We start from the raw sequence: 115,343 nt of genomic DNA on the forward strand, positions 1-115,343 counted from the left end.
ACCAAGCAGCATCTATAATTAAATATGGCATTTTTGTATTAATGACATGACCTGTGAACCAAGCATCTTTTCCAGGGCCACTATATAAATTGATACCCGATCCTTCTGGGTATTTAGACGTTGCGATACCTAGCCCTTTTGGTTGTAGTGGTTTATTAGAAGGATCTGTTGTACCACCACCGTCTCCTTTTCCTAAGTAATCTAATGGATTCACAGCATTACTCTTATTAACGTTCCAAGACCCTTTATGCAATTCAAAATGTAGATGTTGACCAGTAACTTCTCCCGTGCTACCCATAACTCCAATAGTTTGTCCTTGCGTAACATAATCACCTTCTTTCACCGTTCGAGAACCGCTACGCATATGAGCATATACTGTTTCCCATGTAACCCCATCAATAGTGTGCACAATCATAATACATTCACCATAACTAGATGAAACATAAGAACGACTAACTCGTCCGCTAGCCGCTGCATAAATCGGATGATAACCCGATTCAGCCAGATCTATCCCATGATGATCTGGTCTACTCCCCCTAAAACCACTTGTTACTCTCGTTGTATCGGTTGGATAAATAAATTTTGCCATAATAATCTTCCTTCCTATTTATAAGTGATATAAAAAGGCACTTAAAAAAGCACCCTTTCATAACATTTTTTCTTTATATTTAAATTTAATATTTATAATCGCAGAATAAGAAACCCTTTGTTATTACCTTACATTAAAATGTTCTTCTTTTACCCATGTATTTTGTCCAATATCGATATAGCCATCTTTTCTCGCAAAAACGCCATATGGATAAGATCCATCTACATTTCCTTTATAATTTCCATTTGGACCATCATATGTGTTAATACCATAACCTGCTGGATATTTTGAATAAGCATGGAACCACTCTACTTCAAAGTGTTCTTCTTTTGCCCATGCTTCCCAACCTAGGCACAACATATTTTCATTCCCACCATACCAAGCAGCATCTATAATTAAATATGGCATTTTTGTATTAATGACATGACCTGTGAACCAAGCATCTTTTCCAGGGCCACTATATAAATTGATACCCGATCCTTCTGGGTATTTAGACGTTGCAATTCCTAGTCCTTTTGGTTGTAACGGTTTATTGTCACCACCATCAGTTCCTCCGTTAAAATCAACATATTGCTTAACAATTTCAGAGTAGAAGAAATTCCCCCCATTTTTATATCGATAACCACCATTGTAGGCAACAGCGATAGGGTGACTATATTTCACCATAGCACCAGTTGTATTTCCGAGTGATGGAGCAACAACCGTTTTAGAATACAAATCTGCTACCGGTAATGAATGCTGTTTATTGTTAGAAGCTAACCAGCGAAGGTAAGCTCGTCCAAAATTATACGATTGAACAATGGCACTTAAATCTGTAATACCATTTTTCTTTGCATCATCAAAAGCTCCCTTTAAATGCTTTACTCCGTAATAAATTGAATCCTTAGGATTTTTAATTGTATTCATTGGCCAACCTTGTGATTCACTGGACTGCATAATATCGGGGGTTGTTTCAGAGTTTCCTCCACTTTCCACCATAATAATTCCAAGTACGTAAGGAACTAACTCAGGTACTCCTTGTGCGGAACATTCACTTTCTACCATTGATTGCCAACGTAACACTTGTTGTGGCAAATTCTTTGTTTTGACTGAAGCAGCTAATAAATTCATCATTAAACATCTCCTTATTTGCTATTATTTTCGCCTGTAAACCTACTACTTTACTAAATATAACCGGAAGCTAAATGCCCATTTATCTATAAAATCACTTCATGTTACTCACCTTCTTTCACAACAAAAAGAGCAACCATAAAAATAGTTGCCCTTTCGTCGAAATCTTATATTACTACTATAAATCACTTTTTCAATACTTTCTGTACACTGCATGTATCCTACAAAAAGGTAACACTAAAATCCATCTAAAAACTTGACAATCTTCCTTATTTCAGCGTGTTTTCGGCGTATATAGCCTGTACTATAATGTAATTCAAACGCAATTTGCTCTAAAGTCATTCCATCAACATATTTCATTTTAAGTATTTGATGATCCAGTCCTGTAAACTTATTAATCAAAAGCTTTAAATCACACTCTTCATTCATTTTATGAGCTAATTCATATTCAATTGCTTCAATACGCCCTTCTACCTTAGCCCCTTCCGATTCAGCGGTTAATCTTACATTTTGCAAATCACCGCTAATCCAACGCTTCAATTCGGCTTTTGATTTATCTAAGTTGTATTCTAAATAAGCAATTTCTTCTTCTAACTTCTTATAATCTTTGAGCCATTCGAACACTTACTGATTCACCCACTTCCGTTCTTTTTACAAAGTCTCTTAACACTAATTTAATAGAATGAATATGCTTATTAGCTTTTTCAATCTTTATTACTTGTAAATTATCTTTCATTTTATAAACACAACCCTTTCCTAACATTTTTTACCCTCTATTGATAAGTTCATTACATCTTTAGAATTCCGATATCGTAAGTAATTCCTGAATCCTTTTGAAAAAACTTCTAACAGTCCCCATAGAACCTTAAGAAAGAAACTGAAATTACAAATGGTTCATACTTGATCCAAACATTCACTACTATCTTTATAATACTGTTCACTATGCATTGGGAATCTTTAAAGAATATAATTGTATTATTATTTTATTAACATAATATATTTTAAAATAACAAAATCACCTAACATTTTTTCTTATGACTTATATTTATTTAACACTTCTTGTAATCTCTCACGCTCTTCATCAGTAGACTGCACGGTTTTTCTTTCCCCTTCTAGATTTGTTGATTCATCATCTTTATATAACCAATCGGGTACAATCTCTTTTCTATTTGAATACTTCCTACCTGTCTCGTTATATTTCTTTTTCTTGCTCATTTCGAAACGTCTATCTAGTGTAGCCACATCAACTAATGTTTTAACTTCTTGCTCCTTCCAATTCCTCAATATAGCCTTAATGTAGTTCCATCTTGGTGCATTCTCATCAACGGCTTTATTAATTGCCTGCTGAATTAACTCATCACTAAACAAATTACAAAAATCCCCCAACTCTGCAATTGCAATTTCACTTAACGGAATGCCCATCCCCTTAATAAAGTTACAACTTACTTTAACCCTCTCATTGATGAATACACGAGAGTCTAATTTATCCATATCATCATAATGATTAGTGTTTTGTATATTAGTATTTCGTTTATTAGTAATTAGTCTATTAGTATTTAGTAGTGTCTGATTTTCCACATATAGCTTTACCACATCTTGGTTTTCCACTTGTGGCATGTTCCTTTGTGGCGTTTCGTAAATTTCCGTATCCCACCTTGTAATTTTTTGGGTATTCCCATCACGAACAGGATAACGTTTTACATAACCTAATTCTTTTAATTCCTTAAAACCTGTACGGAGCGAATCTTCTCCATCCTTAGCATGTCGAGCTAATTCGCTAATATGAAAAGTCCAATCGTCTGGTAATGTAAGCGCATAGGCTAAGATTCCTTTCGCTTTCCATGACAACCTTTCATCTTTTAAACCAGTATTATTTATAACGGAATAATTACTATCTTTTTTCACTCGAATAATCCCCATACTAGCCACCTCATAAATTCTCAAAAACGGTATTCAATGTTATACTTATCTAGAGATATTTTTTCTTATAGAATCCGCTGCAACGGATTCTTTTCTTATGCATTCATTCAAAACAATCATGCTATCCATATCTATTTTCTTCTAAACCTCTCTTATTCCTCAAATTCAACATCCACTTGAATTTCGATATTCATTGGAATTTCTTGTGTTATACGAATCACATTTTGACTCATTCCTTTTTGAATAAGCTTTCTAACCTGCTCTTTTGCATCTTCTTTTGTTTTAAATTCACTGACAGTTGGTACCCCTGCTAAACTGCTAGTAATCACTAAAATCTTTCTTTGCATGTTCTTTCCTCCTACTGAATGTCTGCCATATTTATTTGTGAGTTTTTAACTGTAATTTCTTCATTTAAAACAGTTGGAATTGAATATTCTTCATTAATAATTTGTATTGCTCTATCCAAATGATGACGCTTAATAGCTTTATAACTATTCACACCAAATTCCCGATGTAACTGACTGTAAATGTCTCTATATAACTTCCTTCTAAGGCCGATATCCTGATAAGAATTTGAATTTTTACCTCCCAATAACATAACACCTAACCTTTTTACAGCCCTTGTTATTTCTTCACACTCGATAGCATAAAGCGGCGTATTTTCTCGCAATCCCTTCACCTCAGACTTAATCTCTTGTATCTCCTGAGTATGCCCTTCTAACGCAGCAAATGTTAACTTTAAAACCCCCATTGGATCCTTTGGCACATTTTGTTGATTTTGTATATACTGCTTCATTCGTTTGAACTCTTTCATAAATTTAATTTTCATTCCAACCGCTTCTCTACTGGTATATCCCATAACAAGTAACGTGAATGCTTCTTCTGTTAAATCATATTTAGAGATTCGCCTGTTCTTTGAATTAACATAAGTGGACTCGTGAAAATTTTCTCCTCCAAACTCTTCATCTACATATACAATTTGTTTTCGAACTTCCTTCAAAACGTCCAAGTGATTTTTTTTGAATATCTTCGCAATTACCAAACTATCCGTTACTACTTTGCCATCAACTTCAAATACTAATGAACTATGTACTGATGAGTCAGTTAATTGCCCCATCCTCATCTCCTCCTCACTACTAATTTTGGGCTATCTTTATTGCATTGAGATAATTTCGCACTACCCATAATTCGTTACTTTCTTTTTACAGATTAACTAGTTATCGGAATTTAAATTAAATACTTTGATATGAACCCTCTTATTAAATCATCATTCAATAATTCGATTATAGCGTTACATTTTAAGTAAATCTCCTCCGATTTCAATTCGCTTCATTTTCTTCAAATTCAAAAAGATATTCCAAACTATGTTCTGGAAAAAAAGTTTTCTTAATTTCAAAAGCTTCATCATAATAAAAACGAAATTTACCATTTATTTTGTCGCTCACTGTTGCGTGGCGAAGTTTCAGATGCGAAGAAATTTGTGTAATCATAATTCTTTTTCTCGCCATCTCTGCACGCAAATTCGGATACATTGACCCACCACCTTCTTGTACGATATTGCGTTCATTTCCATTTAAATATAAACTCAATTTCGTATTTAGTCAATAAAATAACGTATTAAAATACTCAATTTCGTATATTTTTCTATTTACTAACAAATCTAGTTAGGTTATGATATATACAGAAATACGCAATATCGTATACATTTTAATAAGAAAGATGGTGAAAGTAATGAAAAAAGCAGAGGTTGTAACACGCTTAATAAAAGAAGCTGGCTATAGCAAAAGAGCCTTCGCCGAAAAAATAGGTCTCCCCCCCACAACACTGCAATCCATGTTATCAAGAGGGATTGGCAAAGCATCTGTTGATAATGTGATAAAAGTTTGTAAGGGATTAGGAATCACTACTGATGATTTAGAAAGACTCGCAACTCAAGAGGACAATACTGTTAAAGAGGAAGTTTCTATTTATGAAACCATCCAAAACGATCAATCAAATATTATTCATATTCCTATCATTGGTTCGGTAGCCGCCGGTACACCTATATTCGCCGAAGAAAATATTGAAGGCTATTTACCAATGCTAAGTACATTTTTAAACAAGCGTAAAAAGTATTTTTATCTTACTGTAAAAGGCACTAGCATGAATCTCGAATTCCCTGATGGTTCTTATGTTTTAGTAGAGGAAACTCCTTATGTTGAAAACGGACAAATTGCCGTTGTAAAAGTCAATGGTTATGATGCTACCGTGAAAAAGATTTCAAAATCCGGAAGCATCATTACTTTAATACCATTGAGTAATGACCCTATCCACGAACCAAAAACTTACGACCTTTCAGCTGAAGATGTAAAAATAATTGGTCGCGTTGTACAGGCAGTAAAGAATTATTAAGTTATAGCACAAGTGATTTAAAAAAAGATAAAATCAATTCTTTTGAAAAAATTTTCTTAGTAACATGATTCAAAATAACCAAAAACAATCCATTATCTAGTAGTTAATATATCCAATAAGTTCACTTAAAAAAGCCCTGATACCGTAGTATCAAGGCTTTTTTATTTCACAAATTATATAAAACTTACGTTTATCTGATAATGTTTTTCTATGATTTCACTACTTGTTATTAATTATTAGCTTTTATGTGGCTGTTTTTCATTTTATAACCACATAAAATTGTAATAATAGGGAATTAAAAAACCCTTGATACGAGTTGTATCAAGGGTTCAAGCCTCTTAGTATAGAGACATATATTGATCGCGTTCCCATTGGTGAACTTGTGTTCTAAATATATCCCACTCAATCTCTTTCGCTTCGATGAAGTGCTCAAGTAAGTGTTCTCCTAGTGCACCGCATACTACTTCATTAGATTGTAATGTAACTAATGCTTGCGCTAATGTTGCTGGTAAGTCAACGATACCTGCTTCTTCGCGCTCTTCTTTTGTCATTACATAGATGTTACGATCTACTGCTGCTGGTGGAGTTAATTTGTTTTTAATTCCATCAAGACCTGCAGCTAATAATGTAGCCATTACTAAATATGGGTTTGCAGCCGGGTCAACACTACGCACTTCTACGCGTGTACTAATACCACGAGATGCAGGGATACGTACTAACGGGCTACGGTTTTGTGCAGACCATGCTACGTAACAAGGCGCTTCATATCCAGGTACTAGACGTTTGTATGAGTTTACAGTTGGGTTTGCTATCGCTGTAAATGCTGGTGCATGTTTTAAAATACCTGCGATGAAGTGACGAGCATCATCACTTAACTGTAAGTCACCGTTTGCATCAAAGAATACGTTCTCACCGTTTTTAAATAATGATAAGTTACAGTGCATACCTGAACCGTTCACACCGTATAGTGGTTTTGGCATAAACGTTGCGTGTAAACCATGTTTACGAGCAATTGTTTTTACAACAAGTTTGAATGTTTGAATGTCATCACATGAGCGAATTGCATTTGCATATTTAAAGTCAATTTCGTGCTGCCCTGGAGCAACCTCATGGTGAGATGCTTCAATTTCAAATCCCATTTCTTCAAGTTCAAGAACGATATCACGACGACAGTTTTCCCCTAGATCCATCGGCGCAAGGTCGAAGTATCCACCGTTATCGTTTAGTTCTAATGTTGGATTTCCTTTTTCATCAACCTTAAATAGGAAGAATTCTGGCTCTGGTCCAAGATTGAAGTCTGAAAATCCTAAAGCTTCCATTTCTTTTAACACACGTTTTAAGTTGTTACGTGGGTCTCCATCAAATGGAGTGCCATCTGCATTGTAAATATCACAGATTAGTCGAGCTACTTTACCTTTTTCAGCTGTCCAAGGGAAAATTACCCAAGTGTCTAAATCAGGATATAAATACATATCAGATTCTTCAATACGTACGAAACCTTCAATCGAAGATCCATCAAACATCATTTTGTTATCAAGAGCTTTCGTTAATTGTCTCACTGGAATCTCTACGTTTTTAATTACCCCTAAAAGGTCCGTAAATTGTAAACGGATATACTTTACATTCTCTTCTTTCGCCAAACGGAAAATATCTTCTTTTGTGTATCTAGACATTATAAATTCCTCCTTAGTCCCTCTAATCGCCTTCAGAATCAGTTATCTTTAGTGAAAAAATCTTGAAATGTCACCTTGTCGCAATGAAGTTCGATTGAATCTACCTGTATGTTGTAGTTCGTCTCGAAGTATTTTGCGAAGCTCAGTTTTTGAAATTTCTTTCGTTTCTTCTTTTACTTTCACTGCTTCTGTTTGATTTTCTTTCATTAGTAACACTTGTTTAATACCAGCCATATTCAAGCCTTGATCTAACAAATCTTTAATTTCTAACAACTTATCTACATCGTTAAATGAAAATAATCTACGATTCCCCTTTGTACGGGTTGGAGAAACAAGATTATGCTCTTCATAGTAGCGAATTTGACGTGCAGACAATTGTGTTAAATCCATAACAATACCAATAGGAAACAGCGGGGCAGAACGTCTATCTTCTTTCATTTTTCAGTTCCTCCTTCGCCTTAACTGCTTCTCATTTTATACTATGTTATGTTTAGTGTCAATAGATGTTAGCTTTTCTTACATGATTTTTTATAAATTTTTTTATGAATTTTTTCATTCTTTTTTCTAATCGCATAAATCATTACTTTTATACGAAAAAAGCTGCCGAAATCGACAGCTTCCCTTTAAGAAATTGTTAATAAATTCTTTTCAATCAATTCGTCAATCGCAGAACAAATCGCAATTTTAACATGCGAATACGTTAAGCCACCTTGCACATACGCAACATATGGCGGTCTAATTGGACCATCAGCAGACAATTCAATACTTGCACCTTGAATAAATGTTCCCGCAGCCATAATTACATCATCTTCATAACCTGGCATATAGTTTGCATACGGAGTAAAATGCGAATTAATTGGAGATGCATATTGAATCGCTTGGCAGAAGGCAATCATACGGTCTTTATCATCAAATTGAACAGATTGAATTAAGTCTGTTCTTGGTGCATTCCACGCTGGTGACGTGTTCATTCCTAACTTTTCTAAAAACGCAGCTGTAAAAATTGCACCTTTCAGCGCTTGTCCTGCAACATGTGGCGCTAAGAAGAACCCTTGATACATTTCTTGCAGACTGTATAGAGACGCTCCAGCTTCAGCGCCAATTCCCGGAGATGTTAAACGATATGCACACGCTTCAACATACTGTTCTTTCCCGACAATATAACCACCAGTTTTAACAATTCCGCCGCCCGGGTTTTTAATAAGCGAACCCGCCATTAAATCTGCACCAACATGACATGGCTCTTGCTCTTCAATAAACTCGCCATAACAGTTATCTACAAACACAACAACATCAGGTTTAATTTCTTTAACAAACGCGATCATCTCTTTAATTTGAGAAATAGTAAACGACGGACGAGTAGCATAACCTTTCGAGCGCTGAATACCGATCATTTTCGTATTATTATGAATCGCTGCTGCAACAGCCTCAAAATCAACAAGCCCAGCTTCAGTTAGCGGAACTGCATTGTAACCGATATTATATTCTTTAAATGAACCTACACCTTTCCCACGTACACCAACAATTTCCTCTAACGTATCATACGGTTTCCCAGTGATATACAATAACTCATCTCCCGGGCGTAAAATACCAAATAAAGCTGTAGAGATAGCGTGAGTACCTGAAATAATTTGCGGACGAACAAGTCCAGCTTCCGCCCCAAATACATCAGCATACACTTTTTCTAACGTATCACGGCCAATATCATCATAACCATAACCTGTTGTCGGGATAAAATGCGAGTCACTAATTTTATGTTTACGAAAACTTTCTAATACACGAAACTGATTGCTTTCAATTACTTCATCCGCACGTTTATGTACTTCTGTAATCTGACTCTCTACTTCTTTTACGATTGGAGCAATTTTTTCTCCATTTTTCAAACGATCAAACATTTTTATTGTCTCCTTCTTCCACTAAAAATCTCTTTAATTGCACATTAAGCGATGAATGAGTAAAAATATACCCTGCACAATCATATACAAATTTATCTTCTAGAAACTCCATCTGTGCTAATAGAGTTTCCGTCTTTAAAAGCGTTAACAACTTACCTTCACTCGGAGGGATTTCCACTCGATAACAATCCATTTCTTTCTTCATCTTCGTTTCTATCGCTTCTTTTATACGCAATAAATCATTTTCTTCAAAAGCACTAGTCATTAAGAAATCACTTTTCGGAAACGGAATAAAGTTTTGATGTAATTCATCTTTTTTATTATATAACGTAATAATAGGAATATGGTTAATTTCAAGTTCTGATAATAATTGTTTTACTGTTTTTTCATGCCCTATGTAGTTAGGATCCGCGGAATCAACTACATGTAAAATGACATCTGCTTCCCCCGCTTCTTCCAGCGTTGAACGAAAAGCAGCGATTAATGAAGTGGGTAAATCTTGTATAAAACCAACAGTATCAGTTAGTAATACTGTATAACCAGAAGGTAACGGCATCTTCCTCGTCGTTGGGTCTAATGTTGCAAACAGAAGGTTTTCTTCAAACGTATCAGCTTCCGTTAATCTATTAAACAGTGTCGATTTCCCTGCATTTGTATACCCTATTAACGAAACTTGAAATACTTTATTATCTTTTCTTCTCTCACGATATCTTTTTCGATGTTCCACAACAACTGCAAGTTGTTTCTTTATTTCATCAATACGGGATCGAATATGACGACGATCCGTCTCTAATTTCGTCTCACCCGGTCCTCTCGTTCCAATACCACCACCAAGACGCGATAAGGACAATCCTTGCCCCATAAGACGCGGCATTGTATATTGCAACTGAGCTAATTCTACTTGAAGCTTACCTTCCCTCGACTTCGCACGTTGCGCAAAAATATCCAGTATTAGTTGCGTTCGATCAATTACTCTCGCATCTAATACTGAGGATAAATTCCGAATTTGACTCGGCGTTAATTCATTATTAAATACAATAACATCCGGCTCTAACTCTTCAGTTAACATTGTAAGCTCTTCTAATTTCCCTTTACCTATGTAAGTTGCCGGATGAAACTTTGGTCGTTTTTGCGTTGTTGACACTAACAATTCTGCTCGTGCAGTCTTCGCTAGTGATGCAAGCTCTTTCATGGAATGCATAAATTTCTCATCATCATCTTGTGGCAATTGACAGCCTACTAATATGACTTTTTCTTTTTCTTCCATCAAATATGTTCACTCATCCTTTTCGAAATTTAAACCTTCTAATATAATAGCAGAGGAAGCACATTTCATCTAGTTAGCGGGGGAGAAAATTCATGGCATGGGAGATTTTTAGCATCATAGGCACAATTGCTTTCGCACTAAGCGGAGCCATTGTTGCAATGGAAGAGGATTATGATATTTTCGGGGTGTATATTTTAGGAATGGCAACCGCATTTGGGGGAGGTGCCCTTCGTAATTTATTAATCGGTTATCCGATTGTCGCGTTTTGGCAACAAGACATGTTATTCCAAATCGCACTTTTATCAATGACTATTATTTTTCTTTTTCCAAATAAGTTAATTAGACATTGGAAAAAGTGGGAAAATATCACTGACGCTATCGGTTTATCAGCATTTGCTGTACAAGGAGCATTATATGCCCAAAAATTAAATTTACCAATTAGCGCCACAATTGTAGCAGCTGTTTTAACTGGTATCGGCGGCGGTATCATTCGCGATCTTTTAGCCCGCAGAAAACCTCTCGTTCTTCGAGCTGAAGTATATGCCTTTTGGACAATTTTAGCAGGTTTCTTAATTGGAGCTCAAATTATTGTTAGCGATTGGGCTCTTTACATTCTATTCATTTTAATTGTTTGCTTCCGCATGGTTTCTATTCATTACAAATGGCATTTACCGCACAGACGTATCGAAACGAAAGAACGTTCAATGCATAAATAGCAATCTAACCTCTTTACATATCGTAAAGAGGTTTTTCTTTTCTAACGATTTTTTCTTTATATAATGTTTATACTAATTTTTAAAGTGAGGTGAATACAAATGACAAACCACGTTAATAAAGGAGCTCAAAAAAGCTCAGTAAATCAATTTGGACACGATCCTAATTCAGCATACGAAAAGAGCGCTAAAATGGAACACTTCCATAAAACACACCAAGAAAAAGCAAAAAAAGAGTAAACGAACTTATACACAAAAATCGACGCACAGTTTATGTACTGTGCGTCTCCTCTTCGAGCATCAAATCCATACTCGATATTCCAATTAAATCATTTTTATCATACGCATCTTCTTGCAACAACCGCATCGCCTGTGTACGAATTGATTTTTCAACAATATTCCGTACATATCGCCCATTACTAAACGATGTAATTTGCGACGAATACTTCACCGCATGTAAATGATCCCTAAATTTCCATTCAGCTTCTTTTGATAACTGATATTCACGATCTTCATACATTCTCTTCCCAATTTCCAATAGCTGATTTACCGAGTAATCCGCAAACTCAATAATAAATGGAAAACGAGATTGAAGCCCTGGATTTAATGAAAGAAAGTGATTCATCTCTCTTGAATATCCAGCTAAAATCAATACAAAACCATGTTGTTTATCTTCCATATGTTTTACAAGCGTATCAATTGCTTCTTTTCCAAAGTCCTTCTCTCCTCCTCGAGCTAAAGAATACGCCTCATCAATAAACAAAATACCTCCCATTGCTTTTTTTATTAAATCTCTTGTTTTTTGGGCTGTATGGCCGATGTACTCTCCTACAAGGTCAGCACGTTCAGCTTCAACCAAGTGGCCTTTCGATAGAATATTCATCTCAAACAGCAATTTTCCTATCATTCTAGCAACAGTTGTCTTCCCTGTACCTGGATTCCCTTTAAACAGCATATGAAGTACTTGCTTCTCTGACTTCAATCCCTTTTCTTGTCTTTTTTTATTCACATAAATCCAAGCATATATTTCTTTTATTATCTTTTTTATATCCTCCATCCCAACAAGCTTCCCCATCTCTTCTTCAATTCTCTGCAGCATTTCATGTTTAATTGCAGTTTCATTTGAAATTACCGTTTTATTTTCTGCGGCTGGCAAAGAAATTTTCTTTCGATGGTTTAACACAATATTAATTTGATTGTTGTTTTTCTTTCGCATCGATTGTTCCATACAATCACCTCATTTTATCCACTCACCAAATATTATTATTCCTGTCCCCCTTGTAAATGCCTATTTTCAGAAAAGTTTGCTATAATATAAGAAATAATTAAGGTGGTGGGACTATGGAGACAACGGAATTCCATGATACAATACAAGCCTTTTCTATTTTTTTATTGAATAAAGGCCGAAAACCCTCAACTATTAAACGTTATGTTTATGACATTGAAGACTTCGGACATTGGTTAGAAAAAAACAAAAAGCTCCCTTCCAGTAATATATGGGCTACACTTTGTACAAAAGACTACGAAGATTACTTTTCCGATTTAAAAACGAATCGACATTACTCAGAAAAAACGATGCATCGTGTATTTATTGTACTAAATAGAATGCATCATTTTCTAAACATTCCTAATCCATTGAAGAATATGGAAATATCTATTCAACCAGACCGTACACTTCGTAACGAAGATTTCATTTCACCTGATGAAGAAAAAAGGTTAAAGTATATAGTCACTTCATTAGAAGGACTTTCAGAAAAACAACTTCCTGTGCGCCCTTTATTAATGGATCGCAATATTGCTATTTTAAATCTATTGATTGACTACGGTTTATCCTTACAGGAACTTACAGCATTAACAATGCATCACGTTCACTTTGAAACTAATACATTATCAATCCCAGCAACCGCAGGTGTAGAAAGAACAATTACATTAGCAAAAGAAGACAAAAAACAACTATATAATTATTACAAAAGCATCCCAGAACCAGTTCGTCCTAAATACCATAGTGATGATCCATTATTTGTCGCATTCGATTTTAACCGTGGAACATACAGGTGGGTATATGAAAATGATGCACCAAAGGCATTAACGGAAATTGCTATACAAAAAATGATTCGCCTCGAAGTGGCTAGAGCCAATTTACGTAAAGGAATTTCAGGACAACATTTTCGTAACACCTATATTTTAAACTTAATAAAAAAAGAAACTCCTGAATCAGAAATTATAAAACTCGCTGGATTCAAATCAAAAATTTCCTTAAAGCGATATTATCAATACGCAGAAAATAGAAAAAACGCCTTATTGTAAGGCGTTTTTTCTATTTTTTCTTTAAACAAACGATTTTACTATGACCATTTAACTAATTTCTGCATCTACTATGATGAGTTTCGTTCACATTTTCGTGAGAAAGGAGAGATTTAATGTCTCGTTATAACGACAATCAAAACAAATTCTCCAAACCATGCTTTCCAAGTAGCGCCGGACGAATCCCAAATACTCCATCAATCCCAATTACTAAAGCTCAGCTTAGAACATTTCGTGCGATTATTATTGATTTAACAAAAATAATCCCAAAACTTTTCGCAAATCCATCTCCCCAAAATATTGAAGATCTAATCGATACATTGAACCTACTAAGTAAATTTATTTGTTCACTAGATGCTACTTCCTCCCTGAAAGCACAAGGGTTAGCTATTATTAAAAACTTAATAACTATATTAAGAAATCCAACCTTTGTAGCAAGCGCTGTATTTATTGAGCTTCAAAATCTCATTAACTATTTACTATACATTACAAAATTATTCCGAATTGACCCTTGCACACTTCAAGAGCTCCTTAAATTAATAGCAGCATTACAAACTGCTCTAGTTAATTCTGCTTCGTTCATTCAAGGACCTACCGGACCTACCGGACCTACTGGACCTCGAGGTAACACGGGCGCTACTGGCGCTACCGGTGCCACTGGGCCTCGAGGTAATACGGGCGCTACTGGCGCTACTGGGCCTCAAGGTAACACGGGCGCTACTGGCGCTACCGGTGCCACTGGGCCTCGAGGTAATACGGGCGCTACTGGCGCTACCGGTGCCACTGGGCCTCGAGGTAACACGGGCGCTACCGGTGCCACTGGGCCTCGAGGTAATACGGGCGCTACTGGCGCTACTGGGCCTCAAGGTAACACAGGTGTTACCGGCGCTACTGGGCCTCAAGGTAACACAGGCGCTACCGGCGCTACTGGGCCTCGAGGTAACACAGGCGCTACCGGCGCTACCGGTGCCACTGGACCTCGAGGTAACACGGGTGCTACTGGCGCTACCGGTGCCACTGGGCCTCGAGGTAACACGGGCGCTACCGGTGCCACTGGGCCTCGAGGTAATACGGGCGCTACTGGCGCTACTGGGCCTCAAGGTAACACAGGTGTTACCGGCGCTACTGGGCCTCAAGGTAACACAGGCGCTACCGGCGCTACTGGGCCTCGAGGTAACACAGGCGCTACCGGCGCTACCGGTGCCACTGGACCTCGAGGTAACACGGGTGCTACTGGCGCTACCGGTGCCACTGGCGCTACTGGTGCCACTGGCGCTACTGGTATAGGAGTTACCGGACCTACTGGACCTTCTGGCGGGCCTCCTGGACCTACTGGACCTCAGGGACCTCAAGGTAACACAGGCGCTACTGGACCTCAGGGTGTTCAAGGTAACACAGGTGCTACTGGTGCCACTGGGCCTCAAGGTGTTCAAGGTAACACAGGTGCTACTGGCGCTACTGGACCTCAGGGTGCTCAAGGTAACACAGGTGCTACTGGCGCTACTGGACCTCAGGGTGTTCAAGGTAACACGGGTGCTACTGGTGCGCACTGGACCTCAAGGTGCTCAAGGTAACACTGGCGCTACTGGACCTCAAGGTGTTCAAGGTCACAGGTAACTGGACTGGTGTTCAAGCACAGGTGCTACTGGACCTCAAGGTGTTCACAGGTAACACAGGTGCTACTGGACCTCAAGGTGTTCAAGGTAACACAGGTGCTACTGGACCTCAAGGTGTTCAAGGTAACACAGGTGCTACTGGACCTCAAGGTGCTCAAGGTAACACAGGTGCTACTGGACCTCAAGGTGCTCAAGGTAACACTGGCGCTACCGGACCTCAAGGTGTTCAAGGTAACACAGGTGCTACACAGGTGCTACTGGTGCTGGACCTCAAGGTGTTCAAGGTAACACAGGTGCTACTGGCGCTACTGGACCTCAAGGTGCTCAAGGTAACACAGGTGCTACCGGCGCTACTGGACCTCAAGGTGTTCAAGGTAACACGGGTGCTACTGGACCTCAAGGTGTTCAAGGTAACACAGGTGCTACTGGTGCCACTGGACCTCAAGGTGTTCAAGGTAACACTGGCGCTACTGGTGCCACTGGACCTCAAGGTGCTCAAGGTAACACAGGTGCTACTGGACCTCAAGGTGTTCAAGGTAACACTGGCGCTACTGGTGCCACTGGACCTCAAGGTGTTCAAGGTAACACGGGTGCTACTGGACCTCAAGGTGCTCAAGGTAACACTGGCGCTACTGGTGCCACTGGACCTCAAGGTGTTCAAGGTAACACGGGTGCTACTGGACCTCAAGGTGCTCAAGGTAACACTGGCGCTACCGGACCTCAAGGTGTTCAAGGCAACACTGGTGCTACTGGTGCCACTGGACCTCAAGGTGTTCAAGGTAACACGGGTGCTACCGGTGCCACTGGCGCTACTGGTATAGGAGTTACCGGACCTACCGGACCTTCTGGCGGGCCTCCTGGACCTACTGGACCTCAAGGTAACACTGGTGCTACTGGCGCTACTGGACCTCAGGGACCTCAAGGTAACACGGGCGCTACTGGCGCTACCGGTGCCACTGGGCCTCGAGGTAATACGGGCGCTACTGGCGCTACTGGACCTCAAGGTGTTCAAGGTAACACTGGTGCTACTGGCGCTACTGGACCTCAAGGTGTTCAAGGTAACACTGGCGCTACTGGACCTCAAGGTGTTCAAGGTAACACTGGTGCTACCGGTGCCACTGGCGCTACTGGACCTCAAGGTGTTCAAGGTAACACTGGCGCTACCGGACCTCAAGGTGTTCAAGGTAACACTGGTGCTACTGGCGCTACTGGACCTCAAGGTGTTCAAGGTAACACTGGTGCTACTGGCGCTACTGGACCTCAAGGTGCTCAAGGTAACACTGGCGCTACCGGACCTCAAGGTGTTCAAGGTAACACAGGTGCTACTGGTGCCACTGGACCTCAAGGTGTTCAAGGTAACACTGGTGCTACTGGCGCTACTGGACCTCAAGGTGTTCAAGGTAACACTGGCGCTACCGGACCTCAAGGCATTCAAGGACCAACGGGTGCTACCGGCGCTACTGGCATAGGAGTTACTGGACCTACTGGACCTTCTGGTGGACCTACCGGACCTACTGGGCCTACTGGACCTAGCTTCCCTATAGCAACAATTGTTGTAACAAACAATATTCAGCAAACAGTACTGCAATTTAATAATTTTATTTTTAGTACTGCAATTAACGTAAACAATATTATCTTCAACGGCACAGATACAGTTACTGTTATTAACGGTGGTATTTATGTAATTAGCGTATCCATTTCTACAACTGCACCAGGATGCGCTCCACTCGGAGTAGGAATTTCAATTAATGGAGCAGTCGCAACTGATAATTTCTCTTCAAATTTAATAGGCGACTCACTTTCATTTACTACAATCGAAACATTAGCAGCTGGTGCAAGAATTTCTGTTCAATCTACTCTTAATGAGATTACGATCCCTGCGACAGGAAATACTAACATCCGCCTTACTGTATTTAGAATCGCTTAAATTTCATCATATATTGTTTATGACAAATAAAAAAAGAGCGAGAAAACTCGCTCTTTTTTTGTTATGTACAATAATTCATTACTATTCTAATTCAATTGAAACATTTTTTTGTGGTACAAATGTAGAAATTGCATGTTTATAAATAAGCTGTTGCTTACCTTCTGTTTCCAGCAGGACTGTAAAATTATCAAATCCTTTAATTAGTCCACGAAGCTGGAAACCATTTAATAAGTACAGCGTAACAAACGTATTTTCTTTACGGAGTTGATTTAAAAACTGATCTTGAATATTGATTGATTGCTTCATGTCGAATCCTCCTCTTTTTCTCTACTTACTATTATTCGACTTTACTTGTAACTTTCCTTCTATGTATCGTAAAATTTCTGACGTTTTTTCACCGTTTGTAACATCAAACCACGTGACATCCATTTTATTACGGAACCACGTTAATTGACGCTTTGCATAACGACGCGAATTCGTCTTTAATTGTGATACCGCATCTTCTAAAGAGACTCGATTCTCAAAATAATCATAGATTTCTTTATATCCAATCGCTTGAATAGATTGACAATCTCGTATCCCTCTATTATACAGCCCTTCTACTTCCTCTAATAGGCCTTGTTCCATCATCAAATCCACTCGTAAGTTAATGCGATCGTATAGCATTTCTCGATCCATTGTCAAGCCAATTAATGAAACATCATAGAGTAACTCTTTTTCTTGTTTCTCAATTTGGTCACTCATTTTTTCACCCGTTGTGTGGAAAATTTCTAACGCCCGAATGACACGTCGTACATTATTTGCATGAATACGCTCCGCACTTTCTGGATCTACTTCTTGCAATTTTTTATGTACATATTCCACACCGCGTTCTAAAGCTAACTTTTCCATTTGCTCTCGGTATATCACATCACCAGCATCATCTGTAAACTGATAATCGAATAAAACAGATTGTATATAAAGACCGGTCCCACCAACTATAATTGGTAATTTACCACGTTCTGTAATTTCTCGAATATGCTTGCGAACACGTTCTTGAAATTCCGCGACAGAAAATGAATCTTCCGGATTTTTTATATCGACCATATAATGTGGAATTCCGTCCATCTCTGCTTTTGTTACCTTTGCAGTTCCAATATCCATCGCTCGATAGATCTGCATGGAATCACCACTAATAATTTCACCGTTCAACGCTTTGGCAAGATCGATACTTAACTTCGTCTTTCCAACAGCAGTTGGTCCAATGATGACAGCAACTTTTTCGCGTTGCACTTCTACCATATCATTCAACTCTCTTTATGTAATATACTCCATCTATTGATTATACCCAATCTTACCAATTTTAACGGCATGATTGCAAGTTCTTTCATTTCGGTACATGAAATTATACAGAAAAAAGAACATAGTTTGTCCAATTCTGCATATACATGATAAAAATAGTTTCGAGAGGATGAGTTAACTATGAAACAATCCACCATCAATTTTTCATCTTTGACAAAAGACCTCATTTTGGCTACTTCTACAAAAGAACAAAATTGTTCACAAGAGGAATTATACTTCGCCCTAAATTGTTTACTACGGGCTTTTCATTCTACTCTCCATGAAACAACATTGCATCCAGAAAATAAAAATACAGAATATATACAAACGCAATTTTGCAGTGCATATAAAATTATTACAGGTAAAACTATTTATCCATTTCAATAATCCATAAAAAGCGGCTGCTTACATAATTTCAAGCAACCGCTTTTTATATTAATATCGATAACCTATTGTATAACTTTCACTTTTACAGATTTGCGCCCCCAGCTATTAGCACTACCATCTGAACCGACTAATACATCAATACGGTTTCCTTTAATCGCACCACCAGTGTCTCCAGCAATCGCTTCTCCATATCCTTCTACCCATACTTTTGATCCAAGCGGAATTACTTTCGGATCAACAGCAATTACTTTCATATTTGGATTTGCTGTTAAATCATGCCCCATCGCAGTTAATACACGACCACCATACGAACCATTCTCACTCGGATCTGCTGTATATGCCGTCGCTTCTACTGTAATTTCACGACCACCAGTAGGCGCACTTGTTTCAGTAGATTTTGCAACTGGTTTTGCAGCCGGTTTTTCTTTTACCACAGGTTTACTTGATTCTACATTCTTAATAGAATCGTTACTCTTAACAGACTCTTTATTCTTAACTACTGTATTATTTTTAACCGGCGTATTGGTTCTAGCTGGCGCTTCTTCTTGAGCTACAACCTCTTTCTTTTCGATTACAGGTGCCGTTCCTGTTAAATATGGCACGTGAACATATCCGACTTTTCCATTGTAGTCGAATTGTAACCATTCATTTTGAACTTGATTCGTCGTTTCAATCACATCATCTTTATTAAGTTTACCTAAAATTTCAGAATCAGTATTCGCTCCAGCACGAATATTTAATACGCCCGCCGTTACATAATATGTGCTCTTTGTAAACTCGGCACTTACAAACGCTTCCTTGCCGTTCAACTTAATTTTTGTCCATCCATTTTCTGTATTTATAACATCTAGTGTATTCCCACTTAACACTTTACCTACAAGCTTTGACTCTACATTTGGGTTTTCTCTAACATTTAATACGTCTGTTGTTACAATTGTTTCCGCTTTAGCAGAACCCACAAAAATCCCAAGACCAAAAACTGCTGCTGTTGCTATACCTAATAATTTTTTCATGAATAGCCTCCATTTGCTTTGTTTTCGTATTTTCATTATAGCAACAGATTTTTAGAAATTTTAGAAATCACACAATTACAAAGCATTCGTAATATACGATTAACGAGTTGTAACATAAATTTCCATATTAATAAAATGTATTTCTAATACAATCTCCAATGGTGTTCATATATTTTTCATATACGAGCACAAGAACTTTTTTCCAGAAAAAATTACAGTGTTACTTTTTTGTTACAAAAAATTCAGGTTTTATTACATCTTTTACCAAAAAACATTAATATTTAATTGTTAACCTATTTTTTTGTAATAAAAAGAGAGCAGCTACTAAAGCTGCTCTCTTTTCACTTGTTATTGAACTTTCTTTTTCCAAACACCTAGCATAATAGCCGAGACAATCGTTCCAATTAATATAGAGAAAATATATAGTAACGGTTTATTTACTAACGCTATTACAAATAATCCACCATGCGGTGCTGGTAATGTAATTTGGAATAACATAGATAACGCACCTGCAATACTTGAACCAACAACACAACTTACGATTACTCGAACCGGATCTGCAGCTGCAAACGGAATCGCACCTTCTGTAATGAACGATGCTCCCATAATATAATTTGTTAAACCAGATTTACGTTCCGCTTCTGTAAACTTTGATTTAAAGAATGTAGTTGCAAATGCAATCGCAAGTGGCGGTACCATACCACCAGCCATAACTGCTGAGTGCACTCCAAAATTCTGTGCTTCTATTGCAGCAATACCAAACGTAAATGCCGCTTTATTAATTGGACCACCCATATCAATTGCCATCATACCACCTAAAATAAGACCTAGTAATATAGCATTCGTACCGTTTAAACCATTTAACCACCCTGTCAACATTTCATTTAATGCTACTACAGGCGGAATCACTGCTTTTTGCATTACAACTCCTGTAATCAATAATCCAAAGACTGGATATAACAAAACAGGTTTAATTCCTTCTAATTGTACTGGTAGTCCTGAAAATAATCTTTTCAACCCTAAAACAACATATCCAGCTAAGAAACCAGCAATTAATCCACCTAAAAAGCCAGCATTCGCATTCGCCGCTAAAAATCCACCTACAACACCAGGCATAAAACCAGGACGATCAGCAATAGAACTTGCAATAAATCCAGCTAAAATTGGTACAAGGAATAAAAACGCACCTGTTTTTCCTCCACCAATTGACATGAACAATTCAGCTAAAGGACCTTCCGCCTTTATACCACCAAACGAAAACGCTAGCGCTATTAAAATCCCGCCGCCAACAACGAATGGAAGCATATTACTTACGCCATTCATTAAATGCTTATAAATTCCTAATCCTTTTTCTTTTTCCGTACTTTCTGCCTTTCCAACATCTTTTACACCTTTAAAGATTGGTGCATCTTGCTTTACAGCTCGATTAAGAAGTGTTTCCGTTTTTCTAATCCCATCAGCGACTGGTACTTGAATGACATGCTTCCCAGCAAAACGGTTCATTTCTACTTGTTTATCTGCTGCTACGATAATAGCTGTTGCTCGTTCAATGTCTTCTTTTGTTAAACCGTTTTTTATACCTGTTGATCCGTTCGTTTCAACTTTAATTGCGATTCCTAGCTCTGCTGCTTTTGCTTTCAAGCTATCTGCGGCCATATACGTGTGAGCGATTCCAGTTGGGCAAGCCGTAACTGCCAATACGTACGGTTCATTTCCTTCTGGTTTGGCGACTTCAATCTCTTCTTCTTTTTCATTCTCTTTTTCATCAAATAGTTGAAGAAGCTCACTTTCATCCTTCGCTTCTAATAGTTGCTTGCGAAACCCTTCATCCATTAATAATGTCGATAAACGAGACAACGTTTCTAAATGAGTATTATTCGCTCCTTCACTTGCAGCAATCATAAAGAATAAGTGTGCAGGCTGTCCGTCGAGCGACTCATAATTGATACCGCTTACACTTCTACCAAAACAAATCGATGGTTGTTTAACAGCCTTTGTCTTCGCATGAGGTATTGCAATACCTTCCCCTATTCCAGTCGTACTTTGGGACTCCCGCTTTAAAATAGCTTCTTTAAATTCCGTTTTATTATTTAAACGATTTGCCCCATTTAATTTCTCAACTAATTCATCTATGACAGCTTCTTTATTTGAAGCTGTCAAATCCATAATGACTGTATCCCTTTTTAATAGTTCTGTAATTTTCATATGTTGCTTCCCCCTATCGCTTAGCTACAATTACTTGCGACAATAATTCTTCTACTTTTTCCTTCTTACATAAATCAGCTGAAAATGCTGTTGCACTCCCTGTTGCAACGCCGTATTGAAATGCCTTTTCAATATCTTTTGTCTGTTCATATTTGCCTACAAACCCTGCAACAAGAGAATCTCCGGCCCCAACTGAATTAATTACAACACCTTTTGGAACAGTCGCTTCATATATACCTTCTGCCGTAAATAATAAAGCTCCCTCTCCAGCCATCGATACGATAACGTGTTTTACACCTTGTTCAATTAATTTTCTTCCATAAGGTAAAACGTCCTCTACTGTTGAAAGCTCCACATCAAACAACTCACCAAGTTCATGATGGTTTGGCTTAATTAAAAATGGCTTATTTTTAATTACATGCTGCAGTGCACTTCCGCTCGCATCAACTACTACTCGAATACCTTTTTCAGCTCCGAGCGCTGCGATTGATTCATAAAAGGTAGTTGGGATAGATGCAGGTACACTTCCAGCTAGCACAACGCAATCTCCCTGCTTCATACTTTCGATTTGTTTCATTAATTGTTCAAATTGCTCATTTGTCACATTAGGACCTTGCCCATTTAATTCTGTCTCTTCTTGCTCTTTTATTTTCACATTAATTCGGGAATCTCCGTCTACTTGGATGAAGTTTGTCATTACGCCTTCCGTCTGTAATACACTTTTAATAAATTGACCGGTGAATCCACCAGTAAATCCAAGTGCTACATTTTCCACACCTAAACGATGGAGAACGCGAGAAACATTAATCCCTTTTCCCCCAGGAAACTTCATATCTTTCTCTGCTCGATTGACTGCGCCTAAATCAAAGGAATTAACTTGTACTACATAATCAATAGATGGGTTTAAAGTAACTGTATAGATCATTGTTTATCAGCCTCAATTACATTGGTTTGTCTTTTATATTTTTCTAAATCAATTTCTAAATGGTTTGTAATAATATTTGCTTCTTCAACATTTGCAATTTTCGCAAATGCAACTTCTGAAAACTTACTTTCATCAATTAAGAAATATCCTTCGTTTGCTAATGTTAATGCCATTTGTTTTAAGAGCGCTTCTTCTGGATCTGGCGTTGTAAAGCCAAGCTGTTCATGTACACCATTTGCACCTAAAAAACATTTATCAAAACGATACTTCTGCATACTTTCCTGTGCCATAGCACCGATTAAAGCTTTCGTCCTACTCTTCATCATTCCACCTAGTAAATACGCACGAATATTATTTTCAACTAAAGCTTCAATATGCATAAGTCCATTCGTAACGACAGTCACATCTTTATTTATTAAAAATGGAATCATTTCAAATGTTGTACTTCCTGCATCTAAATAAATACAATCACCTTGTTCAATAACGCTAGCCGCATAATTAGCAATTTGTTGTTTTATTTGAATGTTTTTGGATGATTTTTCAACCATCGTTGGTTCTTGCCCTTTTCCTGTTAAAACAGCGGCACCACCATGAACTCTCTTTAATAACCTTTGTTTTTCCAATTGCGCTAAATCACGACGAATTGTTGATTCAGAGCTTTCTGTTCTTTCCACCAATTGTTGTAATTTAACAATCTTCTGCTCTTTTACAAGTTGCAATATCATTTGATGACGTTCAGGAGTTAACATTTTATTCACCTCTTCTTTGATTACAGTATAATGAAAACGATCACAAAAATCAACCATAAACATTCATAAATAACCAAAATCAATCACAAACAGTTATAAATAACAAAAAAAGAAACCCATTTGATCGTTATATCAAACGGGTTTCTTTACTCGATTCACTTATAAAGAAGATTTATATATGCTTAAAACATCGTCTTTATTTAATTTTTTAAAGTTACCAAATTCACCATAAGCCATTGCTTTATCCGCCATTAAATCAATTTCATTTTCTCCAATAGCATAATCAGATAATGTTACTGGTGCCTCAATTGAAGTCCAAAATTGACGTAACGCCTGAATTCCTTCTAACGCAATTTCTCGCTCAGTCTTTCCATCTGTTTCTACATTGAATACGCGAATAGCAAACTGTTTAAAACGACTTACATTTTCATCTACGACATGCTTCATCCAGTTAGGGAATAGAATTGCTAAGCCGCCTCCATGCGGTATATCATGAACAGCAGAAACTGCATGCTCAATATTATGAGTTGCCCAGTCTCCTTTAACTCCCATCGCTAAAATGCCGTTTAACGCCATAGTACCACAATATAAAATAGTTTCTCTATGCTCATAATTTTCTAAATCACTTAAAAGCTTAGGAGCTGTCTCAATTACTGTTTTTAAAACAGATTCACAATAACGATCTTGTAGTTCTGTATTCGTTCCGTTGTGGAAATATTGCTCTAATACGTGCGACATAATATCTACCATACCGTAAATTGTTTGATCCCTCGGCACAGACGCAGTATGAACTGGATCTAAAATTGAAAACTGCGGGAAAGTAACCGGGCTACCCCATCCATACTTTTCATTCGTTTCCCAGTTTGTAATTACCGAGCCTGCATTCATTTCAGATCCTGTTGCTGCAAGAGTAAGTACAGTACCAAATGGTAATGCCTCACTAGCAAAAGCTTTTTTCGTTACAATATCCCATACATCTCCATCGTACTTACTACCAGCAGCAATTGCCTTCGTACAGTCGATTACACTTCCTCCGCCAACTGCTAAAATAAATTCAACACCATTCTCTTTACAAATTTGAATCCCTTTCTTTACAGTCGATACACGAGGATTCGGTTCAACGCCTGTCAATTCAAATACTTCTGCATTTATATCTTTTAAAATAGAAATTACATTATCATAAATACCGTTTCTTTTAATACTGCCTCCTCCGTATACGAGAAGAACTTTTTTACCGAACTGTGGAATTTCAGTTTTCAACTGTTCTAATTGCCCTTTACCGAAAATAAGTTTCGTTGGATTACGAAATACAAAATTTTGCATATTCCTTTACCATCCCTTCTATATGAAAAGTAACTATACTTTTGTATACCATATTTTTTTCATTTCACAAAAATATTTGCCTAACAAAAAAATCCCAGCCTACAGGCTGAGATTTTTTATTGATAATAAGGTGAGATCATTAAGTAAACTATAACACCAGATAAACTTACATATAACCAAATCGGCATCGTCCAACGTACAATTTTACGATGACGTGTTAATTGATTTGTAAAACCAAATACAAGTGCAAACAATGCAAGCGGTACAATAATTGCTGCCAGGATAATATGTGTAATTAAAATGATGAAATACACATATTTAATGAATCCTTCTCCGCCAAAATGTGTTGCTGGCGCTAAGTAATGATACGATAAATAAGAAACACAAAATAGCAACGTCGTTGTAAATGCTGCCAGGATGAAACCACGGTGCATTTTCACATTCTTCTTAATAATAGAGTATAGAGCTGCTAATAAGAATACGAACGTAAAGCTATTAAAAATTGCATTTAACATTGGTAAAATTGTTACATCAAAATGTAATTCTCCTTCATAGCCAACAGGTCCAAAGAACAAAAATAAAATAATCGCATTTACAATTACAGAAAGCGTTATCACAATAGGAGCATAGCTTTTCTGATTTGTTGATTGATCCACCAAAATGGTCACTCCCTCTTCCTTCAAATATGTATACGTAACCTCACTATTTTAACATACTATTCACAGTGTAAATGTGACAATAGTTTGACACAGCAAGATAAGACAAAGAAAAAAATCCTTCTTAATAAAACTTCTTAAGAAGGATTTTATCGCTTTATTATTCAAATAGCAACGAGATTAGTTTTTGTTAAAAAATGTATCGCTATATGCTTGAAAAATTTCAGACACTTGATATCCCATTAAAGAAATTGCTGTTAATGAAAAGAAACCAATCATAAGAAATCGAAACCACATATAAATCTCCTCCTTGTATTTAGCTTAAAAAACATTCGCTATATTACAAGTTGAGTGGCACTCTTCATCGTCACTTTCCTTTTTCCTTACAATTGCTGTAATAAATCGAATCATAAAGAAAATAACAAAAGGAATTTGTTCGTAATTCACATTGGCATAGTTTAGCAACGGCTCGCGCTGCATATCGAACGGGGATGAGAAGGAATAGAACATACCTTGCTCTTCCATATATACAATTACAATTTTCATGCAAAATACGATTCCTAGAAACGAAACAATATCTTGCCATTCTGTCGTATATAACAGGTTATACAGCTCTAATACGTACTCTTCCATCATCATCCCCCCTTCCTTTTTTACCATTTTGCTCGCCTTCGTATAAAAAGTCAAGAAAAAAGTTTATATTCACTATGACAATAGTAATTACTTGTTTCTATGATTATATATGATTCTTTTATAGTAATGATTTGGTGTAACTCTCTTCGAAAATAAGAAAATTAGAATCGAACGGATTCCTCATTCTTACTTTTAGGCTTCAAAATTGTGCTATTTTTATTTCTATTAAAAATAAAATAAGAAAGTATTATAAGAACAGTAACAAACATTGTTAAAAGTGCTTGTGAACGTAAAGTATCAATTGCGAACATCGCAACTAAAACTGCTATAATAGCAGCAATTGTAACATACGTTACATACGGAAAAAGCCACATTTTCACTTTCAAATTTTGTTGTTCTACTTTTCCCATTTTTTTACGCATCTTTAAATGCGAAACTGCAATAACGAGATAAACTAGTAACGCAATCCCGCCAGATGCATTCACTAAAAACAAAAAGACTTTATCTGGAGAAATATAACTAAAAACAACGCCAATATAAGCGAAGAACGTTCCGAATAAAACGGCCCGAACTGGAACACCACTACTGTTCAATTTCAAAAACGCCTTTGGAGCATCTCCTCTTTCTGCCATCGAAAAAAGCATTCTTGAGTTTGTATATAAACCCGAATTTAAACAAGAGAGTACAGCTGTTAAAACGATAAAATTCATAATTTGTGCCGCAGCTGGTATTCCTATATGTTCCAGTACAGCTACAAATGGACTTTTTAATATGTTTGCTGAATTCCATGGCAGTAGCGTAACAACTACCGCTATAGACCCAATAAAAAATACAAGAATACGCCAAATCACACTGTTTGTTGCTGTTTTTACTGCTTTTACAGGTTCTGCAGATTCACCTGCGGCTACTGCTACAATCTCTGATCCCATAAATGAAAATATAACGACAGTAATTCCAAGCAGTACCGAACTTATACCGTTTGGCATAAATCCACCTTGTCCAATTAAATTCGAAGTGCCGGGTGCTTCTGTTCCTGGAACAAATCCTAAAATAACAGCAAGACCTAAACAAAGGAACAAAACAATACTTATTACTTTAATAAAAGAAAACCAATATTCAAACTCTCCAAATGATTTCACCGAAAAAACGTTCGTCAGCGTTAATAAAATTGTTAATATTAAACTTAATAACCAAAGCGGTATTTGTGGAATCCAATATTGGATAATACCAGCACCTGCTGTGGCTTCTATTGCAATAACAATTACCCAAAAAAACCAGTATAACCAGCCTATTGTATAACCCGCCCAAGGACCAATTGCTTCTCTTGCATACGTTGCAAATGAACCACTTGTCGGATTAACAGCTGCCATTTCTCCTAGCATTCTCATAACGAAAATGACTAGAAGTCCTGCTAATGCATATGAAACGATAGAACCTGGTCCTGCCGAATGTACAACTGCACCACTTCCAACAAACAAACCAGCCCCTATTACGCCGCCAATTGAAATCATTGTAATGTGGCGTATTTTGAGGTCTTTCTTTAGATTTTTATCCAAATCTTGTACATCCCCTTCCAAACTAAATTTTGAAATTTATGTAAGAGTACTGTGCGAAAGATTTTGTCCTATACTTTAAAATATATCAAAATATTCTGAATTTAACAATTATAATTCAACCTCCTTCAAAAATTATTACATTAGGTTTAATACTTTCCCATACACAATTGTTGAGAAAATTATATTCTCTTTACAAAAGAAAGAATTTTCAGATATCATTGAATAAACAAGATTATACATCTAGACAACTTTTTGTATAGGAGTGTTGATATGTTAAACAAGTTCAAATTTTTTTGTTGTATTTTAGTAATGTTCTTACTTCTACCGCTATCCCCTTTCCAAGCACAAGCAGCAAACAATTTAGGTTCAAAATTACTCGTTGGATACTGGCATAATTTTGATAACGGTACTGGCATTATTAAATTAAAAGACGTTTCACCAAAATGGGATGTAATCAATGTATCTTTTGGTGAAACTGGTGGTGATCGTTCCACTGTTGAATTTTCTCCTGTGTATGGTACAGATGCAGAATTCAAATCAGATATTTCTTATTTAAAAAGTAAAGGAAAGAAAGTAGTTCTTTCAATAGGTGGACAAAATGGGGTCGTTTTACTTCCTGACAATGCCGCTAAGGATCGTTTTATTAATTCCATACAATCTCTGATCGATAAATACGGTTTTGACGGAATAGATATTGACCTTGAATCAGGTATTTACTTAAACGGAAATGACACTAACTTCAAAAACCCAACTACCCCTCAAATCGTAAATCTTATTTCAGCTATTCGAACAATCTCAGATCATTATGGTCCAGATTTTCTATTAAGCATGGCCCCTGAAACAGCTTATGTTCAAGGCGGATATAGCGCATATGGAAGCATATGGGGTGCATATTTACCAATTATTTACGGAGTGAAAGATAAACTAACATACATTCACGTTCAACACTACAACGCTGGTAGCGGGATTGGAATGGACGGTAATAACTACAATCAAGGTACTGCAGACTACGAGGTCGCTATGGCAGATATGCTCTTACATGGTTTTCCTGTAGGTGGTAATGCAAATAACATTTTCCCAGCTCTTCGTTCAGATCAAGTCATGATTGGGCTTCCAGCAGCACCAGCGGCAGCTCCAAGTGGTGGATACATTTCGCCAACTGAAATGAAAAAAGCTTTAAATTATATCATTAAAGGAGTTCCATTCGGAGGAAAGTATAAACTTTCTAATCAGAGTGGCTATCCTGCATTCCGCGGCCTAATGTCTTGGTCTATTAATTGGGATGCAAAAAACAACTTCGAATTCTCAAATAACTATAGAACATATTTTGATAGTCTTTCCTTGCAAAAATAACAAAGTAAAACTATAATTAGCCCTCATCAATCGGACATTTATGGGCAATCCATATAGGATAAAAACAGCAATAGGTCCCTTTATAGGTCCTATTGTTGTTTTTTATTTATGAAAATTACTTTGTCACATCTAAAGTTTTAAGAAACTGTTTTCCATCGACCAACATCGCACGTTCCTCTGAATCATATTGTTAAATATTCTAGTCACTCTTTTGCTTCAACACAAAAACTGAAAGTTCAGGTACACTACAAAATCTAACAGGCATCCTAGTAGTCCCAATGCCACGATTTACATATAAATATAACTGCCTACTCTTCCCCTCTACTTCATACATACCTTCAACATAGCTCTCAGCTAGTTTGGTAGTAATTAACGGACCTACAAAAGGGATTTGGACTTGTCCTCCGTGACTATGTCCTGACAGTTGAAGATCAACTGGGTAACGATTTATTTTGGTTACAACATCCGGCTCATGTACTAATAACATGTTGAAATCATTTTGTTTCAAGTTTTTTAAAGTTAAATCTATTTTCGGCTTCCCTAATAGAAAATCATCCAAACCTGATATTGTAATATATTTGCCGTTTTCCACTTTAATTTTCTGCACTTCATTTACTAATACAGAAAAACCAGCTTCCTCCATATATTTTTTGTAAAATAGACTACCGCCCCCGCCCCTATCATGATTCCCAAACACAGCATATTTCCCTAAGGGAGCGTGAATTTTCTGCAAAATAGCCTTCGCTTCTTCTCTTTCCGCACTATAAGACCCAAATTTATCTATTAAATCTCCGGTAAAAACTACTATATCTGGATGTAATTCATTCATCTTCTCCACTAAATGTTCAAGTTGCTTCAGTGTAAACTCTGGCCCTAAATGTACATCTGAAAACTGTAATATTTTTTTATTATTAAATTCTTTAGGAATTGCAGAAGCTTCTATTTCATTCCACGTAACTGTTACTAATTTTCTTTCTATTTCTGTCGCATAATAATACAAACTTACTGGTATCATTAATATACTTATAAAACTAATAATAAATATCTTTATGATTGATTTTTTTCGTTCTTTTTTTACATGATTCGTATTCATGTTTTCACCTCTAGAAACACTTTAAATCCTTATTGTTACATTCATGTGACAACATGAATACTATTCTTATTATGTAATTCCTTCCCTATTCACTTTGACAATTTTATACAGAAGTCATAACATATTTTTATAATACATATATTTTTGAATCTTTTTCTATTCATTCCATTATTTTATTACGGAGGGGTTATTCATGTCTGTATTTACACCAGAAGAAATTACGGAACTTGCTGCGAATTCAGGAAGGAAAAAAGCTCATTTATCATTGCTCCCTATGCTAATTCTTGGTTTTTTTGGTGGTGCTTTTATCGCATTAGGGTATTTACTCGATATTCATGTTATTGGGACAATGCCAAAATATTGGGGATCATTTTCTAGTTTTCTAGGCGCTGCTGTATTTCCTATTGGTCTTATTCTCGTTATTCTTGCAGGCGGTGAACTAGTAACCGGTAACATGATGACAGTTTCTATGGCCTGGCTCCAAAAGAAAATTACTTTATTTTATTTCATACGAAATTTAGTTATTGTTACATTTAGCAATTTCATAGGGGCTGTATTTGTAGCCTACTTTTTCGGTCATATCGTTGGCTTAACTGAGGGAGCTTTTTTAGCGAAAACTATTTCTATCGCTCAAGCGAAACTACAAGATACGCCATTGCAAGCATTTATTTCTGCAATCGGATGTAATTGGCTCGTTTGTTTAGCTGTTTGGCTCAGTATGGGAAGTAAAGAATTTATCGGAAAGATTATCGGTATTTGGTTCCCGGTTATGACTTTTGTTGCGATTGGATTTCAACACGTTGTAGCCAATATGTTTGTCATCCCAGCCGCGATTTTTGCCGGTCATTTCACTTGGGCTGAATATTTTCCAAACTTTATTTTTGTTTTCTTTGGAAATTTAGTAGGAGGTATGTTATTTGTAGCACTACCTTACTTCATATCTTATAATAAGAAACTACCTGCTCATCAAGAGAAGACTGAAATGAAGAACAAATCTCTGTCCGCTTAAATGGAATGTCTATAAAGTGCCCTAAAAAATATTACAAATTTCATTTTTTTTGCGAATATATGTACGTACACTTGTTCTCGAATGTTTTATACGTTATAATAACAACTTAAATAGCATTATTTACATATGAGGTGAAAAACATGAACAAAACAGAATTAATTAAAAACGTAGCACAAAATGCTGAGATTTCTCAAAAAGAAGCTACTGTAGTTGTACAAACTGTAGTAGAATCAATCACTAACACTTTAGCTGCTGGTGAAAAAGTACAACTTATCGGATTCGGTACATTCGAAGTTCGCGAAAGAGCTGCTCGTACAGGCCGTAACCCACAAACTGGTGAAGAAATGCAAATCGCAGCTTCTAAAGTACCTGCTTTCAAAGCTGGTAAAGAACTAAAAGAAGCTGTAAAATAATGAAAAATATCCTTCTCATTTATGAGAAGGATATTTTTTTCATAACATAATTAATAAAAATCTGACCATTATGTTGTTTCTTTTGTTCTTTTATGCAAATAAAATCTTTACTTTCAAAAAAAGGTTTTGCGGTAATGCTCGCCTCTGTATATATCTCCCTATGTCCCAAATTCACTGCTTCTTTTTCTAACTTCTGTAGTATGTATGAAGCGACTCTTTTCCCTTGATAATCTTTATGCGTAAATAAACGATCTACGTAACGATCATCGTTATAATCCCCAAACCCGACTATCACACCTTTATGATCCGCTACATAGCTAATATTCTTTTCTAAAGACTGTAACCAATTTTCTCTATCTAGTCGCTCCGGTGCCCACGCCTGTAGCTGTAACTCATTATAATCTTTTGCATTAACCGTATGAACTGTTTCATAGAACAATTGTAATACTTGATCTAAATCTTCTTTCTGGAATGTTCTAATTATAATATCTTTTAACATATATAAGTCTCCTTACGAAACTACCTCTTAACTTTTCTACTACATACGATTCTATATTTCTGCTTTATTATATCGTTTTAATTTCTATACGAACAAAAAAACAATACTTATTCAAGTATTGTTTTTTAATTCTATTCAATTACTTAATGTAGCTTTTTAAGGTTTTAATTTAACTCTTTGTAATCGTAATGCATTTAATACAACGGATACAGAACTAAATGCCATCGCTGCTCCAGCAACCCAAGGGGCTAAAAAACCTAATGCCGCAATTGGAATTCCTAACGCGTTATAAGCTAATGCCCAGAATAAATTTTGTTTAATATTTCTTATCGTCATTTTACTCATAAAGATCGCATCAGCAATACTATTTAAGTCACCGCGGATTAACGTTATATCCGCTGCTTCCATCGCTACATCCGTTCCCGTTCCAATTGCCATACCAATGTTCGCTGTAGCAAGAGCAGGAGCATCATTTATCCCGTCTCCAACCATCGCTACTTTCTTACCATTTGCTTGCAGTTTTTTCACTTCTTCTGCTTTTCCTTCTGGCAATACTTCTGCAATTACGTGATCAATACCAACTTGCTTTGCAATTGCCTGAGCAGTTTGTGTATTATCTCCTGTAATCATCACAACGTCTAGACCCATTTTTTTCAGTCTTGCGATAGCTGCTTTTGAAGTATCTTTCACAGTATCTGCAACGGCAAATATACCAGCATATTCTTTATCGATTGCAATAAGCATTGCTGTTTTTCCTTCTCGTTCTAGCGCTTCCATTGATTTAGAAACTTCTTCAATATCAATATTGAATTTCTTCATTAATCGACGTGTACCAATTAATAAGTGTTTTCCTTCTACAACTGATTCGATACCAAATCCCGGAATCGCTTCAAACGTTTCTGAACTTGGGATATCAATTTTCTTTTCTTTAATTCCTTCTACAATCGCTTCTGCAAGTGGATGTTCAGAATTTCTTTCTGCTGCCCCTACTAATCTAAGCAGTTCATTTTCATTGAATCCATCTGCTACAATTACATCTGTTAACACCGGCTTCCCATTTGTCACTGTACCCGTTTTATCTAAAATAACCGTATCTAATCTGTGCGTTGCTTCTAAATGCTCTCCACCTTTAAATAAAATACCATACTCTGCTGATCTTCCTGATCCTGCCATAATAGATGTAGGCGTTGCAAGACCTAATGCACATGGACAAGCGATAACAAGTACTGCTATCATTTTCTCAAGTGCTCCGCCAAAATCACCAGGTGTAACAAATATCATCCATACTGCAAATGTGATAATCGCAATCACAACTACAACCGGTACGAAAATACCTGAAATTTGATCTGCTACCCTTTGAATAGGAGCTTTTGAACCCTGTGCCTCTTCTACTACTTTAATAATTTGAGCTAATGCAGTATCTCTTCCTACCTTAGTTGCTTTCACTTTTAAAAATCCATTTTTATTTATTGTAGAACCTATTACTACATCCCCAATTGACTTATCAACAGGAATACTTTCACCCGTTAACATCGATTCATCAATCGCTGACTTTCCTTCGACAATCTCACCATCTACTGGTATTTTTTCACCAGGCTTTACATAGACGATATCACCAGCTACTACTTCTTCAATCAAAATTTTTATTTCTGTTCCACCTCGCACAACTGTAGCTGTCTTCGCTTGTAAACCCATCAATTTTTTAATTGCTTCTGATGAGCGCCCTTTTGCTTTCGCTTCAAATAATTTACCTAAAATAATTAATGTAATAAGTACCGCACTCGTTTCAAAATATAAATCTGTCATATGTTCCGAAGAACCAATAGATTGAATACTTAAATATACACTATAAAAATAAGCGGCCGACGTTCCAAGCGCCACGAGAACATCCATATTCGCACTTTTATTACGTAACGCTTTATAAGCCCCAACATAAAACTGCCCACCAATGATAAATTGAACAGGAGTTGCAAGTGCTAGTTGCACCCAAGGGTTCATTAACATATCTGGTAAATAAATAAACGACGTAAATGAGAAATGACTAACCATTGCCCACAATAATGGGAAAGATAAAATAAACGAAATAATAAACTTCTTCTTTTGTCTTTCAATTTCTTGTAATCGATGATCAGTTGATGCATCTTGATCATCTGGTTTCACTTCTAATTTATATCCTAGCTTCGTAATCGCGCTCTTCATTTCATTTACATTAACTTCATCATGATTAAAGTCTACTGTAGCTGATTCTAAAGCAAAATTTACTGTCGCTTTGTTCACACCATCTAACTTATTTAAACGCTTTTCAACTCTATTTGCACATGCTGCACATGTCATTCCTGAAACAGTAAATTCAGCTTTATCACTTACAATTCCATATCCTAACGATTCAACTTTTTCTTTAAATTGTTGCAGATTTGTTTTAGTTGGATCGTACATTATTTTTGTTTTTTCAAGCGCAAAATTTACATTTGCCTCATGAACACCTTCTACTTTTTTTAGACCTTTTTCAATTCTATTTGCACATGCCGCACATGTCATTCCTGATATTTGAAGATTGGCCTCTTTTTGTTCATTCATGTCTCTCACCTCTATATACCCTTATGAGGTATAATTATTAGCAAAATAAATCGTACTTCGTTTAAAGTACGATTTATTTCCATATCTAAAAATAATTACTGAACATCGTATCCTTGGTCTTCGATTACAGCAACGATATCTTTTAATGTTACGGCAGACGAGTCGATAGTAACTTCAACAGTTCCTTCTGCTAATTGAACCTTCACTTGTTCAACACCGTTTAGCTCTTTCACACTGCTTTCGATAGCATTTACACAATGTCCACAAGACATACCTTCAACTTGTAATGTTAACTGTTCCATTTAAAATCCTCCTCTTGTTTCTTCATTATTTGTTAATCACAATTACATCTTACCATACCCCCCTAAGGTAATCAATGGTTTTGTATCATGATTTTTCAATTATTTTCTAAAAGTTTATTTTACACACACTTTTTCACATCAATACCCCGAAATCTTATTATGAAGGTAAACAAAAAAAACAAGCCAGTGACATACTAGCTTGTTTTTACGCTTTTGAAAAACGTTCAAATACAGTCATTAATTCTTCAATTGCTTCGTCACCATTGCCATCTTTAATAGCACCTGAAACACAATGACTTGTATGGTTTTTTAATACACCCATTCCTACTTTTTTCATCGCTGCATTAATCGCTGAAATTTGCACTAAAATATCCACACAATAGCGATCATTTTCAATCATATTTTGAATACCGCGGACCTGTCCTTCAATCCTCTTTAATCTATTTATAATTTGTTCTTTTTCTTTTTCTGATCTATGTGTTACCGCTTCATGCTCTTTATGACCCATATTATCACCTTCTTAAAGTTTCTCTTCATCCAATAAAACAATTGCTTTTACGAGTATACCAATTATAGCATTAATTATCTATGTATGATACCCCATATGAGTATATTTCCGCTTTATGATTATTCTTAACAACTCATTAGCTTCTTAATCTCAATTTTCAGTATACCCTTTCTTTTTGTCAAAAAAATCATTATATCTCTCATCAAAGTTCAATAAAAAGAAACAAGAATAAGCGGGGATTACCCGCCCCCGCTTATTCTTTGTCTATAATATTAAAAACTTAATTTTCAGCTATTTAATCCAACAATTTTTTCTTTCCATATATGATTATTGCTGATCGCATACTTTTGTATCATTCACTACTGAAGTTCCTTCAACGGTTACCGTATGAAAACAGTCATTTACTCGAACTGTTACAACATTATCTTGCCGATCAATGATATGATATTCATTAAAATTTTTATTCAGAGCACTGCGAATTTGTTCTCCTTCATAAATTGGGATGCCATGCGATAAAACCCAAATAAGTCCAGCGATAGCAAGAATAGTTTTCATACGATCTACCTCCTTGGGAATATAGTGAACTTTTAATCCATACTTTTTCAGCTCTACAAATCATGATCGGAATAAACCAAGCCTTTTTGGAAATAAGTTCATTTCGTCTATTTTATGTTTATGCTAATTGTGACCGTTTTGTGACAACTTTTTGTCTCTTTAGACGAAAAGTTGAAACAAAACTTTCAAAAAGGACAATTCTACATATCAAAAAAGGTTATGGAATGTTTCATCCATAACCTTTTTTCCTATACGTAACTAATAAATCTCAATCCTTTACTTAAAGAAGTCGGCACAACAGATGCATGATTCTCCCCTTCAGCTTCATAAAACTTAAATTTAAGTTTATCGTGGTTTACTTGGAGAAGGCGCTCTGATAATTCATTTGCGCCTACAACCATATGCTCTCGTTCTAGTGACCCAACTGTAAGGAACACTCCTGTTTCAAACTTAGCATTGTTTAATTCATGTATAAGGTTCTCTTCTTTTTCAAGTACGGATTGGTTATTCCACCATATAGATGGACTACTAATAAAATAATTTTGAAAAGCATTTAAGTTTGTAAATAGTATATAAAGAGCAAATAGTCCACCTAAAGAATGTCCAAATAACGTTTGCTTACTTTTATCGATCTCAAAATTCTTTTCAATTTGTGGTTTCAGTTCTTCTTCAATAAAAGTAAAGAAATTATGTGCTCCTCCTGTTTTAGGCCACGGTTTACCGTCTGGTTTTAAAGGGGCATCTTTTGAAATTACGCTAGGCGTAAAATCATAACATCTTTCTTCCCCTGAAAATGCGCCTTCAATTGGATAACCCAATCCTACTATAACAGCTGGTGAAACACCGGTTTTTTCCGCTCTTACTGATTGTATTTTAACTGCTTCATGAAATGTTTGAAAAAAGGCATTGCCATCTAATACATAAATGACAGGATATCCTGAATCCGGTGCTGGTTGCCTCGGCTTTGAAATATGAATTTGATATTCCTTACCTTCTAATTTTGAATACATTTTCCACTGTTCTGTATTAGATGTTATAATCTGCTGTTTTTCAACTGTAGTATTCACCCTATCCCCCCCTTTTTAACTTGTTACATATATTTCGATTTTTTCTTCTTGAGATACAACGCTATCATAACCGAAACAAACAGGAGCCCCGTTATACGGATCTATCATGACACGTGCATCAATATGAAATACTTCTTTTAACACTTCATTTGTAATGATTTCTTCTGGGCTACCAGTTGTAACAATTTCTCCTTCCTTCATTGCAATAATTTCATCTGAAAACCTTGCTGCATGATTAATATCATGTAATACCATAACAACCGTACAATTATGTTCTTTATTTAACTTCTCCACAATTTGTAATACATCTAATTGATGAGACATATCAAGGTATGTAGTTGGCTCATCTAATAGCAACACTTCTGTCTCTTGTGCTAATGCCATCGCTAGCCATACCTTTTGTCTTTGACCACCTGATAAATTTGCAATTTGTCTCGTTCGAAATTCAGAAGTTTTCGTTATATTTAATGCCCAATCAATCATTTCTTTATCTTTTGTCGTTAACTTATTTACGTTATTTCGATGTGGATAGCGTCCATAAGAAATTAATTCTTCCACTTTAAGTTCACCTGGTGCAATTGGAGTTTGCGGGAGTAAAGCTAACTGCTTCGCAATTTCTTTCGTTGAAATTGTATGTAAATCTTGCCCTTGTAAATATACTTTTCCGCTTTTTTGTTTTAAAATTCTTCCCATTGTTTTTAACAATGTTGATTTACCGCAACCGTTCGGACCTATAATTGTCGTTACTTTTCCTTCTTGTATTTCCACATTTAAATCGCGAAACACTGTAAGCTTTTCATAACTTGTTTCTAAATTTTTTGCACTTAAAATACTCACTTTTATTCCTCCTCTTACGCTTTCGCCTTATAAAGTAAATATAAGAAATACGGTACACCGACAATAGAAATAACGATTCCAACTGGTAACTCTACAGGTGTGAAAACTGTTTTTGCAATAAAGTCTGAGGCAACTACAAGAAACATTCCGATTACGCCGCACGTGGGAATTATATACTTATGTTGAATACCGACAAGTCTTTTCGCTATATGCGGTGCCATTAAGCCAATAAAACCGATACTCCCTGAAACAGCAACACATGCACTCACAAGCCCGATACTGCTTAATAATAAAATCGATTTCTCTCTTTCTACTGAAACACCTAAACTTGTAATACTCGTTTCTTCCAATTGAAATAAATCTAGTAAATATGCTTTCTTTTGTATAAGTGGAATTAAAATAATAAGCCATGGTAACATAGCCACAATATACTTCCAGTTCGCACTATATATGCTTCCAGAAACCCACACTGCAGCCATCTCGAAATCAGTTGACTTCATTTTGAGTGATAAGTACATAGAAAAGGCCCCAAATCCTGATCCAATTGCAATCCCTGTTAATAAAAGTCGCTGCGAATCTAACTTACCGTTTTTCCAAGAAAAAAGATAGATGATAATAGCAGCACCTAATCCGCCAACTAAACCAAACATTGGCATCATCATAATAGAAACCCAGTCTGTGCTTTTTAATTGTCCTTGAAAGAAAAACATAAAAATGACGATCGCTGTTCCCGCACCGGCATTTACTCCTAAAATACCTGGGTCTGCCAATCCATTTCTCGTAATCCCTTGAATAACGGCACCCGCAACACCAAGGCCTAATCCTACTAATCCAGCAATTACGATACGTGGAAGACGAAACTCAAAAATAACTAAATCATGTTCTGGTACTGGATCAATTCTAAAAAGTGTTTTAAACACATCTGTAATCGTAATGTCGAACGTACCATTTGTTAAACTAATATAAATAGCACATAGTATTAAAAATATAATAATCCCCATCGTCATTCCGAAACGTTGACTTGAACTTTTAAGCATGTCTCTCTCCTCCTCTTGTACGGATTAAATAAAGGAAGAAAGGAATTCCAATTAAAGATGTTACGACTCCAATTGGCGTTTCAAATGGATAATTTACAAATCTACTTAAAACATCACATAACGCTAAGAAAACCCCACCAATAACGCCTGCACATGGCAATATCCATTTATAATCTACTCCAATTATAAAGCGGGTAATGTGCGGAATAATTAAACCTACAAAACCAACTTTTCCTACTAAAGCAACTGCTGTTCCTGTTAAAAAAATTACCGATAAAATTGCCATCGCTTTAACTAGTTTTGTACGCTGTCCTAAATTAATAGAAACCTCTTCGCCTAATGAAAGAATGGTAATAGATTTTGATATTAACAATGCTAAAATTATTCCAATTATCCCAAACGGTATCGTAATTTTAATTATATTAGGATCTACTTGATCTAACTTTGCATTAAACCAAAAACTAACATTTTGAGAAATTTGGAAATACGAAGCCATGGCAGCCGATACACTGCTTAAAAATGTTCCAATAACTGTTCCGATAATTGCTAACCTAACTGGTGATAAGCCATTTTGAAGGAGCGAACCAAAACCAAACACGATACCGGCTCCGAGTGCAGAACCAATCATTGAACATACAACCATACCAATTGATGACATTCCTGGAAGAAAAATCATACAAAGTGTAATAACAAAGGCAGCACCATCCGTCACACCCATAATAGAAGGGGATGCAAGATAGTTTCTTGTCATCCCCTGCATAAGTGCTCCTGATATGGCTAGAAATGCTCCGACTAAAAGAGCTGCAACTACCCTTGGTAAACGTGAAGTAATAATAATATTATGATTTACATCACTTGAATCAAAATGAAATAATGCGTTCCACACTGTTTCAGCATCAATACTTTTCGCCCCATACAAAATCGAAAGTATAACTGTAAATAAGATGAGTATGGGTGCTATACATAATATAGTTACTGGTACTGCATTTGTTTTCTGCATATCATTCAACGCACCTTACTTATTGTATTATTTAGATAAATTTTTCACTGCTTCTTTTAAGAAGGCAGTTTTACTCCAAGCAGTACCACCTTGTGCCATTGGATCTACAACGTTTACAAATACTTTCTTTTCCTTCGCAGCATTCATACTTTGCCAAATTGGATTACTTTCAATTTCTTCTAACACTTTTGGATTTTTATTTTCACTTGCCTCATATTGTAAGAAAATATAATCTGGGTTAAGTTCAGCAAGTTTTTCAAATGAAATTTTCTCTTGTGCTTTTACAGTTTTCAATTGTTCTGGAGCAGTTAGTCCAAGATCTTTATAAATTACAGGGTTGAAGTATACTCCTTCTGGATATAGGAATAATTCGTTTGCTCTTAGTCTAATGACAAGTACTTTTTTATCTTTTAACTTATCTCCTAGTTTTGCTTTTGCTTTTTCAGCGTCTGAATTGTAGTCTTTAATAATTTTTTCTGCTTTATCTTTTTTACCAGTTAATTCTCCCATTAACTTTAAGTTATCTTCCCAATTTGTTGAAACGTGTGATACCGGGAATGTAGGAGCTACTTTCGTAAACTTTTCAGCTGTTTCTGCTGGGAATTTCGTACTTGATGTAATCACATCTGGTTTTAATTGTAGTAATGTTTCGAAATTGGGTTGCATTTTCTCACCAACAGATTTCGCACCTTCTAACTCTTTTTCCAGGTACTTTGGTAGTTTACCACCTACAGTAATGGCACCAACTGGTTTAATTCCAAGTACTGCCGCATCTTCCATTGACTCTAAACTAGCTGTCGCAATTTTATCTACTTTTGCTGGCACTGTATATTCTTTACCTAAATATGTAATTTTTCGTTTTTCATCTTTTTTCGTTTCCGTAGCTTTTGTCTGTTGTTTTTGCTCGCCTGAAGTTTTATCCGCACTATTACATGCCGCTAAACCTACACTTAAAACTGTAACCATCCCTAAAGTAAATAATTTCTTGTTCATCTTTATATGTCTCCTCTCAAATTTTCAAACTATATTCTCAATAGAATTTAACTATATGAATCTTATCCCATATATATATTTCATTAGATTAATAATTTTATCCAGAACTCATTCACGTTCACTTCCCCTAGACTATAATTCTTTTACGCCTTCATCACTTGATAATCTTTTTCACTGATAATGATTATCGTTACTAAGTATATATTTAATATGAAATTATTTCAAGAATGATTTGAAAAATTTTAACAAACTGAATTAAAAAAAGAAGTATCTCCCTAATATTAGGGAGATACTTCTTTTTTTAGAAATTTATATGCAATTCAACTGGACAATGGTCTGATCCCATCACTTCACTATTAATTTTCGCTTCTGTTATTTGGTCTTTCATTCTTTCCGAAACAACAAAATAATCTAAACGCCATCCGATATTTTTCGCTCTCGCGCCCATACGATACGACCACCACGAGTATGCACTTTCTTGATCAGGATAAAGGTAACGATATGTATCAGTAAATCCTTCTTCTAAAATACATGAAAATTTCTCTCGCTCCTCATCAGAGAATCCAGGATTTTTACGATTACTTTTTGGATTTTTCAAATCGATTTCTTTATGAGCAACATTTAAGTCTCCACAAAAAATAACTGGTTTTTTCTCATCTAATCGTTTGATATAGGACCTGAAATCATCTTCCCATTTCATTCTGTAATCTAATCGTTCTAATCCACGTTTTGAATTTGGTGTATATAACGTTATCATATAAAAATCTTCGAATTCTAAAGTAATAAGTCGCCCTTCTTGATCATGCTCTTCAATGTCTAAACCATATGTAACTGAAAGCGGTTCTTTTTTCGAAAAAATAGCAGTTCCTGAATATCCTTTTTTCACAGCATAATTCCAGTATGTATAATATCCCTCTAGATTTAAATCAATTTGCCCTTCTTGTAATTTAATCTCTTGTAGACAAAATATATCAGCACTTGATTCCTCGAGATATTCCAAGAATCCACCTTTTGCGATAACTGCTCGCAAACCATTTACATTCCATGAAATTAACTTCACTTTTAGCCCTCCTCTTGATGTTTATTTCCAAATTTCATGCTATCACAAAATAGAAAAACAATCATATTTTCACCTTTGTAATCTTGCTCTTACATTTATGAATACATACATACGCACTTTATTCAGGTTATACTAATTTCAGAGGTGATGTTCTTTGCACAATGAAGGAGTTATATTAACAAATGAGTATTGGCAAGCAATTATTCATAATGATTCTTCCTATGATAGCAAATTCTTTTATGCTGTGAAATCAACTGGAATTTTTTGCAGGCCATCATGCAAATCAAGAATACCGAATAGAAACAATGTACGAATTTTTCATCATGCAGAGCAAGCATTAAGCGAAAACTTTCGCCCGTGCAAACGTTGTAAGCCAAATGGGATCACTTTACCTAATGAAGAGTGGGTAGAACAAATTAAAGACTATATCGAAAAGCATTATGACGAATCCTTAACTCTCGACATGCTTGCGGAAATGTGTCACGGTAGCCCTTTTCATTTACAGCGTACTTTCAAAAGAATAATAGGGCTAACTCCTATAGAATATATACAACAATTTAGGGTTCTTAAAGCAACCAAATACCTTTTACACACAAATCAATCTATTAAAGAAATTAGTACTGCTGTCGGGATAGAAAACCCAGAGTATTTCGCAACTTTATTTAAAAAGAAAACCGGATTTACTCCTACTGAATATCGAAAAAAGAACGAAATGAAAGAGGGATACGATAATGAATTCCTACAAAAATAATTATATATATTGGACGCTACTTACACATAAAAATTGGCGATTTCATATTGCTGCAACTGAAAATGGACTATGTTTCATTGGATCACAAGACGAAAACTTTGAAGAATTAAATATATGGGCTAGAAAAAAACTGCCCCAACATATATTGATTCATAGTCCAGATTACTTGCAAATATATACGCAAGAAGTTATCGAGTATTTAGAAAACAAGCGAGAAACTTTTACATTTCCTATCGATGCTTATGGAACTAATTTTCAATTATCTGTTTGGAATACGGTACGTGAAATTCCTTATGGAAAGACATATTCTTATACAGAAATTGCTGAAAAAATTCAAAAACCTAAAGCTGTGCGCGCCGTTGCTTCTGCTATTGCTGCTAACCCTCTCCTTATTACTATTCCTTGTCACCGTGTTATTGGGAAGAATGGGAAACTAACCGGATTTAGGGGTGGATTAGAAATGAAGAAAAAATTGCTTACATTAGAAAAGTTATAGGTGGAATTCATATGACAGCAGAATATAATAGCGCATTATCTATAGCAGTTCCAAAAGAATTTTGTTTCCAAGAAAATTTACGTTATCTATCACGTTCTAACAATGAATGTATGTTTCATATTGAAGACAATAAAATTTATAAAGTTATCCCTGTTCAAGATGTAAATCCTTTAGTTGAAATTAGTTTGAATACTGATGGCAATATTCAAATACGTTTTTTAGGAGAGTTATATACTCATGAAAGATGGGTAAGCGATGCTGTAGCTAACTATGTAAAAGAATGGTTTGATTTAACTACTGATTTAGCTCCCTTTTATACATTAGCTAAACATGATTTACTCCTTCAAGGACCAATTGAACAATATTATGGCCTTCGTAATTTAGGTATTCCAGACTTATTTGAGGCACTTTCCTGGGGAATTATCGGTCAACAAATTAACTTAACATATGCTTATACGCTAAAAAGAAGATTAGTTGAGCAATTTGGCAGTTATGTAGAATGGGACGGTAGAAAGCATTGGATATTCCCATCACCTGAAACAATTGCAAATCTACATGTAGAAGATCTCCAACAATTAAAAATGACGACTAGAAAATGTGAATATTTAATCGGTATTGCGAAGCTTATTACAGAGAGAAAACTATCAAAAGAGGATTTACTGCAAACACAAGATGTAAAGGTTGCTGAGAAACAATTAACCGCTATCCATGGTATAGGACCATGGACTGCCAACTATGTTTTAATGCGTTGTTTAAGATTTCCTTCAGCTTTTCCAATTGATGATGTTGGTCTCCATAATGCAATTAAATTTATAACAGGTTCCGAAAATAAACCGACTAAAAATGAAATAAAAGGTTTCGCGGCAAACTGGGCTAATTGGGAGTCTTATGCGACTTTTTATTTGTGGCGAGTACTATATTAAAAAAACCAAGTAGCACATTCGTACTACTTGGTTCTTTTTTAAGCTTGCTCCTCAAAACGTCTTGCAATTTCCACAATAACTTGAACGGCTTTTTCCATAGTATCTACCGAAACATATTCAAATTTACCGTGATAATTTTCACCACCAGTGAAAATGTTCGGCGTCGGTAATCCCATATATGATAATTGTGATCCATCTGTGCCTCCGCGAATCGGATGAATATTTGGTTCAATGTCTAAACTTTTCATTGCTTCATATGCAATATCAACAATTTCTCTTACCGGTTCAATTTTTTCAAGCATGTTATAGTATTGATCGTTCATTTCTAAAACGACTGCATCTTCGCCATACTTTTCTTGCATAGTCTTCACAATATTTTTAACGTTATTTTTACGCGCCTCAAAATTTTCACGATCAAAGTCTCGAATAATATAATACGCTTTACTTTGCTCAACATCACCATTTAAAGAAAGTAAATGATAGAATCCTTCATAGCCTTCTGTATATTCTGGCGCCTCTTCTACTGGTAAATACCCGTTAAACTCCATAGCCAGTTTAGTAGCATTGCGCATTTTATTTTTCGCTGTTCCAGGATGTGTATTCGTTCCGTTAAACGTTAACTTAGCACCTGCAGCATTAAAACTTTCATACTCTAAACCACCTAATGGACCTCCATCCATCGTATAAGCGAATGATGCACCAAACGCTTCTACATCAAAATGCGCTGGCCCACGACCAATTTCTTCATCCGGTGTAAATGCTACTCTTATTTTCCCGTGCTTAATTTGCGGATTATGTATTAAATGGTTCATTGCAACCATAATTTCTGTAAGACCAGCTTTATCATCTGCTCCTAGAAGTGTTGTACCATCAGTTGTAATAATGGTATGTCCTTTATATGATGGTAATTCCGGGAACTGCTCTGGTGTTAACACAACATTTAGCTCTTCATTTAACGTAATTGCATTACCATCAAAATTTTCATGAATTTGTGGTTTGACGTTTTTCCCTGTAAAGTCTGTTGCTGTATCTAAATGGGCTAAAAATCCAATTACAGGAACATCCTTGTCCGTATTAGCTGGAAGTGTTGCCATTACATAGCCATTATCATCCATCGTTACTTCTGTTAAACCAATTTCTTTTAGCTCTTCCACTAATAACTTACCAAACTCAATTTGTCCTGGTGTTGTTGGTACTGTATGGCTTTCTTCATTTGATTGCGTATCAATTTTTACATATCTCGTAAATCTTTCAATAAGTTCTTGTTTCAAGTTCATTCACTCCCTTTTATGTTTCTCCCTCCATTATAATCCTTAAAACGAAATATTTTAACTTTTTTGACTGTGAAGATGTATATTTCATTTACATTGTTAACACTTTTAAACGCATGATAAAAAGACATAATATTTGTACATTAAAACCGTAACAGGTAACATACATAATTATAAAATATGGGAGGTTTTAAAGATGAGGCTAACTCTCTTTCGCTATTTTCTTTTTTTCTTAGGATTAATTTTCTTTGGCCTTGGAAACGCTCTCGCAGTCAAAGTTAAATTTCTCGGCTTGCACCCCTGGGAAGTTTTAAATATGGCTCTCTACCAAAAGTTTGGATGGACCATCGGTACGTGGAGTGTCATATGTGGGTTATGTCTCGTTCTAATATCTTTACTAGTAGATCGAAAATATATAAATGTGGGGACATTTTTGAATGCACTACTTATCGGTCCCATTATGGACTTTTTCTTACAATCAAACATGCTTCCAGAAGCTAGTAATTATTTATGGATAAACTTACTCATTTTATTTTCTGGTATTGCCATTACAGGTATCGGTGGAGGTATGTACGTTGCAGCTGGGATTGGCGCTGGACCCCGTGATGGATTCATGCTTACTATTTCAGACAAAACAGGACTTTCTATTAGCCGTGCTAGAATCATAGTAGAATGTATTGTACTAGTTATTGGATTTATGCTAGGAGGTCCTGTTTTCATCGTAACTTTTCTGTACACCTTTATTCAAAGTCCAATCTTTCAGCAATCATTTAAGATGTTTCAAACACTTTTACATACTTTACATGGCAAAAAGAAAATTAGTGAACATCTTTAAAGTACAGCTTAATACAAATAAATCCACCCTATTTACGACTCTCACCGTAAATAGGGTGTTTCTGTTTTTATCTCGCAATTTAAGAATATATACTACTCATTTACAATAAAAGTATATACATCATCATAAATACAGCCATTTACTTTAATCACATACTTCCCAGGTTTATTAAAACTAATTGTGTATTTATTTAACTGAATTGCTTCTTTATCTCCAGAAAGAATATCAATACTTCTGCCACTTAATACATACAATTCATTTAGATTCATCGTTACATCAATTGTATTGAAATTTTCTACTTTCACTTGCTGTGCTTCCGCAACGCTTACACTTGGTTCTAAAAACAGTAGTCCACTTAATCCAATCGTCCCCGCTAAAGCAACTCCCGCAAACTTTTTAATCTGTTTCATTACAATGACCTCCTTATAGATTTTGCGTAAAGGCAATGTCTCCCTTACACCACAAAGCCTATATGTAATGAAATGAAAAGTAAACGGGGACTGTAAGACAAAATTCTACATCTTTTTCTCCTATTGAATATAAATCCAACGTTTGGAGTTTTGACACATTTAAAATTGTTTCCCTAAACCAATTTCTCCATAATTTATTCAAAGACTGAATAATTACTTATTGATTTAACATTCTAAAAATAGTTGATAAAGATGCTTTCTATTCAAAAAAAAGACTTTGCTATAAAAGTAACTTTTACAACAAAATCCATGCAACTAATTTTATTCCTCTTTCCATAATCTCTCTACATTCATTAATTGTTCTTCTTTAAACTCCATCTTATATATATCCGGTTTTGACGTATTCATTAAAAATTCAAAACCATATTGTTTATCAAAATAGTTCATCATTAATGTCATGACAAGCCCATGTGTACCAATTACAATTTTGCATCCTTGAAAATCCATTAAGATTTCTTTTAATACTTTCACTACTCTTCTCTGGCAATCTGCATATGACTCTCCTTCCGTTCGTGCAAAGTCCGGATTAGAGAACATCTTCTGTACAAGTGGATACACCTCTTTGTCTGATATAACCTGATCCTCACTTGAAAACATACACTCTTTAAGATTTTCATATACTACTATTTCTTTTTCATGGAAATTAGCTGACTCCTCTATCGTTAGCATAGCCCGATTATAAGGACTTGAAATAACAGTATCAATCCTCTCCGCTTTTAATATGTCAGTTACTCTACGGGCATCCATATGTCCCCTCTCAGTTAACCCGCGCATTCTTTCATTTCCTTCTAGTTTTGGTGATTCACCATGTCTAACCATATAAATATATGTGCTCATAATTTCTCCTTAAAATTTTTTATAAAGTGAAACTTTAATTAGCCCTTACTAATCGGGCTTTTACAGGAAAATAGCGAGATAAGTTAATAAATCACGTTCATTTATCCCATTTCAACACTTAGGCGTAATACTAAAATACTTTATAAACTGTGCTGATTTGTTCGTCTAATCCATTCTCCTACTAAACTCTCAAATAATTCAGGCTGCTCAATTTGCAAATTATGCCCTGCCATATCTAACACTGCTAATGTTGCCCTTGGATATTCTTCAATAATTTCTATAATATTTTGATAACCTACTGATATATCTTGTCTTCCAGTCAGTAAAAGAACGGGATTTTCATATTTTTCACGCTGAAAATCCATAGTAAGAGAGTAATTCTTTTGCAACCTTTCAATAAATTCATCATTAGCAACATCTAACCCAGGCTTAATTTCTTCTTTAAATCGCTTATATGTATATTCATTTGCTATTACAGCTAACTCACAAAATTCCTCTCTTTCTGTGGAAGTGAGCGTATTTAAAAATTCCTCATCTTGTACAATTACCTGTTTATCTGGAAGAATCCTTTTTTCTGGCTCCGCTACAACAACAGGACATACTAATAGTAATCCGCTAACTCTCTCAAACATCTTTGCAAGTATACCTTTAGCTAAATAGCCTCCATATGATTCTCCTACCAATAAAAATTTTTCAGTAGAAATGATTTCCTCAATAAATGTGATAAGCACTTCTACTATACGATCTGAACTATTTATCCAATTTGGAGCATTCGATTTTCCCATTCCAGGTAAATCAATATATATTCGCTTATAACCTTCATATTTCTGAAATACTGATTCCATACATTTCATCATTAACCTATGGTCAGGGGCGCAGCCATGTATGATAATGACCGGTTTACCCTCTCCCACAATTTCATAGTATATTTCTGCATCTTTAATTCGATATATCATAAAAAAGCCTCCCTATTTAGTGGCAATACTATTCCACTCTGTAAGAATACACGTTCTTATTTTATATCCTTTCTCAACATTTTCACAAATGTTAATTTTCAGATTAAAAAATAAAAAGCTCCCCAAAAAAGGATACTCATCATTTTATATGCAATTTTGCATCTCCACTTACAAATCACTAAAAAAACTTTACAATTCAAAGGATGACTAAATATACAATTTCTATTTAAAGTCTTGATGCAGTCTATACTATCAACCGCAATATTTTTTAAACCTTAAGAATACTTACACTCTTTAACACTTTCCTTATAAACATGATTTTTATAAGGAAATCTGATACAATTCTTAAATAATATTATTATGTATAGATATAACGAACATAGTGCATAATTAAAGAAGGTGATTTCATTGAAATTAAATAAAAATTTACAATTATGTATATTAATCGGAACATTAATATGCTATTCAATCTATTTTATATTTTTCTATCTGTTCCCTACTCATTTTTCAAATTCAGATGTACGCTTCGCTTCACTTGTCGTTGAAGCCATTACATTTGTATCACTGATTTACTCTATATATTCTAAAAAAGTCAGTTCAAATCCGTTTTGGATATGTATTACAATAGCAATTGGTAGTTTTTTATTAGGGAAAATAGTATATACATATCAAGATAGCTTCTTCGAAATTCCAATACATCGTTTTACGGTTTCTGATGTATTTTATATGTTTTTTCTATTTTTCTGTCTTATCGCTTTCTGCTATAAAATCTTAAAGGAATGCAATAAATGGGAAAAAGCGTTCTTTATTTGTGATATATGCATAGTGCTTACTTCCATATTTACATTAGAATGGTATTTATTTAATCAACCAAATTTAAATATATTCGCTCTTTCACTAGGAGATGTTTTCCTTTCATTTTTATACCCAATTGCAGATTTATTATTTCTACTACTAGGTGTTAGTCTCTTTTTCCGTCCAACAATTTTTAATTCCAAACGGAAAATTTATATCTTTATTTTTGTATTAATAAGTTCTGCAACTTTTAACTATATTTATTTTTACTTAAATAACCACTTATCAACTGAAACGATAATATTATTACGTCTTTTATATAGAATACCTATATTACTTATTGCAATAGCTGGCTCTATTTCAGAAGATCATAATAGCCATAAAAATTATTTCCTTGTAAACCCTATAATAGGAAAAAAAGCTTTAGTTGTATTTCCCTATCTTGCTGTTGCAATACTAATCGGGTTTACATTAAAAGAACAAACATCATCTTCAACTCTCATTACAGGAAATTGTATTACTTTTATTTTCGTACTCATTCGTCATTCTATCGTACGTATGCAAAACAATTCCTTAACAAAACGTTTGCAGGCATTTAATGCCCAACTAGAAGAAAAAGTTACTTTACGGACGTCTGATTTAGTTCATAAATCAGAGGCTCTTTCTCAAAAACAGCAAAAGTTTAAATCATTATATGAATATCATCCTGACCCTATCTTCACCATTGATTTAAATGGAATATTCTTAAATGTAAATAAGGCTGGGAGTGTACTACTTGGGGCACCAACAGATGAGTTACTAGGTGAAACTTGTTTTTCGATCATTTTAGATGAAGATAAGCATAAGCTAGCAATGGCATTAGAAAAAGTGAAACAACAAGAATCGGCATTCTTACAACTTAGTTCTCAATATAAAGATGGCTTTACTTATTTTTTATACGTTACAATCATTCCTATTATAATAGACGGACAAATTTCAGGAAGCTATATTATGGTGAAAGATATTACTGCACTAAAAAAACAGCAAGAAGAAATAAAATATTTAGCATTCCATGACACTGTAACGAAAATTGGGAACCGTGCCTTTTTCCATAAGAAATTAAAGAGAGTTATAAAAAATGCTAAAATAACAGAAAGCGAGTTTGCATTATTATATTTAGATTTAGATCGCTTTAAAGCAATTAACGATACACTTGGACATTCATCAGGAGATTACATATTAGAAGAAGTAGCAAAGCGATTCCAATCATGTCTTCCATCACATACTCATCTTTCAAGAATCGGTGGCGATGAATTTACAATCATAATTGAAAACTATACTGACGAAGATTACTTATTCCAATTATGTAACCAATTATTTAAATGCATGAAAAAGTCATTTATCATACATGAGCATAAATTAACTTTATCACTGAGTATCGGCATCGCTATTTATCCACATTCCGGAATCGATACCGCTACACTTCTAAAAAACGCTAATGTTGCAATGTATGATGCAAAAGCAAAAGAACTTAACTCTGTATCTATTTATGACGATGTAATCGCTAAAAAAATTGAAAGACGATTGCGATTAGAAAAAGATTTACCAAACGCACTACAAAATGAAGAATTGTTCCTTTTGTATCAACCTCAAGTTGATAGTGAATCTAATAAAATTATCGGTGCAGAAGCTTTAATTAGGTGGAATCATCCTGAATTAGGTATTATTTCTCCATACGAGTTTATTCCGATTGCAGAAGAAACACTACAAATTATTTCAATAGGTAAATGGACATTAGAGCAGGCTTGCAAGCAAATGAAACGTTGGCACGCACTCGGATATTCACATTTAAAAATAGGTGTGAATTTATCTGCTAAGGAATTTGAACAAGAGGATTTTGTAAAATCTATTTCTTCTACTTTAACAAATACAGGTTTACCAGCAAGCTCTCTTGATCTTGAATTAACAGAGCGAATTGCAATGATGGATGAGCGAGAAACATTGATAAAACTGCGTACACTAAAAAGTTTAGGGATTCACATTTCTATCGACGATTTTGGTACAGGTTATTCTTCGCTAGCCTACTTACCTTTGTATCCAATTGATACGTTAAAAATCCCGAGAGAATTTATTACAATGTCTGAAACATGTGATGATGGAATGGAAATTATTAAAACGATCATCACATTAGCAAATACATTAGGAATGTCTGTCATTGCTGAAGGTGTAGAAACGAAAGAGCACGTAAATTTCCTTCAAAAAAATAAATGTCAGTTTATTCAAGGTTATTATTACAGTAAACCTATTCATATTCATGCATTTACTGAGCTATTAGAAAATGGCATTCACCGATAGTACATAGCTAATTGGAATAAATAATAATGAATTGGAACAAATATAGTAAAAAGGAAAGAAGATACCTTCTTTCCTTTTTACTATTTACATTTCTATTACTTCACCACTTCATTTATTATATCTATTAATTGATGAATCCCCTCATCATTTGTTTTCTTATATCCATTCATGTTTTGAATATATTTATCCTTATTTGTATACAACTTATTTACTGCATGTATAAATGTATTCGTACTTACTCTGTCTTGGAGTATAACTTCCGCATATCCTTGCTGTGAAAAATATTCAGCATTTAAAACTTGATCTCCTCTACTGGAACTGTTAGTTAACGGGATAAGCAACATCGGTTTCTTCAAAAATAACAATTCAGAAATAGCAGTAGAACCCGCTCTTGAAACTACAACACTTGCCATATTTAGTATATGCGGCAACTCATCGCCTATATATTCAAATTGCATATACCCCTCCTTGCCAATAGATGGGTCTACCTTCCCTTTACCACATATATGAATAATATTAAAGTTTAATAGTATTGTATCTAAACATTCCCTTACCATATCATTTATCCACTTAGCACCTTGACTCCCACCCATAATTAATAATACTGGTTTATCTTGCTGAAATTCACAATATCTTCTTCCTCGTAATACGTTACCCTTCTCAATTTCTTCCCTTACAATTGGTCCTACATAAACCTTCTTCTCATTATTTACATTTTCTCCTGTCTGAGGAAATGTTGTGCATAGCTTTGTAGCAAAAGGTAATGCTATTTTATTGGCAAGCCCTAATGTGCTATCTGGTTCACGTATAATTATAGGCACACGATTTAACCATGCTCCTATAGCTACAGGAACTGAAACAAATCCTCCTGCTGAAAAGATAACGTCAGGCTTTGTTTTCTTAATTAAATTATAACTTTGTAAACAACCGCGTATAATTTTAAAAGGATCTTTAAAATTCTCCCAATCCCAATATCTCCTAAGCTTTCCCGTTGAAACACTATTGTATTTAACATTTTGCACTAATGATTTTTCAATTCCATTTTTAGATCCAATATACTCGACTCTCCATCCTTTCTCTATAAATTTAGGAATTAATACAATATTAATCATAACGTGTCCGGCTGTACCGCCCCCAGTAAAAAGAATCGTTTTGCTCATAACTTATACCCACCTTTATTATTAAAAATCTAGCTTTATATTTACCTTTTAAATGTAAATGAACTTATTATTTTTTATATAAATCTTTAACTCCACCTCTATATCTTTTAAAAGATCGTTAATGAGTTCATAAAAATCATTTCCATACTCACTACACTCATATTGAGCAAAGATTTGAATCACATACCTAGTTTCCGTCTCTAATGCTGACTTTATTCGATTGACCCTTTTTTCTTCTACATACGCTTGATATTTATGTATTGCCTCATAAATAAGCAATACATGCGCTTCTTCATCTCTCCAGTCCAGCGTATCAACAATTGAAAGAAATAGCGTATTTTGATTATCTATTACTTCATAACCATTCATATATTTCTTACACCCTTTTTTGTTTTTCATTGCATGCAGATGTCACTACACTTCGCATACTCAAGTACATCTTTTAATGATTGATGAAATTCAATTTCTGGGATCCAACCTAACTTTTTTATTTCCTCTGTTGCTAAACTCTCATTTGAGTCGCTCCCACTTTTCTCTGTTTCCTCTATAAAAAAATTTAGCTGTGTTAATTCTTTATATTGTTCTAGTACATCTAATAAAGATCGTTTTACTCCTGATCCGATATTATATTGTTTTCCATTTATTCCATCTCGTAATAACACATGATACGCTTTGACCGCATCACGTACATCTAGAAAATCTCTACTATCTTTCAAACTGTTTACTTCGATAATAGCCTTACTTCTACCTGATTCTATATCTATCATTTTCTTTGCGAGAATCGAACAAATACCATTCGATACCCCTGGACCAATTAAATTTGAGGGCTTTGCAATGATAATATTTGAATCCATTAATCCTCCCCAAGCCTCTGCAATAATGACTTGCATCGTTTTACTTAAACTATATGGATTCGAAATTTTTATTTCGTTCATACTATTTGCTTGCAAAGCAGATCCTATAACTAATGTTCTACAATGCGAGGCTTCTTGCTTAATTGCTTCTAATAAATATAACGTTCCTATTACATTAATCTCTATATATTCAAGGGCAGCTGTCCAAGATTCTATGACCGAATTCCTTCCTGCTAAATGCAATACGTAGTCTGGCTTTATTTGTTTCATTACCTTCATTACTTCGCTCTTATTAGTTAAATTACAAGTAATACCATTTTTAATTTTTTCTCTATGTGCACGATTTTGAAACATAGGAATTACATGAAAGCCCTGCTCTAAAAAATAGTGGCAAGCATGGCGTCCTGTGAAACCATTTGCACCAGTTATTAAAAGGATCGCATTTTTTTTCATCGCAAAAATCCTCCTTTTAATAGCATTTGTTTCACCTCATGTTTTTCAAGTAAGTCTTGTTGAGAACTAAAACTCTTCACATCCACTGGAGGATAGCTAGAATAATATTCTTGAAGTCCTTCTATAGGAATAGTCGGTAGTACCACAAAATAATTTTGATCAAAACTTATACTTGTTTTACTCTCTACCTCAGATAGAAGCATTTCACTTAATTTTTCACCCGGTCTTATCCCTACCTCTTTTACCTTAACTTTTTCTTTTCCGGAATATTCAATTAATACTTCTGCTAAATCTGTTATTTTACATGCCGGCATTTTCATAACAAAGATTTCCCCGCCTCTACCTTGAGATACGGCTTTAAATAACAATCCAACAGCATCCTCAACTGTTAAGAAAAATCTAGTCATATTCGCATCGGTAATCCCTACTTCTGAAGATTTTTTAATTTGTTGTTTAAAAAGTGGTACTACACTTCCACTCGTTCCTAAAACATTTCCACCACGAACACAAATGAATTTTGTTTTCTTCGTTTGTATATTCGCATGAACCATTAATTTTTCACCAATTGCTTTTGTCATCCCATACGTATTTGATGGATCAGCTGCTTTATCCGTTGAAACATATATAACTTTTTCAACTTGCATCTGTATAGAGGCTTCAATTACATTTTGCGTACCATGTATATTTGTTTTTATAGCTTCATAAGGATAATACTCACATACTGGAACATGTTTTAAAGCTGCCAGATGGAACACATAATGTACACCTTGGCAAGCATAGACTAGTTGATCTTTATCACGAATATCTCCAATAATAAATTTTAACCTATCATCATTTATAAACTGTTGCTGCATTTCAAACTGAACCGTTTCATTTCTTGAAAAAATTCTAATTTCTTTCGGTGATTTTTCTAATAGTTGTTTTATAAGTTCATGCCCCCACGAACCTGTCCCACCAGTAATTAAAATTATTTTATTTAACATTCTTTTTCCTCCTACGAAACATCTCAATTTAAATAATATTTATTGAATTATTTTCAATTGATTCAAATCATAATCGTCGTTTGTTACATTTAATTGACAAAATAAAAAAACAGAAACTATTAAACGTAGTTTCTGTTTTTCATTTCATCTCACAACAGTAAGATTTTCTATACGGTTTTCATGATAAATAAATTCCTTGTAAAAAACACCGCTCATTTATTTCTTATACTCGTAATAAAATAAATAGAATGATTCATAGCCAATAATCATGTTTAAATTTATGAAAAAGGGAGGTAACGGAATGGACCGAAGCAATTCAAATCATACATATAACGGACCTTCCAAAGCACTGCCTCTCTCCCTATTCGACGTAAAAAATGAATTGAAACAAAAAAGCAAACTTATTCCTTCTGGCACCATGTATAAATTAACGAAAGAAGAACAACTCATCATCAACAAAATAAAAATACAAACAGAACAGCTAAATAAAAATAATGTTACAAGAACACGCGCATACTACCAATTTTACATTCAATATCCAGAAATACATTGGGCACTGCTTGGGCATATGGTATCACGTAACGGCGGTTGGAATATGACTGATTTAAAGGGCGATTTATATACGAGAATTTTATCAGAGAAAGATCAATTCATATTTTTTTCTTTTTTAGAAAGAGGGAATTGGCTTATTTTCCAAGATGTATACCCTCAATTTTTACTTTACGAACAAAGTGTAAAGAGATCACAAAAGTTATTTCACCTTCTCCCTCACCTAAATGTTTCTACATTTATGGAAACGATGTGGAACCATTTTTGGAAAACAGGTAACAAAAAAACTTTAGCAATTGCAACTATTATTAATGAACAAAACTACTTAGAAAAAAGAGTGATTCAAAATGTACAATTTAAAAAGACTGTACTAAATAGTATTGGATTTAAACTCTTTGATTTCTTTCAGTTTAATCATATCCTTTTCCCATTCTACGAAAATGATAAGAAACAAAAAGTATTACTATTTGGTGATACAATGAAACATTTCACTTCCTTACATGAACGGATATTAATTGGAAAAAGATTGTACTCATTATTATTTCGAGATACACATGTTTTATCTCAAATAATAAGCTGGGCTCAACACCATCCACATACAGGATCTAGGAAAGATTACTGGCCCCATTTATTTTCAAGTGTAAATGAATCTTTTTCCCGTGAGTTTTATAAGCGCCGAATAAAGAAATGCCAGTTACGAAATGGCGCTTATCGCATATACAGCCCTGCACTCATCTATGCATGGCGAGATATGAAGCATGAAGCAGTTGACAGTGAAGATTGGTTTACCGATTGGCAAGTTGTAAATTACTTAGTTGATAAGGAGGAAAATATAAATGGACAAATTACAGAAGACTACTGCAAAACACTCGAAAAAATTGAACTCGCCATTCTCGCAAAGAAAAATGTCCTCCTCCGAGAAGAAGAATGAGTTTCTAGCATTAGTAGTTACAATCTTTCTCTCTTCTATTATTGGAACTTGCTTAGATGCCTTTTTTGTTCATAAACAAATATATTCTTTTCCGGCTAGGCCCTTCTCATCCACATTTTCGGTGAATATAGCTTTTACATTGTTCGTACTGCCGATTTTAACAGTTATCTTTATACACATTTCAAAAAAATTATCTAAAGTTTCTAGAATTTTATTTATTATTTCAATCGGTATTTGTGCTAGCCTTTTTGAACAGATTGCTGAAAGTTTAGGTTTATTTGTACATAGTGCGAATTGGAATCATACATATTCTTTATTTGGTTATATGATTTTTCATTCTTTTATTTGGAACGTATATAATTGGATAAAAAAATAAAGAGACCATTATAGGTCTCTTCTTAAGCATACTCTTCCGTTATTACTAATGGTGCCAATGTTTGAAGGCTTTTAGAGCGTAAACGATAGGCAACGACTTTCTTCTTATATTGCTTAATGACATCAACATGTTCCTCATAGCTATATAGCGAAAATCTAATCTCTTTATTCCCTTTCTTCGTGTTAATAACGATCGGTGTTCCTTCTCCGTGCGGCGGGAAATAATGTTTATCTAAAAACAAAGCCTCATTAAATTCATGAATAACTTGTAGTTTCATTTCTCCCTCTATATTTTTTCCATCTATCGATATAGAAGTATTTTCCGCCTCAAGCTTTTGATGCAATTCAAATCTACTAATAATTGATTCTACAACAGAAGTGGGCATGCTAGAAACTAATACTTTAATAGCTCCAAAAACAAATAATGTACCTATAAACCATGTTGTCATTGTTATCATCTCCATTACATTTAAAAAATAAATTTCGTTCCATACGGTATTAGTATACTAATGAGTATTCCAGTTACAATCATCGTTACCGAACCGATTGTCGCCTCTTTCTCGCCTTCTTTCACTAAACGACTCACACCGATAATATGTGATGCACAGCCCATTCCAACTCCTTTTCCAATCGTACTTGTTATACGGAAAAACTTAAGTACTGTTGGTCCGATCATAGCACCTGTTATTCCTGCAACAACTACAAAACTAGAAGTCATAGATGGAATACCACCAATTTGATCCGATAATGAAATGGCAATTGGCATCGTTGCTAATTGCGGCAGTGTCGTTACTATGAGTTCCTTATTTATATTTAACATCTCACCAATCACTACATTCATACCGGTTAAAGCCACTATACCTACCGCTACGCCAATAAGTATCGACAAAAAGTTTTTCATAAGTATTTTTCGCTCTTTAAATAGAGGTATCGCTAACGCTACAATTGCAGGACTCAATAAGCCGGAGAGAATATCCCCTCCATTCTCTCTATACTCATGATGAGAAATACCCAAAATTAGAAATAAGCAAATCATACTTGCTGTAACTGTTAACACTGGTAACGTAAATGCAAACGTAAATTTTTTATATAGCTTTGTCGCCAAGAAATAAATTGCTACAGTAATAATAATTAAAACCATTTGAATCGTGCACCTTGTCGATTTTATTTTTTTGATGTGACTAATAATTGACTTATATACCCTGAAACAATCAAAGTTACTACAGTACTTGCAACTACTAAAAGGAATATAATACTCCCCTTACTGAAAAGAAAAGACCCGTATTCCATGAGCCCTGTTGTCGAAGGGATTAAAAATAACGGTAAAAATACGATTAACTTTTCCGCACCTAACTCAAACCATTTTAACGGTAAAACGCGAGTGGAAAGGAGCAGGAACAGTATTAACATCCCTATTAAACTTCCTGGCATTGATAGATGGAATACTCCTTGAATCCACGTACCCACTAGGCTAAATACATATAGCACGCCTACTTGAAGTAAAAGCGTCACGTACTTCATTTCTTTCCCTCATTTCACTATCACACATCCATATTATGAAATCTCATTTAGTGTGTCGGCAAACCGTTTAATTCCAAGTTGAATTTGTTCTATATTCGCTCTACCAAACGTAAATCGTATATATTCATTTTTCGAACCTAAAACACTGCCCGGAACAAATGCGACACCGTTCTGTATAGATTCACCTAATAAGTGATATTCATCAAACTTTCCTTTCACTTTACACCATACATGTATTCCACCCTCTGGCACGAAACATTCAACTCGTTCTCCCAATGTTCCTTCAAGCTCTGCAATTAATTCATCTCTTCTTTGCTTCAATTGTCCACGAAGTATCGTAATATGTGTATGGAAATCCTTTGATTCTAAAAATTGATTTGCTACCCACTGCGTAAATACACTATGGCCAAAATCAACTTGTTGCTTTGCATCTGCTAAACGCTCAATTACGCGTGTAGGACCAATTATCCATCCAATACGTAATCCTGATGCAACAATTTTTGATAATGAACTTATATAAAGAACATTTCCATTTTGGTCCATTGATTTTAATGTCGGGTTCACTTCTCCATTAAAAGAAATTAAACTATACGGATCATCTTCTACAATTGGTATACCGAACTCAGAAGACAGTTCTAAAATTTTTTTACGTCTCGCTAATGAAAGCACAGTACCCGTTGGGTTTTGATAATCTGGATTCAAAAACACCATACGAATGCGATGCTTTTTGTGCAAATCGATTAAGTCATCTGGATTCATTCCATGCTCATCAACAGGTAAATGAAATATGTTTAAACCGGCCGATTTAAACATTGGGAGCGAAAAACAATACGAAGGATCTTCAATCGCGATTGCATCGCCAGGTTTTAATAAACATTGAACGATAAGATTAAGCGCCTGTTGTGCTCCTGACGTAATAAGAATAGAGCTTGAATCTGCTTCAATTTGTTTATATTGCTGAACATGTGCTGCAATTGTTTTTCTCAACATCTCATTTCCAAGTGGATGGTCATAACCGAGGTTTTCCATAAATGTTTTCTCCGACAAAATTGTTCGAAATCTATCACTTGGAATTAATTCTGGTGACAGTTCACCGCTTGCTAAATTAATTAAATCATCTTTTTGTGTTTCCGTTCGAATTTGTTGAACGAGTGGTACGTTAGGTAAGAACGATCCATCCTCCACGTACCTACCCCAGTTCGGTATTCGTTTATGTGAGACACCCCATATGTCCGTATTGACCCATGTTCCGCTTCCCTTTTGCCGTTCTACTACTCCAAGTGATTTTAATTCTTCATACGCAGCTACTATTGTACTCCGGTTCACCTGTAATTCCTTTGCTAACATACGCTCAGAAGGTAACTTACTATCAGAAGGAAATTCGCCTGAAGAAATGCCTCTTTCAATATAATCCGCGATTTGTTTATATACAGGTGTCTTATCTGCACGATTTGGTTTCCATTCCATATAGTTGTCCCCTCTCAAAACAAACTAATCTCAATTTATTACTAACAGTATTCACTCGAAAAATAGTATTAATTAGTCACATCTTCTTATCCGCAAATAGATATATCCAAAATGGCTCTTTTTCTGATTACTCGATACCTTCTAAAATTCCAACTTCATACTCTCATTTCAGTTCTTTTACAAACTATCAGATCATTACCGCATACCATGTTACCCCAATCAGTAGAACAAAAAGAAGAAGAATATAGATTGCAGATAAGTTTTTCACATTTCTTTTTGTAGACTTACCATAATTATCCTCCACGTTTCTTGCAACTAGTACAGTCCCAAATAGCGATACAATTACAATAATAACGACTAGTGAAATTGCAAAACTCATTGTCTTTTCACCTCTCTAAGACCCATCTATTTTAATTAAAGAACTTACATAAAAACCTTCCTCTTTAAAACGTTGATAACATACTACCTTTCTTCTCTTATCATAATAGATGTTTGTAAAAAGCAGACCAACCACTTTCGTGTTTTTTTGCTCATCCACTTTAAAAATAAAAAGCAACTGATCACTTAGGATCAGTTGCTTTTTTCACACGATAATTTTTCATTTAAAATTAATTCGATTTAAAAGTTTAGTCTTTTCATAATGAAACATCGACTGAGATAACTCGAAAATTGTTCCATTTACAAGATACACTGTATTTTCAATAAGAAGCGCCGGATCACCTTCATTTAATTCTAAAAGCTGTGCATTTTCTTTATTTACTTTTTCACAACTAATAACTTTATCAGCAAAACCAATATTTAATCGTAAATCTTCAATGAAATAACTGTATACAGAGCTTAATGCTATTTCTTCGTTCAAATATGGAATAATATCCTTTTTGAAATAACTTACTTCAATAGAGAACGGCTTAGCATCTACAATTCTTAAGCGCTTCAAAAAATACAACCTAGTTCCAGCTTCGCATTGCATTCGCTTTGCTATTTCTTCGTCCGCATCTATTACTTCAAGCTCTAACACTTTCGTTTCAATATTTTGTGAAACAAGATTTTTCGTTAATCCACGTAAACTTCCTAAATTAATGTAATCTGTTACAGAAGTTTCGCGTAAAAACATACCACTACCTTGTACTTGAAAAATATAACCTCTATTCACAAGCTGACTAATTACTTTACGTATCGTATTACGGCTTACTTCAAATCGATTCATCAACGCTTCTTCTGTAGGTAGTTTTTTCGTTTCATTAAAAAGCCCATCTCGAATGTTTTGCTCTAACATATCTGCAATTTGTTTATACTTTGCACTCATACACTTTCTCCTAAAATACTCTTTTATCTGTTATAACTCTTCCCCTCTCGTTTCGATCACATGTTTATACCAATGAAACGAAAGTTTCTTCTTACGTTTTAAGTTATCATTATGATCGACAAAAATAAAGCCATATTGCTTTTTATATCCATTTAACCAACTTAAAAGATCAATCACTGACCATGCATAATAACCTTTTAAGTTAATTCCCTCTTCAATTGCACGCTTCATTACTTTTAAATGCGCTTCAATAAATTTAATTCTCGGAACATCTACAATTTCTCCGTCAATGATTGGATCTTCATCACCAAGTCCATTTTCCGTTACATACATCTTTATGTCACCGTAACGCGCTTTCAACATATGCAATCCCTCTAAGAAACCTTCGGGAGATATTTCCCATCCCCATTTTGTATATGTTTTATCATCCATTTTAACTGTTCGATAAAAACCATCAAAAGAAGGATTACCTGGAGCAAGCGTTGAGTTTTCTCGAGAATGTTCCTCACTCTTTATATCCATATCGTATCTTTCTACTCGTATTGGTTGATAATAATTCAAACCAATAAAATCATTTTCTTCTGCATTTTGTTTAATAATTTCTAATTCTTCAACCGTCCAATTAGGAGTCCACCCTTTTTCCTTTAATTGTTGTACAACATAAGACGGATACTCACCTTTTAAAACTGGATCATAATACCAATACGTTTCATATTCATTCGCATGATTTGCTGCTTGTATATTTTCTTTTTGGTTATCCACACTATAAGCAGGTAAGAAAACATGTGTAATCCCAATCTCACCATATTGTTTCAGCTGCTTATATACCGCAACTGTTTTCGCATGTGCATAAAATACATAATGAGTCGCTTGAAAATACTTTGGAACATCATTTTGTATTCCTGGTGGATGTGCACCTTTTAAATAACCTAGTCCACAAAACATTACTGTCTCATTAAAAGTAATCCAATGCTTAACTCTGTCACCAAATGCCTTAAAACAAGTTTCTGCATATTTTACGAAAGCCTCTGCTGTTCTTTTATTCGTCCATCCACCATCTTTTTCTAACGGTAATGGTAAATCCCAATGATATAAAGTGACAAACGGTACAATCCCGTATTTTAAACATTCATCAATTAAGTTGTTATAAAATTCAATCCCTTTTTCATTTACCTCTCCATCTCCAGTCGGCAATATTCTTGCCCAAGAAATAGAAAAACGATACGATTCTAATCCCATCTCAGCCATTAAGCGAACATCTTCCTTATATCGATGATAATGATCAACAGCTACATCACCATTTGTTCCATTGTATGTTTTGCCAGGAACTTTTGAAAACTCGTCCCAATTCGTAACACCTTTTCCATCTTCATTCCATGCACCTTCTACTTGATAAGAAGCTGAAGCAGCTCCGAATAAAAAATCATGTGGAAACTTCATAGTATATACCTCCATTTCATTACAACAAATTAAATTTAATGATACATTTATAATTTATTGGTACAAATTTTATATGTATGATTATATCTTATGTTTTTATTTTTTTCTATTATAAAAGTACAATTTATATTGTTGGTTATTGGAAAATAAAAAGAAGCGATATATTTTATCGCTTCTTACTCTCATCATCTTTATTCTTTTATTAATGACTTATTCGCTCTTATAACTTCTTGATACAATAATGGTGACCACTTTTCATTTATATAGTCTTGAATTACCCAGCCCACTCTCAAAGGATTCTTTTGTTTTATATAGTTTGCAATTTCAGGATTTATATAAGAGGCATAGTAATATGGACTATTCCATGCTGTACCACCAGAAGACAAGCTTGTAAAATTTATATATAGATGATTTAAATCCTCACTATTGTTCATCGTTTCATTCATCGTATCTTTAATAGATTTTACTTTCTCATCATAACTCACTTTATATTTATCTTGTACTGTTACATTTACATTTTGATTTACAGTTGTGGTAAACGTCTCATTATCTGGCCAATAAAAATTATTATATCCTCCAGATTCATTACTACCACTATATCTTTTTAGTAGTACAATTTTCCCACGAGCATCTCCAAGTTTTATATTTCCTTCTGTTTTTAAAAAGATAGGATCAACAAAATAATTTTTTTCAAACGTACTACTAAATGGACCTTCTGCCCCTTTCATATCCTCATACTCTTTTTTTAAAGACATAATAATCGTTTCACTCGGGTTATCTCTTAAAAATTGTTTCGCTTCGTTTATGAATTCATGCAGTGTTACATAAAGATATAATGGCCCATGATGAAGAACTATCGTATTATCATCTGTTAAACGTCCTCTTATATCAAAAATGCGAGCTCCATGGTCCATTTGATAGCGAAAATCATATTCTTGCGTCATTCCCCATACTTGCTTAATCGGATTTTGCAACTTGAACGTCCCACTATCGTGTGTTCCTGGAATTGAAATTCGTGCTAACGGGATACTATCAGGTATAGGTTGCATCCATTTTGATAAATTTTCAAGCTCATTAACAGAGCTAGCTGCAACTACTCTCTTATCATGTAAAGCAAATACAAATGTGATAAATATTGTACTACATATGAATAATTTCAAAATTAACTTCTTATTGCTCATTATTATCCCTCTCTTTTTCTGTTTTTACATCAAACTTATTGAATATAATATAAGCTAGTTCAGAAAAAATAAATAACATTTCATCAATATGAAATATTGCATAGAAGTAAAGTTAAAAAATCATTCACATATACTAAATTAGAAAAATTTAAAGGAACTTCATCTGAAGTTCCTTTTACTTATTTTATGTTCAATACGTATGAACCATCTTTATTCTCATATTTATAGACGTATAAATAATATTTACCTGGCTTTGCATTATAAGTTCCTTTAACTACATTGCCTTCATTTTCACCATATGCTACATAGTTATTTAAATCTGATTCATGATGAAGTACCCATGTCATTCCGATATTTTGTTCATTTAGTAAAGAAATATTAATATTTTCCGGCGAATCAATTTGGAAAGTAAATACATCTACTCTATCACTATTATGTAGCGTTCCTTTCACCGGTGTATGAAAGTTAACTTTATTTGCCTGTCTAGGCTCATTATTTGGTTCATTTTCTGTTACTTGTAATTCATTCCCAACGTTTGGTTTTCTTTGTTCATAGCCTAAGTTTACTAGTATAGACTTCAAATCTGGTAAAACACCAATTTTATCTGCATATGGATCTTTAGATTTTGTTCCTGTACTCTGGTTGCTTAATATTGCTCTTAGTTCACTAGGTCTATATGGTTGTCCTAAATTTTCTTTAGCAATGCTTTGTACTAAAGTCGCTGCCCCAGCAATAATTGGCGAAGCACTAGATGTTCCGCTAAAGCTTGAAGTATAAAGGTTTACAGCACTTCTACTTTGTTCAGCTGTAGTTGTATCTACATTTTCTCCCCATCCGTACACATCAATACGGCTTCCATAATTCGAAAACCACATACGTTCATGAGGGAAAGATGAAGAGCCAGCTCCTACCATAATTGCACCCGAATCTTTAAAATCTTTACTATTACGATTTAAGACTTGCTTACCCTTTCTATCTTTGAACTCATCTAAATCATTCCACCCATTTGCTCCGGCCTCTATAATTACAATCCCTTTATCTGTACCAGCACGAATTGCATCAAAGATATCTGGTTGTACTTCAACAGGTAAATATTTATCACCATATCCATCGAAAGATGCTTGCGCCTCTAACAATAAAACATCCCCAGCTTCTAACTGATTTACAGCGCTTAATATTGCATCAGCCGTATTATACTGTCCATTATCTCTTATTTGAGAGATAACCTTTGCTTTCGCTTTTGGCGCAATCCCAATATTCCCAACTTCATTGTCCTCAGAGGATACAATTCCTAGTACAGACGTCCCATGACCGACATGCTGATCTATATTTCTTCCAGACATTAACTCAATTTTTTGATGTAATAAATCCTCATGATTTAATAACCATCCGTATTCCATATCAACAAAAGTGATACCATTTCCATTACCGCCTTGAATTCCCCAGGCGAAAGGCGCATTAATACCGTATGGGGCCGCTTCAAGATAACCTTGTTTTTTAAATCTAGGATTGTTACTAGGATTAAGAGCTACACTTGATGATTGCACTTCAGGTGGCATTATTTTCTCTTGTTTCTTCATATACGCATCTTCTATTAAAGAAGATGCCTTTAACTTATCTACTATTTCTTCTTCATACCCACTATTTTGATTTTGAAGAATATAGTAGTTTAATAAACTTGTAGATACATGATTAGGTGCTTTCACTTCAAGGTTTTGTATTTGTTCCGGGCTTACAGATGTGAATAAACGAGTAAATGTTACATCTGGATATTCTGTCAAAAGATCTTTTATTACTTTATCATTCGTTTGAGATTGTATTTGTTTTTCAATACCATCTTCATATGGCAAATCCAAATCCGCTTTAAATTTTACAATGATTTGCTTATCTGTTTCTTGTTCTATCCCTGATTTAATCTGCTGTTCTATAGAATCAGCATGTACACTATTGATAGTACCCCCTGTTCCTAAAAGTGTTGTAATGATTACAGTTGACGCACACATTTTTTGAAATATTTTCATTGCATTAATCCTCCTATTAATAATTAATCATTATATTAATCTATAATGATTTTATTTCTATAACGTATTCCCTTTCTACTAAATAGATTATAGTAATCAGAAATATGAACTTCAATGTATTTTCATATGCAATATTTCATATTCAGACTCTACACTACACGAAGATGAAACTTATAGTGATTATTTATTTTATATGTGCTAATATACTTACATTAATATATTACGCATATATACATTTCAAACTACATTACTTAATAGTTTCACCTTAATTTTTTCTTAGGAGGATTTACAATGAAATTACTAAAACTAAAACATATAATCCCTTTATCTGCAGCTGCAATTACATTCGTATGTAGTCAAAGCACAGCTGAAGCTTCTACCATTCATACAGTAAAAAAGAACGATACACTTTGGGGCATTAGTAAACAATACGGAGTTTCAATACAATCCATTAAACAGGCTAATAATAAAGGAAACGATCAAACCTTTATTGGCGAACAGTTACATATTCCAGGGTCCGTGAAATCAAATGAAATCACTGTTCCTCAAAACGCCAAGCCAGCCAACATTTCTGGACAAATTATTTATCAAGTACAACCGGGAGATTCATTAGAAACGATAGCAAGGCGTTACAATGTCACTGTCCAATCTATAAAACAAATGAACAATACAGTCGGAAACAAGCTTTATACAGGACAACATTTAAAAATCAACTCAAGCATTTCACAAAAAGAAAAAGACTTAATGGCACGCTTAGTTACCGCTGAAGCAGGTGGCGAATCCTATAAAGGAAAAGTAGCAGTAGCGAAAGTTATACTAAATCGTGTAAATGCAAAAGGTTTTCCAAATACAATAACAGGCGTTATTTATGAACCTATTAAATACGGATATGCATTTACTCCTGTTACAGATGGAAGAATTAATCAGCCTGCAAGCGCAGAAGCAAAAATGGCTGTAGAAGAGGCTATCTCCACAAATGGAGTACATTCTGACTGGCTTTATTTCTACAATCCAAAAACATCAACAGACAAGTGGATTACGACACGTCAAACAGTAGCAGTAATTGGTAACCATGTATTTGCTAAATAAGATTTAAAATCATTAACAGACCTCTTCACTTAAAAGGTCTGTTTTTTTCTATGTAAGATGTTATTAATCATATGACATAGTTATTTTTTAAACTGTTTCTTCTTTCAAATAAAAATTTTTGTATTTACTCCACCACTCGTAGAAATTAATAAAGCATCAAGTTCAAAAACTCCCACTTTATTAATAAAAGCTATTTCTTAACTTCATAAAATTGTTATACACTAGAAAAATAAAAAATAAACTATTCGTTAGCAGGTGGAAGAATATGTATGATGTTACGATTATCGGCGCTGGAGTAAGTAGCATTTTTATGGCTTATTCACTAGCTAAAAGTAACAAAAAAGTTTTAATTCTTGATAAAGGTAAAGCGCTAGAAGATCGCCATTGTCCTTTAGACGAAGGAAAAGTGTGTAATTGTACTACATGTGATAAATATTTCGGGTTTGGTGGTTTAGGAAAATCTGAAGGGAAATTTAATTATACAAACGGATTTGGCGGAGAACTTGAGAAAAAAGTCGGTAAAGAGGGTTTTATACAACTCATGGCTGAAGTAGATGAAATTCTATGTCAGTTTGGTGGAAGTTCGGTTTCAAAATATTCTACTGAAAATTCAAGTCTCACTAAGAGAGCTGAAGCGTGTGGTTTACAAATGCTAACAACAGAAGTAAGACATCTTGGTACTACACTTTCCAGTAACATTTTTCAGCAGCTCTATGAATTTTTACTGACGAAAATAAAGATCCAATTTCATATAGATGTACAACATATTCTGAAACAGGAAGATCATTTTACAATAGAGACAAATCAAGGAACAGTTCAAACTAAGCAACTTGTATTTGCAACTGGGCGCTCTGGGGCCGATTGGTTAAAAGAAATATGCAGTTCCCTAAATATTTCTCAGGAGCAAACACGTGTAGATTTAGGAATTAGAGTAGAAATGAAAGAACATCAATTACGTTCTATATTAAAAGATACTTTTGAAACAAAACTTTCTTATCAAGGTGAGCATTTCACAGCAACTACTTACTGTATGAATCCACAAGGCCGCATCATTCGAAAGTACGAAGAAGGTTTAGTTATGCCTGACGGTCAAAATTTTCGAGAACAAGGAACTGGCACTTCTAACTTAAATTTCACTTTATTTATTCCTCGCTATTTTCCTACTCTCAAAGAAGCAAATGTATACGCAAGTTCAATTATTGAAGGCATTAACCAAGGGCGAGATCGGATTGTTATACAGCGCTTAGAGGACTTACTAAAGAAACAACCTACGGTGGAAAACAGCATGGAGCATAATCGTATACACCCTACACTACAGGGGGATTATGGAGATTTGAATCAAGAAATCCCTCAATTATATATTGAAGGGCTCAAAGAGTTTTTATTACGCTTAGAACAATTTATACAAGAACCGATTGATAAAGATACTTTGTTATATGGAATTGACGGAAAGTTCTATGCTCCTACGATAAAACTCAATAACTATTTTGAAACAAGTGTGCATGGGCTATTTTTAATTGGAGATTGTTCAGGCGTTACGCATTCATTATCTCAAGCAGCTGCAAGTGGTCTGTATGTTGGAAAGTACTTATCTGACATTTAATTTCTATCATTAAAATGTCAGTCAAATATTTTTAATTTCAAAACACTTTACTCATATATAGTAAAAGTATATTAATAAGCCCCCTATCCTTCCCGGCTAATGATTAACCGACAAAAAATCAGGATTTTACAAAATACATATGTAATATAACTGTATATTTAAAACGATTGGCATTCAATTCTAATAAATTGAATGTCAACAGTTTTAAAAGTCTCTATCCATTTTCACTTTTATTTGTTCGATATTTTGTAACATCATCATAGTGTTTAATATGGTAGGATGTCTATAAGTCAATTTCACTACAACTATGACTTTTTCTGCCCGTTTCTCAAAAAGAGTTATATTTATGCTACTACGCTTTAAAAATCCCCATTGTATGTATATGAATACTTCAAATTATTCCCTTTAGAAAACAAAGTCTACATGGTTCATTCCATTCTAATAGTTATAAAAACACAATATATAACTTTAGTTAAATAAATTATATAAAGAAGGTGTAAAAATGAAGAACAAAATAAATTTACAGATGCAAAATATAAGTTTTGTTATAATAATGGCTTTAGCAGTATGGTTAAAAACATATCTTATTACGCGATTCAGTTTTGATTTAAAAATCGAGTCTTCAACGCAAGAGCTTATTTTATTTATTAGCCCTCTAGCCGCATCATTAGCGTTTGTTGGATTAGCATTATTTGCAACTGGTAAAAAGCGAAATTATATAGCGCTCTGTATTAATTTCTTATTAACAATCGTACTTGTTGGAAATGTAATGTTCTATGATTTTTATAGTGATTTCGTTACATTACCAGTACTTGGACAAACCTCAAACTTTGGCCAATTAGGCGGCAGTATTATAGAAATATTAAACTACAAAATTATACTCGCATTCGTAGACATTGTTTTCTTCTTTATTTTATTAAAAAAGAAATCATTGGTCTTTAAAACAGAACGTGTAACTCATTCTACGCGCTTGTTATACTTTCTTTTAACGATTGGTGTATTCTTTGCGAATCTACATCTTGCAGAAAAAGAGCGCCCTGAATTATTAACAAGATCATTCGACCGAGTTATGCTTGTCAAAAATTTAGGCTTATATACTCACCAAGTATATGACTTAACACTGCAAGTAAAAGCTGGGTCACAAAAAGCACTTGCTGATAGTAGTAAATTACAAGAAACTGAAAACTACGTAAAAGCAAATCAAAGCGAGCCAAACCCTAATATGTTTGGTGCAGCGAAAGGAAAAAACGTAATTGTCGTCACTCTTGAATCCTTGCAAACCTTCTTAATAGGCGCATCAGTGAACGGGCAAGAAGTTACACCATTCCTAAATGAATTCATAAATGAAAGTTATTACTTTGATAACTTTTTCCATCAAACTGGTCAAGGGAAAACATCCGATTCAGAATTTCTAATCGATACGTCGTTGTATCCATTAAATCGAGGAGCTGTATTCTTCACACACGGTAACAATGATTATACTGCAACTCCAGAAATTTTACGTCAACAAGGTTATTTCACTTCTGTATTTCATGCAAATAACGCAACATTTTGGAATCGTAATATTATGTACTCCGCTCTTGGTTATGACCGTTACTATAATGAACTTGATTACAAAATCACACCAGAAACAAATTTAAATTGGGGATTAAAAGATATCGAATACTTTGATCAATCAGTAGATATATTAAAAACTGTTAATCAACCATTCTATGCTCGTTTCCTTACTTTAACAAACCATTATCCATTTACGTATGATGAAGATACAAAATTCATTGAACCATACACCTCTGGTAATGGCGTATTTGATCGTTACATCGTAACAGCACGTTACTTAGACGAATCCATTAAAAAATTTATTGAACGTCTAAAGGCCGAGGGGCTTTACGATAATTCTATTATTGTGTTATACGGTGATCATTATGGCATTTCCGAAAAACATAATCGTGCAATGGCACAGTTTTTAGAAAAAGATCAAATAACAGAATTTGATACTTTAAATTTACAACGTACACCTTTATATATTCATATTCCAGGACAAACAGAAGGTCAAACTATTTCAAAGCCTACGGGACAAATCGATATGAAACCTACTATTCTAAATTTATTAGGTGTTGATTCTACGAATGATATCCGTTTTGGCCATGATATGTTTTCAGATGAATATACTGGCTTTGTTGTTTTACGTGATGGTAGCTTCGTTACAGATAAGTATGCATACAAAAACAACACTTTCTACGACCGTATAACAGGTGAAATTGTAGATTTACCAAAAAAAGAAGCTCAAGCCCTCATTAAACGTGCACAAAATGAATTACGAATGTCTGACAAAATTATTGAAGGCGATTTATTACGTTTCTCAGAAAGCAATAAAATTAAAACTGGCGAAGTACAAACTAAAATTAAAGAAACAGAAAAATAATCTATATATGAAAAAGGAGCAACTTATTACAGTTGCTCCTTTTACTTTCTTATAACACATCAGATCGTGTATATACAAAATCTGATGTGTTTACTTTTATTCTACGCTTGTTTCTAAAGCTACATCCGTATAGGTATTATCATCACCTATATTTAAAATTACTTCACATTGACGCAATCTCAATTCAAAGAGCATGATAGAATCATGATAGATTTCAGGATTTGATTTCATCTTATGTAACATCTCTTGTTTTTCTTGTATTTCTAAATGCGTGTTTTCTACAGCCTGCTTTAAGGAGTTAAAGGGATTCCTAAAGAATATATTAATATCTCGCTCTTGTGTGTTTTCAAACAGCTCAAATTGCAAGAAAAATTTCTTCATAATAGAAGCCGTTACTTCAGTATAATCTTCATTTTCTACATACTGTTTATATTTGTTATATAGCATAGATTTATTTTTAGGAAGAACTCCAAATAATTTACCGGCACTTTTCAGTAAAAATTGTGCTGGCGTAAATCGACGTAAAATATTTACTTCATCCATTTGTATTCTAGTCGTCATCCTGTCAGTATCTCTGCGCCAGTCATCAAGCACTTTAAAGTCACATTCTAACTGTATTCTATTTTCTCCAAATAGTGAATTAAGCCCTTCACTAAGTTCTTCTAAATACGTTTGACTTTGAAGAAGCTCATTATTAGAAGTTGCAATCCAATTTTGCATAGAAAGAGCAAAATTAGGTAATACAGTTTGTTCTAAATATTTATGTACTCTTTCATTCATTGCTTTATTTAGTTCCGTATCCATGTGCCCGAAATCACTTTCTTCACTAATTAAATTAGAACAGCTCTTTAATATCTTCGGAATATTTTCGGTAAGATCATTTGTAATTTCAGTCTTCATTGAACGATATGATTGTGTAATGAAATGAATTTTTTCCCTCTCAAATGCAGTAAGGTTATTAATGCTACCGTTTAGTTTCACTAGCATATCTTCATTCCAATTAATAGCATCCACCAGATTATTTTCTTTCTCAACACGTTTATCCAAAAGATATGTAATTGTTTTTCGAATGAAAAATAATAACTTTTCAGTACGTTCTGCATCGATATTTTTATGATTAAAGTTAAAATGAATAAACTCGATTAGACCATTTAATTGTTGACTACTTGTATATAACGAGGAATAAGGGAAAATTCTCGCATACGGGAAATATGTATTTATTCTCGTTGCCGTATCATGTAATACCCTTTTCACTTCTGCTTCACTGTAAATGTTATCGATTTTATTTAATAAGAAATGAATTTGTAAATTTGGCGTATGTTCTTGAATACTTAATAGAATATCACGTTCTTTATCAGTAAAAGGTGAATCCGCATTCAATACGAATAGTAATTCGTCTACAGAATTTAAATATTCGAATATCTCATCTCTAGTGTCGTTATTTCTATTAAAGCCAGGTGTCACTACAAATGTAAGTTTATTTTCATTTAAAAATCTGCATGGTAATTTAAATTCAACACACGCTCTATCTCTATATGTTTGATGGTGCTGAGACATCATATTATGGTAATCAGTGATATCTTCCGTTGTTGTAATTGCTGAGTCTGTTATAGCGTTTATTTCTATATGAGCATCATTTTTTAAAACTACTACATTTGAAATTGATTTTTCTAATATATTTTCTCCTAATATAGAGTTAATAAATGTAGTTTTTCCGTTTCCTGAAGTTCCCGTTACTAAAATACGATTTGTTCTTAAATCTGCGAGCTCGTCAACTAACCACTTAAATCGGTGACCTATTTCTATATTCTGCTTTTGTGCCCACTGTGTAATAGATTCAAAAAGGTGTAAGCTGTACTCTAAGCCATTTACATGATTAATAGAATGTGAAAGTAAGTTTTCCGCATGTTCTATATTTGCTGAATCTATTTTGGAAGGGAAAATCTCATCCCATGCCAATACAGCTGCAGATGGAAATACAGCATAAGATGGATTGACTACCTTTAACCAGTTTGCTAACAGATTTGGTATGATATCGTCTAATTGTCTAAGCGTATATTGACCTTGAATTAATGCAAAGTACGTTTCTTCGTAAAGAGCAGAAACTTTGTTCCATATATCGGACGAATGTATTTCAATATGTAAGAAAAATTCATTTATTGTATTAAGCCATAATAAATAATTTGGTTCATCTTTATAACTGTTCCAAAGTGATGAAACCATTTGTGTAAATTGTACTTGATCTACATTATTTAATGTAGCTAATGCATCATAAAAATAGTCTGGTGAAATATGTTTAGTAAACCCTTTATCGATATATCCTTTTAACACCTCAAACCAAGGATACGATTCTATTCGAATTAACTCATTCACAGCAAGCTCTACTGCACTATCAAAATCTTGCTGTTCCTCATAAAAGGAACGGGCAATTTTTGTGACATTCGGATAATCAGGATTTAAAGAAACTGCTTCTTTAATAACACCGAAAGCTGAGTCAAAATTATTTTGCTCAATGTAAAGAGAAAGTAATTGTAGTCTAATTTCGGTCATCAATATTTTATTATCAGTAGTAATGGAAGTATAAATATTTTCAGCATCTGGTAATTGATTAAGTTCGAAATAAGCATCCGCAATATTTTTTTGTGCCCATGGTGCTAATTCATTACTAACCTTCTCCCATTTAAAAATAGCTGCTTCAAAATCTTGATGACGATAATAAAATTCACCTTGCGCAAAACGAATATAAGACCCATCAGAAATCTCATTTTTTTCTTCGTTTACATAAGCTTGTCCAAGTACGTCAAGAGTTGGTTTTGTTTCATTCTCCATTAGGAACGTTTCATAATACATCTTTTTTATTAATTGTTTTTCTAATCTCATCTTTTCCCCCACTATATCTTGAAAATAAATTTTTAAGATATGTCAATGCTTTTTGTATGTATGCTTTTTATCTTAACAAAGAATATCTTTTGGAAAATTTCATTTTCCTTTCATTTTTCAAGTTAGATTGAATTTTTATGAGAAAAGTTTCAGTTTTTTTTCAATTCCCTTTCAGTTATGAAACAGCATTAAATGTTCCTAATAACCTAATAACACTATAATATTCCACATTATATTATCAAGAAAACCCCATATAAACCATATTATAAAAACAATCTATAATGAATTTATATGCACAATTCACTGTGCTGTTAAACAAAAAAATAACAATAGGAGCCAACATCTATTCATACCATTTCTTTCTCAAATTGTTTTCCTTTAAAATATTTCAGTAGTTATGTAATTAAATTCCATTAACCTATATAAATAACTAGTCCAAAAAATATCTATATGCATATCATGTTATAGTAAAGAATTTAGGAGATCCTAAAAGGAGGCATTTTCATGTTTGAAGATAAATCTAAAATAAATTACCCATATGAATTTACTGAAACTACAACAGTTCCTCTAAAGAACCCCATTGACAAAAAATTCAAGAACGGTACAGATACACATAACTTCCCAATTAAGAAGCACTATAAAGAGCAAGTTCTATACACTGAAAAAATTAATAATAATAAAAATAAGTAATTGTATAGATCCTTATAACAATTAGCCAAATAAGAAGCAACATTTAACCATCCATAATTATTTGGTTAGTAATGTAGAAATCTTTATTATACAATTCATGCACCTTTTAAAAAGTGCTGTATACAGCGCTTTTTTATACATAGATAAATTTAAGCTAATGCAACCAAGAAATAAACTGTAAAATTACTTCAGCATATTCTCGTTTAACTATTAAATCTACATATTAAAAGGGAGCAACAGTAAATGTTGCTCCCTTTTGAAATGTAATCTATTCACTCTACATAACCCTCTTAAACATCTTCTCCAACTCATAAGTAGAATGATGCACAAGAATCGGTCTTCCGTGTGGGCATGTGTATGGGTTTGTTGTTGTACGAAGTTCTTCCAGTAAAGCAAATATTTGATCGTTCGTTAAATATTGATTTGCTTTAATGGATGCTTTACAGCTCATCATGATAGCTGCTTCTTCACGTAACTTCTTAATATCAACTTTTTTTAGTTTAACAACTTGCTCCATCATTTCATCGATAATTTCTGTTTCTTGTCCTTTCGGGAACCACGTTGGATGCGAGCGGACGATAAAGGATTGATGGCCGAATTGTTCTAAAAATAGCCCGACTTTTTTTAGTTCTTCTAACTGTTCTTCGACACGTAAAAATTCAGTAAGAGATAGATCAATACGGTACGGTACAAGTAACTCTTGTACTTCTTGCGCTACCCTTCCTACTTTATCACGGAAGTATTCATAATTAATACGTTCCTGCGCAGCATGCTGGTCAATCATATATAAGCCTTTATCATTTTGAGCGAAAATATATGTTCCATGCATTTGTCCAATTGGATAAAGCGGTGGTAAGTCATTCCCGTTCATTTCAATCTCTTTTATTTCCCGAACTTCTTCTTCTAATTCCTCTAGTTCAAAGTCCTCTTCATTACTGTCCCACGATTTCTCTTCTTGAATTGGTTCTTCGATTATCGGTTTAGTGGATGGTTGCCAACTTTGTTCTTCTCTCACGAGCGACTGTGGTGGTTGCCATTCTTGCTTCGGTGGTTGCCAAAGCTGCGCTGGCTGTTTCACAGTCTGCGGTTCTTCTTGTTTTGCATCCATGCCAGTCGGTAAAATGATGTCCGGCATAGATGGTTCTTTCGGCTTCGCATGCTCAAACTGGAACTGTTCTTGCACACTTTCGTCTTTTTCTTTTTTCTTCGTTGTTACACCTGCATCTGGAATAAGCTGTATTTTTTTAAATGCAGCTTGCAATGTTTCTTCGATCAGCTTTAGCAATTCTTGTTCTTTACTAAAACGAACTTCTAACTTCGCTGGATGTACGTTAACGTCAACTAGCATTGGATCCATTTCAATCGATAAGAAACCAATTGGATACCGGCCAACTGGCAGTAATGTATGGTATCCTTGCTGAATTGCTTTCATTAATACAAAGTTTCGAACGTAACGACCATTTACAATCGTTGACATATAATTACGAGATGCTCTCGTTACTTCTGGTAATGTTACATAGCCTTTAATTGTAAAGTCTAAAGATTCGGCTTCAATTGGAACAAGCTTCTTCGCAACTTGAATACTGTAAATCGATGCAAGTACTTGTCTTACATCACCGTTACCTGACGTATGAAGCAATTTCTTTTCATTATGAAACAGTTTTAACGATACCTCTGGATGTGACATTGCAATACGATACACGATATCTGTAATATTTCCGAGCTCTGTATGAATGGTTTTCATATATTTAAGACGCGCTGGTGTATTAAAGAATAAGTTTTGTACTGTAATATCTGTTCCTTTTCGGCTCGCAGTCTTCTCTTGCTTTATAATGTCTCCACCTTTAATAATAAGGTGTGTACCAGGCGCATCACCTGTGCTAGTAATTAATTCTAATTCACTAACTGAGGCAATACTTGGCAATGCCTCACCGCGGAAACCGAGTGTTCTTATGCGGAACAGATCGTTTTCATCTTTAATTTTACTCGTTGCATGGCGTTCAAAAGCGACGATACAGTCTTCTTCTGCAATACCATCACCGTTATCAATGATACGAATTTTCGATAACCCAGCTTCTTCTAAGTGGATTTCAATAGATGTACTATTCGCATCGATAGAATTTTCCACAAGTTCTTTTACGACTGAAGCAGGGCGCTCTACTACTTCCCCTGCCGCAATTAAGTTAGAGAGTTGGTCATCGAGTTTGCGAATTTTCCCCATCTACTTACTCATCCTTTCTTTAACTTTTTCTGTAAGCGATACAATTCGTTCATCGCTTCTAAAGGTGTCATATCAAGTAAATCGATTTTTTTAATTTGCGCCAGTACTGCTGTTTCTTTTTGATCTAGCAGAGGCTTTTCTTGTTTCTTCGAAGACTGTTCTCCTCCAAAGAAAGATAGTTGCGATTCTTCTTCAGTCTCTACTTTCGTTTCCTGTATTTCTGCTATTTCCTCTTTTACAACTACAGGTTCTGGAGCAGCTTCTTGTACTTTTACTTCTACTCGTTTTGGAATAATAATTTCTTCCTGTCCTTCTAGCTGTGCTAACACTTCTTTCGCACGAGCGATTAGGCTATCTGGAAGCTCCGCAAGTTGCGCAACGTGAATTCCGTAACTTTTATCAGCTGCTCCATCTTGAATTTTATGAAGGAATACTACTTTTCCATTCTCTTCAATTGCTGAAACGTGTACATTTTTCAGTTGATCTAAACTCTCTTCTAACACCGTCAATTCGTGATAATGCGTAGAGAATAACGTTTTTGCACCAATTTGGTCATGAATATGTTCAATAATCGCTTGTGCAAGTGCCATACCATCATACGTAGATGTACCGCGTCCAATTTCATCGAATAAAATTAAACTTCTTTCTGATGCGTTTGCAATTGCATTTTTCGCTTCTAACATTTCGACCATAAATGTACTTTGACCTGAAATTAAATCATCCGCTGCACCAATTCTCGTAAAGATTTGGTCAAATACAGGTAATACTGCTTCTGTTGCTGGTACGAAACAACCGATTTGCGACATAACCGTTACAAGTGCTAATTGTCTCATATACGTACTTTTACCAGACATGTTCGGACCTGTAATTAAAAAGACATCCATATTCTCTGGCATAATACAATCATTCGGTACATACAATTTCCCGTTCAATACTTTTTCAACAACAGGATGACGACCATCTTTAATAAAGATTTCGCGCTTCGTTGTCAGTACAGGTTTTACAAACTGTTCTTCTTCACTAACTGTCGCAAAACTTTGCAGTACGTCTAATTCACTAATTACTTTCGCTAAATGTTGTAATTTCGGAATAAATACTTTTACTTCTTCACGAAGTGCTGTAAATAAATCGTATTCTAGCTGTACAATTTTTTCTTCAGCTTCTAAGATTAACGTTTCTTTTTCTTTCAGTTCATCTGTAATGAAACGTTCAGCATTAGCAAGCGTCTGTTTACGCTCATAGCGACCTTCTGGAAGTGCTGCAAGATTCGCTTTCGTTACTTCAATGTAGTAACCGAAAATACGGTTGTATCCGATTTTTAATGATTTAATTCCGGTAATATCACGTTCTCTTTTTTCAAGCTCAGCAATCCACGTTTTCCCGTTTTTACTAACGTAACGATATTGATCAAGCTTGTCATTATAACCATCTTTAATAATATCTCCATCTTTAATCGAAAGCGGTGGGTTTTCTTGAATACTTCTTCCTAGTAATTCTGTTAAGCTTTCACATGGATCTGCACCTTGAATTAATCTCGATGCATAAGCGTTATCTAACAAACTAATTGCTTCTAAAATAGCTGGTACTTGCAGCAATGAACGTCTTAATTGTAATAAGTCTCTTGCATTTACGTTACCAAATGCAACTTTTCCTGCTAAGCGTTCTAAATCATATACTTCTTTTAACTTTTCTTTTAAATCTTCACGTAAGAAGTAATCATTTACAAACGTTTCAACCATTTCTAAACGCTCTTCAATTCTTTCTTTCTGTATAAGTGGACGTTCCATCCACTGTTTTAACATACGACCACCCATAGCTGTTTTCGTCTTATCCAATAACCATAATAGTGATCCTGTTTTCTCTTTCGTTCGAAGTGTTTCTGTCAGTTCTAAATTCCGCTTTGAATGTACATCAATTTTCATAAATTGATTCGTATAATAAATTTCTACTGGTTGCAAATGATCTAAAGAACGTTTTTGTGTTCTTATTACATAGTTAAATAAGCGTCCAACTGCTTTAATTAATTTTGCTTGTGAAACATTTTTCACAAGATGTTCTAATCCTTCCGGAATTGCCGTTGCATCTTCATACGAAATCGTCATTTTCAATGTTTCAGTTAACTTGTTTAGTTCATCTTTAGAAAATGAAGAATCAACAACAATTTCTTTCGAACCAGTTGCATACACTTCTAATAAAATATCTTCTACTGAACCAGTCAATAACGTTACTGTATTTTGTCCAGTCGTTAAGTCGTTACAAGCTAATGCATACGATCCATCTTCAAAATGTGTTAATGCGGCTAAGAAGTTATTTTCTTTCTCATCAATTGTACGCCCTTCCATCATCGTTCCTGGCGTAATTAATTGTACTACTTCACGACGTACTACACCTTTAGCTGTTTTCGGATCTTCTACTTGCTCACAAACAGCTACTTTATATCCTTTTTCAACAAGTTGTTCAATATAGTTTTTAGCCGCATGATACGGTACACCGCACATTGGTATACGTTCACTACTACCGCCATCTCGGCTCGTTAATGTAATTTCAAGTTCATGAGCTGCTTTTACAGCATCCTCAAAGAACATTTCATAAAAATCGCCTAAGCGAAAAAATAAAAAGGCATCTTGATAATCTGCCTTAACCTTTAAATATTGCTGTATCATAGGCGTATATTGAGTCATACTTTTCCTCCATAATTCTTACATGATAATCTATTTTCATATATGTCGCATTTCACGGACACTCTTATCTCCTATTTCAGGAGTCTTTCTTCATTATAACATATTTCATAAAGAATCATGTTCATTCAGCGCCACTTATGTAAAGTAAAAAGCTAGGAAGAACTTCTCCCTAGCTTTCTATTACTCTTCTTCTGCATCAACGATAAAGTTCGGATCTAATTCTTCAAATTCATCATCAGCAATTTGGAAATCATCATCTGATTCTACGCAGCCTTCAGGATTTACACTTACACAAATTTTCGTTTCTCCAACTACTTCTGTTACAAATTCACGTTCTACAGTTACAACAATTTTATTACCATTTGGTGATACAAGTGCTTCTAAACAATTTGGCGGCTGAATAACACGAGCAATAATTTCTAAATCGTCACCAGAAAAGTTTTTATCACGATAACCAATACTTACTTCGTCCGTATAGTTCACACGTTCTGTTACAACTTCAGTCTTTGTATTTCCATCAAATGAATACCAAGTGTTCACATCATAGAAACCTTCAATTTCCACATGTTTTCCATTCTTTCTTGCTTCGTACGAGTGGTTAATTACCCAGCACCCTAAAATACTTGTTGGCTCATTATTCGATTCACATGTATGCGTTGACTTTGTATACTTACGTCCTTTTCCAACCACTGCTTTTGTAATAATCTCTCTAAATTCGGACATTCGTAACCCTCCTCAATCACTATTCACTTAATCATATGCGTGACAATAGCGGAATGTGTCATTCTTTTTTTGAGAAGAACTTACGTTTAATCCACAAAAAAAAAGAGATGTCAATATGACATCTCTTTAACAACCACAATTTCCTTTTTTACTTTCTACCGCTGCGCCAGTTTCACCCTTTAGTACATCGCCACCAGTTGAAATTAATATTTCATCTGTTACGTTGTTAGAAATTGTACTAGCAACTAACTGTAATAAGTCATTTACGTATGTTTGTGAAGATTTAAATTGTTGTACGACTGGAATACTGTCTAACTTATCTTGCAATGCATCAATTTCAGCTTCTACCTTTTTTAAAGCTTCCCATTTCCCGTAATGTTGCAAGTTTACTGCTTGTTTTTGCAGTGCTTTAATTTCATCGATTGCGCGCTTTACATTTTCATTTTTATGAATTTGCGCCTCTGCTTTCTTAAAAAAATCAACTTCTTCTGTTTCAGAAATCATTTTTGCTAATTCTTTCGCTTGTTCAACAATGTCATCTTTCGAATATACTTTCATCTATTATTTCACCTCAATCGGCTCTTCAACTAATTCCCCGTTAAGAGACCAAGTTTTTGCTTCCGTTATTTTCACTTTCACAAGCTGACCAATTAAAGATTTTGAAGCGACGAAGTTTACAAGTTTATTCGTACGAGTATAACCTGCAAGTACTTCCGGATTATTTTTACTTTCCCCATCAACTAACACTTCTACAATTTGACCTTTGTAACGACTATTCTTTTCAATTGCTAACGTATTTACTAGTGTATTTAAACGCTGAAGACGTTCTTTCTTTACTTCCATCGGTACATTATCTTTCATTTTTGCAGCTGGTGTACCTTCGCGAGGAGAATAAATGAATGTAAAGGCAGTATCAAACCCTACTTCACGATATAACGACATCGTTTCTTCAAATTGCTCATCTGTTTCATTTGGAAAACCAACGATAATATCTGTTGTTAATACTACATCTGGAATTGCTTCTTTAATTTTTCTTACAAGTTCTAAATAATGCTCACGCGAATATTTACGTGCCATAATTTTCAGCATATCTGTACTTCCAGATTGAACTGGTAAATGGATATGTTCTACTAGGTTGCCACCTTTTCCAAGCACTTCAATTAAGTGATCATCGAAATCACGTGGATGGCTCGTTGTAAAACGAATACGGGCAATATCAACTTTACGAAGTTCGTCCATTAAATCGCCAAGACCGTATTCTATATCTTCAAAGTCTTTACCATATGCATTTACGTTTTGTCCAAGTAACGTAATTTCTTTATAACCATTTGCAGCTAAATGACGAATCTCTTGGATAATATCTTCTGGACGTCTACTTCGCTCTTTTCCGCGTGTATACGGTACAATACAATACGTACAGAATTTATCACAGCCATACATAATATTTACCCAAGCTTTAATATCACCACGACGTACTTTCGGAAGGTTTTCAATTACGTCACCTTCTTTTGACCATACTTCAACTACCGTCTCTTTCGAGAACATCGCATCTTTTAGAATGTACGGTAGTCTATGAATATTATGCGTTCCAAATACCATATCTACATGCTGATTTTTTTGCATAATTTTATTTACAACAGATTCCTCTTGAGACATACAACCACATACACCAATTAAAAGGTCTGGATTTCTTCGTTTGAGTGACTTTAAATGGCCTAGCTCACCAAACACCTTATTTTCAGCATTTTCACGAATTGCACAAGTGTTTAATAAAACTACATCTGCATCCTCAGTTGAAAAAGTTGGTTCATATCCAAGTGCTGTGAAAATACCTGCCATTACTTCCGTATCATGCTCATTCATTTGACAACCATATGTACGAATATAGAACTTTCTTCCTGTACCAAAATTGCGAAACTCTTCAGGTAAGCCAAAATCCCGTTCAATTTTAACTTCTTCTTTCCCACGCTTTTTCGCATCCTTTAAGGAAGGTGGTTGATATACACTTTCAAAGTATTTACTATAATCTTTCTCTTCTTTTTTCATAGAGGAATTTGCTTGTTGACTTGCTAATCGTTGTTGCTCGTTCATCGGTAATCTCCTTTCACCCTTAACTATACACACTCTATAGTCCATTTTAATGCGCTTAGACTCACCTCAAAAATGGTTAGATAGCTGGAGAGATAACTTGTCCTTTGAAACTTGAGTAATCAATCTAATCATTCATAAGAATGAAGTCTTCCCCACGCAAATAGACATTCCCTTTTTATCATTTCTTGTTGTCCTACCCAAAAGCATATTGCTTTATCCCTATAAACATTACCATAGTATGACGTGTTTCGCCAATCTTAACAATACAAAGGCCTTTTATTACCTTACATTTCATAAGCAATGAACTTGCCATTTTCATACAACGATTTATATATTATTTTATCATTCTGAATTTTCTAAGTAAATAAGGCTACCCTATATTTTGTACATAAAAAAAGGTTGCCAAATCGGCAACCTTTTTTTCTTACATTACATAAATTCAGCAACAAGCTCATCAAACATTTTCTGATCCATATTTAAATCAGATTTCACTAAAGGCTCTTCACTATAGCCTTTAACAAGTTCTTGATATGATGGTTGCTTAGTATTTTGATAAATTAACCCTGTTACTAAACCGTTATTTTCCATTAAAGTTTGCATAGCCATCATGCGATTAGATGGATCATATCCCTCTACTGTGCTTAGTTTCGTTAAGTTCTCTTTAAACCAATCGTAAGTATTTACTTTATTGTAAGTAACACATGGGCTAAATACGTTAATTAATGAAAATCCTTTATGGTTAATACCAGCTTCAATAATTTGTGTTAATTCTTTTAAATCACTCGAAAAGCTTTGCGCCACAAATGTCGCACCAGCTGTTAAGGCCATTTCCATTACATTTAGTGATGGTTCAATTGAACCTTGTGGTGTGCTTTTCGTTTTAAATCCAGCTTCACTACGTGGTGAAGTTTGCCCTTTTGTTAATCCATAAATTTGGTTATCCATTACGATGTACGTAATGTCGATATTACGACGAATAGAATGGATTGTATGTCCCATACCAATCGCAAATCCATCACCGTCACCACCTGAAGCGATAACTGTTAAATCACGATTTGCCATTTTCACACCTTGTGCAATCGGAAGGGCACGACCATGAATACTATGCACACCATATGAATTAATATAACCTGAAATACGGCCTGAACAGCCGATACCAGAAATAACAGCAAGTTCATCTGGATTTAGGCCAACGTTAGCTGCCGCACGTTGAATTGCAGCTTGCACTGAGAAGTCTCCGCAACCTGGGCACCAGTTTGGCTTTACACTGTTACGAAAGTCCTTAAATGTTGCCATTTAATACAACCCCTTTTTTGCATTCGTTGTAAATCTCTTTCGGCAAGAATGGGTTTCCATCATATTTTAAAAGACTAGAAATTTTCTCACCATTACCAAGATTCATTTTCATAATGTTAGCAAGCTGACCTGTTGCATTGTTTTCTACTACTACAACACGCTTCGCCTTTTTCACAAGTGGATCGATTTCAGCTGTTGGGAACGGGTGAATTAAACGCACATGAGCATGGTTTACTTTCATACCCTCTTGTTCTAAACGCGTCATTGCCTCTTCGATCGCACCACGAGTTGAGTTAAATCCAACAAGCAATACGTCTGCTTCTTCATGCTTAACATTTTTATAAACAGGGGTATTAAACTTCAAGTTCTCCATTTTACGGAAACGTTTGTCCATTTGATCTTTACGGTTTATTGCTGATTCCGACGGTTTTCCAGTTTCATCATGTTCTACACCTGTAACATGGTGAACACCATTTTTCATACCAGGTAAAACACGTGGTGAAACGCCGTCTTCTGTTACTTCATAACGCTTGAAGTATGCTTTATTTTCACGTTCTGGTAATTCTGCTTCTAAATCAAGCTTACCACGACGAATTTCCACTTTATCTAATTTAAGTGGTTCTACTGTTTGTTTTCCTAACGAAAGCTGTAAATCTGTTAAGAAAATAACAGGAACTTGATATTCTTCAGATAAGTTAAATGCTTCTACAATGTCATAGAAAGCTTCTTCAACTGTACTTGGCGCCATTACGATTTTTGGAATTTCACCATGCGTACCGTAAATCATCGCCATTAAGTCAGACTGTTCTTGTTTCGTTGGTAATCCTGTACTTGGGCCGCCACGTTGTGTATCAACAATTACTAATGGGGTTTCTGTAATACCCGCTAAACCGATTGCTTCCATCATTAATGAAAGACCAGGACCAGCAGATGCCGTTAATGTACGAACACCAGCATAGTTTGCACCGATTGCCATTGTACAAGCTGCGATTTCATCCTCAGTTTGGATTACTGTTCCGCCGACTTTCGGTAATTTTTTAATTAAGTATTCCATAATTTCTGATGCAGGTGTGATTGGGTATGCTGACATAAAACGAGCACCACCAGCTACCGCACCAAATGCGATTGCATCGTTTCCAATCATAAACATGCGTTTTTTACCATCAGCTTTTTCAAGCTGCATCATGTTTACTTTCTCACCTAGTAATTCTTTCATATATTGAGAGCCGCGTTTAATTGCGTCCATATTCTTTTGAACGACTTGCTCTCCTTTACGACCAAAGATTTCTTCAACAACATCTAAATAAGCTGTTTCATCTAATCCTAATACTGCACTTGATGCTCCAACAGCAACCATGTTTTTCATTAATGATGTGCCTAATTCTGAAGCAATATCTGTAAACGGTATCACATATAGATTTACATCTGTATTGTCAGGTATTGTTGGATTAAATTTCGCATCCGCAACTACAATTCCACCTGGACGTAGTTCGTGGAAATTAAAATCAATTGTTTCTTGGTCAAAAGCAATTAAAATATCTAAATCATCTGAGATCGCTCGTACTTCTGTTGTACTTACACGAATTTTATTATTTGTATGGCCGCCTTTTATACGTGATGAGAAGTGGCGGTAACCGTATAGGTAATATCCTAATCGGTTTAATGCAATACAGAAAATTTCTCCTGTACTTTCAATTCCTTCACCTTGTTGGCCTCCAACTTTCCATGAAAGTTGACTAATCATCTCCTACACCCCTTTTGGCTGCATTCATTGTAGTGTATTTTTTTACAGTAATAGTTTAGCATTTTTTATGCAAATAAACTACAACGGACGCAAATTATGCCTCTTCTGATTTCCCTGAATCTTTAGTATAAAGCTTTTTTGTTTTTCATTCTAGTATTAGGTCTTAAAAAAAGCAATAAAATCAAATGAATTAATTTTGATTTTTCTGAATTTTAAATCGAAATTTAAAAACTCATATGTTCTACAAAATTATCATATAAAAATCGTTCTACAGTAGATGCAGCATAGTGTTTACAAAGCTCATTCATTACATTTTCATAATCTCGATACGCTGATACATTTACAACTGTTTCTAAAATCCCATCAAAATCAGAACCAAATCCTATATTGCGCTCTCCACCTAATGAACAAATATATTCGATATGTCTTACTATATCTGCTACATTCGCTTGTTTTTCATTTGTTAGAAACTGCGGTACAAAAGTGACACCAATCATGCCATTTCGCTTTATAAGAGCTTTAAGTTGTTCATCGTTTAAATTACGTGGGTGCTCGCAAAGTTTCATACAATTTGAGTGGGAAGCAATAGGATTTTTTGCAATCTCTATAACATCCCAAAAACTTCTTTCATTCAAATGAGACACATCAGTCCATACATGTAATGCATTCAGTTCTTGTACAACATGTTTACCAAAAGTCGTTAAACCCGCCCCACGTGTCTCTAGCGCACCATCAGCTAAGAGATTGGCATAATTCCATGTTAGTCCAAAAGAACGTACTCCTAGGCGATACAACAACCGTAATTTCATTGCATCTTTTCCAATTGCTTCGCATCCTTCAATTGTTAATATCGCTCCAATCTCGTCCTGTTTTAATATGTTAATATCATCTTTTGTCTGAATAAACTTCACACCTGGTAGGGATAAAATTTCATTATAAAAAATATCTACCATTTGTAATGCTACTTCAAATCGGTTTTCATATGCCACTGTTTCTGGTACATATATAGCAAAACATTGTATACTTCCTTTTCTTCTCTTTAACTGTTCAAATGTAATATGTAATTGTGAATCATCTTTAAAATTCCTTTTCCCTTGTGCATTCCATAACTGAAGAAGCACGTCACAATGAGCATCAAAAATTTTCATTTTCATTCCTCCATTATAAAAACAACCTGTTTGCATACTGCAAACAGGTTGTTTAAACTTAACGAGGTTCTACAATTAATTTTATTGCTGTACGCTCTTCGCCATCAATCATAATATCTGTAAACGCTGGGATACAAATCAGGTCCAAACCACTAGGCGCTACAAATCCTCTTGCGATTGCTACTGCCTTTACAGCTTGGTTCAATGCACCTGCACCAATAGCTTGAATTTCTGCTGTTCCGCGTTCGCGAATAACACCTGCAAGTGCACCAGCTACAGAATTAGGGACCGACGTTGCTTTAACTTTTAATATTTCCATTCCGCGTTTCCTCCTCGTTTCTTTAAAAAGTATTAGCAATTATTTCACTTTAACTTATATTCACGAGGAATGGCGCGTATTCCTGCTAAATTTTCGTAATTTTTCTAAAAAATTAAAATATAATAACTCATCTAAAATTTAACGAAAATTTACTCAAAAAATGGTTGATCGTCATTAATTAAAATACGTTCAATTTTCTTTGCTTTTCCTGTATTTGGATCCACATCAATTAACACTGCACTTAATTGCGTTCTACCATTTGTTACTTCAAATCGTACTGGTAAGTTTGTTAAAAACTTCTTCAATACTGCTTCTCTGTCCATACCTAATATTCCGTCATACGGCCCTGTCATCCCAACATCTGTAATGTATGCCGTTCCGCTTGGTAAAATACGGTTATCCGCTGTAGGGACATGCGTATGCGTACCTACTACTGCTGTAGCACGTCCATCTACATACCAACCTAGCGCTTGTTTTTCACTTGTAGTCTCCGCATGGAAATCAACAAATATAATATTCGTACGTTTTTTCGCAATATTAATTAATTCATCCACTTTACGGAATGGACAATCAATTGGAGGAAGGAAAGTACGTCCTTGTAAATTAATAACTGCAACTTCTGTTCCATTACAGTTCACAAAGATAAGTCCTTTTCCTGGAGTTCCTTCTGGGAAGTTAGCTGGTCTTGCAAGATATTTTGCATCATCGATGAATTCAAATACTTCACGATTATCCCAAGCGTGGTTTCCAAGTGTAACTGCCTGCGCCCCACACTCTAAAAAGTTTCGATATATTTTTTCTGTAATCCCACGGCCACCTGCTGCATTTTCTCCATTAATGATTGTTACTGTAGGTGTATATTTTTTCTTTAATGCCGGTACGTATTGTTGAATCATACCTCTACCAGGAGATCCTACTACATCCCCAACAAATAATATTCTCATATGTCTTACCCTTTCTATGTACTGCATTTTTTATTGCTATAGCATCAAGTAAATTCCTTATAATATCTTTATTATAAGTTTGTTTCACTTTTATGCTATATAACTAACTGTCTTTATTTTATCCAATTCCAACACAAAAAAATAAAGTGGTGTTTCACCACTTTATTTTGCGTATTCCACTGCACGTGTTTCACGAATAACAGTTACTTTAATATGTCCTGGGTAATCCAGTTCATTTTCAATACGTTTTCGGATATCACGAGCTAAACGATGAGCTTCTAAGTCATCGATTGTATCTGGTTTTACCAAAATACGAACTTCACGTCCTGCTTGAATTGCAAATGATTTTTCAACGCCTTCATAAGACTCTGAAATCTCTTCTAACTTTTCAAGACGACGAATATAGTTTTCAAGTGTTTCACTACGAGCTCCCGGTCTTGCAGCTGATAAAGCATCTGCTGCTGCAACTAAAACTGCAATGATAGAAGTTGGTTCTGTGTCACCATGGTGAGATGCGATACTGTTTATAACTACAGGATGCTCTTTGTATTTCGTTGCGAGTTCAACACCAATTTCAACGTGGCTACCTTCTACTTCATGGTCAATCGCTTTTCCGATATCATGTAATAGACCAGCACGTCTTGCTAGTTTTTCATCCTCGCCAAGCTCTGCTGCCATAAGTCCAGTTAAATATGCAACTTCCATAGAGTGTTTTAAGACGTTTTGACCATAACTTGTACGGTATTTTAAACGACCTAAAATTTTAATTAAATCTGGGTGTAATCCGTGAACACCCACTTCAAACGTTGTTTGCTCTCCGACTTCGCGAATATACTCGTCCACTTCACGTCTTGATTTTTCGACCATCTCTTCAATACGCGCTGGGTGAATACGTCCGTCCTGTACTAATTTATCAAGAGCGATACGAGCTGTTTCACGACGAATTGGGTCGAATCCAGAAAGGATTACCGCCTCTGGTGTATCATCGATAATTAAGTCAATACCCGTTAACGTTTCTAACGTACGAATATTACGACCTTCACGCCCGATAATACGTCCCTTCATTTCGTCATTTGGAAGATTTACAACCGAAACGGTTGTTTCAGCAACATGATCAGCTGCACATCTTTGCATTGCAAGAGATAAAATCTCTTTTGCTTTCTTATCCGCTTCTTCTTTCGCGCGAACTTCACTTTCTTTTACCATAACAGCGATTTCATGAGAAACTTCACTTTCTACTTTACCAAGAATAATTGCTTTCGCTTGTTCGCGTGTCAGATTGGAAATGCGCTCTAATTCTGTTTGTTGCTTTTGAACTAACTCTCCCACTTTGCTTTCCAACTCTTCAATCTGTTGTTGTCTCGCTACAAGAGATTCCTCTTTCTTCTCTAACTGTTGCTCACGTTTATCGAGCGTTTCGTCTTTACGATCAAGGTTCTCTTCTTTTTGCATTAAACGATTTTCTTGTTTTTGTAATTCGCTTCTACGGTCACGAATTTCTAATTCAGCTTCTGTACGAAGTGTATGAATTTCATCCTTTGCTTCTAAAAGCGCTTCTTTCTTAAGTGCTTCAGCATCACGATTCGCTTCGTCTAAAATACGTCTCGCTTCATTAGCCGCACCATTAATCTTCGCTTCAGCAATAGACTTTCGAACAAAAAAGCCAACAACTGCACCGACTGTTGCAAGCAAAATGGAGATGAGTATCCAAACTGTACTCGTCATGATTTCACCTCCCCTTGCTATGAATGAAAAAAGACTGTCGGCATGTACATTGAATTACAACATACAGCAAAGACCGTCGTCCCGCTTTTTTAAGGGACTTTCTTCATTTCACAATTAAAATGTCATATTATTATTTCGGTAAGATTTAAACCTTACTCCGAATATTACTTCTCTTCTTGAGAAGAGTATATTGTATATAAGAAAAAATATACATTCTCATTGTATCTATCGTAATTTTCATTGTCAAGCGTTGTCTACTTTTACTTTCTTTACCTTCAGCCTTGAATGTGACCTAAATTTAAAAAGTAAGGAGCCTACTATACTGGAAAACCTTAGTAATTCCCATTTCTTTTCCTTAAAATATTAAAATATCCCTCTTTACACAACCCATTTGAAGTAAAAAAATATTTTTATCTATAGTATTATGCTCCTTAATAGTAGATAAAAAAATAAAAGACACGAGGCCGTGTCTTTTATTTTTTTAATCAAGAAGAGTTGAATCTTCTGCGCCCTCAGCACCAGAATCTTCACTAATTCCGTGATGCTCACGAATAAAGAAGGCAATTTCTTCTCTTAAATCTGTATTTTCTTTTAAGAACTGCTTCGAATTTTCACGACCTTGTCCTAGGCGTTCTTCATTATAAGAATACCAAGCACCGCTCTTTTGAACAATATCAAGCTCAGAAGCCATATCCAAGATTTCACCTTCTCTTGAAATACCTTCTCCGTACATAATATCAACTTCCGCAACACGGAATGGTGGTGCTACTTTATTTTTTACTACTTTTACTTTTGTTTTATTACCAACGATGTCGTTACCTTGCTTTAATTGCTCCGCACGACGCACTTCAAGACGGACAGTTGAATAGAATTTCAACGCACGACCACCTGGAGTTGTTTCTGGCACTATCTATAGATTTTCCATCTCTATAGTCCGGACTATCTCTTCATCTCTTTACAGAGAGCCTTGCACTTCCAGCAGTAGCCTATCATCTGCCGTACCCTACTCAGTTAACTAAAAGTCCTTTTCGGTAGTCTCTACACCTTCCCCATATCACTATGGAGCTTGGCACGGTATTACCCTAAATAATGGTGGGCTTCACCGTTAGCAACTATATGGATAGTTACACCCTTAGGCAATAAGGTTCACAAGGTTTTTTAACATGCTATCACTAGCAAGGGAAACCCATGGTAAACTCCTTAATCTTTTCGATTAAGCAACTTGTAGTTGATTTCCGAACATAACCCCAACTTTTTCACGAATTTGGTTAATAAAGATTGCAATTGTTTTTGATTTGTTGATTGCTCCTGAAAGCTTACGAAGTGCTTGTGACATTAAACGTGCTTGTAAACCTACGTGTGAGTCACCCATGTCGCCTTCAATCTCTGCTTTCGGTACAAGAGCTGCTACAGAGTCAATTACGATAATGTCAACCGCACCACTTCGTACAAGTGCTTCCGCGATTTCTAATCCTTGTTCCCCTGTATCAGGCTGTGATAATAGTAATTCATCTATGTTAACGCCTAATTTTTGTGCATATACAGGATCCATTGCGTGCTCCGCATCGATGAATGCTGCTTGTCCACCTTGACGTTGTACTTCTGCAATTGCATGTAATGAAACTGTCGTTTTACCTGAACTTTCAGGTCCGTAAATTTCGATAATACGGCCACGTGGATATCCGCCTACTCCTAGTGCCACATCAAGTGCTAAAGAACCACTAGAAACCGTAGAAACTCTACGCTCTGCTTGTTCTCCTAATTTCATAATTGAACCTTTACCGAATTGCTTCTCTATTTGTTTTAACGCCATATCTAACGCCGCTTGACGATCACTCATTCAAAATTCCTCCTTAACTGAATTGCTAATCTTATTATACCTATTTTCAATTCAATTTGCCAACAAAAATCGAACATTTATTCGATTTTTTTATTTTCTATCAAATAATATCTAAATTTAACCGTAAAAAAAACTAGAAGAAACTTATATCTCTTCTAGCTTTTTATATAAATGATAAAATCCATATTTTGCTGTTCGTTCTCTAATTTGTTGACGACTTCCGCTTAAATTAAGAGGAAAGACTACAGTTGGTTCATCCTTAATCGAAAGCCCAACAAATACTGTTCCTGGTTCTTTCTGTTCTGAAGCATCTGGCCCTGCTACCCCAGTGAAACTAATTCCGATATCCGCTTTTAGTACATCCTTAACATTTTCAGCAAGATAACGAGCACATTCTTTACTAACTGCACCATCAGTATGCAATACTTCTTCAGGCACACGTAAAACATGTTGCTTCACATCATTATGATAACAAATGACACCGCCTTTAAATACAGAAGAAACACCAGCGTTTTCAGTTACTTGATTTCCAAAAAGACCACCTGTTAAACTTTCTGCACACGCTAAAGTTAACCCTTTTCTCTTCAATAACTCGATTGCCTTATAATGCAAAAATTCTTGGTCATATCCGTAGAAAAATTCTCCTACTCTTTCTAAAATCAAATCTTCCACATGTTGAATTAGTTTCTCCGCTTTCCTAACATTTTCATGCTTAGCGGTTAAACGTAATGTCACTTCTCCATCATTTGCTAATGGGGCAATTGTTGGGTTTGTTTGTCCATCAATTAAATCTTGCACTTTCACCTCTAATTGGGACTCCCCAATACCAAAGAAACGAAGCACACGAGAATAAATGTTTTCTCCTGTTGTAAAATTACGTAAAAAAGGCTCTACATAACTTACATACATTGGTTTCATTTCTTTTGGCGGCCCTGGTAATAAAATATAAACTTTTCCGTTCTTATTTACCCCCATACCTGGCGCCATACCGTGGTTATTTGCAAATACTGTTGCTCCATTTAAAACGAGCGCTTGCTTTTTATTATTCTCCGTAAATTCACGGCCTGTACGCTTAAAGTAATTACTTATTAAGGCTAATGCCTTTTCATCATACACAAGCTCTTCATCTAAACTAGCAGCTATCGTTTCTTTCGTTAAATCATCTTTTGTCGGTCCTAATCCACCTGTAAAAATAAGTATATCAGCACGTTCTTCCGCAGCTGCAATCGCCTTTTGCAGTCGCTTATTATTATCACCAACAACAGTATGATAGTACACGTTAATTCCGATTGAAGCTAACTTTTCAGATAAAAACTGGGCGTTTGTATTTGCAATTTGTCCAAGTAATAATTCAGTTCCAACCGCAATAATCTCAGCATTCATCCCAATTCCCCCATAAACTTCTATTTTGAGTTTACAAAAGCAGCTCTATTTTTCCAGAAATAATCCCATCCTGAAATAACAGTAAAGATTAATGCAATCCATATGAAGATATCCGCAACTGGAATATGGATTAAATTTAAAGGTACATCGTGTAATAAATATGCTGCAATCGCAATAATTTGTGTCCATGTCTTAATTTTTCCTAGCTGATTTGCTGCAACTACTTCCCCTGTTCCAGCAAGTACAAGACGTAAACCTGTTACAGCAAACTCACGACTGATAATTACAATAACAATCCAAGCCGGTACATATTGCATCTCTACCAATGTAATAAGTGCTGCCGAAACAAGCAATTTATCAGCTAACGGGTCAAGAAACTTCCCTAAATTCGTTACAAGATTATACTTTCTTGCGTAATGTCCATCAATCCAATCTGTAGCTGAAGCAATGATAAAGATAAGTGCCCCCACTAAATGTTGAATTGGCAAATCAACATCACCAATTTTGTATGAACCCCAATCAAAGGGCGCTAACATAATTACCATAAAAATTGGAATTAAGAAGATTCTAGATATTGTAATTTTATTTGGTAAATTCACAGCTATTCCTCCATCATATCAAAAACATTTGTTCATCGAAAAAAAGTCATCGAAGCGATGACTGTTATTGTGCTGGTTGCTCTATCCCTTGGTTTTTAATCACCAATCTTTGGTGATATTCTTTTTGTGGATCTAACGGGAAAGCAAGCACTTGGCCATTCAGTTTAATTTCAACATTCGGTGCACTTCCAATATTAAGTCGTACTTCTTTTAATGTTGATACATCGCGTTTCTCTGTTTGACCGCTTTGTACTGTAGTGTTTAGAATTTCGTTACCCGCATCATCCTTAACATCTACATAACTTGTACCCTTAGCTGAAATTTCCAGTTCTAATGTTTTATTATTATGAATTTCCAAAGTAGATACCTTTCCAGTTGTTCCAACTACTTTCACTTCTTGCTGTCCAATTGGTTGTGCTGGTTGCTCCTCTTTCTTTGGTTCTTCTTTCTTTGGTTCCTCTTTTTTTGGCTCTTCCGCTTTCACTTCATCTTTCTTCGTATCTAACGGAGAATCTTTCGCTTTTTGAACTTCAATTTTCTCACTTTGAGCGCTTGGAACTTTTTCATCATCTTTTCCAGTTAACGCTTGAAACACAAACCAGATTACCACTCCAACTGCGATAACTAACAGCGCAACTAAGATTTTCGGCATGTGATCTGCAATTGGCCATGATGAAGATTTTTGCATTGTTTCTTGTGTTTTTTGTCCCGTTGATACTTGTGGAACTTCACGCTTTTCAGATTGTGGTATCGTACTCTGATGTTCTACAAGCAGTTCCTCTCCATTTAATCCAACCGCATCTGCGTATTGTTTAATGAATGCACGCGCATAAAAAGCTCCTGGCAATACATCATAATTGCCTTCTTCAATTGCCACTAAATGGCGTTTTTGAATTTTTGTAATCTCATGCAGCTGATCAATAGACAAGCCTTTCGCTTCTCTTGCTTCTTTCAGCTTTTGTCCCAATTCCGTCACTACTAACACCTCAATATTTCTTTAAAAGTCAAACATAGAGAAATTATTTTGCGTACCTTGCTCAATTTCATCTACTAAATTATATTGAATTTCTTCATCATAATCGTTACGCAACTCGATAATATAATCAAAATCATCCAATGTGTATTCTGACTGACTCACAAATACATCAGGATGTTCCACAACTTTCGTTGCAGGCAATCTCATAATTTCACGAACGAGCTGCCAATGTCTTTCGTTAGCACGCTTCGTTGACACAATTCCATCTAGGATGAAAATATTGTCATCGCTATACTCATCTTCAATTAATTGACTGCGAACAGTTTGCTTAATAAGAGTAGATGATACAAATAACCACCTTTTATTTGCACAAACACTTGCAGCAACAATGGATTCTGTTTTTCCGACACGAGGCATTCCGCGTATCCCAATTAGTTTATGGCCTTCTTTTTTCATGATTTCTGCCATAAAGTCTACAAGTAAGCCTAATTCATCACGCACAAATCGAAATGTTTTCTTATCATCTGCATCTCGTTGTATATACCTACCATGCCTAACCGCTAGCTTATCTCTTAGCTTGGGCGGACGATATTTCGTTACCGTTATGTTATCCATCGTATTTAAAATTGATTCAAGTCTAGAGATTTGCTCTTGATTATCACACATGAGGAGTAACCCACGTCGTGCATTATCTACACCATTAATTGTGACAATATTAATGCCGAGCATACCGATTAACGAAGAAACGTCACCAAGCAAGCCAGGTCGGTTTTTATGTATTTCATATTCAAAATACCATTCAATCATCCAAGATCACTCCCCTTGCTTACTTTACACCTACGTACTATATTATATGATTTCACCCTAATAGGGAAGCTAAATGTATAATCTATCCTGTGTAATTATTATACAAAAAAAGTAGAGAGGAGAATCTCCTCTCTACTTTTACTTATGTTGTACGAACTTAACCATTAAATTTGCAATTGTATGTTGCTCCTGTTCATCAGCAACTTTCCAAAGCTCAGCTAATAATTTCTCTTGGTCATTGCGTCCTTCTACTTCATTAGCAAGATAGTCGCCAACACGAAATGCCATATCTGATACCGCACCGCCATCTAAACCTTTGTCTTGCGCTTGCTCTAAACGTTCTCCTAAAAAGCTCTTCCACTGATCAAAATTATCTAATACTGACATAATTAAGCACCTCACTATTGAGTAATAAAATCATCCTTAATTTGTGCAACTATTCATTTTTTATGTAAGAATTTTTTAGCAGTGCCAACCGCCATTCACTCCGATAATTTGTCCAGTTATGTAAGACGCTCCTGGTGATACGAGAAATGAAACTGTTTTCGCTACTTCTTCTGGTAATCCTATTCTACCTAATGGTATATCTTCAGCAATTCCCATTTTATCTTCTTCAGAAAAAACACTTAACATTTCCGTTTCAATTGCTCCTGGTGCTACTGCATTCACACGTAATCCACTTAAAGAAACTTCTTTCGCTAAAGCTTTCACATATGAATTTTGCGCCCCTTTTACCATTGAATAAAGTACTTCACAAGAAGCCCCTATTTGTCCCCATATAGATGAAACAATTACAATATTACCACTTCTTCTCCCGATCATAGGCGGAAGTGCCATAGAAAGTAATTTATATACGTTCTTCACTTGAAGTTCTACCATATAATCCAATTCATCGTTTGTTACATCTGTTACTAATCCAAAAATACTCTTCCCCGCTGCGTATACAATAACATCAATAGGATGTTCAATTTGTCCCCACAATCGTTCTGCTCCATCACTAGAAGCTAAATTAGCTTGAACAGGGATAACTTCTCCCCATGCCTTCTGCAATTCCAATACCTTTTCTTCACTGTTATTGTAATGAACATAAACTGTATATCCATCTTGAATTAATTGTTTCGAAATAGCAGAGCCAATCCCTCCGCTCCCTCCAGTTACTAACGCATACTTTTTCATAAATTCCCTCTCTTATCTCTACAACTTCAATTTTCACACAACTAAATAATACCCTCATCTTACAATTTTTCAATGATAAGATGAGGGTATCTTTAAAATTTTATTTTTTCGGTAACACCTGACAAACACTCATTTTTTCTTCTGATAACAATAATCCCGCTACTTCTTGTAAGTCTTGAACGGTTAGTCCTTCTAATACAGTCAATGCATCAAATAGGCTAGATTCATTAAACGCGTATCGTGTAAATTGATTTGCAATATATTCTGGTGAATTTAAAGAGCGTAAAAAACCACCAATTTTCTTTTTCTTCACTCGTTCTAATGCCGCCGCATCTAATTGATCATAATCTGTTTTTAATAAAATATCTTTTAAACGATCTGCCAATTCATCAGGTTGTTTCGTATCACCACCAACCATTGCAAAACCGAAGTTATTTTCTTCTGTATAGTCATACGAGAATGAATCATCAATAAGTCCTTCATTATATAAAGCTTCGTAATGAACCGAACTTTTTCCAAATAAATAATCTAAAAGTAACGTAAGCGCAATTTCTTGTTTTAAAAGCGCTTGCCCCTTTTCTTTTAAATTAGTCGCTTTAATACCAACTAAACATTTCGGCGTTTGCACAGGCATTGAAATAATTTTTTTCTTTTCATTTACCTCATTTGGTTCTTCTTCAAATGAACGCACAATTTCTGGCTGGTTTTTATAATCTTTTTTCGCTTGATTTTCACGTACTAAATCCATTGTTTTCTCTGGATCAATTGCACCCACAACAAATAATAACATATTGCTCGGATGATAAAATGTTTCATAACATTCATATAATAAATCTTTCGTAATTTTACTAATAGATTCGATTGTCCCCGCAATATCAATTTTAATTGGGTGTTTTACAAATAAGCTATCAATTAACCCAAAGTACAAACGCCAATCTGGGTTATCTTGATACATTTGAATTTCTTGCCCAATAATCCCCTTCTCTTTTTCAACCGTTTTTTCAGAGAAATAGGGCTCTTGTACGAAGTTTAGCAATGTATTTAAATTTTGTTCTACGTTTGAAGTACCTGAAAAAAGGTAAGCTGTTCGTGTGAAGGATGTAAAAGCATTTGCCGATGCTCCTTGTTTACTAAACAATTGGAAAGCATCGTGATCTTCTTTTTCAAATAATTTATGCTCAAGAAAATGTGCAATCCCATCTGGCACACGAATCATTTCTTCTTTCCCTAATGGTACAAATGTATTATCTACAGAACCATATTTCGTCGTAAACGTCGCAAATGTTTTATTAAATCCTTGTTTCGGTAAAACATATACATCTAATCCGTTAGGAAGTTTTTCATAATAGAGTGTTTCTTTTAATTGCTCATAAACAATTTTCTCCATTTACTCTCCCTCCGTTCCTTGTAAAAAGTAAATTGTATCTAGTTCAATATTTTTAGCAACTTTTACAATTTCTTCTTTTGTCACACTTTCTATACCTGTAAGCCATTCTTCAACTGGACGTGTACGATCTGAAATAATACCATGATATAGCATTTCTACAAAGCCACGTGGTGTATCAATTGCCTCTAATATTTGATTTTGGATGACACTTTTTGTTTGATGTATTTCTTCTTCAGAAAACTCTCCGTTTTGCATCGCAAGCATTTGTTCTTTAATAATCTCAACTGCTTTTTCATAATTTTTCGCTTCAATTCCTGACATAACAAATAATAAACCTTTATGACTTTCAAAGCGCGATGCTGCATAGTACGCTAAACTATTTTTTTCACGCACATTTACGAATAACTTCGAATGAGAAAAGCCACCAAACAATCCATTGAACAATTGCAATGCAAAATAATCTTCATCTTTATATGTGACAAATGTACGATAACCGATGTGTAATTTACTTTGTTTTAATTCTTGTTTTTCAACAACTTCTTTTTCTTCATTATTTCGTCTATGAAGGAGTACATTTCTTTCTCTCACTGGACGAGCTGAAATAGAAAAATACTTACTTACAAGATCAACGGCGTTTTCTGAAATATCACCAATAATATATAGATCCATTTCATCTTCCGCTAACACCTTTTGATAATATTGATACAGACTTTCATTTGTAATAGACATAACACTCTCTTTTTTTCCATTTGCACTTAAACGATACGGTTCTACTTTGCACATTTCTTCAATTAAACGCTCGTTTGCATAACGCATTTTATCGTCATAAGTAGCTTCAATTCTCTGTAACAGTGCTCTTTTTTCACTTTCTACGATAGAAGATAGGAAACCGTTGCCCTCCGTTGCTGGACGTAACACAATATCTGACAACATAGAAAGCGCTTTTTCAAATAACGGTGGTGCATCATGTAAGTAAAATTCATTTGCAATGTCTACATAAATGGAGATAATATGGTCTTCCCCTTTTTTACTTACATCTACCGCTAAAGAAGATCCGTATAATTCTTCTAAATATTGACGAAGACGAATTACAGAAGGTAATTTTTCTGTCGCACTTTGCAATACGTATGGCAATAGGGCACGCTCTGTCACCGTCTCCTCATTTAAAGGCGCTTTAAAACGAAATACAAAGGTATTCGTTTTATATTTATCAGTCGGAATAATATGTACGCGCAAACCATCTAACTCATGTAGTTGTTGTTCCATTAGTTTCATTTATAGCCCTCCTTTACGTATATAGGAATATTCCTCTTCAATATACAGTTTTTAGAAATAAAAAATCAACTTTTCTCCCTTATTATGCTTACATATGATTCTTTCTAAAAACTTTAATATGTAAGGAACATAGTAAAATTCCGTATTAAATATATTCTATGTAAAAAAGCCCACACTAATGTGCGAGCTTTTTTATACTTATAAAATACTTATCGTTTTCCTTTTTCATAAGGAGTTCCTAATGCTTTCGGAGCTTCAGAACGACCTACAAAACCAACAAGCGCTAATATTGTGAATACATATGGTAATATCGTTAATAAAACACTTGGAATTTGATCTAATACAGGAATTGTTCCGCCCGTTACACTTAGAGATTGCGCAAAACCAAAGAATAGAGCTGCACCTAATGCGCCTAGTGGATTCCACTTCCCAAAAATCATAGCAGCTAAAGCTAAGAAACCTTGTCCTGTAATAGTTGCCCCTGAGAAGTTATTAGAAATTGACATTGCAAAAATCGCTCCACCAATTCCAGCAAACACTCCTGAAATACAGACTCCAATATAACGCATTTTATATACATTAATCCCCATCGTATCCGCTGCCATTGGGTGTTCACCAACAGCACGTAGACGAAGACCGAACGGTGTTTTATAAATAACATACCAAACAACGAATGCTAAAATAATGGCAATATACGACGTTATTGGTACGTTCGAGAAAAATATTTTCCCTAAAACCGGAATATCCGAAAGGCCTGGAATATCAATCTTTTCAATACGATACTGAATAAAGTCAGTCTGCCCTTTATCAAAAATCTTCTTAATTGCAAATACTGTTAAACCAAGAGATAAGAAGTTAATGGCTACACCACTTACAACTTGATCTGCTCGGAATGTAATAGAAGCTACCGCATGAAGTAATGCAAATAATCCACTACCAATTGCCGCAAATAATAACGCAATCCATGGAGTCATCGTTCCCCAAGTATCACCCATCAATAAGTTTGTAACAACTCCAATAAATGCACCAAATAGCATTAGTCCTTCTAATCCGATATTTACAACACCCGATCGTTCACTAAATACACCACCTAGTGCTGTGAAAATGATAGGTGCCGATGTATATAACGTACCCGTCACAAGAATGGCTAATATATCTAAAAAGCTCATTTATTTCCCCTCCTTGCTCATGCGTGTAAGCGCCCATCTTAACACATAACTACATGCAACAAAGAAGATGATACATGCAATAATTACATTAATAAGCTCTGACGGTACATCTGCCTCAAAGTTCATTTGAGGGGAAGCACTTTTCAAACCACCAAATAATAAAGCTGAAAGGATTATACCAAACGGATTATTCCCTCCAAGTAATGCTACGGCAATCCCATCAAATCCTACTCCTGTAAACGAAGACATCGCTGTCATACTCTGGAATGTCCCTAATCCTTCCATCGCTCCACCAATCCCCGCAAATGCACCAGCAATTGTCATAGAGAATACTACATTACGAGAAACTTTCATACCTGCATATTGAGAAGCATGCTGATTAAATCCTACAGACTTTAATTCGTAACCTAAAGTTGTTCGATCTAATAAGAACCACATTAAAATAGCGATTAAAATTGCTACAATAATTCCCCAGTGTAGACGTGAACCATCAGTAATAGAAGCAAGCCAGTCTGAAGATAGTGACGCACTCTCTTTAATATCATACGTTTTGTCATTACCCGCATGTAAGAAACGCTTAATGATGTCATACGTTACATACAACGCAATATAGTTCATCATAATAGTTACAATAACTTCATTCACTTGAAACTTCCCTTTTAAATATCCCGGAATGAAGCCCCAAATTCCGCCCACCAATGCGGCAAATAAAATCGATAATGGAATATGAAGGAACGCTGGTAGTGAGACTGCATAACCGAACCAAACCGCTGCAAGCCAACCAACTAACAATTGACCCTCTACCCCGATATTAAATAAACCTGTACGAAATGCAAACGCCACCGATAAGCCAGCAAGAATAAGCGGTATCATTGTACGGAGCGTTTCACCAATCGCACTTGCGCTGCCGAACATTCCTGTCCAAAGTGCACTATAACCAACAATTGGATCATAGCCACTAACTAGCATTACAATCGCTCCTACAAGTAAGCCGAAAATAACGGATAGTACTGGGACTAAAATATTTATCGTTCGTTCTGTTAAAAGCTTTTTAGCCATTTGTACCCACCTGCTCCTTCTTTGTTCCTCCAGCCATTAACAATCCAAGCTGTTGTTCATTCGTTTCTTTCGCATCAACTATTGCTACAATTTCCCCTTCATAAATAACAGCAATTCGATCGCTAACATTTAAGATTTCATCTAACTCTAATGATAAAAGTAATACACCTTTTCCTTTATCCCTTTGCTCTATTAATCTCTTATGAATAAATTCAATTGCTCCTACATCTAAACCACGTGTTGGCTGTGCCGCAATTAATAAATCTGGATTTCGGTCTACTTCACGTGCAATAATTGCTTTTTGTTGATTCCCCCCAGATAGAGCGCGTGCTAACGTTTGCTCACTAGGTGTACGTACATCAAACTGTTCAATAAGAGCCTTTGCTTTTTCTGTAATTTTGCTGAAATTTAAAATCCCTTTCTTTGAAAACGGATTTTTATAGTACGTTTGAAGAACTATATTATCTCTAACAGAAAAATCAAGAACGAGTCCGTGTTTATGACGATCTTCTGGAATATGACCAATTCCTTCTTCTGTTATTCTTCTAACAGGCCAATTTGTTATTTCTTTTCCTTTAATTGCAATAGAACCTGACTCAACTTTTCGTAAACCAGTAATCGCTTCTATTAATTCACTTTGTCCGTTTCCATCAATCCCTGCAATCCCAACAATTTCCCCCGCACGAACAGTTAAGTCAAGGCCTTTTACAGCAGGTAGTTGACGTGCATCGTGAACAACAAGGTTTGCAATTGAAAGTACCTCTTCTTTTGGCTTCGCGTCTATTTTTTCTGTTTTAAAATTCACTTGACGTCCGACCATTAATTCTGCAAGTTTATTTTCATCCGTATTTGCAACGTCAACCGTTCCAATCCCTTTTCCTTTACGAATAATCGTACAACGATCGCAAACTTCCATAATTTCTTTCAACTTATGTGTAATAAGAACAATAGATTTTCCTTCTTGTACAAGCTTTTTCATAATTTGAATTAGCTCATGAATTTCTTGTGGTGTTAACACAGCTGTCGGTTCATCAAATATTAAAATTTCTGCACCGCGGTAAAGAGTTTTCAAAATCTCAACACGCTGTTGCATACCAACTGAAATATCCTGTATTTTCGCATATGGATCTACAGCCAAACCATATTGTTCAGACAGTTTTTGAATTTCTTTAGCAGCATCCTCAACAGCAATTTTCCCTTTTTTCTTCGGTTCATTTCCGAGAATAATATTCTCTGTAACTGTAAAATTATGAACAAGCATAAAGTGTTGATGGACCATTCCAATACCAAGGTCATTTGCTATATTCGGATTTGTGATTTTTACAGGTTTACCTTTAATTTTAATTTCACCCTGCTCTGGTTGGTACAAACCAAATAGTACATTCATCAATGTGGATTTCCCTGCACCATTTTCTCCAAGTAAAGCATGTATCTCACCCTGCTTTACTTGCAGCGTAATATCATCATTCGCTACAATGCCTGGGAATACTTTCGTAATGTTATTCATCTCAATTACGTATTCCATTGTGTTCCTCCTTTTAACAGGGAACATTCCCTATTACACTATTAACTTATTAAGCAATTCGGAAGTTTTATACATACAAAGGTTAGTTCTATGAACTAACCTTTGCTATTTCTCTATTTATTTTTTTAGAGAAGCTTCGTATTCTTTATACTCTTTATCTGTAGCTGGCACTTTAATTTCACCGGCTGTAATTTTCTTTTCAAGCTCTTCTACTTTTGTTAAAATTTCAGGGTTAACTTTTTTCACGTTATCAGTTGTTTTTGAAATACCAATACCGTCATCTTTTAAGCCAAACTCTTCAATTTTCCCACCTTTTAAATTCCCATCTTTTGCTTCTTTAGCTACTTTTTCTACTGCTACATCAACACGTTTAATCATTGAAGTTAATGTTACATTTTCAGGCATACCTTCTTGATGTTGGTCACGGTCAACACCGATTACCCAAACATTTTCACCTTTTTTCTTACGGTTTTTCGCTTCTGTGAACACACCGTTACCTGTACCACCAGCAGCATGATAAATTACGTCTACGCCTTGACCATACATTGCTGAAGCAAGAACTGTACCTTTTTCAGGCTTATCGAATGCTTCTGCATATTCAGATACGATTTCAATGTTTGGATTTACTGCCTTTGCACCAGCTTTAAATCCATTTTCAAATTTACTAATTAAATCACTTTTCATTCCACCAACAAATCCTACTTTATTTGATTTTGTTGACATAGCTGCTACCGCACCTACAAGGAATGATCCTTCATGATCTTTAAACGTAATGCTCGTTACGTTCGGTGCATCTACAACAGTATCTACGATTGCAAATTGTTGTTTTGACGATTCTTTTGCTACTTCTTTAATTGCACCCTCTAATTTATAACCAATTCCGAATGTTAAATCATATTTATCTTTCGAGAATTTTTTTAAATTTGGAATATAATCAGCTTCTTTTTCAGACTGAAGGTAACGATAATTTGTCTTTTCTTTTAAACCATTATCTTTACCAAACTTTTGTAACCCTTCCCAAGAAGATTGGTTAAATGACTTATCATCAACGCCCCCAACATCCGTTACGAGACCAACCTTGAAGTCTTTATTGTCTTTCGTGTCTTTCTTGTCACTGCTCGCCTTATCCGAGTTACCACATGCACCTAAAACTGTACTTGCTGCTAATGTTAATGATAATAAAAGGCCTGCTTTTTTCTTCATACTAGAAACCCCTCCAAAAATGATATATATTTATTCTTACGCTGCTGTTCCTTACTTCTTGCTGTCACCTCCCTAAAAAGGAATTTACCTACATACGCTTTCTTAATACGTGGAAGCTAAATTTATCAGCTCTAAAGTAATTGATAGAATATAAGATTGGCTCATCATTTTGATCATAGTGCATTTGTTTTAATACAAGCAGTGCTGTTTCAGGCTCACATTCTAAAATCGGTGAAATTTTAGGGTGATAGCCAATTGGCTCAATGTGAGCAACCGCATATGTTATGCGCTTATGTGTGTTATTATGTATCACCGTTAATAATGATTCCTCATTGTAACCCGATAAATCTGGCAATATTTCTTTTGCAAGTTTATCGATACAATACACAACAGGTTCCCCATCTGCTGTACGCACGCGTTCAATCATCACTGCATTAAAACCATCTTCACTATTAAACTTCTCTTTTTCCTCTTCTGTTAAAGTTGTAGTAGATGATGATAAAAAGATTGTTCCTGGTGTTTTCCCCACACTAGAAATCATATCTGTAATACTAGAAAGTTGTTCTATTCCAGAAGAAAATAATGGCTTTGCATTTACAAATGTCCCTACACCATGTCTACGAATGACAACATTTTCTTCTTCTAAAATACGCAACGCTTCCCTTAAAGTCGCTCTACTTACGCCAAGTTCTTTCGCTAAATCAAACTCTGATGGTAACTTTTGTCGTTCTTTATACGCCCCATCTTTAATTTTTTCTTTGATGTGATCAATCACCCGTAGATATAGGTGACGACTATCGGATTTTACTGACATAAGACTCCCCCGCATTTCAATTATTCGACCTCTGATGTAAGACTTCTTTTCTCTTTTTTCAACTTACAACATAGTACAAATGACTATCCACCAAAATAAGTATAATTGTCGAATAAATAATAATAATTTTTTTAAATAAAATTTTCACTCTTTATTGCATAAAAAAAACTTTGCACCATAAACATTCCTCATTTCGAGAAAAAGTTCGGCACAAAGATCCTTTACATCCTTTGTTACACACTTTTCCCCTCATAGTCTAGCAATTCATGGTTGCCAGGTAGAAACTTATGGACCTTATCTCCAAGATTATATGAGGCAGTGATTCTTTTCGAAGTAATCTTACCACTTGCTCTCATACGTGTCAACAAAATCTAACATTTTTCTGCATTAAATATCGAACATTTACATAAAACACACTCAAAGTATTCGTATTCTAAAGAGCGACCCTAAATGTAAGCCCTTTCTTTATTACTGAGTATAGTATATAACAAAAACACTATATAAAAAAGCCTAATTGTAAAAACAATTAGGCTTTTTTTAAGAACTTTTTTCTTGTACATCATTAATGAGCACTTCTCTCGGTTTACTACCTTCATACGGACCTACTACACCATTCATTTCCATTGCATCAATTAGGCGAGCAGCTCGCGTATAACCTACTCTAAACCTACGTTGTAACATAGAAACAGATGCTGTTTGCATTTCCACTACAAGTTGAACCGCTTCATCATATAATTCATCTTCTACTTCCTGCTTCGTATCAGGAACATCTTGCGGAATCATATCTTCTTGATATTGTGCTTTTTGCTGTCCAATAACATATTCTACAACTCTCTCAACTTCATCATCTGATAAAAATGCGCCTTGTACACGTACAGGTTTCGATGCACCAATTGGTATAAACAGCATGTCTCCACGACCTAGTAGCTTCTCTGCACCACCACCGTCAAGAATTGTACGAGAATCTGTTTGAGAAGATACAGCGAATGCAATACGTGATGGAATATTTGCTTTAATAACACCCGTAATAACGTCAACTGACGGACGTTGCGTTGCAATAATTAAATGAATACCAGCAGCACGAGCCATTTGCGCTAGACGCATAATCGCATCCTCTACATCAGACGAAGCAACCATCATTAAATCTGCTAACTCGTCCACAATTACTACAATATAAGGTAATTCGGGTTGTTTCGCTTCTGATTGACTATTATGCTCTTTTATATAATCGTTGTATCCTTCAATGTTACGTGTACCACTATGAGCAAACAATTCATAACGACGTTCCATTTCACTCACAACTTTTTTCAATGCTTGCGATGCTTTTTTCGGATCAGTTACAACTGGCGTTAACAAATGAGGCACACCGTTATATACATTTAACTCTACCATTTTCGGGTCAATCATCATTAATTTTACTTCATGTGGTTTTGCACGCATTAAAATACTAACAATAATACCGTTAATACATACACTTTTCCCGCTACCTGTCGCACCAGCTACGAGTAAATGGGGCATTTTATTTAGACGGGCTAATACAGCTTCACCTGTAATATCTCGGCCAAGACCAATTAACAACTTCTCTTCCGGATGATTATTAGCCTTAGAATCAAGAACTTCCCTCAGCGTTACCATCGAAACTTCTGAGTTCGGAACTTCGATCCCTACAGCTGATTTCCCGGGAATTGGCGCTTCAATACGAATGTCCTTTGCAGCTAAAGCAAGGGCTAAATCATCACTTAAACTGACAATTTTGCTTACCTTTACCCCCATATCAGGATACACTTCATATTTTGTAACTGCAGGACCTCTATGTACTTTTGTTACTTTCGCTTTCACTCCGAAACTTTGGAATGTACGTTCTAATTTACGAGCATTCTCATAAATTTCCGCATTTTCATTTGTAACTTGCTTATTCTTTGGAAATTTTAATATATCAAGTGAAGGAAGCTTGTAATCTTTATTTTCTACATTTGAAAATTGCATAGGAGGTGCTTGCGCTTCACTCTCTAACGATTCAACAATTTTTTCTCCACGCTTTTTCTTTGGTTCTTCAATTGGCGGAGTCTCTTCAATAAACGGTGAAGTGATTAAATCTTCTTGCTCTACTTCGATTCGTTTATCCTCTTCTTCATTTACAGGATAATTCTCAGTGAAATTCGAAATAATCGGAGGATCAATTGAGATTTCTTCCATCGGCTCAATAATTTCTTCTTGTTCTGCAGCACGTTTGCTTCTTGTGCTTCTTGTTGTTTTTTTCTTTTCTGTTTGTTCAGCCGTTCTTTTGGCTCTCCAATCTTTATAATCCCCTTGCATCACTTGAAACTGACTTCTAAGAATTCTACCAACTGGAGCTAACACTTCTCCAATATGCTTATTTGTTATACAAAGTATACCGAGAATAACTAGAATAATACCAATGATATAAGCTCCTACTTCGTCAAATAAGAAGTAACATGTTGCGAACATAAGCGCACCAAACATACCACCACCTAAATGAACGCTATCTGGCCCCTTTTTCATTTCAAGAAAGAAGTTATCTTTCGTACTCACAATAACAGAAGTATTTTGCACTGCTCCATCTTTTGTAAGAAGGTTAAATAATGTAATATGACTAAACATTAATATCGCCAATACAATTAAATAAAATCCAATTAATCGTTTATTTAAAAGGTTCGGCCATCCGCGTTTTATAACAAAGGAAACCGATAAAGCTATTACACCTAACACACCAATTATGTACCACTCACCAAAGAAGAAGCGAAAAAATAACACAAACGATTTCCCTACAACGCCTAGCTGTAAAATCGTAATGATTGAAAGTGCAAAAAGAGTTAAACCGACGATTTCATAATACAAAGTTGGCTTTATCGTACGTCTTGCCTTTGCCTTCGTCCCTCTTTGCTTTTGTTTTGCCATTTCTTCACCTCGTGTTCTACATATAAGTAAAGCTCCCCTCAAAATGCTCTATTTATATGTCTGTTTTCTCTATTTTTCAGGTCTTTATATCTTCTATTTTTACACTTCTTGTAAAATGCTAAATAAACAGAAGAAAGCAGCCTACTCATGGCTGCTCAACCGTCTTGTTTTTTATATTATACCATAGCTTCTAAACAAAATCCTTCTTTTTGCTAAAAGGTTATTTTCTGACCGGGCTCAAACTCTAAATAGTGAAGTGGGTCCGTACTTAGCACACGTACAATAGAATAACATCCATGTTCCTCTTCAGAAACCATTAATTCCACACCATTTATATTTACAACTTTTTGACTTTCACATTGTGAATAATCGGCCGGATACACAAGTTGCTCTGGCATAATTGTATATAAAATCATTGTAGCATTGTCCCTTCTGTACTATCTTCCGCGCGAACATCTATTAATTCGTTTAATTTTCGAATCGCATTTCCAATACCGCCGACATCATCTATAAGACCGTACTTTACTGCATCGCCACCAATTACATTCGTCCCAATATCTCGCGTTAAATTTCCTTTCGCAAACATAAGCTCTTTAAAACGATCTTCTGTTACTTTCGAGTGCTTCGTCACAAAACGAATGACTCTTTCTTGCATCTTATCCAAATACTCAAATGTTTGTGGCACACCTATGACAAGACCTGTTAAACGAATTGGATGAATTGTCATCGTCGCAGTTTCCGCAATAAACGAATAGTCAGTAGAAACAGCAATCGGTACACCGATGGAATGCCCCCCGCCTAAAACTAGAGATACTGTTGGTTTTGAAAGTGAAGCTACCATTTCAGAAATTGCTAGCCCAGCTTCAACGTCACCTCCAACCGTATTTAATATTAAAAGCAAACCTTCAATTTTCGGATTTTGTTCAATCGCAACAATTTGCGGAATGATATGCTCATATTTTGTTGTTTTATTTTGCGGTGGTAATTGAACATGACCTTCCACTTGTCCGATAATCGTTAAACAATGAATACGTGATTCATTCATCTGTGGTACATTTGTCTGTCCAAGCTGTTGAATTTTTTCAACTATTGAAGCCTCTTTTCCAACTTCTTTTGGCTCAGCTTCTTTTTCTTCATTTGTATATCGATCACGTTCTGTCATTTCGCATCCCCTTTCACTCGTATATAACTATTATTTCTTAAGTTATAAATTTCATTCGATAGGGTTAAAAAGAAAAAAAATCACCCATAAGGGTGATCCTTTTTATACTTCCATAATAATCGGTAAAATCATAGGTTTTCTCTTTGTCTCTTCGTACAAGAACTGCCCTAATAATTCACGAATATTTTGTTTTAACATTGACCATTCAATTGAATATTCTTTAATTGACTGCTCAACAATCATACGTACAATCTCTGTAGATCGTTCAATTAACGCTTCTGATTCACGAACATATACGAAGCCACGTGAAATGATTTCTGGACCAGAGATAATTTTCTTTTCATCTTTACCAAGCGTTACAACAACTACTAGTATTCCATCTTGAGATAACATCTTTCTATCTCGAAGAACGATATTACCAACGTCACCTACACCTAATCCATCAATTAAAACATTACCAGCTTGTACTTTACCGACTAAGTTCGCTTCATCGTCACCAAAAGCAATTACATCGCCTTTTTCTACGATAAAGATATTTTCTCTTGTAATACCTACATCTTCAGCTAAATATGCATGTGCTTTTTGCATACGGAACTCACCATGTACGGGTACAAAGTACTTCGGTTTCATTAAATTTAACATTAATTTTAATTCTTCTTGGCTACCGTGACCTGAAACGTGAACTTTTCTTTCGCCGTAATAAACAACTTCAGCTCCAGCTCTAAATAACAAATCAATAATTTTTGATACAGATATTTCATTACCCGGAATTGGCGAAGCAGCAATGATAACAGTATCACCTTTACGAATTGAAATTTGTTTATGTGCTTGTTTTGCCATTCTTGATAGAGCAGCCATCGGTTCACCTTGACTACCTGTCGTTAAAATAGCTACCTTTTTCTCTGGAAAGTTGTCTACTTCTTGTAATGAAATAACCATACCTTCTGGAACATCTAAATAACCAAGACGTCTTGCAATGTCTACTACTTTCACCATACTACGTCCTACTACCGCTACTTTTCGCCCTGTTTCAGCAGCTGCATCAAATACTTGTTGAATACGATGTACATTCGATGCAAATGAAGCAACGATAATACGACCTTCTGCGCCGTAGAACACTTTAGAGATTTCTACACCAACTTCTTTTTCTGAACCTGTATAACCTGGGCGCTCTGCGTTTGTACTATCAGATAATAAGCAAAGTACGCCTTCATTTCCGATTTGCGCCATTTTCCCAAGGTCTGCTCCACTATTTCCAATTGGAGTTTGATCGAATTTAAAGTCTCCCGTATATACGACTGCACCTTTTGATGTATGGAAACAAACGCCAACAGAATCCGGAATACTATGTGTCGTTCCGAAGAATGACACCGTTGTAGTGTTAAATTCTACTGTTGAATTTGAATCGATTGTTTTTAGGTCTACACGGCCTAACATGCCCGCTTCACCAAGTTTTTCTTGTATAAGTCCTACTGTTAATTTCGTTGCATAGACTGGAATAGATAATTTACGAAGTACATACACAATTCCACCAATATGATCTTCATGACCGTGAGTAATAAATAAACCTTTTACTCGCTCTTGATTTTCCACTAAATATGTAATATCAGGAATAACGATATCAATTCCAAACATTTCATCTCCCGGGAACATTAACCCTGCATCTACGATAAAGATTTCAGAATCAATTTCAACACAGTACATGTTTTTCCCGATTTCACCTACTCCACCAAGAGCAAATACTTTAACAGACTCATTCTCTTTTCTCTTCATGTTGTTGCCTGGTTTAAAAATCTTGCAAACACTGATTTCACTAAAATTGCAGAGACACCAGGGGAAACTCTACAACCACCATATTTTCACCGTCCAAGACGAATGTCCTTACCGTTATGCGATATCATGTCCTTGTTTATTTTTTAAACCAGGTTTCACCTCTCTTTCATTATATAAATCAAATATCTTATTCGATATGATATGAAAATTTAATTAAATTATAATTTTTCCCAATTTTGCTAAGCATACCCGTACTAAGCTACTTAGCCATATTATACCTGATACAAGAAATAGAACACAAGTTAAATCGTGCGAAAGAAAGAGTAAAAGAACGGAATGACAACAAAAGTATCGAACGTATTTCCTTTATATTTACTTCGATTTTATACTCCATATTATTTTGAAGAACTAGCCATACATACGCTAAATTCATTTCATAATAGGGAGTTTCAAGATTTATTTTTCTAGAATCCAACAAAAACACTTACAAAATGGAGTTTTTTTATGAATTACGTCACATTTGAGGGAATTTCTCTAAAAACAGACACCGTAGTTTATTGCGTTCATTCCATAATATCTATCATTTTTTGACTCAGTTAAAGGGGTACGATTATTTTCTTATACACATAATGAAGAAGCGATTAATGTTCTTATAAAAACACATATAGGTGAGAAAAAGAGGAAAAGATTTGCATATAATAAAAAATGACCTAGTTCTACACTAGGTCATTTTTTATTAACGAGGGATAGATTGCATTACAGATTGTAACGTTACTCTTTCTTCTTCTGTTAATGGAAGAAGTGGTAAACGTACAGAGCCCACATCTAATCCAACCATTTGTAACGCTGTTTTTACTGGAGTTGGACTTGGCGCCATAAATAATGAATCAGTTACTCTTACAAGTAATTGATGTAATTTTTGTGCCTTCCTAAATTCTCCTGCTTGAAATGCTGTAATCATTTCTTGCATTTCGTTTCCGATAACATGAGATGCTACCGAAACGATACCTTTCGCTCCAACTGCCATAGCTGGTAACGTTAAACCGTCATCACCGCTGTATACCGCAAAGTCGTCCGCTGTTTTTTCAATGATTTCTGTCATTGTTAACACATCGCCGCCGGCATCTTTAATAGCAACAATGTTTTCTATTTCTGATAAACGAACAACTGTATCAACGGAGATTTGTACAATAGATCGTCCTGGAACGTTATATAGCATAACCGGAAGCGGCGTACTTTCAGCAATTGCTTTAAAATGCTGATACATTCCTTCTTGACTCGGTTTGTTATAATAAGGTGCTACTAGCATTACTGCATCCACACCAACTTCTGTTGCCTTTTTAGTTAAGTCAATAGAAGCATGCGTATTATTGCTACCTGTTCCAGCGATTACGGGCACTCTTTTATCGACAACAGATACGACATGGCGATATAACGCTACTTTCTCTTCTGAAGTTAATGTAGGAGATTCTCCTGTCGTTCCTCCTACCACGATTGCTGTTGTACCGTTATCAATTAAATAATTTACCAATTTCGTTGTCTTTGCAAAATCGATATTCCCGTTTATATCAAACGGTGTTACCATCGCGGTTGCAATTGTCCCAAAATCTATCATGGTCTCACTCCTTATTGTTCCAGTTGCTTTTCTTTTGAAAGCTCAAACGCACTATGTAATGCATTTACAGCCTCCACTAAATCAGTTTCTTTTACAAGAACCCAAATTGTTGTATGACTATCTGCCGATTGCAGGATTTGAATACCTTTTTCCGCTAAAGCTGTAACGATTTTTGCAGTAACCCCTGGGATGCCTGCCATTCCAGCTCCAACGATAGATACTTTCGCACAATGTTCTGTCACAATTGGCTCATATCCAAGTTGTTTTAGCACTTCGACAGCACGAGCTGATACATTATCATTTACTGTGTAAGCTACACCAGTAGGAGAAATGTTAATTAAATCAACACTAATGCCTTCGTTTGCCATTTCTTTAAATACATGCTGCTGTATGTCGTATGCCGTTTCTTTTGCAAGTACTTTAATTTGCGTTACGTTCGATACGTGGGCAATACCTGTAACAGGACGTTCTTCTACATCCTGCCCTTTTGTAGCACCATCGTATGCTGCAATAAGAGTACCTTCACTTTCAGAATACGTAGAACGTACACGAAGTGGCACTTTTGCATGCATCGCAATTTCAACTGCACGTGGATGAACGACTTTCGCACCTTGATAAGCCATGTTACAAATTTCGTTATACGTTACAGTTTGAAGATGACGTGCATCTTTTACAATACGAGGATCCGCAGTCATAACACCTTCTACATCAGTGAATATATCGATATATTCAGCATGAAGTGCAACACCTAATGCTGAAGCTGAAGTATCACTACCTCCGCGTCCAAGTGTTGTCGTATCACCTTTTTTCGTTTGCCCTTGAAATCCTGTAACGACGATTACATCTACATTTTCTAACTCTTCATGTATACGATCGCAATTCATTTCAATAATCTTTGCATTCGTAAAGTCATCATTCGTTACAAAACCAGCTTGTGCACCATTTAATGCTGCTGCTTTTATACCGTTCTCATTCAACATATTAGAGAAAACAATTGCAGAGATTAACTCTCCGCATGATAATAATAAATCTTGCTCACGTTTAGAAATAGTAGATTCCTCTTGATTTACAAGACTTAATAACGTATCCGTTGCATATGGTTCACCTTTACGGCCCATAGCAGATACGACAGTAACTACTTTATAACCAGCAGCTAATGATTTTTTTATATGATGAAGCGCATGCTTACGTCCATTGTCATCACGTACTGATGTGCCACCAAATTTTTGAACAATTATTTTCATATTTTGCACCTTCTCTTAGCCGTTTACACTAATTGTAATTTTACTAAGCGCTCTGCAATTTGAACAGAATTCCATGCAGCGCCTTTTAATAAGTTATCAGATACGACCCAAAGATGGAATCCTTTATCGTTATTTAAATCTTTACGGATTCTTCCAACGAATACTTCGTTTTTACCTACTGCAGTAGCTGGCATTGGATATAACTGCTCTTCTGGATTATCTTGCAGAACAATACCTTCCGCATTTGCAAGTAAGCTCTTTAATTCTGCTACTGTTACGCCTTCTTTTTCTACTTCGATGTAAACAGACTCAGAGTGTCCTGATACAACTGGTAAACGTACACATGTTGCCGCTACTTCTAATTCAGGCATATGCATAATTTTTTTCGTTTCGTTAATCATTTTCATTTCTTCAAACGTAAATCCATTATCTTGGAATTTATCAATCTGTGGAATCGCATTAAAAGCAATTGGGAAATGCTTCTTATCACCTGATACAGGAAGAACATTTGCCTTAACTTCTTCGCCATTTAAGATTGCTTGTGATTGTTCATGCAGTTCTTCAATAGCTGCCGCACCAGCACCTGATACAGCTTGATATGTGGAAACGATTACTCGTTTTAAACCATATTGCTGACGAACTGGCTCAAGAGCTACTACCATTTGAATTGTAGAACAGTTTGGATTTGCAATAATACCATTATGTTCTTTTAAGTCGTTTTCATTTACTTCAGGTACAACAAGTGGCACGTTTTCTGTCATACGGAATGCACTTGTATTATCAACAACAATCGCACCGCGTTTTGCTGCTTCTGGCGCTAATTGTTTCGATACAGATCCACCAGCACTAAATAGTGCGATATCTACTCCTTCAAAGCTTTCAGGAGTTGCCTCTTGAACTGTAAATTCTTCGCCTTTAAATACAAGTTTCTTACCTGCAGATCGTTTAGATGAAAGTAACGTTAATTTCCCGATTGGAAATTCTCGTTTCTCTAAAGTATTTAACATTTGTTCACCAACTGCGCCGGTTGCTCCAACTACAGCGACATGAAAAGTTTTTTGCTTTTCCATCACTATGCCCCTTTCTAGATACCAATCCTTCTATAACTTAGAATCAGAAGGAGTATACAATACCCCTTCTGATCTTAATAACGTTAATTTTATCATATTCTACAGTAAGAATGATGGTTTCATCAAAAATTGTCCGTTTTTTTTCGTTTTTTAATTCATATATCTGAATTTTTCTACGACAACCGGTTGCAATTGCTTCCCTTGCAGCGCTTCTAACACTGTATCTTCCAGCAGCTCCATGCGAGCTACCATTGAGTTCGGTTTTTTCTCTGGTGCATCTTGGCCGAATGGGACGAAGTAGATGTTTTTTGTTGCCATTAGGCGCATGAGGTTGACGCCAACATGGTAGCAACAATATAAACATTTCTTTTTTCTTCTATTATATAT

At 35.2% G+C, this 115,343-nt stretch carries 103 protein-coding genes, 4 pseudogenes and 1 riboswitch (1 of these 108 cut by a window edge); of the genes and pseudogenes, 20 read left to right on the top strand and 87 right to left on the bottom strand.

Features of this window, described 5'->3' with window-relative positions; genetic code table 11:
* From NST86_RS18685 to NST86_RS18720, 8 genes are all read right to left on the bottom strand, one after another.
* Window positions 1–589: the 5' portion of a M23 family metallopeptidase gene (locus NST86_RS18685; RefSeq protein ID WP_001051376.1), read on the bottom strand. The gene continues 254 nt to the left of window position 1, outside the view; the window shows 589 of its 843 coding nt (coding positions 1–589); the start codon lies at window positions 587–589; its stop codon lies beyond the left edge, outside the window.
* A 123-nt stretch (window positions 590–712) separates the two neighbouring features.
* Window positions 713–1,699, bottom strand: coding sequence for a lysozyme family protein (locus NST86_RS18690; RefSeq protein ID WP_033668930.1), 987 nt, complete (start codon window positions 1,697–1,699; stop codon window positions 713–715).
* Between the two features lie 237 nt (window positions 1,700–1,936).
* The gene (locus NST86_RS18695) at window positions 1,937–2,323 is read right to left on the bottom strand and encodes a DUF1492 domain-containing protein (RefSeq protein ID WP_000464424.1); all 387 of its coding nucleotides are present in this window, start codon (window positions 2,321–2,323) and stop codon (window positions 1,937–1,939) included.
* Window positions 2,298–2,462, bottom strand: a complete 165-nt coding sequence (locus NST86_RS18700; RefSeq protein WP_000900736.1) for a hypothetical protein — start codon at window positions 2,460–2,462, stop codon at window positions 2,298–2,300. Before NST86_RS18700 ends, NST86_RS18695 begins: the two co-directional genes overlap by 26 nt.
* Window positions 2,463–2,731: 269 nt before the next feature.
* Window positions 2,732–3,619, bottom strand: coding sequence for a DnaD domain protein (locus NST86_RS18705; RefSeq protein WP_016118487.1), 888 nt, complete (start codon window positions 3,617–3,619; stop codon window positions 2,732–2,734).
* A 152-nt stretch (window positions 3,620–3,771) separates the two neighbouring features.
* Window positions 3,772–3,966 (bottom strand): hypothetical protein, encoded by a 195-nt coding sequence (locus tag NST86_RS18710; RefSeq protein WP_016118488.1) that lies wholly within the window; start codon window positions 3,964–3,966, stop codon window positions 3,772–3,774.
* Window positions 3,967–3,977: 11 nt separating this feature from the next.
* Window positions 3,978–4,736 (bottom strand): phage regulatory protein, encoded by a 759-nt coding sequence (locus tag NST86_RS18715; RefSeq protein ID WP_016118489.1) that lies wholly within the window; start codon window positions 4,734–4,736, stop codon window positions 3,978–3,980.
* A 202-nt stretch (window positions 4,737–4,938) separates the two neighbouring features.
* A complete protein-coding gene (locus NST86_RS18720; RefSeq protein ID WP_000283431.1) occupies window positions 4,939–5,151 on the bottom strand; it encodes a hypothetical protein in 213 nt (70 codons plus the stop codon).
* 199 nt (window positions 5,152–5,350) lie between these two features.
* Here NST86_RS18720 and NST86_RS18725 point away from each other — a divergent pair, with 199 nt between their 5' ends.
* Window positions 5,351–6,010 (top strand): LexA family protein, encoded by a 660-nt coding sequence (locus NST86_RS18725; RefSeq protein WP_033683142.1) that lies wholly within the window; start codon window positions 5,351–5,353, stop codon window positions 6,008–6,010.
* Window positions 6,011–6,348: 338 nt separating this feature from the next.
* On the opposite strand, the gene glnA is transcribed toward NST86_RS18725, so the two are convergent.
* From glnA to hflX, 4 genes are all read right to left on the bottom strand, one after another.
* Complete coding sequence (glnA, locus tag NST86_RS18730) at window positions 6,349–7,683, bottom strand: type I glutamate--ammonia ligase (protein WP_000092763.1); 1,335 nt, start codon at window positions 7,681–7,683, stop codon at window positions 6,349–6,351.
* Window positions 7,684–7,731: 48 nt separating this feature from the next.
* On the bottom strand, window positions 7,732–8,121 hold the full coding sequence (gene glnR / locus NST86_RS18735) for a transcriptional repressor GlnR (RefSeq protein WP_000656783.1): 390 nt from the start codon (window positions 8,119–8,121) through the stop codon (window positions 7,732–7,734).
* Window positions 8,122–8,306: 185 nt separating this feature from the next.
* A complete protein-coding gene (locus NST86_RS18740) occupies window positions 8,307–9,578 on the bottom strand; it encodes a methionine gamma-lyase family protein (protein ID WP_000460290.1) in 1,272 nt (423 codons plus the stop codon).
* On the bottom strand, window positions 9,571–10,845 hold the full coding sequence (gene hflX / locus NST86_RS18745) for a GTPase HflX (RefSeq protein WP_227593488.1): 1,275 nt from the start codon (window positions 10,843–10,845) through the stop codon (window positions 9,571–9,573). The genes NST86_RS18740 and hflX overlap by 8 nt, the downstream gene beginning before the upstream one ends.
* Window positions 10,846–10,937: 92 nt before the next feature.
* On the opposite strand from hflX, the gene NST86_RS18750 reads away from it, so the two are divergent.
* Window positions 10,938–11,561 (top strand): trimeric intracellular cation channel family protein, encoded by a 624-nt coding sequence (locus NST86_RS18750; protein ID WP_000312267.1) that lies wholly within the window; start codon window positions 10,938–10,940, stop codon window positions 11,559–11,561.
* Between the two features lie 99 nt (window positions 11,562–11,660).
* Complete coding sequence (locus NST86_RS18755) at window positions 11,661–11,798, top strand: hypothetical protein (RefSeq protein ID WP_016118492.1); 138 nt, start codon at window positions 11,661–11,663, stop codon at window positions 11,796–11,798.
* Window positions 11,799–11,829: 31 nt separating this feature from the next.
* On the opposite strand, the gene spoVK is transcribed toward NST86_RS18755, so the two are convergent.
* Window positions 11,830–12,786, bottom strand: coding sequence for a stage V sporulation protein K (gene spoVK / locus NST86_RS18760; RefSeq protein WP_000438175.1), 957 nt, complete (start codon window positions 12,784–12,786; stop codon window positions 11,830–11,832).
* 113 nt (window positions 12,787–12,899) lie between these two features.
* Here spoVK and NST86_RS18765 point away from each other — a divergent pair, with 113 nt between their 5' ends.
* Complete coding sequence (locus NST86_RS18765) at window positions 12,900–13,865, top strand: tyrosine-type recombinase/integrase (protein WP_000450319.1); 966 nt, start codon at window positions 12,900–12,902, stop codon at window positions 13,863–13,865.
* Window positions 13,866–13,978: 113 nt separating this feature from the next.
* Window positions 13,979–17,405 (top strand): annotated as a pseudogene (locus NST86_RS18770) (Gly-Xaa-Xaa repeat protein).
* An 81-nt stretch (window positions 17,406–17,486) separates the two neighbouring features.
* Here the strand turns inward: NST86_RS18770 and hfq are convergent.
* Together hfq and miaA are read right to left on the bottom strand one after the other, a co-directional pair.
* The gene (gene hfq / locus NST86_RS18775; RefSeq protein ID WP_000813896.1) at window positions 17,487–17,711 is read right to left on the bottom strand and encodes an RNA chaperone Hfq; all 225 of its coding nucleotides are present in this window, start codon (window positions 17,709–17,711) and stop codon (window positions 17,487–17,489) included.
* A 21-nt stretch (window positions 17,712–17,732) separates the two neighbouring features.
* Window positions 17,733–18,686, bottom strand: a complete 954-nt coding sequence (miaA, locus tag NST86_RS18780) for a tRNA (adenosine(37)-N6)-dimethylallyltransferase MiaA (RefSeq protein WP_000230557.1) — start codon at window positions 18,684–18,686, stop codon at window positions 17,733–17,735.
* A 180-nt stretch (window positions 18,687–18,866) separates the two neighbouring features.
* Here miaA and NST86_RS18785 point away from each other — a divergent pair, with 180 nt between their 5' ends.
* The gene (locus tag NST86_RS18785) at window positions 18,867–19,112 is read left to right on the top strand and encodes a hypothetical protein (protein WP_000814429.1); all 246 of its coding nucleotides are present in this window, start codon (window positions 18,867–18,869) and stop codon (window positions 19,110–19,112) included.
* A gap of 62 nt (window positions 19,113–19,174) precedes the next feature.
* Here NST86_RS18785 and entD read toward each other — a convergent pair whose 3' ends face one another.
* The 8 genes from entD to gabP form a co-directional block, all read right to left on the bottom strand.
* Complete coding sequence (gene entD / locus NST86_RS18790) at window positions 19,175–20,125, bottom strand: cell wall-binding protein EntD (RefSeq protein ID WP_000734641.1); 951 nt, start codon at window positions 20,123–20,125, stop codon at window positions 19,175–19,177.
* Window positions 20,126–20,473: 348 nt separating this feature from the next.
* A complete protein-coding gene (locus NST86_RS18795) occupies window positions 20,474–22,330 on the bottom strand; it encodes a PTS fructose transporter subunit IIABC (RefSeq protein ID WP_086424272.1) in 1,857 nt (618 codons plus the stop codon).
* A gap of 13 nt (window positions 22,331–22,343) precedes the next feature.
* Window positions 22,344–23,255, bottom strand: coding sequence for a 1-phosphofructokinase (gene pfkB / locus NST86_RS18800; protein ID WP_086424271.1), 912 nt, complete (start codon window positions 23,253–23,255; stop codon window positions 22,344–22,346).
* A complete protein-coding gene (locus NST86_RS18805) occupies window positions 23,252–24,004 on the bottom strand; it encodes a DeoR/GlpR family DNA-binding transcription regulator (RefSeq protein ID WP_000957263.1) in 753 nt (250 codons plus the stop codon). Before NST86_RS18805 ends, pfkB begins: the two co-directional genes overlap by 4 nt.
* A 159-nt stretch (window positions 24,005–24,163) precedes the next feature.
* Window positions 24,164–25,327, bottom strand: coding sequence for an iron-containing alcohol dehydrogenase (locus tag NST86_RS18810; RefSeq protein ID WP_016118497.1), 1,164 nt, complete (start codon window positions 25,325–25,327; stop codon window positions 24,164–24,166).
* A gap of 116 nt (window positions 25,328–25,443) precedes the next feature.
* Entirely contained in the window at window positions 25,444–25,986 is a 543-nt protein-coding gene (locus NST86_RS18815) for a DUF420 domain-containing protein (RefSeq protein WP_000228314.1), read from the bottom strand.
* A 318-nt stretch (window positions 25,987–26,304) separates the two neighbouring features.
* The gene (locus NST86_RS18820; protein WP_002000550.1) at window positions 26,305–26,643 is read right to left on the bottom strand and encodes a hypothetical protein; all 339 of its coding nucleotides are present in this window, start codon (window positions 26,641–26,643) and stop codon (window positions 26,305–26,307) included.
* A 134-nt stretch (window positions 26,644–26,777) separates the two neighbouring features.
* Complete coding sequence (gene gabP, locus NST86_RS18825) at window positions 26,778–28,172, bottom strand: GABA permease (RefSeq protein ID WP_000360107.1); 1,395 nt, start codon at window positions 28,170–28,172, stop codon at window positions 26,778–26,780.
* Window positions 28,173–28,442: 270 nt separating this feature from the next.
* Here gabP and NST86_RS18830 point away from each other — a divergent pair, with 270 nt between their 5' ends.
* Window positions 28,443–29,525, top strand: coding sequence for a chitinase (locus tag NST86_RS18830; RefSeq protein WP_065845270.1), 1,083 nt, complete (start codon window positions 28,443–28,445; stop codon window positions 29,523–29,525).
* Between the two features lie 199 nt (window positions 29,526–29,724).
* Here the strand turns inward: NST86_RS18830 and NST86_RS18835 are convergent, their stop codons facing one another.
* Window positions 29,725–30,618, bottom strand: a complete 894-nt coding sequence (locus NST86_RS18835) for a metallophosphoesterase (protein ID WP_227593090.1) — start codon at window positions 30,616–30,618, stop codon at window positions 29,725–29,727.
* A 193-nt stretch (window positions 30,619–30,811) separates the two neighbouring features.
* Between NST86_RS18835 and NST86_RS18840 the strand changes: the two genes are divergently transcribed.
* Entirely contained in the window at window positions 30,812–31,627 is an 816-nt protein-coding gene (locus NST86_RS18840) for a formate/nitrite transporter family protein (RefSeq protein WP_000110537.1), read from the top strand.
* Window positions 31,628–31,767: 140 nt separating this feature from the next.
* A complete protein-coding gene (locus NST86_RS18845) occupies window positions 31,768–32,040 on the top strand; it encodes an HU family DNA-binding protein (RefSeq protein ID WP_001043904.1) in 273 nt (90 codons plus the stop codon).
* 19 nt (window positions 32,041–32,059) lie between these two features.
* On the opposite strand, the gene NST86_RS18850 is transcribed toward NST86_RS18845, so the two are convergent.
* From NST86_RS18850 to NST86_RS18900, 11 genes are all read right to left on the bottom strand, one after another.
* A complete protein-coding gene (locus tag NST86_RS18850; RefSeq protein WP_016118499.1) occupies window positions 32,060–32,539 on the bottom strand; it encodes a GNAT family N-acetyltransferase in 480 nt (159 codons plus the stop codon).
* 156 nt (window positions 32,540–32,695) lie between these two features.
* Complete coding sequence (locus NST86_RS18855; RefSeq protein WP_001005323.1) at window positions 32,696–35,116, bottom strand: heavy metal translocating P-type ATPase; 2,421 nt, start codon at window positions 35,114–35,116, stop codon at window positions 32,696–32,698.
* A 95-nt stretch (window positions 35,117–35,211) separates the two neighbouring features.
* The gene (gene copZ, locus NST86_RS18860) at window positions 35,212–35,418 is read right to left on the bottom strand and encodes a copper chaperone CopZ (RefSeq protein WP_000436973.1); all 207 of its coding nucleotides are present in this window, start codon (window positions 35,416–35,418) and stop codon (window positions 35,212–35,214) included.
* 205 nt (window positions 35,419–35,623) lie between these two features.
* Window positions 35,624–35,926, bottom strand: coding sequence for a metal-sensing transcriptional repressor (locus tag NST86_RS18865; RefSeq protein ID WP_000509876.1), 303 nt, complete (start codon window positions 35,924–35,926; stop codon window positions 35,624–35,626).
* A gap of 327 nt (window positions 35,927–36,253) precedes the next feature.
* The gene (locus NST86_RS18870) at window positions 36,254–36,481 is read right to left on the bottom strand and encodes a hypothetical protein (RefSeq protein ID WP_000849103.1); all 228 of its coding nucleotides are present in this window, start codon (window positions 36,479–36,481) and stop codon (window positions 36,254–36,256) included.
* A 248-nt stretch (window positions 36,482–36,729) separates the two neighbouring features.
* Window positions 36,730–37,548, bottom strand: coding sequence for an alpha/beta hydrolase (locus tag NST86_RS18875; RefSeq protein WP_001098703.1), 819 nt, complete (start codon window positions 37,546–37,548; stop codon window positions 36,730–36,732).
* Between the two features lie 15 nt (window positions 37,549–37,563).
* On the bottom strand, window positions 37,564–38,385 hold the full coding sequence (locus NST86_RS18880; protein ID WP_000025773.1) for an ABC transporter ATP-binding protein: 822 nt from the start codon (window positions 38,383–38,385) through the stop codon (window positions 37,564–37,566).
* A 14-nt stretch (window positions 38,386–38,399) separates the two neighbouring features.
* Window positions 38,400–39,422, bottom strand: coding sequence for a FecCD family ABC transporter permease (locus NST86_RS18885; protein ID WP_000920451.1), 1,023 nt, complete (start codon window positions 39,420–39,422; stop codon window positions 38,400–38,402).
* Window positions 39,415–40,422 carry a FecCD family ABC transporter permease gene (locus tag NST86_RS18890; protein WP_001173058.1) on the bottom strand — a complete coding sequence of 336 codons (1,008 nt, stop codon included), beginning with the start codon at window positions 40,420–40,422 and terminating at the stop codon, window positions 39,415–39,417. Before NST86_RS18890 ends, NST86_RS18885 begins: the two co-directional genes overlap by 8 nt.
* 27 nt (window positions 40,423–40,449) lie before the next feature.
* The gene (locus tag NST86_RS18895) at window positions 40,450–41,415 is read right to left on the bottom strand and encodes an iron-hydroxamate ABC transporter substrate-binding protein (protein WP_001035506.1); all 966 of its coding nucleotides are present in this window, start codon (window positions 41,413–41,415) and stop codon (window positions 40,450–40,452) included.
* 301 nt (window positions 41,416–41,716) lie between these two features.
* A complete protein-coding gene (locus NST86_RS18900; protein ID WP_000767617.1) occupies window positions 41,717–42,475 on the bottom strand; it encodes an exodeoxyribonuclease III in 759 nt (252 codons plus the stop codon).
* A 154-nt stretch (window positions 42,476–42,629) separates the two neighbouring features.
* Here NST86_RS18900 and NST86_RS18905 point away from each other — a divergent pair, with 154 nt between their 5' ends.
* The 3 genes from NST86_RS18905 to NST86_RS18915 are packed head-to-tail and all read left to right on the top strand — an operon-like array spanning window position 42,630 to window position 44,645.
* Window positions 42,630–43,226, top strand: coding sequence for a bifunctional transcriptional activator/DNA repair enzyme AdaA (locus tag NST86_RS18905; protein ID WP_000551300.1), 597 nt, complete (start codon window positions 42,630–42,632; stop codon window positions 43,224–43,226).
* Window positions 43,207–43,722, top strand: a complete 516-nt coding sequence (locus NST86_RS18910; protein ID WP_001089837.1) for a methylated-DNA--[protein]-cysteine S-methyltransferase — start codon at window positions 43,207–43,209, stop codon at window positions 43,720–43,722. Before NST86_RS18905 ends, NST86_RS18910 begins: the two co-directional genes overlap by 20 nt.
* A gap of 11 nt (window positions 43,723–43,733) precedes the next feature.
* Complete coding sequence (locus NST86_RS18915) at window positions 43,734–44,645, top strand: DNA-3-methyladenine glycosylase 2 (protein ID WP_000123499.1); 912 nt, start codon at window positions 43,734–43,736, stop codon at window positions 44,643–44,645.
* A gap of 38 nt (window positions 44,646–44,683) precedes the next feature.
* Here the strand turns inward: NST86_RS18915 and pepT are convergent, their stop codons facing one another.
* Window positions 44,684–45,916, bottom strand: a complete 1,233-nt coding sequence (pepT, locus tag NST86_RS18920; protein ID WP_000807014.1) for a peptidase T — start codon at window positions 45,914–45,916, stop codon at window positions 44,684–44,686.
* 196 nt (window positions 45,917–46,112) lie between these two features.
* On the opposite strand from pepT, the gene NST86_RS18925 reads away from it, so the two are divergent.
* The gene (locus NST86_RS18925) at window positions 46,113–46,751 is read left to right on the top strand and encodes a YczE/YyaS/YitT family protein (protein WP_001241259.1); all 639 of its coding nucleotides are present in this window, start codon (window positions 46,113–46,115) and stop codon (window positions 46,749–46,751) included.
* 92 nt (window positions 46,752–46,843) lie between these two features.
* Here NST86_RS18925 and NST86_RS18930 read toward each other — a convergent pair whose 3' ends face one another.
* The 3 genes from NST86_RS18930 to NST86_RS18940 all read right to left on the bottom strand — a co-directional run bounded on the left by NST86_RS18930 (window position 46,844) and on the right by NST86_RS18940 (window position 49,014).
* Window positions 46,844–47,161: a hypothetical protein gene (locus NST86_RS18930; protein ID WP_000809495.1), complete on the bottom strand. Its 318-nt coding sequence runs from the start codon at window positions 47,159–47,161 to the stop codon at window positions 46,844–46,846.
* Window positions 47,162–47,482: 321 nt separating this feature from the next.
* Window positions 47,483–48,058: a histidine phosphatase family protein gene (locus NST86_RS18935; protein WP_227593088.1), complete on the bottom strand. Its 576-nt coding sequence runs from the start codon at window positions 48,056–48,058 to the stop codon at window positions 47,483–47,485.
* 140 nt (window positions 48,059–48,198) lie between these two features.
* Window positions 48,199–49,014 carry an alpha/beta fold hydrolase gene (locus NST86_RS18940; protein ID WP_000640332.1) on the bottom strand — a complete coding sequence of 272 codons (816 nt, stop codon included), beginning with the start codon at window positions 49,012–49,014 and terminating at the stop codon, window positions 48,199–48,201.
* Window positions 49,015–49,422: 408 nt separating this feature from the next.
* On the opposite strand from NST86_RS18940, the gene NST86_RS18945 reads away from it, so the two are divergent.
* Window positions 49,423–52,143: a bifunctional diguanylate cyclase/phosphodiesterase gene (locus tag NST86_RS18945; protein ID WP_000773536.1), complete on the top strand. Its 2,721-nt coding sequence runs from the start codon at window positions 49,423–49,425 to the stop codon at window positions 52,141–52,143.
* A gap of 95 nt (window positions 52,144–52,238) precedes the next feature.
* Here NST86_RS18945 and NST86_RS18950 read toward each other — a convergent pair whose 3' ends face one another.
* From NST86_RS18950 to NST86_RS18965, 4 genes are read right to left on the bottom strand one after another with little or no spacing between them, the layout of a single operon-like run.
* Window positions 52,239–53,303 (bottom strand): undecaprenyldiphospho-muramoylpentapeptide beta-N-acetylglucosaminyltransferase, encoded by a 1,065-nt coding sequence (locus tag NST86_RS18950; protein ID WP_000047558.1) that lies wholly within the window; start codon window positions 53,301–53,303, stop codon window positions 52,239–52,241.
* Between the two features lie 48 nt (window positions 53,304–53,351).
* Window positions 53,352–53,702, bottom strand: coding sequence for a DUF6572 domain-containing protein (locus tag NST86_RS18955; protein ID WP_002098140.1), 351 nt, complete (start codon window positions 53,700–53,702; stop codon window positions 53,352–53,354).
* Complete coding sequence (locus NST86_RS18960) at window positions 53,699–54,610, bottom strand: NAD-dependent epimerase/dehydratase family protein (protein WP_000739017.1); 912 nt, start codon at window positions 54,608–54,610, stop codon at window positions 53,699–53,701. Before NST86_RS18960 ends, NST86_RS18955 begins: the two co-directional genes overlap by 4 nt.
* Window positions 54,607–55,593, bottom strand: a complete 987-nt coding sequence (locus NST86_RS18965) for a UDP-N-acetylglucosamine 4,6-dehydratase family protein (RefSeq protein WP_016118505.1) — start codon at window positions 55,591–55,593, stop codon at window positions 54,607–54,609. Before NST86_RS18965 ends, NST86_RS18960 begins: the two co-directional genes overlap by 4 nt.
* 301 nt (window positions 55,594–55,894) lie before the next feature.
* On the opposite strand from NST86_RS18965, the gene NST86_RS18970 reads away from it, so the two are divergent.
* Entirely contained in the window at window positions 55,895–57,073 is a 1,179-nt protein-coding gene (locus NST86_RS18970) for a DUF2515 domain-containing protein (protein WP_016118506.1), read from the top strand.
* The gene (locus tag NST86_RS18975) at window positions 57,048–57,449 is read left to right on the top strand and encodes a CBO0543 family protein (protein WP_033683151.1); all 402 of its coding nucleotides are present in this window, start codon (window positions 57,048–57,050) and stop codon (window positions 57,447–57,449) included. Before NST86_RS18970 ends, NST86_RS18975 begins: the two co-directional genes overlap by 26 nt.
* Before the next feature lie 22 nt (window positions 57,450–57,471).
* Here the strand turns inward: NST86_RS18975 and NST86_RS18980 are convergent, their stop codons facing one another.
* From NST86_RS18980 to NST86_RS19020, 9 genes are all read right to left on the bottom strand, one after another.
* A complete protein-coding gene (locus NST86_RS18980; RefSeq protein ID WP_016118507.1) occupies window positions 57,472–57,897 on the bottom strand; it encodes a YfmQ family protein in 426 nt (141 codons plus the stop codon).
* A 20-nt stretch (window positions 57,898–57,917) separates the two neighbouring features.
* Window positions 57,918–58,589 (bottom strand): LrgB family protein, encoded by a 672-nt coding sequence (locus NST86_RS18985; RefSeq protein ID WP_000242948.1) that lies wholly within the window; start codon window positions 58,587–58,589, stop codon window positions 57,918–57,920.
* A 23-nt stretch (window positions 58,590–58,612) separates the two neighbouring features.
* Entirely contained in the window at window positions 58,613–58,969 is a 357-nt protein-coding gene (locus NST86_RS18990; protein ID WP_000878489.1) for a CidA/LrgA family holin-like protein, read from the bottom strand.
* A gap of 33 nt (window positions 58,970–59,002) precedes the next feature.
* Entirely contained in the window at window positions 59,003–60,436 is a 1,434-nt protein-coding gene (pdxR, locus tag NST86_RS18995; RefSeq protein ID WP_016118510.1) for a MocR-like pyridoxine biosynthesis transcription factor PdxR, read from the bottom strand.
* A gap of 187 nt (window positions 60,437–60,623) precedes the next feature.
* Window positions 60,624–60,815: a hypothetical protein gene (locus NST86_RS19000; protein ID WP_000006451.1), complete on the bottom strand. Its 192-nt coding sequence runs from the start codon at window positions 60,813–60,815 to the stop codon at window positions 60,624–60,626.
* Between the two features lie 219 nt (window positions 60,816–61,034).
* The gene (locus NST86_RS19005; protein WP_001274901.1) at window positions 61,035–61,742 is read right to left on the bottom strand and encodes a GntR family transcriptional regulator; all 708 of its coding nucleotides are present in this window, start codon (window positions 61,740–61,742) and stop codon (window positions 61,035–61,037) included.
* A gap of 30 nt (window positions 61,743–61,772) precedes the next feature.
* Complete coding sequence (locus NST86_RS19010; RefSeq protein WP_000671637.1) at window positions 61,773–63,182, bottom strand: glycoside hydrolase family 1 protein; 1,410 nt, start codon at window positions 63,180–63,182, stop codon at window positions 61,773–61,775.
* A gap of 191 nt (window positions 63,183–63,373) precedes the next feature.
* Window positions 63,374–64,363: a phosphatidylinositol diacylglycerol-lyase gene (gene plcA / locus NST86_RS19015; RefSeq protein WP_000066294.1), complete on the bottom strand. Its 990-nt coding sequence runs from the start codon at window positions 64,361–64,363 to the stop codon at window positions 63,374–63,376.
* Between the two features lie 179 nt (window positions 64,364–64,542).
* A complete protein-coding gene (locus tag NST86_RS19020; protein WP_206905124.1) occupies window positions 64,543–66,384 on the bottom strand; it encodes a S8 family peptidase in 1,842 nt (613 codons plus the stop codon).
* A 291-nt stretch (window positions 66,385–66,675) separates the two neighbouring features.
* Between NST86_RS19020 and NST86_RS19025 the strand changes: the two genes are divergently transcribed.
* The 3 genes from NST86_RS19025 to NST86_RS19035 all read left to right on the top strand — a co-directional run bounded on the left by NST86_RS19025 (window position 66,676) and on the right by NST86_RS19035 (window position 71,498).
* Window positions 66,676–67,473 carry a cell wall hydrolase gene (locus NST86_RS19025; protein WP_000771175.1) on the top strand — a complete coding sequence of 266 codons (798 nt, stop codon included), beginning with the start codon at window positions 66,676–66,678 and terminating at the stop codon, window positions 67,471–67,473.
* 265 nt (window positions 67,474–67,738) lie between these two features.
* The gene (locus NST86_RS19030) at window positions 67,739–69,076 is read left to right on the top strand and encodes an NAD(P)/FAD-dependent oxidoreductase (RefSeq protein ID WP_000272402.1); all 1,338 of its coding nucleotides are present in this window, start codon (window positions 67,739–67,741) and stop codon (window positions 69,074–69,076) included.
* A 502-nt stretch (window positions 69,077–69,578) separates the two neighbouring features.
* Window positions 69,579–71,498 (top strand): LTA synthase family protein, encoded by a 1,920-nt coding sequence (locus NST86_RS19035; protein WP_016118514.1) that lies wholly within the window; start codon window positions 69,579–69,581, stop codon window positions 71,496–71,498.
* A gap of 96 nt (window positions 71,499–71,594) precedes the next feature.
* On the opposite strand, the gene NST86_RS19040 is transcribed toward NST86_RS19035, so the two are convergent.
* Window positions 71,595–74,378, bottom strand: coding sequence for a dynamin family protein (locus NST86_RS19040; protein ID WP_206905129.1), 2,784 nt, complete (start codon window positions 74,376–74,378; stop codon window positions 71,595–71,597).
* A 504-nt stretch (window positions 74,379–74,882) separates the two neighbouring features.
* Between NST86_RS19040 and NST86_RS19045 the strand changes: the two genes are divergently transcribed.
* Complete coding sequence (locus NST86_RS19045; RefSeq protein WP_002014615.1) at window positions 74,883–75,068, top strand: hypothetical protein; 186 nt, start codon at window positions 74,883–74,885, stop codon at window positions 75,066–75,068.
* 277 nt (window positions 75,069–75,345) lie between these two features.
* On the opposite strand, the gene mutL is transcribed toward NST86_RS19045, so the two are convergent.
* The 34 genes and pseudogenes from mutL to spoVFB all read right to left on the bottom strand — a co-directional run.
* Window positions 75,346–77,289 carry a DNA mismatch repair endonuclease MutL gene (gene mutL / locus NST86_RS19050; protein WP_000516456.1) on the bottom strand — a complete coding sequence of 648 codons (1,944 nt, stop codon included), beginning with the start codon at window positions 77,287–77,289 and terminating at the stop codon, window positions 75,346–75,348.
* Between the two features lie 8 nt (window positions 77,290–77,297).
* Window positions 77,298–79,970: a DNA mismatch repair protein MutS gene (gene mutS / locus NST86_RS19055; RefSeq protein ID WP_000196027.1), complete on the bottom strand. Its 2,673-nt coding sequence runs from the start codon at window positions 79,968–79,970 to the stop codon at window positions 77,298–77,300.
* 180 nt (window positions 79,971–80,150) lie between these two features.
* Entirely contained in the window at window positions 80,151–80,693 is a 543-nt protein-coding gene (cotE, locus tag NST86_RS19060) for an outer spore coat protein CotE (RefSeq protein ID WP_001288799.1), read from the bottom strand.
* 126 nt (window positions 80,694–80,819) lie between these two features.
* Window positions 80,820–81,251: a RicAFT regulatory complex protein RicA family protein gene (locus tag NST86_RS19065; protein WP_000870461.1), complete on the bottom strand. Its 432-nt coding sequence runs from the start codon at window positions 81,249–81,251 to the stop codon at window positions 80,820–80,822.
* Window positions 81,252–81,254: 3 nt separating this feature from the next.
* Window positions 81,255–82,784, bottom strand: coding sequence for a tRNA (N6-isopentenyl adenosine(37)-C2)-methylthiotransferase MiaB (gene miaB, locus NST86_RS19070; RefSeq protein ID WP_001005375.1), 1,530 nt, complete (start codon window positions 82,782–82,784; stop codon window positions 81,255–81,257).
* Between the two features lie 429 nt (window positions 82,785–83,213).
* Window positions 83,214–84,080, bottom strand: a complete 867-nt coding sequence (locus NST86_RS19075; protein WP_000190155.1) for a 2-oxoacid:ferredoxin oxidoreductase subunit beta — start codon at window positions 84,078–84,080, stop codon at window positions 83,214–83,216.
* On the bottom strand, window positions 84,067–85,824 hold the full coding sequence (locus NST86_RS19080; protein WP_000625417.1) for a 2-oxoacid:acceptor oxidoreductase subunit alpha: 1,758 nt from the start codon (window positions 85,822–85,824) through the stop codon (window positions 84,067–84,069). The genes NST86_RS19075 and NST86_RS19080 overlap by 14 nt, the downstream gene beginning before the upstream one ends.
* 224 nt (window positions 85,825–86,048) lie before the next feature.
* Window positions 86,049–86,972: a dipeptidase gene (locus NST86_RS19085; protein WP_227593087.1), complete on the bottom strand. Its 924-nt coding sequence runs from the start codon at window positions 86,970–86,972 to the stop codon at window positions 86,049–86,051.
* 58 nt (window positions 86,973–87,030) lie between these two features.
* On the bottom strand, window positions 87,031–87,291 hold the full coding sequence (gene spoVS / locus NST86_RS19090) for a stage V sporulation protein SpoVS (protein ID WP_000404341.1): 261 nt from the start codon (window positions 87,289–87,291) through the stop codon (window positions 87,031–87,033).
* Window positions 87,292–87,440: 149 nt separating this feature from the next.
* On the bottom strand, window positions 87,441–88,235 hold the full coding sequence (locus NST86_RS19095; protein ID WP_001221095.1) for a TIGR00282 family metallophosphoesterase: 795 nt from the start codon (window positions 88,233–88,235) through the stop codon (window positions 87,441–87,443).
* Between the two features lie 162 nt (window positions 88,236–88,397).
* On the bottom strand, window positions 88,398–89,960 hold the full coding sequence (gene rny / locus NST86_RS19100) for a ribonuclease Y (RefSeq protein WP_000204911.1): 1,563 nt from the start codon (window positions 89,958–89,960) through the stop codon (window positions 88,398–88,400).
* 481 nt (window positions 89,961–90,441) lie between these two features.
* Window positions 90,442–90,864, bottom strand: a pseudogene (locus tag NST86_RS19105) (recombinase RecA); the annotation flags it as partial.
* 327 nt (window positions 90,865–91,191) lie between these two features.
* A pseudogene (gene recA / locus NST86_RS19110) lies at window positions 91,192–91,800 on the bottom strand (recombinase RecA); the annotation flags it as partial.
* A 144-nt stretch (window positions 91,801–91,944) separates the two neighbouring features.
* The gene (locus NST86_RS19115; RefSeq protein WP_227593086.1) at window positions 91,945–93,183 is read right to left on the bottom strand and encodes a competence/damage-inducible protein A; all 1,239 of its coding nucleotides are present in this window, start codon (window positions 93,181–93,183) and stop codon (window positions 91,945–91,947) included.
* A gap of 20 nt (window positions 93,184–93,203) precedes the next feature.
* A complete protein-coding gene (gene pgsA, locus NST86_RS19120) occupies window positions 93,204–93,782 on the bottom strand; it encodes a CDP-diacylglycerol--glycerol-3-phosphate 3-phosphatidyltransferase (RefSeq protein ID WP_001052967.1) in 579 nt (192 codons plus the stop codon).
* Between the two features lie 64 nt (window positions 93,783–93,846).
* Window positions 93,847–94,758, bottom strand: coding sequence for a helix-turn-helix domain-containing protein (locus tag NST86_RS19125; RefSeq protein ID WP_016118519.1), 912 nt, complete (start codon window positions 94,756–94,758; stop codon window positions 93,847–93,849).
* Window positions 94,759–94,779: 21 nt separating this feature from the next.
* On the bottom strand, window positions 94,780–95,565 hold the full coding sequence (locus NST86_RS19130; protein ID WP_000574107.1) for a DUF3388 domain-containing protein: 786 nt from the start codon (window positions 95,563–95,565) through the stop codon (window positions 94,780–94,782).
* 138 nt (window positions 95,566–95,703) lie between these two features.
* On the bottom strand, window positions 95,704–95,952 hold the full coding sequence (locus tag NST86_RS19135; protein WP_000114450.1) for a DUF3243 domain-containing protein: 249 nt from the start codon (window positions 95,950–95,952) through the stop codon (window positions 95,704–95,706).
* Between the two features lie 75 nt (window positions 95,953–96,027).
* Window positions 96,028–96,741 (bottom strand): elongation factor P 5-aminopentanone reductase, encoded by a 714-nt coding sequence (gene ymfI, locus NST86_RS19140; protein ID WP_000759607.1) that lies wholly within the window; start codon window positions 96,739–96,741, stop codon window positions 96,028–96,030.
* Between the two features lie 100 nt (window positions 96,742–96,841).
* The gene (gene yfmH, locus NST86_RS19145; RefSeq protein WP_000411983.1) at window positions 96,842–98,128 is read right to left on the bottom strand and encodes an EF-P 5-aminopentanol modification-associated protein YfmH; all 1,287 of its coding nucleotides are present in this window, start codon (window positions 98,126–98,128) and stop codon (window positions 96,842–96,844) included.
* Complete coding sequence (gene yfmF, locus NST86_RS19150) at window positions 98,129–99,403, bottom strand: EF-P 5-aminopentanol modification-associated protein YfmF (protein ID WP_016118520.1); 1,275 nt, start codon at window positions 99,401–99,403, stop codon at window positions 98,129–98,131.
* 209 nt (window positions 99,404–99,612) lie between these two features.
* Window positions 99,613–100,572 carry an ABC transporter permease gene (locus NST86_RS19155; protein ID WP_000008857.1) on the bottom strand — a complete coding sequence of 320 codons (960 nt, stop codon included), beginning with the start codon at window positions 100,570–100,572 and terminating at the stop codon, window positions 99,613–99,615.
* A complete protein-coding gene (locus NST86_RS19160; protein WP_001085254.1) occupies window positions 100,573–101,631 on the bottom strand; it encodes an ABC transporter permease in 1,059 nt (352 codons plus the stop codon). It lies immediately after the preceding gene.
* A complete protein-coding gene (locus NST86_RS19165) occupies window positions 101,624–103,156 on the bottom strand; it encodes an ABC transporter ATP-binding protein (RefSeq protein ID WP_000456907.1) in 1,533 nt (510 codons plus the stop codon). Before NST86_RS19165 ends, NST86_RS19160 begins: the two co-directional genes overlap by 8 nt.
* A 117-nt stretch (window positions 103,157–103,273) precedes the next feature.
* Window positions 103,274–104,359: a BMP family lipoprotein gene (locus NST86_RS19170; RefSeq protein ID WP_000725771.1), complete on the bottom strand. Its 1,086-nt coding sequence runs from the start codon at window positions 104,357–104,359 to the stop codon at window positions 103,274–103,276.
* 88 nt (window positions 104,360–104,447) lie between these two features.
* On the bottom strand, window positions 104,448–105,173 hold the full coding sequence (locus NST86_RS19175; protein WP_000114182.1) for a GntR family transcriptional regulator: 726 nt from the start codon (window positions 105,171–105,173) through the stop codon (window positions 104,448–104,450).
* Between the two features lie 232 nt (window positions 105,174–105,405).
* Window positions 105,406–105,507: riboswitch (purine riboswitch) on the bottom strand.
* A 203-nt stretch (window positions 105,508–105,710) separates the two neighbouring features.
* The gene (locus NST86_RS19180) at window positions 105,711–108,092 is read right to left on the bottom strand and encodes a DNA translocase FtsK (RefSeq protein ID WP_001118777.1); all 2,382 of its coding nucleotides are present in this window, start codon (window positions 108,090–108,092) and stop codon (window positions 105,711–105,713) included.
* 212 nt (window positions 108,093–108,304) lie between these two features.
* On the bottom strand, window positions 108,305–108,508 hold the full coding sequence (locus NST86_RS19185) for a YlzJ-like family protein (RefSeq protein ID WP_000605020.1): 204 nt from the start codon (window positions 108,506–108,508) through the stop codon (window positions 108,305–108,307).
* Window positions 108,505–109,254: a translocation-enhancing protein TepA gene (tepA, locus tag NST86_RS19190; protein ID WP_000139818.1), complete on the bottom strand. Its 750-nt coding sequence runs from the start codon at window positions 109,252–109,254 to the stop codon at window positions 108,505–108,507. The genes NST86_RS19185 and tepA overlap by 4 nt, the downstream gene beginning before the upstream one ends.
* Window positions 109,255–109,356: 102 nt before the next feature.
* On the bottom strand, window positions 109,357–111,027 hold the full coding sequence (locus NST86_RS19195) for a ribonuclease J (RefSeq protein ID WP_000823096.1): 1,671 nt from the start codon (window positions 111,025–111,027) through the stop codon (window positions 109,357–109,359).
* A 736-nt stretch (window positions 111,028–111,763) separates the two neighbouring features.
* Window positions 111,764–112,642 (bottom strand): 4-hydroxy-tetrahydrodipicolinate synthase, encoded by an 879-nt coding sequence (gene dapA, locus NST86_RS19200; protein WP_109139862.1) that lies wholly within the window; start codon window positions 112,640–112,642, stop codon window positions 111,764–111,766.
* An 11-nt stretch (window positions 112,643–112,653) separates the two neighbouring features.
* Window positions 112,654–113,886, bottom strand: coding sequence for an aspartate kinase (gene dapG, locus NST86_RS19205; RefSeq protein ID WP_000692454.1), 1,233 nt, complete (start codon window positions 113,884–113,886; stop codon window positions 112,654–112,656).
* A gap of 23 nt (window positions 113,887–113,909) precedes the next feature.
* Complete coding sequence (asd, locus tag NST86_RS19210; RefSeq protein ID WP_000414846.1) at window positions 113,910–114,956, bottom strand: aspartate-semialdehyde dehydrogenase; 1,047 nt, start codon at window positions 114,954–114,956, stop codon at window positions 113,910–113,912.
* 150 nt (window positions 114,957–115,106) lie between these two features.
* A pseudogene (spoVFB, locus tag NST86_RS19215) lies at window positions 115,107–115,295 on the bottom strand (dipicolinate synthase subunit B); the annotation flags it as partial.
* Window positions 115,296–115,343: the final 48 nt, after the last annotated feature.

Origin of the sequence: Bacillus sp. FSL L8-0199 (assembly GCF_038005705.1) — a bacterium.
Lineage (GTDB): Bacteria > Bacillota > Bacilli > Bacillales > Bacillaceae_G > Bacillus_A > Bacillus_A cereus.

Bases quoted from the DNA above. Each gene is read 5' to 3' on its own strand.
- NST86_RS18690 (WP_033668930.1), bottom strand. From the start codon at position 1,699: ATGAATTTATTAGCTGCTTCAGTCAAAACAAAGAATTTGCCACAACAA.
- NST86_RS18700 (WP_000900736.1), bottom strand. From the start codon at position 2,462: ATGTTAGGAAAGGGTTGTGTTTATAAAATGAAAGATAATTTACAAGTA.
- NST86_RS18705 (WP_016118487.1), bottom strand. From the start codon at position 3,619: ATGGGGATTATTCGAGTGAAAAAAGATAGTAATTATTCCGTTATAAAT.
- NST86_RS18710 (WP_016118488.1), bottom strand. From the start codon at position 3,966: ATGCAAAGAAAGATTTTAGTGATTACTAGCAGTTTAGCAGGGGTACCA.
- NST86_RS18715 (WP_016118489.1), bottom strand. From the start codon at position 4,736: ATGGGGCAATTAACTGACTCATCAGTACATAGTTCATTAGTATTTGAA.
- NST86_RS18720 (WP_000283431.1), bottom strand. From the start codon at position 5,151: ATGTATCCGAATTTGCGTGCAGAGATGGCGAGAAAAAGAATTATGATT.
- NST86_RS18725 (WP_033683142.1), top strand. From the start codon at position 5,351: ATGAAAAAAGCAGAGGTTGTAACACGCTTAATAAAAGAAGCTGGCTAT.
- glnA (WP_000092763.1), bottom strand. From the start codon at position 7,683: ATGTCTAGATACACAAAAGAAGATATTTTCCGTTTGGCGAAAGAAGAG.
- glnR (WP_000656783.1), bottom strand. From the start codon at position 8,121: ATGAAAGAAGATAGACGTTCTGCCCCGCTGTTTCCTATTGGTATTGTT.
- NST86_RS18740 (WP_000460290.1), bottom strand. From the start codon at position 9,578: ATGTTTGATCGTTTGAAAAATGGAGAAAAAATTGCTCCAATCGTAAAA.
- hflX (WP_227593488.1), bottom strand. From the start codon at position 10,845: ATGGAAGAAAAAGAAAAAGTCATATTAGTAGGCTGTCAATTGCCACAA.
- NST86_RS18750 (WP_000312267.1), top strand. From the start codon at position 10,938: ATGGCATGGGAGATTTTTAGCATCATAGGCACAATTGCTTTCGCACTA.
- NST86_RS18755 (WP_016118492.1), top strand. From the start codon at position 11,661: ATGACAAACCACGTTAATAAAGGAGCTCAAAAAAGCTCAGTAAATCAA.
- spoVK (WP_000438175.1), bottom strand. From the start codon at position 12,786: ATGGAACAATCGATGCGAAAGAAAAACAACAATCAAATTAATATTGTG.
- NST86_RS18765 (WP_000450319.1), top strand. From the start codon at position 12,900: ATGGAGACAACGGAATTCCATGATACAATACAAGCCTTTTCTATTTTT.
- hfq (WP_000813896.1), bottom strand. From the start codon at position 17,711: ATGAAGCAATCAATCAATATTCAAGATCAGTTTTTAAATCAACTCCGT.
- miaA (WP_000230557.1), bottom strand. From the start codon at position 18,686: ATGGTAGAAGTGCAACGCGAAAAAGTTGCTGTCATCATTGGACCAACT.
- NST86_RS18785 (WP_000814429.1), top strand. From the start codon at position 18,867: ATGAAACAATCCACCATCAATTTTTCATCTTTGACAAAAGACCTCATT.
- entD (WP_000734641.1), bottom strand. From the start codon at position 20,125: ATGAAAAAATTATTAGGTATAGCAACAGCAGCAGTTTTTGGTCTTGGG.
- NST86_RS18795 (WP_086424272.1), bottom strand. From the start codon at position 22,330: ATGAAAATTACAGAACTATTAAAAAGGGATACAGTCATTATGGATTTG.
- pfkB (WP_086424271.1), bottom strand. From the start codon at position 23,255: ATGATCTATACAGTTACTTTAAACCCATCTATTGATTATGTAGTACAA.
- NST86_RS18805 (WP_000957263.1), bottom strand. From the start codon at position 24,004: ATGTTAACTCCTGAACGTCATCAAATGATATTGCAACTTGTAAAAGAG.
- NST86_RS18810 (WP_016118497.1), bottom strand. From the start codon at position 25,327: ATGCAAAATTTTGTATTTCGTAATCCAACGAAACTTATTTTCGGTAAA.
- NST86_RS18820 (WP_002000550.1), bottom strand. From the start codon at position 26,643: ATGGTAAAAAAGGAAGGGGGGATGATGATGGAAGAGTACGTATTAGAG.
- NST86_RS18830 (WP_065845270.1), top strand. From the start codon at position 28,443: ATGTTAAACAAGTTCAAATTTTTTTGTTGTATTTTAGTAATGTTCTTA.
- NST86_RS18835 (WP_227593090.1), bottom strand. From the start codon at position 30,618: ATGAATACGAATCATGTAAAAAAAGAACGAAAAAAATCAATCATAAAG.
- NST86_RS18840 (WP_000110537.1), top strand. From the start codon at position 30,812: ATGTCTGTATTTACACCAGAAGAAATTACGGAACTTGCTGCGAATTCA.
- NST86_RS18845 (WP_001043904.1), top strand. From the start codon at position 31,768: ATGAACAAAACAGAATTAATTAAAAACGTAGCACAAAATGCTGAGATT.
- NST86_RS18850 (WP_016118499.1), bottom strand. From the start codon at position 32,539: ATGTTAAAAGATATTATAATTAGAACATTCCAGAAAGAAGATTTAGAT.
- NST86_RS18855 (WP_001005323.1), bottom strand. From the start codon at position 35,116: ATGAATGAACAAAAAGAGGCCAATCTTCAAATATCAGGAATGACATGT.
- copZ (WP_000436973.1), bottom strand. From the start codon at position 35,418: ATGGAACAGTTAACATTACAAGTTGAAGGTATGTCTTGTGGACATTGT.
- NST86_RS18865 (WP_000509876.1), bottom strand. From the start codon at position 35,926: ATGGGTCATAAAGAGCATGAAGCGGTAACACATAGATCAGAAAAAGAA.
- NST86_RS18870 (WP_000849103.1), bottom strand. From the start codon at position 36,481: ATGAAAACTATTCTTGCTATCGCTGGACTTATTTGGGTTTTATCGCAT.
- NST86_RS18885 (WP_000920451.1), bottom strand. From the start codon at position 39,422: ATGCTTAAAAGTTCAAGTCAACGTTTCGGAATGACGATGGGGATTATT.
- NST86_RS18890 (WP_001173058.1), bottom strand. From the start codon at position 40,422: ATGCAGAAAACAAATGCAGTACCAGTAACTATATTATGTATAGCACCC.
- NST86_RS18895 (WP_001035506.1), bottom strand. From the start codon at position 41,415: ATGAACAAGAAATTATTTACTTTAGGGATGGTTACAGTTTTAAGTGTA.
- NST86_RS18910 (WP_001089837.1), top strand. From the start codon at position 43,207: ATGAATTCCTACAAAAATAATTATATATATTGGACGCTACTTACACAT.
- NST86_RS18915 (WP_000123499.1), top strand. From the start codon at position 43,734: ATGACAGCAGAATATAATAGCGCATTATCTATAGCAGTTCCAAAAGAA.
- NST86_RS18925 (WP_001241259.1), top strand. From the start codon at position 46,113: ATGAGGCTAACTCTCTTTCGCTATTTTCTTTTTTTCTTAGGATTAATT.
- NST86_RS18930 (WP_000809495.1), bottom strand. From the start codon at position 47,161: ATGAAACAGATTAAAAAGTTTGCGGGAGTTGCTTTAGCGGGGACGATT.
- NST86_RS18935 (WP_227593088.1), bottom strand. From the start codon at position 48,058: ATGAGCACATATATTTATATGGTTAGACATGGTGAATCACCAAAACTA.
- NST86_RS18940 (WP_000640332.1), bottom strand. From the start codon at position 49,014: ATGATATATCGAATTAAAGATGCAGAAATATACTATGAAATTGTGGGA.
- NST86_RS18950 (WP_000047558.1), bottom strand. From the start codon at position 53,303: ATGAGCAAAACGATTCTTTTTACTGGGGGCGGTACAGCCGGACACGTT.
- NST86_RS18955 (WP_002098140.1), bottom strand. From the start codon at position 53,702: ATGAAAAACAAAAAAGGGTGTAAGAAATATATGAATGGTTATGAAGTA.
- NST86_RS18960 (WP_000739017.1), bottom strand. From the start codon at position 54,610: ATGAAAAAAAATGCGATCCTTTTAATAACTGGTGCAAATGGTTTCACA.
- NST86_RS18965 (WP_016118505.1), bottom strand. From the start codon at position 55,593: ATGTTAAATAAAATAATTTTAATTACTGGTGGGACAGGTTCGTGGGGG.
- NST86_RS18970 (WP_016118506.1), top strand. From the start codon at position 55,895: ATGGACCGAAGCAATTCAAATCATACATATAACGGACCTTCCAAAGCA.
- NST86_RS18975 (WP_033683151.1), top strand. From the start codon at position 57,048: ATGTCCTCCTCCGAGAAGAAGAATGAGTTTCTAGCATTAGTAGTTACA.
- NST86_RS18980 (WP_016118507.1), bottom strand. From the start codon at position 57,897: ATGACAACATGGTTTATAGGTACATTATTTGTTTTTGGAGCTATTAAA.
- NST86_RS18985 (WP_000242948.1), bottom strand. From the start codon at position 58,589: ATGGTTTTAATTATTATTACTGTAGCAATTTATTTCTTGGCGACAAAG.
- NST86_RS18990 (WP_000878489.1), bottom strand. From the start codon at position 58,969: ATGAAGTACGTGACGCTTTTACTTCAAGTAGGCGTGCTATATGTATTT.
- pdxR (WP_016118510.1), bottom strand. From the start codon at position 60,436: ATGGAATGGAAACCAAATCGTGCAGATAAGACACCTGTATATAAACAA.
- NST86_RS19000 (WP_000006451.1), bottom strand. From the start codon at position 60,815: ATGAGTTTTGCAATTTCACTAGTCGTTATTATTGTAATTGTATCGCTA.
- NST86_RS19005 (WP_001274901.1), bottom strand. From the start codon at position 61,742: ATGAGTGCAAAGTATAAACAAATTGCAGATATGTTAGAGCAAAACATT.
- NST86_RS19010 (WP_000671637.1), bottom strand. From the start codon at position 63,182: ATGAAGTTTCCACATGATTTTTTATTCGGAGCTGCTTCAGCTTCTTAT.
- plcA (WP_000066294.1), bottom strand. From the start codon at position 64,363: ATGAGCAATAAGAAGTTAATTTTGAAATTATTCATATGTAGTACAATA.
- NST86_RS19020 (WP_206905124.1), bottom strand. From the start codon at position 66,384: ATGAAAATATTTCAAAAAATGTGTGCGTCAACTGTAATCATTACAACA.
- NST86_RS19025 (WP_000771175.1), top strand. From the start codon at position 66,676: ATGAAATTACTAAAACTAAAACATATAATCCCTTTATCTGCAGCTGCA.
- NST86_RS19030 (WP_000272402.1), top strand. From the start codon at position 67,739: ATGTATGATGTTACGATTATCGGCGCTGGAGTAAGTAGCATTTTTATG.
- NST86_RS19035 (WP_016118514.1), top strand. From the start codon at position 69,579: ATGAAGAACAAAATAAATTTACAGATGCAAAATATAAGTTTTGTTATA.
- NST86_RS19040 (WP_206905129.1), bottom strand. From the start codon at position 74,378: ATGAGATTAGAAAAACAATTAATAAAAAAGATGTATTATGAAACGTTC.
- NST86_RS19045 (WP_002014615.1), top strand. From the start codon at position 74,883: ATGTTTGAAGATAAATCTAAAATAAATTACCCATATGAATTTACTGAA.
- mutL (WP_000516456.1), bottom strand. From the start codon at position 77,289: ATGGGGAAAATTCGCAAACTCGATGACCAACTCTCTAACTTAATTGCG.
- mutS (WP_000196027.1), bottom strand. From the start codon at position 79,970: ATGACTCAATATACGCCTATGATACAGCAATATTTAAAGGTTAAGGCA.
- cotE (WP_001288799.1), bottom strand. From the start codon at position 80,693: ATGTCCGAATTTAGAGAGATTATTACAAAAGCAGTGGTTGGAAAAGGA.
- NST86_RS19065 (WP_000870461.1), bottom strand. From the start codon at position 81,251: ATGAAAGTATATTCGAAAGATGACATTGTTGAACAAGCGAAAGAATTA.
- miaB (WP_001005375.1), bottom strand. From the start codon at position 82,784: ATGAACGAGCAACAACGATTAGCAAGTCAACAAGCAAATTCCTCTATG.
- NST86_RS19075 (WP_000190155.1), bottom strand. From the start codon at position 84,080: ATGGCAACATTTAAGGACTTTCGTAACAGTGTAAAGCCAAACTGGTGC.
- NST86_RS19080 (WP_000625417.1), bottom strand. From the start codon at position 85,824: ATGATTAGTCAACTTTCATGGAAAGTTGGAGGCCAACAAGGTGAAGGA.
- NST86_RS19085 (WP_227593087.1), bottom strand. From the start codon at position 86,972: ATGAAAATTTTTGATGCTCATTGTGACGTGCTTCTTCAGTTATGGAAT.
- spoVS (WP_000404341.1), bottom strand. From the start codon at position 87,291: ATGGAAATATTAAAAGTTAAAGCAACGTCGGTCCCTAATTCTGTAGCT.
- NST86_RS19095 (WP_001221095.1), bottom strand. From the start codon at position 88,235: ATGAGAATATTATTTGTTGGGGATGTAGTAGGATCTCCTGGTAGAGGT.
- rny (WP_000204911.1), bottom strand. From the start codon at position 89,960: ATGACGAGTACAGTTTGGATACTCATCTCCATTTTGCTTGCAACAGTC.
- NST86_RS19115 (WP_227593086.1), bottom strand. From the start codon at position 93,183: ATGAATGCTGAGATTATTGCGGTTGGAACTGAATTATTACTTGGACAA.
- NST86_RS19130 (WP_000574107.1), bottom strand. From the start codon at position 95,565: ATGATTGAATGGTATTTTGAATATGAAATACATAAAAACCGACCTGGC.
- NST86_RS19135 (WP_000114450.1), bottom strand. From the start codon at position 95,952: ATGTCAGTATTAGATAATTTTGATCAGTGGAAGAGCTTTTTAGGAGAA.
- ymfI (WP_000759607.1), bottom strand. From the start codon at position 96,741: ATGAAAAAGTATGCGTTAGTAACTGGAGGGAGCGGAGGGATTGGCTCT.
- yfmH (WP_000411983.1), bottom strand. From the start codon at position 98,128: ATGGAGAAAATTGTTTATGAGCAATTAAAAGAAACACTCTATTATGAA.
- yfmF (WP_016118520.1), bottom strand. From the start codon at position 99,403: ATGAAACTAATGGAACAACAACTACATGAGTTAGATGGTTTGCGCGTA.
- NST86_RS19155 (WP_000008857.1), bottom strand. From the start codon at position 100,572: ATGAGCTTTTTAGATATATTAGCCATTCTTGTGACGGGTACGTTATAT.
- NST86_RS19160 (WP_001085254.1), bottom strand. From the start codon at position 101,631: ATGGCTAAAAAGCTTTTAACAGAACGAACGATAAATATTTTAGTCCCA.
- NST86_RS19165 (WP_000456907.1), bottom strand. From the start codon at position 103,156: ATGGAATACGTAATTGAGATGAATAACATTACGAAAGTATTCCCAGGC.
- NST86_RS19170 (WP_000725771.1), bottom strand. From the start codon at position 104,359: ATGAAGAAAAAAGCAGGCCTTTTATTATCATTAACATTAGCAGCAAGT.
- NST86_RS19175 (WP_000114182.1), bottom strand. From the start codon at position 105,173: ATGTCAGTAAAATCCGATAGTCGTCACCTATATCTACGGGTGATTGAT.
- NST86_RS19180 (WP_001118777.1), bottom strand. From the start codon at position 108,092: ATGGCAAAACAAAAGCAAAGAGGGACGAAGGCAAAGGCAAGACGTACG.
- NST86_RS19185 (WP_000605020.1), bottom strand. From the start codon at position 108,508: ATGATTTTATATACAATTATGCCAGAGCAACTTGTGTATCCGGCCGAT.
- tepA (WP_000139818.1), bottom strand. From the start codon at position 109,254: ATGACAGAACGTGATCGATATACAAATGAAGAAAAAGAAGCTGAGCCA.
- NST86_RS19195 (WP_000823096.1), bottom strand. From the start codon at position 111,027: ATGAAGAGAAAAGAGAATGAGTCTGTTAAAGTATTTGCTCTTGGTGGA.
- dapA (WP_109139862.1), bottom strand. From the start codon at position 112,642: ATGATAGATTTTGGGACAATTGCAACCGCGATGGTAACACCGTTTGAT.
- dapG (WP_000692454.1), bottom strand. From the start codon at position 113,886: ATGAAAATAATTGTTCAAAAATTTGGTGGCACATCAGTACGTGATGAC.
- asd (WP_000414846.1), bottom strand. From the start codon at position 114,956: ATGGAAAAGCAAAAAACTTTTCATGTCGCTGTAGTTGGAGCAACCGGC.